At 66.0% G+C, this 112,797-nt stretch carries 107 protein-coding genes and 1 pseudogene (2 of these 108 cut by a window edge); 55 read left to right on the forward strand and 53 right to left on the reverse strand.

From position 1 onward, the window contains the following. Window positions 1–111: the 3' end of a sensor histidine kinase gene (locus NDN16_RS15730; protein ID WP_251114417.1), read on the forward strand. Its footprint begins 1,266 nt before the window's first position; only the last 111 of its 1,377 coding nucleotides appear in the window; its start codon lies beyond the left edge, outside the window; its stop codon occupies window positions 109–111. A 41-nt stretch (window positions 112–152) separates the two neighbouring features. Beyond that, complete coding sequence (locus tag NDN16_RS15735; RefSeq protein WP_251114418.1) at window positions 153–3,101, forward strand: bifunctional [glutamine synthetase] adenylyltransferase/[glutamine synthetase]-adenylyl-L-tyrosine phosphorylase; 2,949 nt, start codon at window positions 153–155, stop codon at window positions 3,099–3,101. Here NDN16_RS15735 and NDN16_RS15740 read toward each other — a convergent pair. Both NDN16_RS15740 and pepN read right to left on the reverse strand, forming a co-directional pair. Further along, window positions 3,098–5,437: a PAS domain-containing sensor histidine kinase gene (locus NDN16_RS15740; RefSeq protein WP_251114419.1), complete on the reverse strand. Its 2,340-nt coding sequence runs from the start codon at window positions 5,435–5,437 to the stop codon at window positions 3,098–3,100. The genes NDN16_RS15735 and NDN16_RS15740 overlap by 4 nt on opposite strands. 130 nt (window positions 5,438–5,567) lie before the next feature. After that, the gene (pepN, locus tag NDN16_RS15745) at window positions 5,568–8,222 is read right to left on the reverse strand and encodes an aminopeptidase N (RefSeq protein ID WP_251114420.1); all 2,655 of its coding nucleotides are present in this window, start codon (window positions 8,220–8,222) and stop codon (window positions 5,568–5,570) included. Between the two features lie 149 nt (window positions 8,223–8,371). Between pepN and NDN16_RS15750 the strand changes: the two genes are divergently transcribed. Further along, the gene (locus NDN16_RS15750) at window positions 8,372–9,325 is read left to right on the forward strand and encodes a DMT family transporter (RefSeq protein ID WP_251114421.1); all 954 of its coding nucleotides are present in this window, start codon (window positions 8,372–8,374) and stop codon (window positions 9,323–9,325) included. On the opposite strand, the gene NDN16_RS15755 is transcribed toward NDN16_RS15750, so the two are convergent. Then, window positions 9,306–10,625 (reverse strand): MFS transporter, encoded by a 1,320-nt coding sequence (locus NDN16_RS15755; protein WP_285292765.1) that lies wholly within the window; start codon window positions 10,623–10,625, stop codon window positions 9,306–9,308. The two genes, NDN16_RS15750 and NDN16_RS15755, sit on opposite strands and share 20 nt — an antisense overlap. 158 nt (window positions 10,626–10,783) lie before the next feature. Further along, the gene (locus NDN16_RS15760) at window positions 10,784–11,665 is read right to left on the reverse strand and encodes a uracil-DNA glycosylase (protein WP_251114423.1); all 882 of its coding nucleotides are present in this window, start codon (window positions 11,663–11,665) and stop codon (window positions 10,784–10,786) included. A 108-nt stretch (window positions 11,666–11,773) separates the two neighbouring features. Here NDN16_RS15760 and NDN16_RS15765 point away from each other — a divergent pair, with 108 nt between their 5' ends. Next, a complete protein-coding gene (locus NDN16_RS15765; RefSeq protein WP_251114424.1) occupies window positions 11,774–13,444 on the forward strand; it encodes an electron transfer flavoprotein-ubiquinone oxidoreductase in 1,671 nt (556 codons plus the stop codon). Window positions 13,445–13,450: 6 nt separating this feature from the next. Here the strand turns inward: NDN16_RS15765 and NDN16_RS15770 are convergent, their stop codons facing one another. From NDN16_RS15770 to ligD, 6 genes are all read right to left on the reverse strand, one after another. Further along, complete coding sequence (locus NDN16_RS15770; protein WP_251114425.1) at window positions 13,451–14,953, reverse strand: AMP nucleosidase; 1,503 nt, start codon at window positions 14,951–14,953, stop codon at window positions 13,451–13,453. Window positions 14,954–15,001: 48 nt separating this feature from the next. Continuing rightward, a complete protein-coding gene (locus NDN16_RS15775; RefSeq protein WP_251114426.1) occupies window positions 15,002–15,166 on the reverse strand; it encodes a hypothetical protein in 165 nt (54 codons plus the stop codon). Window positions 15,167–15,308: 142 nt separating this feature from the next. Continuing rightward, complete coding sequence (locus tag NDN16_RS15780) at window positions 15,309–15,677, reverse strand: DUF2147 domain-containing protein (protein WP_435301112.1); 369 nt, start codon at window positions 15,675–15,677, stop codon at window positions 15,309–15,311. 23 nt (window positions 15,678–15,700) lie between these two features. Next, the gene (locus NDN16_RS15785) at window positions 15,701–16,813 is read right to left on the reverse strand and encodes a pyridoxal phosphate-dependent aminotransferase (protein ID WP_251114427.1); all 1,113 of its coding nucleotides are present in this window, start codon (window positions 16,811–16,813) and stop codon (window positions 15,701–15,703) included. Between the two features lie 3 nt (window positions 16,814–16,816). Then, window positions 16,817–17,350, reverse strand: a complete 534-nt coding sequence (locus tag NDN16_RS15790) for a gamma carbonic anhydrase family protein (protein WP_251114428.1) — start codon at window positions 17,348–17,350, stop codon at window positions 16,817–16,819. Window positions 17,351–17,402: 52 nt separating this feature from the next. Then, on the reverse strand, window positions 17,403–19,871 hold the full coding sequence (ligD, locus tag NDN16_RS15795) for a DNA ligase D (protein ID WP_251114429.1): 2,469 nt from the start codon (window positions 19,869–19,871) through the stop codon (window positions 17,403–17,405). A gap of 83 nt (window positions 19,872–19,954) precedes the next feature. Here ligD and NDN16_RS15800 point away from each other — a divergent pair, with 83 nt between their 5' ends. From NDN16_RS15800 to NDN16_RS15815, 4 genes are all read left to right on the forward strand, one after another. After that, window positions 19,955–21,079, forward strand: coding sequence for a metallophosphoesterase family protein (locus tag NDN16_RS15800; RefSeq protein WP_251114430.1), 1,125 nt, complete (start codon window positions 19,955–19,957; stop codon window positions 21,077–21,079). Further along, window positions 21,076–23,697 (forward strand): AAA family ATPase, encoded by a 2,622-nt coding sequence (locus tag NDN16_RS15805; protein WP_251114431.1) that lies wholly within the window; start codon window positions 21,076–21,078, stop codon window positions 23,695–23,697. The genes NDN16_RS15800 and NDN16_RS15805 overlap by 4 nt, the downstream gene beginning before the upstream one ends. Window positions 23,698–24,056: 359 nt before the next feature. Next, window positions 24,057–25,235 (forward strand): porin, encoded by a 1,179-nt coding sequence (locus tag NDN16_RS15810; protein ID WP_251114432.1) that lies wholly within the window; start codon window positions 24,057–24,059, stop codon window positions 25,233–25,235. 379 nt (window positions 25,236–25,614) lie between these two features. Then, a complete protein-coding gene (locus NDN16_RS15815) occupies window positions 25,615–27,003 on the forward strand; it encodes a porin (RefSeq protein WP_251114433.1) in 1,389 nt (462 codons plus the stop codon). A 171-nt stretch (window positions 27,004–27,174) separates the two neighbouring features. Here the strand turns inward: NDN16_RS15815 and NDN16_RS15820 are convergent, their stop codons facing one another. Next, window positions 27,175–29,064: a lytic transglycosylase domain-containing protein gene (locus tag NDN16_RS15820; protein WP_251114434.1), complete on the reverse strand. Its 1,890-nt coding sequence runs from the start codon at window positions 29,062–29,064 to the stop codon at window positions 27,175–27,177. Between NDN16_RS15820 and NDN16_RS15825 the strand changes: the two genes are divergently transcribed. The 3 genes from NDN16_RS15825 to smpB all read left to right on the forward strand — a co-directional run bounded on the left by NDN16_RS15825 (window position 29,039) and on the right by smpB (window position 31,078). After that, window positions 29,039–29,323 (forward strand): hypothetical protein, encoded by a 285-nt coding sequence (locus tag NDN16_RS15825; RefSeq protein ID WP_251114435.1) that lies wholly within the window; start codon window positions 29,039–29,041, stop codon window positions 29,321–29,323. The genes NDN16_RS15820 and NDN16_RS15825 overlap by 26 nt on opposite strands. Before the next feature lie 301 nt (window positions 29,324–29,624). After that, window positions 29,625–30,506, forward strand: a complete 882-nt coding sequence (gene dapA, locus NDN16_RS15830; RefSeq protein ID WP_251114436.1) for a 4-hydroxy-tetrahydrodipicolinate synthase — start codon at window positions 29,625–29,627, stop codon at window positions 30,504–30,506. A 92-nt stretch (window positions 30,507–30,598) separates the two neighbouring features. Next, window positions 30,599–31,078: an SsrA-binding protein SmpB gene (gene smpB, locus NDN16_RS15835; protein WP_251114437.1), complete on the forward strand. Its 480-nt coding sequence runs from the start codon at window positions 30,599–30,601 to the stop codon at window positions 31,076–31,078. Here smpB and NDN16_RS15840 read toward each other — a convergent pair. Both NDN16_RS15840 and NDN16_RS15845 read right to left on the reverse strand, forming a co-directional pair. Continuing rightward, window positions 31,017–31,751: a uracil-DNA glycosylase gene (locus NDN16_RS15840; protein ID WP_251114438.1), complete on the reverse strand. Its 735-nt coding sequence runs from the start codon at window positions 31,749–31,751 to the stop codon at window positions 31,017–31,019. The genes smpB and NDN16_RS15840 overlap by 62 nt on opposite strands. Window positions 31,752–31,758: 7 nt before the next feature. Beyond that, complete coding sequence (locus NDN16_RS15845; RefSeq protein ID WP_251114439.1) at window positions 31,759–32,358, reverse strand: NYN domain-containing protein; 600 nt, start codon at window positions 32,356–32,358, stop codon at window positions 31,759–31,761. A gap of 250 nt (window positions 32,359–32,608) precedes the next feature. On the opposite strand from NDN16_RS15845, the gene rpoZ reads away from it, so the two are divergent. The 9 genes from rpoZ to recO all read left to right on the forward strand — a co-directional run bounded on the left by rpoZ (window position 32,609) and on the right by recO (window position 40,220). Beyond that, entirely contained in the window at window positions 32,609–33,007 is a 399-nt protein-coding gene (gene rpoZ / locus NDN16_RS15850; protein WP_251114440.1) for a DNA-directed RNA polymerase subunit omega, read from the forward strand. 135 nt (window positions 33,008–33,142) lie between these two features. Continuing rightward, window positions 33,143–35,359 (forward strand): RelA/SpoT family protein, encoded by a 2,217-nt coding sequence (locus NDN16_RS15855; RefSeq protein WP_251114441.1) that lies wholly within the window; start codon window positions 33,143–33,145, stop codon window positions 35,357–35,359. Window positions 35,360–35,388: 29 nt separating this feature from the next. Further along, window positions 35,389–35,967, forward strand: a complete 579-nt coding sequence (pyrE, locus tag NDN16_RS15860; protein ID WP_251114442.1) for an orotate phosphoribosyltransferase — start codon at window positions 35,389–35,391, stop codon at window positions 35,965–35,967. Between the two features lie 95 nt (window positions 35,968–36,062). Beyond that, window positions 36,063–36,521 carry a DUF2062 domain-containing protein gene (locus tag NDN16_RS15865; protein ID WP_251114443.1) on the forward strand — a complete coding sequence of 153 codons (459 nt, stop codon included), beginning with the start codon at window positions 36,063–36,065 and terminating at the stop codon, window positions 36,519–36,521. Further along, the gene (gene acpS, locus NDN16_RS15870) at window positions 36,518–36,919 is read left to right on the forward strand and encodes a holo-ACP synthase (RefSeq protein ID WP_251114444.1); all 402 of its coding nucleotides are present in this window, start codon (window positions 36,518–36,520) and stop codon (window positions 36,917–36,919) included. Before NDN16_RS15865 ends, acpS begins: the two co-directional genes overlap by 4 nt. A 107-nt stretch (window positions 36,920–37,026) precedes the next feature. Continuing rightward, complete coding sequence (lepB, locus tag NDN16_RS15875; RefSeq protein WP_251114445.1) at window positions 37,027–37,755, forward strand: signal peptidase I; 729 nt, start codon at window positions 37,027–37,029, stop codon at window positions 37,753–37,755. Beyond that, the gene (gene rnc, locus NDN16_RS15880; protein ID WP_251114446.1) at window positions 37,743–38,441 is read left to right on the forward strand and encodes a ribonuclease III; all 699 of its coding nucleotides are present in this window, start codon (window positions 37,743–37,745) and stop codon (window positions 38,439–38,441) included. Before lepB ends, rnc begins: the two co-directional genes overlap by 13 nt. 71 nt (window positions 38,442–38,512) lie before the next feature. Next, window positions 38,513–39,451, forward strand: a complete 939-nt coding sequence (era, locus tag NDN16_RS15885) for a GTPase Era (RefSeq protein WP_251114447.1) — start codon at window positions 38,513–38,515, stop codon at window positions 39,449–39,451. Window positions 39,452–39,482: 31 nt separating this feature from the next. After that, the gene (recO, locus tag NDN16_RS15890) at window positions 39,483–40,220 is read left to right on the forward strand and encodes a DNA repair protein RecO (protein ID WP_251114448.1); all 738 of its coding nucleotides are present in this window, start codon (window positions 39,483–39,485) and stop codon (window positions 40,218–40,220) included. On the opposite strand, the gene NDN16_RS15895 is transcribed toward recO, so the two are convergent. Genes NDN16_RS15895 through NDN16_RS15905 form a run of 3 tightly spaced genes read right to left on the reverse strand, consistent with a single transcriptional unit; the run spans window position 40,174 to window position 42,190 of the window. Next, window positions 40,174–40,713, reverse strand: a complete 540-nt coding sequence (locus NDN16_RS15895) for a tyrosine phosphatase family protein (protein WP_251114449.1) — start codon at window positions 40,711–40,713, stop codon at window positions 40,174–40,176. The genes recO and NDN16_RS15895 overlap by 47 nt on opposite strands. A 29-nt stretch (window positions 40,714–40,742) precedes the next feature. Further along, window positions 40,743–41,327, reverse strand: coding sequence for a YfbR-like 5'-deoxynucleotidase (locus NDN16_RS15900; RefSeq protein ID WP_251114543.1), 585 nt, complete (start codon window positions 41,325–41,327; stop codon window positions 40,743–40,745). Between the two features lie 29 nt (window positions 41,328–41,356). Further along, window positions 41,357–42,190 (reverse strand): YgfZ/GcvT domain-containing protein, encoded by an 834-nt coding sequence (locus NDN16_RS15905; protein ID WP_251114450.1) that lies wholly within the window; start codon window positions 42,188–42,190, stop codon window positions 41,357–41,359. A gap of 116 nt (window positions 42,191–42,306) precedes the next feature. On the opposite strand from NDN16_RS15905, the gene NDN16_RS15910 reads away from it, so the two are divergent. Beyond that, entirely contained in the window at window positions 42,307–43,638 is a 1,332-nt protein-coding gene (locus NDN16_RS15910; protein WP_251114544.1) for a dihydroorotase, read from the forward strand. A gap of 26 nt (window positions 43,639–43,664) precedes the next feature. Here NDN16_RS15910 and NDN16_RS15915 read toward each other — a convergent pair whose 3' ends face one another. From NDN16_RS15915 to NDN16_RS15930, 4 genes are all read right to left on the reverse strand, one after another. Further along, the gene (locus NDN16_RS15915) at window positions 43,665–44,510 is read right to left on the reverse strand and encodes a hypothetical protein (protein WP_251114451.1); all 846 of its coding nucleotides are present in this window, start codon (window positions 44,508–44,510) and stop codon (window positions 43,665–43,667) included. Beyond that, the gene (locus NDN16_RS15920) at window positions 44,491–44,751 is read right to left on the reverse strand and encodes a hypothetical protein (RefSeq protein ID WP_251114452.1); all 261 of its coding nucleotides are present in this window, start codon (window positions 44,749–44,751) and stop codon (window positions 44,491–44,493) included. Before NDN16_RS15920 ends, NDN16_RS15915 begins: the two co-directional genes overlap by 20 nt. Before the next feature lie 128 nt (window positions 44,752–44,879). Beyond that, complete coding sequence (locus NDN16_RS15925) at window positions 44,880–45,284, reverse strand: TIGR02301 family protein (RefSeq protein WP_251114453.1); 405 nt, start codon at window positions 45,282–45,284, stop codon at window positions 44,880–44,882. Window positions 45,285–45,300: 16 nt separating this feature from the next. After that, window positions 45,301–45,741: an NUDIX domain-containing protein gene (locus NDN16_RS15930; RefSeq protein ID WP_251114454.1), complete on the reverse strand. Its 441-nt coding sequence runs from the start codon at window positions 45,739–45,741 to the stop codon at window positions 45,301–45,303. A gap of 65 nt (window positions 45,742–45,806) precedes the next feature. Between NDN16_RS15930 and NDN16_RS15935 the strand changes: the two genes are divergently transcribed. After that, a complete protein-coding gene (locus NDN16_RS15935; RefSeq protein ID WP_285292751.1) occupies window positions 45,807–46,535 on the forward strand; it encodes an SOS response-associated peptidase in 729 nt (242 codons plus the stop codon). 10 nt (window positions 46,536–46,545) lie between these two features. Here NDN16_RS15935 and NDN16_RS15940 read toward each other — a convergent pair whose 3' ends face one another. Then, the gene (locus NDN16_RS15940; RefSeq protein WP_251114456.1) at window positions 46,546–46,737 is read right to left on the reverse strand and encodes a hypothetical protein; all 192 of its coding nucleotides are present in this window, start codon (window positions 46,735–46,737) and stop codon (window positions 46,546–46,548) included. A gap of 274 nt (window positions 46,738–47,011) precedes the next feature. Here NDN16_RS15940 and cysS point away from each other — a divergent pair, with 274 nt between their 5' ends. The 4 genes from cysS to rarD all read left to right on the forward strand — a co-directional run bounded on the left by cysS (window position 47,012) and on the right by rarD (window position 50,930). Further along, window positions 47,012–48,442, forward strand: coding sequence for a cysteine--tRNA ligase (gene cysS / locus NDN16_RS15945; protein ID WP_251114457.1), 1,431 nt, complete (start codon window positions 47,012–47,014; stop codon window positions 48,440–48,442). Continuing rightward, window positions 48,439–49,413, forward strand: coding sequence for a prolyl aminopeptidase (gene pip / locus NDN16_RS15950; RefSeq protein ID WP_251114458.1), 975 nt, complete (start codon window positions 48,439–48,441; stop codon window positions 49,411–49,413). Before cysS ends, pip begins: the two co-directional genes overlap by 4 nt. Next, window positions 49,410–49,871: a GFA family protein gene (locus NDN16_RS15955; protein ID WP_251114459.1), complete on the forward strand. Its 462-nt coding sequence runs from the start codon at window positions 49,410–49,412 to the stop codon at window positions 49,869–49,871. The genes pip and NDN16_RS15955 overlap by 4 nt, the downstream gene beginning before the upstream one ends. A gap of 114 nt (window positions 49,872–49,985) precedes the next feature. Beyond that, the gene (gene rarD, locus NDN16_RS15960) at window positions 49,986–50,930 is read left to right on the forward strand and encodes an EamA family transporter RarD (RefSeq protein WP_251114460.1); all 945 of its coding nucleotides are present in this window, start codon (window positions 49,986–49,988) and stop codon (window positions 50,928–50,930) included. Between the two features lie 4 nt (window positions 50,931–50,934). Here the strand turns inward: rarD and NDN16_RS15965 are convergent, their stop codons facing one another. From NDN16_RS15965 to NDN16_RS15985, 5 genes are all read right to left on the reverse strand, one after another. Beyond that, entirely contained in the window at window positions 50,935–51,540 is a 606-nt protein-coding gene (locus tag NDN16_RS15965; protein ID WP_251114461.1) for a TIGR00730 family Rossman fold protein, read from the reverse strand. Between the two features lie 64 nt (window positions 51,541–51,604). Next, a complete protein-coding gene (locus tag NDN16_RS15970; protein ID WP_251114462.1) occupies window positions 51,605–52,192 on the reverse strand; it encodes an energy-coupling factor transporter transmembrane component T family protein in 588 nt (195 codons plus the stop codon). Further along, entirely contained in the window at window positions 52,189–52,863 is a 675-nt protein-coding gene (locus NDN16_RS15975; protein WP_251114463.1) for an energy-coupling factor ABC transporter ATP-binding protein, read from the reverse strand. Before NDN16_RS15975 ends, NDN16_RS15970 begins: the two co-directional genes overlap by 4 nt. Continuing rightward, on the reverse strand, window positions 52,860–53,423 hold the full coding sequence (locus NDN16_RS15980; protein ID WP_251114464.1) for a biotin transporter BioY: 564 nt from the start codon (window positions 53,421–53,423) through the stop codon (window positions 52,860–52,862). Before NDN16_RS15980 ends, NDN16_RS15975 begins: the two co-directional genes overlap by 4 nt. Before the next feature lie 91 nt (window positions 53,424–53,514). Then, on the reverse strand, window positions 53,515–54,372 hold the full coding sequence (locus NDN16_RS15985) for a D-amino-acid transaminase (protein ID WP_251114465.1): 858 nt from the start codon (window positions 54,370–54,372) through the stop codon (window positions 53,515–53,517). 69 nt (window positions 54,373–54,441) lie between these two features. On the opposite strand from NDN16_RS15985, the gene xylB reads away from it, so the two are divergent. Continuing rightward, window positions 54,442–55,896 (forward strand): xylulokinase, encoded by a 1,455-nt coding sequence (gene xylB, locus NDN16_RS15990; RefSeq protein WP_251114466.1) that lies wholly within the window; start codon window positions 54,442–54,444, stop codon window positions 55,894–55,896. 90 nt (window positions 55,897–55,986) lie between these two features. On the opposite strand, the gene NDN16_RS15995 is transcribed toward xylB, so the two are convergent. From NDN16_RS15995 to NDN16_RS16020, 6 genes are all read right to left on the reverse strand, one after another. Then, entirely contained in the window at window positions 55,987–57,099 is a 1,113-nt protein-coding gene (locus NDN16_RS15995) for a branched-chain amino acid ABC transporter substrate-binding protein (RefSeq protein WP_251114545.1), read from the reverse strand. Window positions 57,100–57,260: 161 nt separating this feature from the next. Continuing rightward, the gene (locus NDN16_RS16000; RefSeq protein ID WP_251114467.1) at window positions 57,261–57,611 is read right to left on the reverse strand and encodes a DUF6867 family protein; all 351 of its coding nucleotides are present in this window, start codon (window positions 57,609–57,611) and stop codon (window positions 57,261–57,263) included. Beyond that, complete coding sequence (locus tag NDN16_RS16005) at window positions 57,611–58,366, reverse strand: ABC transporter ATP-binding protein (RefSeq protein WP_251114468.1); 756 nt, start codon at window positions 58,364–58,366, stop codon at window positions 57,611–57,613. Before NDN16_RS16005 ends, NDN16_RS16000 begins: the two co-directional genes overlap by 1 nt. Continuing rightward, a complete protein-coding gene (locus NDN16_RS16010) occupies window positions 58,363–59,337 on the reverse strand; it encodes an ABC transporter ATP-binding protein (protein ID WP_251114469.1) in 975 nt (324 codons plus the stop codon). The genes NDN16_RS16005 and NDN16_RS16010 overlap by 4 nt, the downstream gene beginning before the upstream one ends. Before the next feature lie 29 nt (window positions 59,338–59,366). Beyond that, window positions 59,367–60,818: a high-affinity branched-chain amino acid ABC transporter permease LivM gene (gene livM, locus NDN16_RS16015; protein ID WP_251114470.1), complete on the reverse strand. Its 1,452-nt coding sequence runs from the start codon at window positions 60,816–60,818 to the stop codon at window positions 59,367–59,369. A 5-nt stretch (window positions 60,819–60,823) separates the two neighbouring features. Continuing rightward, window positions 60,824–61,726 carry an ABC transporter permease subunit gene (locus NDN16_RS16020; RefSeq protein WP_251114546.1) on the reverse strand — a complete coding sequence of 301 codons (903 nt, stop codon included), beginning with the start codon at window positions 61,724–61,726 and terminating at the stop codon, window positions 60,824–60,826. A gap of 291 nt (window positions 61,727–62,017) precedes the next feature. On the opposite strand from NDN16_RS16020, the gene rirA reads away from it, so the two are divergent. The 3 genes from rirA to NDN16_RS16035 all read left to right on the forward strand — a co-directional run bounded on the left by rirA (window position 62,018) and on the right by NDN16_RS16035 (window position 64,277). Next, window positions 62,018–62,500, forward strand: coding sequence for an iron-responsive transcriptional regulator RirA (rirA, locus tag NDN16_RS16025; RefSeq protein WP_251114471.1), 483 nt, complete (start codon window positions 62,018–62,020; stop codon window positions 62,498–62,500). A 158-nt stretch (window positions 62,501–62,658) separates the two neighbouring features. After that, the gene (locus NDN16_RS16030; RefSeq protein ID WP_251114472.1) at window positions 62,659–63,540 is read left to right on the forward strand and encodes a WecB/TagA/CpsF family glycosyltransferase; all 882 of its coding nucleotides are present in this window, start codon (window positions 62,659–62,661) and stop codon (window positions 63,538–63,540) included. Next, window positions 63,498–64,277, forward strand: coding sequence for a polysaccharide deacetylase family protein (locus NDN16_RS16035; protein ID WP_251114473.1), 780 nt, complete (start codon window positions 63,498–63,500; stop codon window positions 64,275–64,277). The genes NDN16_RS16030 and NDN16_RS16035 overlap by 43 nt, the downstream gene beginning before the upstream one ends. 9 nt (window positions 64,278–64,286) lie before the next feature. Here NDN16_RS16035 and NDN16_RS16040 read toward each other — a convergent pair whose 3' ends face one another. Beyond that, window positions 64,287–65,168, reverse strand: coding sequence for a LysR family transcriptional regulator (locus NDN16_RS16040; RefSeq protein ID WP_251114474.1), 882 nt, complete (start codon window positions 65,166–65,168; stop codon window positions 64,287–64,289). A gap of 106 nt (window positions 65,169–65,274) precedes the next feature. Between NDN16_RS16040 and NDN16_RS16045 the strand changes: the two genes are divergently transcribed. After that, the gene (locus tag NDN16_RS16045; protein WP_251114475.1) at window positions 65,275–66,771 is read left to right on the forward strand and encodes a CoA-acylating methylmalonate-semialdehyde dehydrogenase; all 1,497 of its coding nucleotides are present in this window, start codon (window positions 65,275–65,277) and stop codon (window positions 66,769–66,771) included. Between the two features lie 71 nt (window positions 66,772–66,842). On the opposite strand, the gene NDN16_RS16050 is transcribed toward NDN16_RS16045, so the two are convergent. Then, on the reverse strand, window positions 66,843–68,057 hold the full coding sequence (locus tag NDN16_RS16050) for an NADP-dependent isocitrate dehydrogenase (protein ID WP_251114476.1): 1,215 nt from the start codon (window positions 68,055–68,057) through the stop codon (window positions 66,843–66,845). A gap of 167 nt (window positions 68,058–68,224) precedes the next feature. On the opposite strand from NDN16_RS16050, the gene NDN16_RS16055 reads away from it, so the two are divergent. Next, window positions 68,225–68,992, forward strand: a complete 768-nt coding sequence (locus NDN16_RS16055; RefSeq protein ID WP_251114547.1) for an RNA methyltransferase — start codon at window positions 68,225–68,227, stop codon at window positions 68,990–68,992. Beyond that, a complete protein-coding gene (murI, locus tag NDN16_RS16060) occupies window positions 68,989–69,774 on the forward strand; it encodes a glutamate racemase (RefSeq protein ID WP_251114477.1) in 786 nt (261 codons plus the stop codon). Before NDN16_RS16055 ends, murI begins: the two co-directional genes overlap by 4 nt. Here murI and NDN16_RS16065 read toward each other — a convergent pair. Next, complete coding sequence (locus NDN16_RS16065) at window positions 69,758–70,258, reverse strand: hypothetical protein (RefSeq protein ID WP_251114478.1); 501 nt, start codon at window positions 70,256–70,258, stop codon at window positions 69,758–69,760. The two genes, murI and NDN16_RS16065, sit on opposite strands and share 17 nt — an antisense overlap. Before the next feature lie 97 nt (window positions 70,259–70,355). Here NDN16_RS16065 and NDN16_RS16070 point away from each other — a divergent pair, with 97 nt between their 5' ends. From NDN16_RS16070 to NDN16_RS16090, 5 genes are all read left to right on the forward strand, one after another. Next, window positions 70,356–70,538, forward strand: a complete 183-nt coding sequence (locus NDN16_RS16070; protein ID WP_251114479.1) for a YqaE/Pmp3 family membrane protein — start codon at window positions 70,356–70,358, stop codon at window positions 70,536–70,538. A gap of 179 nt (window positions 70,539–70,717) precedes the next feature. Continuing rightward, complete coding sequence (gene rpsD, locus NDN16_RS16075; RefSeq protein ID WP_251114480.1) at window positions 70,718–71,335, forward strand: 30S ribosomal protein S4; 618 nt, start codon at window positions 70,718–70,720, stop codon at window positions 71,333–71,335. Between the two features lie 155 nt (window positions 71,336–71,490). Continuing rightward, complete coding sequence (locus NDN16_RS16080; protein ID WP_251114481.1) at window positions 71,491–73,458, forward strand: putative bifunctional diguanylate cyclase/phosphodiesterase; 1,968 nt, start codon at window positions 71,491–71,493, stop codon at window positions 73,456–73,458. A gap of 37 nt (window positions 73,459–73,495) precedes the next feature. Beyond that, window positions 73,496–74,356: a tRNA 2-thiocytidine(32) synthetase TtcA gene (ttcA, locus tag NDN16_RS16085; protein ID WP_251114482.1), complete on the forward strand. Its 861-nt coding sequence runs from the start codon at window positions 73,496–73,498 to the stop codon at window positions 74,354–74,356. Then, window positions 74,353–75,183, forward strand: coding sequence for an inositol monophosphatase family protein (locus tag NDN16_RS16090; protein WP_353050222.1), 831 nt, complete (start codon window positions 74,353–74,355; stop codon window positions 75,181–75,183). The genes ttcA and NDN16_RS16090 overlap by 4 nt, the downstream gene beginning before the upstream one ends. A 61-nt stretch (window positions 75,184–75,244) precedes the next feature. Here NDN16_RS16090 and grxD read toward each other — a convergent pair whose 3' ends face one another. From grxD to purC, 8 genes are all read right to left on the reverse strand, one after another. Next, the gene (gene grxD / locus NDN16_RS16095; RefSeq protein WP_251114483.1) at window positions 75,245–75,592 is read right to left on the reverse strand and encodes a Grx4 family monothiol glutaredoxin; all 348 of its coding nucleotides are present in this window, start codon (window positions 75,590–75,592) and stop codon (window positions 75,245–75,247) included. Further along, complete coding sequence (locus NDN16_RS16100) at window positions 75,589–75,849, reverse strand: BolA/IbaG family iron-sulfur metabolism protein (RefSeq protein WP_039192366.1); 261 nt, start codon at window positions 75,847–75,849, stop codon at window positions 75,589–75,591. Before NDN16_RS16100 ends, grxD begins: the two co-directional genes overlap by 4 nt. 76 nt (window positions 75,850–75,925) lie before the next feature. After that, a complete protein-coding gene (gene purL, locus NDN16_RS16105) occupies window positions 75,926–78,178 on the reverse strand; it encodes a phosphoribosylformylglycinamidine synthase subunit PurL (RefSeq protein WP_435301115.1) in 2,253 nt (750 codons plus the stop codon). A gap of 29 nt (window positions 78,179–78,207) precedes the next feature. Continuing rightward, the gene (locus NDN16_RS16110) at window positions 78,208–78,618 is read right to left on the reverse strand and encodes a hypothetical protein (RefSeq protein WP_251114485.1); all 411 of its coding nucleotides are present in this window, start codon (window positions 78,616–78,618) and stop codon (window positions 78,208–78,210) included. Window positions 78,619–78,622: 4 nt separating this feature from the next. Continuing rightward, on the reverse strand, window positions 78,623–79,027 hold the full coding sequence (locus NDN16_RS16115; RefSeq protein ID WP_251114486.1) for a hypothetical protein: 405 nt from the start codon (window positions 79,025–79,027) through the stop codon (window positions 78,623–78,625). Further along, window positions 79,024–79,707 carry a phosphoribosylformylglycinamidine synthase subunit PurQ gene (gene purQ, locus NDN16_RS16120; RefSeq protein ID WP_251114487.1) on the reverse strand — a complete coding sequence of 228 codons (684 nt, stop codon included), beginning with the start codon at window positions 79,705–79,707 and terminating at the stop codon, window positions 79,024–79,026. The genes NDN16_RS16115 and purQ overlap by 4 nt, the downstream gene beginning before the upstream one ends. A gap of 49 nt (window positions 79,708–79,756) precedes the next feature. Continuing rightward, window positions 79,757–79,999: a phosphoribosylformylglycinamidine synthase subunit PurS gene (purS, locus tag NDN16_RS16125; protein ID WP_251114488.1), complete on the reverse strand. Its 243-nt coding sequence runs from the start codon at window positions 79,997–79,999 to the stop codon at window positions 79,757–79,759. Between the two features lie 67 nt (window positions 80,000–80,066). Then, entirely contained in the window at window positions 80,067–80,831 is a 765-nt protein-coding gene (purC, locus tag NDN16_RS16130; protein ID WP_251114489.1) for a phosphoribosylaminoimidazolesuccinocarboxamide synthase, read from the reverse strand. A 216-nt stretch (window positions 80,832–81,047) separates the two neighbouring features. Here purC and NDN16_RS16135 point away from each other — a divergent pair, with 216 nt between their 5' ends. Both NDN16_RS16135 and NDN16_RS16140 read left to right on the forward strand, forming a co-directional pair. Then, window positions 81,048–81,365, forward strand: a complete 318-nt coding sequence (locus NDN16_RS16135; protein ID WP_251114490.1) for a DUF1476 domain-containing protein — start codon at window positions 81,048–81,050, stop codon at window positions 81,363–81,365. After that, a complete protein-coding gene (locus NDN16_RS16140) occupies window positions 81,365–82,132 on the forward strand; it encodes an HpcH/HpaI aldolase family protein (protein ID WP_251114491.1) in 768 nt (255 codons plus the stop codon). Before NDN16_RS16135 ends, NDN16_RS16140 begins: the two co-directional genes overlap by 1 nt. A 21-nt stretch (window positions 82,133–82,153) precedes the next feature. Here the strand turns inward: NDN16_RS16140 and NDN16_RS16145 are convergent, their stop codons facing one another. After that, window positions 82,154–82,723 carry an RBBP9/YdeN family alpha/beta hydrolase gene (locus NDN16_RS16145; protein WP_251114492.1) on the reverse strand — a complete coding sequence of 190 codons (570 nt, stop codon included), beginning with the start codon at window positions 82,721–82,723 and terminating at the stop codon, window positions 82,154–82,156. A gap of 48 nt (window positions 82,724–82,771) precedes the next feature. Further along, window positions 82,772–84,223, reverse strand: coding sequence for a cardiolipin synthase (gene cls / locus NDN16_RS16150; protein ID WP_251114493.1), 1,452 nt, complete (start codon window positions 84,221–84,223; stop codon window positions 82,772–82,774). Between the two features lie 209 nt (window positions 84,224–84,432). Here cls and NDN16_RS16155 point away from each other — a divergent pair, with 209 nt between their 5' ends. After that, a complete protein-coding gene (locus tag NDN16_RS16155; protein ID WP_251114494.1) occupies window positions 84,433–85,209 on the forward strand; it encodes an endonuclease/exonuclease/phosphatase family protein in 777 nt (258 codons plus the stop codon). 154 nt (window positions 85,210–85,363) lie between these two features. Here NDN16_RS16155 and purB read toward each other — a convergent pair whose 3' ends face one another. The 3 genes from purB to NDN16_RS16170 all read right to left on the reverse strand — a co-directional run bounded on the left by purB (window position 85,364) and on the right by NDN16_RS16170 (window position 88,801). Further along, the gene (gene purB / locus NDN16_RS16160; RefSeq protein ID WP_251114495.1) at window positions 85,364–86,683 is read right to left on the reverse strand and encodes an adenylosuccinate lyase; all 1,320 of its coding nucleotides are present in this window, start codon (window positions 86,681–86,683) and stop codon (window positions 85,364–85,366) included. A gap of 76 nt (window positions 86,684–86,759) precedes the next feature. After that, window positions 86,760–87,761, reverse strand: coding sequence for a P1 family peptidase (locus NDN16_RS16165; protein WP_251114496.1), 1,002 nt, complete (start codon window positions 87,759–87,761; stop codon window positions 86,760–86,762). Window positions 87,762–87,763: 2 nt separating this feature from the next. After that, a complete protein-coding gene (locus tag NDN16_RS16170; RefSeq protein WP_251114497.1) occupies window positions 87,764–88,801 on the reverse strand; it encodes an ABC transporter substrate-binding protein in 1,038 nt (345 codons plus the stop codon). A 199-nt stretch (window positions 88,802–89,000) separates the two neighbouring features. On the opposite strand from NDN16_RS16170, the gene NDN16_RS16175 reads away from it, so the two are divergent. The 5 genes from NDN16_RS16175 (at window position 89,001) to NDN16_RS16195 (ending at window position 91,525) form a co-directional block, all read left to right on the forward strand. Then, window positions 89,001–89,501 carry a flavin reductase gene (locus tag NDN16_RS16175; protein ID WP_251114498.1) on the forward strand — a complete coding sequence of 167 codons (501 nt, stop codon included), beginning with the start codon at window positions 89,001–89,003 and terminating at the stop codon, window positions 89,499–89,501. A gap of 21 nt (window positions 89,502–89,522) precedes the next feature. Further along, the gene (locus NDN16_RS16180) at window positions 89,523–89,831 is read left to right on the forward strand and encodes an XdhC family protein (protein ID WP_251114499.1); all 309 of its coding nucleotides are present in this window, start codon (window positions 89,523–89,525) and stop codon (window positions 89,829–89,831) included. Beyond that, window positions 89,831–90,544 (forward strand): XdhC family protein, encoded by a 714-nt coding sequence (locus NDN16_RS16185; protein WP_251114500.1) that lies wholly within the window; start codon window positions 89,831–89,833, stop codon window positions 90,542–90,544. The genes NDN16_RS16180 and NDN16_RS16185 overlap by 1 nt, the downstream gene beginning before the upstream one ends. Beyond that, window positions 90,531–91,124, forward strand: coding sequence for a nucleotidyltransferase family protein (locus tag NDN16_RS16190; protein WP_251114501.1), 594 nt, complete (start codon window positions 90,531–90,533; stop codon window positions 91,122–91,124). The genes NDN16_RS16185 and NDN16_RS16190 overlap by 14 nt, the downstream gene beginning before the upstream one ends. A 122-nt stretch (window positions 91,125–91,246) precedes the next feature. Then, the gene (locus tag NDN16_RS16195) at window positions 91,247–91,525 is read left to right on the forward strand and encodes an usg protein (RefSeq protein ID WP_251114502.1); all 279 of its coding nucleotides are present in this window, start codon (window positions 91,247–91,249) and stop codon (window positions 91,523–91,525) included. 9 nt (window positions 91,526–91,534) lie between these two features. Here NDN16_RS16195 and radC read toward each other — a convergent pair whose 3' ends face one another. From radC to NDN16_RS16210, 3 genes are read right to left on the reverse strand one after another with little or no spacing between them, the layout of a single operon-like run. Beyond that, window positions 91,535–92,317 carry a RadC family protein gene (gene radC, locus NDN16_RS16200; protein WP_251114503.1) on the reverse strand — a complete coding sequence of 261 codons (783 nt, stop codon included), beginning with the start codon at window positions 92,315–92,317 and terminating at the stop codon, window positions 91,535–91,537. A gap of 11 nt (window positions 92,318–92,328) precedes the next feature. Beyond that, entirely contained in the window at window positions 92,329–93,171 is an 843-nt protein-coding gene (map, locus tag NDN16_RS16205; protein ID WP_251114504.1) for a type I methionyl aminopeptidase, read from the reverse strand. 59 nt (window positions 93,172–93,230) lie between these two features. Beyond that, a complete protein-coding gene (locus NDN16_RS16210; RefSeq protein WP_251114505.1) occupies window positions 93,231–95,048 on the reverse strand; it encodes a PHA/PHB synthase family protein in 1,818 nt (605 codons plus the stop codon). A 146-nt stretch (window positions 95,049–95,194) separates the two neighbouring features. Between NDN16_RS16210 and NDN16_RS16215 the strand changes: the two genes are divergently transcribed. From NDN16_RS16215 to pbpC, 9 genes are all read left to right on the forward strand, one after another. Continuing rightward, window positions 95,195–95,566, forward strand: a complete 372-nt coding sequence (locus tag NDN16_RS16215; RefSeq protein WP_251114506.1) for a hypothetical protein — start codon at window positions 95,195–95,197, stop codon at window positions 95,564–95,566. 125 nt (window positions 95,567–95,691) lie between these two features. After that, window positions 95,692–96,900 carry an LL-diaminopimelate aminotransferase gene (locus NDN16_RS16220; RefSeq protein ID WP_251114507.1) on the forward strand — a complete coding sequence of 403 codons (1,209 nt, stop codon included), beginning with the start codon at window positions 95,692–95,694 and terminating at the stop codon, window positions 96,898–96,900. Window positions 96,901–97,004: 104 nt separating this feature from the next. Next, window positions 97,005–98,306 carry a homoserine dehydrogenase gene (locus tag NDN16_RS16225; RefSeq protein ID WP_251114549.1) on the forward strand — a complete coding sequence of 434 codons (1,302 nt, stop codon included), beginning with the start codon at window positions 97,005–97,007 and terminating at the stop codon, window positions 98,304–98,306. Window positions 98,307–98,335: 29 nt separating this feature from the next. Next, the gene (glpX, locus tag NDN16_RS16230) at window positions 98,336–99,328 is read left to right on the forward strand and encodes a class II fructose-bisphosphatase (RefSeq protein WP_251114508.1); all 993 of its coding nucleotides are present in this window, start codon (window positions 98,336–98,338) and stop codon (window positions 99,326–99,328) included. Beyond that, window positions 99,328–101,121, forward strand: a complete 1,794-nt coding sequence (gene recJ / locus NDN16_RS16235) for a single-stranded-DNA-specific exonuclease RecJ (protein ID WP_251114509.1) — start codon at window positions 99,328–99,330, stop codon at window positions 101,119–101,121. The genes glpX and recJ overlap by 1 nt, the downstream gene beginning before the upstream one ends. A gap of 76 nt (window positions 101,122–101,197) precedes the next feature. Next, on the forward strand, window positions 101,198–101,791 hold the full coding sequence (locus NDN16_RS16240; RefSeq protein WP_251114510.1) for a cell wall hydrolase: 594 nt from the start codon (window positions 101,198–101,200) through the stop codon (window positions 101,789–101,791). 129 nt (window positions 101,792–101,920) lie between these two features. Continuing rightward, the gene (locus tag NDN16_RS16245) at window positions 101,921–103,543 is read left to right on the forward strand and encodes a GMC oxidoreductase (RefSeq protein ID WP_251114511.1); all 1,623 of its coding nucleotides are present in this window, start codon (window positions 101,921–101,923) and stop codon (window positions 103,541–103,543) included. 67 nt (window positions 103,544–103,610) lie between these two features. Continuing rightward, on the forward strand, window positions 103,611–108,962 hold the full coding sequence (locus NDN16_RS16250) for an alpha-2-macroglobulin family protein (protein WP_251114512.1): 5,352 nt from the start codon (window positions 103,611–103,613) through the stop codon (window positions 108,960–108,962). After that, window positions 108,959–111,106: a penicillin-binding protein 1C gene (gene pbpC, locus NDN16_RS16255; RefSeq protein ID WP_251114513.1), complete on the forward strand. Its 2,148-nt coding sequence runs from the start codon at window positions 108,959–108,961 to the stop codon at window positions 111,104–111,106. Before NDN16_RS16250 ends, pbpC begins: the two co-directional genes overlap by 4 nt. Here pbpC and NDN16_RS16260 read toward each other — a convergent pair. Both NDN16_RS16260 and NDN16_RS16265 read right to left on the reverse strand, forming a co-directional pair. Beyond that, window positions 111,080–112,384, reverse strand: a pseudogene (locus tag NDN16_RS16260) (sensor histidine kinase); the annotation flags it as partial. The gene pbpC and the pseudogene NDN16_RS16260 sit on opposite strands and share 27 nt — an antisense overlap. Before the next feature lie 5 nt (window positions 112,385–112,389). Beyond that, window positions 112,390–112,797, reverse strand: partial view of a response regulator transcription factor gene (locus NDN16_RS16265; protein WP_251114514.1) — the 3' portion only. 264 nt of this gene lie beyond the right edge of the window; only the last 408 of its 672 coding nucleotides appear in the window; its start codon lies off the right edge, out of view; its stop codon occupies window positions 112,390–112,392.

Genomic DNA, 112,797 nt, shown 5'->3' on the forward strand with positions numbered 1-112,797 from the left:
CTTGTCCAGGCCATTGCGCGCCTGCACGGAGGGGCGGTGCATATCGAGGAAGGCGCACCCGGCTTGCGGGTTGTGATCGAATTCCCCGACGGGATAAGCTCTCCGGCCTGAGCAGGAGGGGCCTGAGCAGGAGGGGCCTGAGCGGGAGGGGCATGAGCGTGACGGACAGTCTGATCGGTGGGCAGGCGGAGCTTGTTCCAATGGATGCGGAGCGGGCGGAAGCCTGGCTCGCCGATCTCGGCACGGCGGCCAGCGAGGCTGGCTGCGAAAAGCTCGCCCGTTTCCTGACTTGCGAGACGGCGGATCGCCGGCGGCTCGGCGCGGTCATGGATCTGTCGACCTATCTGAACGGGCTGCTGCTCGCCCATCCCGAATGGCTGGAACGTCTGTTCGGCGAGCCTGCGCAAGCCCGCTTGTCGGAGATCCTGCGCGATCTTGCGCAACCGCTGGCCACGGATGCCGGCGAGAAGGACGAGATGGCGGCGATGCGCCTCGCCAAGTCCGAATTCAGCCTGCTGGTTGCGCTGCTGGATCTGTTCGGGGTCGAGGACGAGGATTACGTCACCCGTCATCTCTCCGCATTGGCCGAGGTTTGCACCAGCCGCGCGCTGCGCTTCTGCCTGATGGACCTGCATCGGCGCGGGCAACTGCAGCTTCCGGACCCGGACAGGCCCGAAAAGGGATGTGGCCTGTTCGTGCTCGGCATGGGCAAGCTCGGCGGGCGCGAGCTCAATTACTCCAGCGACATCGATCTCATTTTGATCTTCGATCCGGATGTGCCGGCCATCGTCGACCCGCCCGAATGCGTGGAGATGTTCTCCCGGCTGGCGCGTCGCCTGGTCCGGATGATCGGCGAGCGCACCGGTCAGGGCTATGTGTTCCGGACGGATCTTCGGTTGCGGCCGGACCCGTCCGCCATGCCGCTGGCCATTCCGCTTCCGACCGCCCTGATCTACTACGAGAGCGCCGGTCGCGACTGGGAGCGCGCGGCAATGATCAAGGCGCGCTGCATCGCCGGCGACACGGTTGCGGCGGACGAGTTCCTGTCTGCGATCACGCCCTTCGTCTATCGCCGCTACCTGGATTTTTCCGCGATCCGCGATATCCAGCATATGAAGGACCGGATGGACAGGCATCGCGGCTTCAGCGGTCTCGGCGTCGTCGGGCACAATGTGAAGCTGGGTCGCGGCGGGATCCGGGAAATCGAGTTCATTGCCCAGACGCAGCAGCTTATAGCAGGGGGCCGCGCCCCGGAGCTGCGCCAGCGGCGCACGGTGGATACGCTGCAGCGCCTTGCCGAAGGCGGCTGGATCGCTCCCGAGGCCAGCGCCGAACTGATCGAAAGTTACTGGTTCCTGCGGCATGTGGAGCATGTTCTGCAGATGGTGGCCGACGAGCAGACCCATACGCTGCCCGAGGCATCCCATGACCTTGCGCGCGTTGCGCTTCTGGCCGGCTTTCCCTCGCTCGACCTGTTCTCCCGCACCTTGCTGATGCATCTCGCGCGCGTGGACGGGCGGTTTGCCCGCCTGTTCGCCGGCCGGCAGGAGGCCTGCGACGTGCCGGCCGTGGTGGCCGCGCTCAGCGACGAAACGGATGCCGAGGCGCTGGAATGGCTGCGCGAGGCGGGCTATCGACGGCCGCAGGATATCGCGCACATCATTTCCGGCTGGGGCGCGGCCCGCTATCGCGCGATGCGCTCGGAGGCAGCGCGCGAGCAGCTTGCCCGGGTGCTGCCCAATATACTGTCCGCCTTTGCCGAGGGGCGGGATCCCGATGCCGCCATCGCGATCTTCGATCGCTTCCTGGCGGGGCTGCCGGCCGGCCTGCAGTTCTTCGCTCTCATCACGTCCAACCCGCGTCTGCTGGATCTCCTGGCCCTGATCCTCACCTCCGCGCCGGGCCTGACGGAAACGATCGCCCGCCGGCCCCATGTCTTCGATGCTCTCATCGACCCGACCTTCTACGGGGAACTGCCGACACGCGCGCTGATCGGCGAGAGGTTGGATGCTTTCCTTGCAGATTCGCCGACGCACGAGGACAGGCTCGACAGGCTGCGCATCTTCGCCAACGAACAGAAATTCCTGATCGGGGTGCGGCTTCTGTCGGGTTCCATCGAGGGGGAAGAGGCGGGCGCCGCGCTGTCCGATCTTGCAGATACGATCATTCCCGCGCTGCTGCGGACCGTGGAGGCCGAGTTTGCCCTGCGACACGGCCGTGTGCGCGGCGGACGGATCGGGCTTCTGGGGCTTGGACGGCTTGGCAGCCACGAATTGACGGCGTCCTCCGACGTCGACCTGATCCTTTTCTACGACCATGACGGTGATGCCGAGGAGTCGGATGGCGAAAAGCCGTTGCCAGTTTCCACCTACTATACGCGGCTGACGCAGCGCCTGATTTCGGCGATGACGTCGCCGATGGCGGAGGGCGTGCTCTACGAGGTGGATTTCCGCCTGCGACCGTCCGGCAACAAGGGGCCGTTGGCGACGCATCTGGATGCCTTCCGCCGCTATCAGCGCGAAGAAGCCTGGACGTGGGAGCGCATGTCGCTCACGCGCTCTCGTCCGATCGTCGGCGGACAGATGTTGATGGAGGAGGTGTCCGCCATCATCCGTGAGGCCATCGAGGCGCATCGCGACGACGAGGACCTTGCCGGCGACGTTGCGGCCATGCGGATGCGGATCGGCCGCGACAAGCCGCCGCGCGGTCCGCTCGACCTGAAGCTTATCCCCGGCGGACTGATCGACCTGGAATTCATCGCGCAATGGGCGATCCTGTCCGGCACGGTCGCGGACAGGCTGATCGGCGCCTCGACGGCCGACATACTCGATGCGTTGCAGGCGGCGCGCCGCGACCTGGCCGATCGCAAGCTGGGAGAGACGATGCGCCTGTTCACGCGCATCGTGCAGTTGAACCGGCTCGGCACCGGCAGTGCACGGTCGGTGGAAGACCTTCCGCGGGGCCTTGCAGAGCGCATGGCGCGGGCGATCGGGCAGGAGGAGCTTGGTGGCATAGAGCCCGAGATCGCCCGGCGCGCGGCGACCGTGCGCGCGGCCTTCGAATACCTGCTGCCGCTGCCATCGACCAATGGATCGGATTAGTCGACAGTGTCACCGGAGAGGGGCGCAAGCGGCATCCGGAACGAGACGACCGTTCCGTGGCCGACGCGGCTGGAGATCCGCATCGAACCGCCCTGCAACTCCACCAGCGAGCGGGCGATCGCCAGGCCCAGGCCCGTTCCCTTGTTCGTGCGGGTCAACTCGTTCTCGACCTGTTCGAAGGGCAGGCCCAGTTTCGACAAGGCCGACGCCGGGATGCCGATGCCGCTGTCGGCGATGGAGATCAGCGCCTGGCCGCCGACGATCCGCGTACGGAGCCGAATCGTGCCGCCATCGGGGGTGAACTTCACCGCGTTGGACATCAGGTTCAACAGAACCTGCTTCATCGCCCGCCGATCCCCTCGCAAACGCATCTCCGCCGCGAGTTCGCGCTTGAGGGTGAGCTTCTTGGCCGCCGCCTGAACCTCCAGGATGCGGATGGCCTCCCCGGTGACGGCGCCGACGTCGATCTCCTCGAGCGCCATGACCATGCGGCCGGCCTCGATCTTCGACATGTCGAGGATGTCGTCGATGAGCTTGAGAAGATAGTGCCCGCTCTGATGGATGTCCGAGGCGTATTCGCTGTATTTTTCGTTGCCGATAGGCCCGAAGGCGCAATCGCGCATGATCTCGGAAAAGCCGATGATGGCGTTCAGCGGCGTCCGCAACTCGTGGCTCATATTGGCAAGGAAAGTCGTCTTGGCGCGGTTTGCGCCCTCGGCCCTGTCCTTCTCCACGATGTAGCTCTCGTTCATTTCCGACAAGGCGCGGGCCTTGGCCTCGGCATCGCGCCGGGCGGCGGACAGGTCGTTGATCGTCGCCATCAGACGCCGCTCGCTGTCGCTCAGCCTTTCCTGATGCACCTTGAGCTGGGTGACGTCGGTGCCGATGGAGACGTAGCTGCCGTCGCCCATGCGGCGCTCGGAGACCTGCAGCCATCGCCCGTCCGCCAGCAGCGCTTCCGAGGCGCGCTCGCCGGCCACGAAACTGGGGCTGGTCAGCTTGCGCTCGGCGATCGGCTTGCGCGATCGCCCCGAAATGCTGTCCTTCGTCGCGCCGGGTGCGATGTCCCTGTCGGACAGGCCGAAGACCTCCTGATACTTCGAGTTGCAGAGGACGAGGCGATCCTGGCTGTCCCACAAGACGAAGGTTTCCGAGATGTTCTCGATGGCATTCTGCAGGCGGGTGTTCGCCTCGTTCGTCATGCGCGCCAGCGTCTGGTTCTCGCTGACATCGACCGCCACACCGATCAGATGAATGTCGTTCTGCGCGTTGCGCACCACCTCGGCGCGTGCCCGCAGCCAGATGAACTGGCCGTCCGAGCGGCGCATACGGAAGGAACGCTCGATATTGACCATGCGTCCGGATGCGATCTGCCGCGCGATCTCGAAGAAACTGCCGTCGTCGGGATGGATGAGGCGCGAAACTTCTCCGAAAGAGAGAACGCCCTCCTGTGGGCGCATGCCGAGAATCTCGTACATCGAGCGCGACCAGTACATGCGCCCGCGCGCCAGATCCCAGTCCCACAGCCCGCAACGGCCTCGCGACAAGGCCGTGTCGACGCGCTGGTGCGCCTCGGCAAGCATGGCATCCGTCATCGCCACGCGCGCCGACTGGCGGAAATAGGCGAGAAGAATGGTCAGGAGCACGATGCCGGTCAGCGCGAAAAGCGTGACATTGATGGAGGCGATGCGCCGCCAGTCGGCAAACAGGGCCCGCTCCGGCTGAATCAGGATGACAGCGCCCAGCGGTGCGGCAAGGACGCTTCCGGAAATCAGCGCGACTTCGCCGTCGATCTCGGTTCGCATGACGCCGGCCTGTTCGCCGAAGACCAGAAGCGCCTCCGCCTGCCCCAGCGTATCCGACGCGATCCGGCCCACCATTGAATCGGCTCCGGACGTGGTGGCGACGATACGCCCGGAAATATCCGTTACGAGGGCCTTCGCACCGTGGTCGGCGATGCCGAGAGGCAGCGCCTCGGACAGCAGGCGCCGGGCACTGGCCGCAGCCGTGGCGGCAGCGGCGCCGCCCTGCGCGTCTTCGAGGCGGAGCATGGTTGCTGTTATGGCAAGACGTTCGCGCGCCGCAGTCTCGATCGCGCCGCGATGCTCCATGAGCGAGACGAAGCGGACGAAAGCCAGAATGATCAGGAACAGCACCGCAAGAAATGGGATCGCCTTGCGCAGGCCGGGTTCCAGGCCGGCCAGGTTGGCCTGCGGGTTGGTCGCAAATCCCTTCAGCCATGTGCCGGCATCGGACAGGCCGTCGAGCGCGGCGCGCACCGGCCTGAGGCGGCGTATGCCGCGCCTCGCCGGTACTCCCCCAGCGTCCGCCACCATGGCTAATGCCCCCGCTTGCCGCTGCCGCCGCGCCTACGCCGCTCGGCCCCCGAATCGGTTTCAATGAATCAGAGGCCGAATCGCTTGTCCAGTGCGCCGACGGGTAAACCGTTGCGAAAGCGTTGATCCGTCAGCGCAGCGTACGGTCCAGAATATCGGACAGATCCCGCGAGAGCCCGCCGCGACCGGCCAGTTCGGTCAACGCCGCCTGTGCCGCCGTACGGCGTGTCGGTTCCATCGACCGCCACGAGCGGAAGGCCGTGGCCATGCGGGCTGCCGTCTGGGGGTTCAACGTGTCGAGCTTGCCCAGCATATCCGCCATCCAGCGATAGCCGGCTCCGTCGGCGCGGTGGAAGACGTAGGGGTTCAGCCCGGCCAGGCCGGCAAGGAGGGCGCGGGCCCGGTTGGGATTGGCAAGACGGAAGGCGGGATGCGCTGCCAACGCGATGACCTTGTCCAGCGTGCCGGCATCCGGCGCGCTTGCCTGGAGCATGAACCATTTGTCGAGCACCAGCTGATCGTCCCGGAAGCGATCATGAAAGGCGTTCAGCGCGGCCTGCGCGGGGGCGGACCCGGCAAAATGATGGGTCAGGACGGTGAGGGCGGCAAGGCGGTCGCTCATGTTGCGAGCCGTATCGTATTGCGTCACCGCAACCGCCGGATCGCGGGCCGAAACGGCAAGCGGCGCCAGAAGCGTATTCCGGAGCGCGCGCCGACCCGCGGCCTCTGCCGAAGGAGAAAACGCGCCCGCGTCGGCCATGTCCCGGCGGACGGCCTCGAACGTGTCCCGTCCGCGCCGCCCGAGGGCGGCGAGGGTGTTGACCCGCACCGCATGGATGACATCGGTGTCGACATCCCTGGCAACGAGCCGCGTCAGCTCGGTTTCCCCCGGCAGGCTGGCCATCTGGGCGCGCAGGGCCGGCTCCAGCGCCTCGTCCGCTGCTGCTGCCACCACCGCGTCCAGGACGCTGTCGGGTATGGTGTCCCGTCCGTTTCGTATGGCTGCCACGAGCGCGTCGCCGACCATGTCCGTCAGGGCGCGCCAGCGGCCGAACGGGTTGGGGTCCAGCCGCGCCAGCGCCAGCCTGTCGGCCTCGGCTTCGTCGTAGCGAAGGTCGACGGGCGCGCTGAAGTCGCGCAGGATGGAGAGATAGGGCCGTTCGCCGAGACCCTCGAAGGTCACCTCCGCCTCTTCGGCGGTCAGGTGGATGAGGTCGCCTTCGACGCGGGCGTCGGCGCTGGCCCCGCGCACGTCGAGATCCTGTCCATTCGGGCCGACGAGCCCGTAGCGGACCGGGATGTGCATCGGGCGCGTGCCCGTGTCGGCCGCGCCCTTGTCGAGAGACTGGCGCAGGCGCACCGTCAGACGGCCCGCCGTCTCGTCGTAGATCTGCGAAACTTCAAGCTTCGGTGTCCCGGCCTGGCGGTACCACAGGAAGAACTGGGTCAGATCGATGCCGCCGGCATCCTCGAAGCAGGTGACGAAATCCTCGACGGTCGCAGCCTCGCCGTCATGTCGCTCGAAATAGAGGTCCATTCCGGCGCGGAACTTCTGCTCTCCGAGGATCGTGGCGATCATCCGGACAAGTTCGCTTCCCTTGTCGTAGACCGTCGCAGTGTAGAAATTGTTGATCTCGCGGTACTGCGTCGGGCGCACCGGATGCTGCAGCGGACCCTGGTCTTCCGGAAACTGGTTCGCCTTGAGCGTATGTACGCTGGCGATCCGCTTGACGGGGCGCGAACGTTCATCCGACGAGAACTCCTGGTCGCGGTAGACCGTCAAACCTTCCTTGAGGCAAAGCTGGAACCAGTCGCGGCAGGTGATGCGGTTGCCGGTCCAATTGTGGAAATACTCGTGTGCGATGACGGTTTCGACGCCGGCATAGTCCGCGTCCGTAGCCGTATCGGGGTCGAGGAGAACGTATTTGTGGTTGAATACGTTCAGCCCCTTGTTCTCCATCGCACCCATGTTGAAGTCCGAGATGGCGACGATGTTGAAGACATCGAGATCGTATTCGCGGCCGAAGCGTCGCTCGTCCCATCGCATCGATCGTTTCAGCGCATCCATGGCGTAGCCGGCGCGCTCGCTGAGCCCGCGCTCGGTATAGATGGTCAATGCCACCTCGCGGCCGCTGCTCGTGACGAACCGCTCGCTCAGGGCGTCGAGACGCCCGGCGACGACGGCGAACAGGTAGGAAGGCTTCGGGTGCGGATCGAACCATTCGGCGAAATGCCGTAGCTCGCCCAGCGGCCCACCGCCGACGGGGTTGCCGTTGGCAAGCAGGATCGGGGCCGCCTCACGATCGGCCTCCAGCCGCACGCGGTAGGTGGCGAGGCAATCCGGCCTGTCGAGGAAATATGTGATGCGGCGGAACCCCTCGGCCTCGCATTGCGTGCACCAGACCCCGTTGGAGCGATAAAGCCCCATCAGCTTGGTGTTCCGCTCCGGCTCGATCCGCGTGCCGATGGCAAGCCGGAACCGCCCCGCCTGTGGCAGGCCGCGCACGGCGAGCATGTCGCCGCTTGCCTCGAAACGCTCGGCCGGCAACGCGTCTCCATCGAGCGCCAGCGCCGTCAGCGTCAGCTCGTCACCATCGAGACGAAGTTCGGCGTCGACCGGAGCGCCGGGCCGGCGTTCGAGCTCGAGCGTCGTGTCGATTTCCGCATGGCCTTCGAACAGGCGAACCGTCATGTCCACATGGTGGATCCGGAAGTCAGCCGGGCGATAATCCTCGAGCCTGATCGTAACGCCGTCTTCGTCGCGCATCGCGTCCTCGCTTGTCATGCCGCAGTCGCGCTCACGCTATGCCACCGCGACGGTGGGAACTTGATCCGTTTGCACTGCCCGGACGGGTCGACGCAAGCCGGTTGAGATAATAAGACTGGCGTAACTTCCGTTACTTTCACCTCCCGCATCCAGCCCGGCCCGTCTTCATGCCCAGCCCGTCCTTGTCATCGCATCAGGAGCCGCGCCCACTTTACGGTATTGGCCTCAAGGTGCTGTCCGTCATGGTCTTCGTGGGCATGCAGACCTGCCTGAAGGCGGTGGGGGACGATGTGCCGGCGGGGCAACTCGTCTTCTTCCGGTCCTTCTTCGCGCTGATTCCGGTGGTGATTTATCTCTGGTGGCTCGGCGACCTCGGGACGGCCCTGTCCACCGACGACGTCGGCGGCCATTTCATTCGCGGCATCGTCGGCGTCACCTCCATGGGTCTCGGTTTCTTCGCCCTGTCCCGGCTGCCCTATCCGGAGTGGATATCCCTGTCATACGGGGCGCCGCTGCTGACGGTGGTCTTCGCGGCGATCTTCCTGAAGGAAGTCGTGCGCGCCTATCGCTGGGTTGCCGTCCTGATCGGCCTGTGCGGCATCGTCATCGTGGCCGCGCCGAATTTCAGCCTGTCCTCGGGCGACATGGATTCGGCCCATGCGGTGGGCGCGTTGGCGTCGCTCGGCGGAGCCGCCATGGCGGCGATCGCGATGATCCAGGTGCGGCGGCTGGTGGCGCACGAGAAAACCGCGACGATCGTCGTCTATTTCTCCGTGACATGCAGCATCATCGCCCTGGTGACGCTGCCGTTCGGCTGGATCGTGCCGGACGGACGGCAGGCCCTGCTGCTTGTCGGAGCGGGCCTTTGCGGCGGGGTCGGGCAGCTGCTGCTCACGGCGTGCTATCGCTATGCCGATACGTCCACCATCGCGCCGTTCGAATATACGTCGATGATCGCGGCGGTGGTGATCGGCTATTTCGTCTTCAATGAAGAGGTGACGGCGACGACGCTGCTGGGCGCCTGCATCGTCATTTCCGCCGGGCTGTTCATCATCTTCCGCGAGCACCGGCTGGGGCTGGAGCGGCGGCGGGCGCGCAAGGTCAGCCCGCCGTCTCCGTGACCGGCGGCTTGGGCTCGGGCGGGAGACCTTCCTCGTCGTCGTGCTGCGCGGCGGCGATCTCGTTGGCGACTTCCGCACGCGGGTCCAGGGCGAAGGTCGCCGGCGTCTGCGTGCGCGCCAGCGGCGTCGACTGGAAGTCGTCGCGGACCTCAGCCGGCAGCGACTGACGCCGCGTCGTACGATAGAGGGTGTAGGCCGCATAGGCTGCGTGGGCCGAGCCGGTGGCCACGAAGATGCCCATGGCGCCGTAATTCTCCATCAGGAAGGCGGCAAAGAGCGGCCCGCCCATCGTACCGACGCCGTAGAGGATCAGCATGCCGCCTGAAATCTTTACGAAATCGGCGGCGTCGGCGAAATCGTTCGCGTGGGCGACGGCCAGCGAATAGGCCGGATAGATCATCCCGCCGAGCAGAAAGGCGAAAAAGAACAGGACTGCCGGCGTGGTCGAGGAGATCCCGATGGCGGCCGTGGCGACGGCCACCCCCGTTGCGCCGATGCCCGTCATCACCATGCGCCGGTCGACGCGGTCGGACAGGCGGCCCAGCGGATACTGGAAAACCATGCCGCCGGCCATGGTGGCCACCAGCAGCGTGGCGATGCTGGTGGTGGAGAAACCGAGCTCCGTGCCGAAGACGGGGGCCATGTTGGACCAGGCGCCGGCCAGCACGCCCGCCAGGAACACGCCGACCGCCGCAGCCGGCGAATTGCGGAAAAGCGCGGGCAAGTCCAGCCGGACCTGGGTCAGCGGCTTCGGGCTCTGCGCCCGAGACAGGGCGTTGGGGATGACGGCGAGGCAGAAGAAGATCGCGCACAGCATGAACGGTATCGTCAGCAGCGGATTGCTCAGCGGCAGGACGTACTGGCCGGACATCATCGCGGCCATCGATATCATCATGTAGAGCGAGAAGATCCGCCCGCGCGATTCGTTTGTGACGCGCTCGTTGAGCCAGCTTTCGATGATCATGTAGGAGCCGGCGAGCGCGAAACCGGATACGCCGCGCAGCAGGATCCAGCCGATCGGCGAAACGATCATCGCATGCAGCAGCACCGCGATGGCCAGCAGGGCGGCAAGGCTGCAGAAGGTGCGGACATGGCCGGCGCTTCGCACGACGCGCGGTGCGATCAGGCAGCCGACGGTGAAGAAGATCGCGTAGCCCGTGCCCAGCCAGCCGATCTGGTATGGGGACCAGTTCTCCAGCGAGCCGCGAACCGGCAGAAGGATGCCCTGCAGTCCGGCGCCGGCCATCAGGAAGAAGGTCGATGTCAGCAGAGAAACGATAGGCAGGAGTTGAGCGCGCATGTCGGGCCTTGCAGGTCTTCTGTCGATGGCGCGCCAAGTCGTCAGCACGGCGCGAATCATCCGCACATGCTGTATTGGCACAGCATCGCCTTCGCCAGTCTCTTAGCGACGTATCGTGTCGGCTTTCCGACATTTCGCGGCGATAGGGCACGATCCCGTCAGTCGCGGTGCAGCCTGTCCCGGACTGCCAGCAGGTCTCGCCAGGCCAGTCGCTTCTGCGCGGGCTGCCGCAGCAGATAGGCCGGGTGCAGCAGGGCCGTTGCCTGGACCGGCGCGGGAAGGCCCGGCAGCGCAAGCTCGCTCCAGCGGCCACGCAGTTTCATGATGCCGTCATTGCTGGACAAAACCGCCTTGGCTGAAGGGGAGCCGAGGCAGACGACGACCCTGGGTGCGACAAGCTCGATCTGTCGCAGGACGAAAGGCAGGCACATCTCGGTTTCTGCCGGCGTCGGCGACCGGTTGCCCGGCGGCCGCCATGCGATGACGTTGGTCACGCGGACATCCGTCCGTTCAAGGCCGATCGCCGCGAGCATGCGGTTGAGCAACTGGCCCGAACGGCCGACGAAAGGCTCGCCGGCGATGTCTTCTTCCCGGCCCGGAGCCTCGCCGATCAGCATCAGCGAAGCGTTCTCCGGGCCATTGCCGAAGACCAGCGATTTGGCCGTGGCCTTGAGTGCGCATCCCTCGAAGGCGGCGTAGGCGGCCTGCAACTCCGCCAGCGACGCGGCATGCCGCGCTTTCTCGCGCGCATCTTCGGCGGCGACGGTGCCGGGCACCGGGGTGCTCCATAGAGGAGTGGCGGCCGGCGTCTGCTTTCGTGCCTGCGCCTCTCCGGCGGGACGCCCAGGCTGGGGCACGACGGGCCGCGCTTGCGGCGGGCCCGACGTCGACTTGCGCGCCGCGCTCTCCGTCGCCGTTTCCTCGAAGCGGTTGCGGGCGGTTTCGCCGACGAAACCGTCGATACCTGCCGTGTCGAACCAGCGCAGAAGCGCTGCCAGGGCGGTTTGGGGATTCGGCGTTGCGGGCTCGAAGATCGTCATGATCGCATCATATTGAGCCTCGAACGGCTCTCCAACAGGAAAAAGGCGGTTGCAAAGCCGGGTGGAAACATTCCAAACCTCTTCCGAGTTAAGGGTTGGGAGACTTGCATGACTGTTGAAGCCAATGACGCCGAACTGCCCGAGCGGGAAAGCATGGAGTTCGACGTCGTCGTCGTGGGCGCGGGCCCGGCCGGATTGTCGGCCGCGATACGGCTGAAGCAGCTTTCCCCGGACCTGTCCGTCGTCGTTCTGGAAAAGGGCGCCGAAGTCGGCGCGCATATACTTTCCGGTTGCATCCTCGACCCTTCGTCGCTCGACCGCCTGCTGCCGGAATGGCGCCAGGAAGAGACGCCGATCAGGCAGGAGGTCACGGACGACCGCTTCTATCTCTACGGTCCGCAGGGCGCCCTGCGCCTGCCGGGCTTCGCCATGCCGGGCCTGATGCACAATCACGGCAATTTCGTCGTATCGCTTGGCCTGGTCTGCAAATGGCTGGCCGGCAAGGCGGAAGAGCTCGGGGTCGAAATCTATCCCGGCTTCGCCGCATCCGAACTGATCGTCGACGAAGCCGGCGCGGTCATCGGCGTCGCCACGGGCGACATGGGCGTCGAGCGCGACGGAAGCCACGGCCCGAACTACCAGCGCGGCATGGCCCTGATGGGCCGCTACGTGCTCATCGGAGAGGGTGTTCGCGGATCGCTGGCCAAGGACCTCATCGAGCGATTTTCCCTCGGCAAGGATCGCGAGCCGCAGAAATTCGGGCTCGGCGTCAAGGAATTGTGGGAGATCAAACCCGAGAAGCATAAGCCCGGCCTGATCCAGCACTCCTTCGGCTGGCCGCTGAAAAGCGATACGGGCGGCGGTTCCTTCGTCTACCATCTGCCCGGCAATCAGGTCTATGTCGGCTTCGTTACGCACCTGAACTACAAGAACCCGTATCTTTCTCCCTTCGGCGAATTCCAGAGGTTCAAGACCCATCCGGATGTGGCCGAACTGCTCGAGGGCGGCAAACGCCTCTCTTATGGCGCGCGGGCCATAACCGAGGGCGGGTTTCAGTCGGTGCCGAAACTCGTCTTCCCGGGCGGTGCGCTGCTCGGCTGCTCGGCCGGTTTCGTCAACGTGCCGCGCATCAAGGGCGTCCATAACGCCATAGCCTCCGGCATGCTGGCGGCGGAGGCCGCGTCCGAGGCATTGGCCGCAGGCCGCTCGCGGGACGAGTTGTCCACCTATGAAGAGAGCTGGCGGCAATCGTCCATCGGGCGCGACCTCAGCCCCGTGCGCAACGTCAAGCCGCTCTGGTCACGGTTCGGTACCTATATCGGCGTCGGTCTGGGCGCCCTCGACATGTGGACCAATTCGCTGTTTCGCTTCTCGCTGTTCGGCACGCTCGGCCACGGCAAGACGGACGCGCAATCGACGGAGCCGGCATCGCGCCACAAGCCGATCGACTATCCCAAGCCGGACGGCGTCCTGACCTTCGACAAGACGTCCTCGGTGTTCCTGTCGAGCACCAATCACGAGGAAGACCAGCCGGTCCACCTGCGTGTCAAGGACATGGCCCTGCAGAAATCATCCGAACACGATGTCTATGCGGGCCTCTCGGAGCGCTATTGTCCGGCGGGCGTCTATGAGTGGATCGGCGAGGGGGCGGATCTGCGCTACCAGATCAACGCCCAGAACTGCGTCCACTGCAAGACGTGCGATATCAAGGATCCCAATGGCAACATCCGCTGGACGGTGCCGCAGGGCGGCGAAGGCCCGGTCTACCAGGAGATGTAGCCGGCCTTACTGGAAAGCCGTCTCGAAGAAGGAGCGCAGCTTGCGCGAATGCAGCTTCTCGTGCGGCATCTCGGCCAGGCTCTGCATGGCGCGGATGCCGATTTCCAGATGCTGGGCGACCTGCCGCTTGTAGAAGGCCGTCGCCATTCCCGGCAGCTTCAATTCGCCGTGCAGGGGCTTGTCGGAAACGCACAGCAGGGTGCCATAGGGGACGCGGAACCGATAACCGTTGGCGGCGATGGTGGCCGATTCCATATCCAGTGCGATCGCGCGCGATTTCGATAGCCGCTCCACCGGCTCCGTCTGGTCGCGCAGCTCCCAGTTGCGGTTGTCGATCGTGGCGACCGTGCCTGTCCGCATGATGCGCTTGAGGTCGTAGCCTTCCAGGCCCGTTACGTCGGCAACCGCCTTCTCCAGGGCCACCTGCACTTCGGCCAGCGGCGGCACCGGCACCCAGACGGGAAGGTCTGCATCCAGCACATGATCTTCGCGGACATAGGCGTGGGCCAGCACATAATCGCCCAGAGCCTGCGTGTTGCGCAGCCCCGCACAATGGCCCAGCATCAGCCAGGCATGCGGCCGCAGCACCGCCACGTGATCGGTGATCGTCTTGGCGTTGGACGGGCCGACGCCGATATTGACCATAGTGATGCCGCTGCCGTCGGCGCGGGTCAGGTGGTAGGCCGGCATCTGCGGCAGGCGGGCCGGGGAGACGCCGCTTCCCGCGATGGTCTCGCCCGCAGGCGTCACGACATTGCCGGGCTCCACGAACGACTCGTAGCCATGGCCGCCCTCGGCCATGAAGCTCCGCGCCATGGCGGCGAATTCATCGATATAGAACTGGTAGTTGGTAAACAGCACGAAGTTCTGGAAATGGCGCGGGCTGGTGGCCGTATAGTGCGACAGCCGCGCGAGCGAATAGTCGACGCGTTGCGCCGTAAAGGGCGCCAGGGGCCAGGCTTCGCCGGGGGCCGGCTCGAAATTGCCGTTCACGATGCGGTCGTCGGTTGCCGCAAGGTCCGGAACGTCGAAGATATCGCGCAGCGGCATGCCCAGTTGCTCCGCCTGGCTGCCGTCGACATAGGTGCCTTCCGGAAAGGCGAAGTGCAGCGGGATCGGCGTGTCCGAATGGCCGATCCGCAGCGGCTGTCCATGATTGTGGATCAACTGCTCGATCTGCTTGTGCAGATAATCTCCGAACAGGTCCGGCCGCGTGATCGTCGTGGCATAGTGGCCCGGGCCGGATACGAAGCCGAAGGAGAGCCGCGAATCGATCCTGGTATGGCCGGTCGTCGTCAGCGCCACTTCGGGGTAGAAGGCCCGGTATCGCCGGTCCGCCGAACCGTTCGCCAGCACGGTGTCGAAGCTTTTCAGCAAGAAGGCGACGGCAGCATCGTAGAGCCGCGTCAGCGCGGCGACGGCTTCGTCGGCATCGTGGAACAGTCTGCCCTGTTCCACCGGGGGCGTCTCGACGGGAAGCGGTTCGGCAAGAAGAAAACGGTCGCTCATGCGCAAGCCTTTACCTGCGGCGAGCGTCTCTGAAAAGACAATAGGCGCCTAGCGGACCTCGGTCTGCGGCGAGCAGACCATGCCCTGGTCGTAGCAGCCCGAAAACGGCGCGAAGGCAAGCCGCTTCGCCTCGTTGTTGCTGTGCACGAGCGTCGAGAACCCGAAGGCGAAGATGGCCAGGAGAAGGGTCAGGACGGCCAGACGAAGCACCATGGCTGTTTCCTTTCTGCGTTGGCGATACCCTAGGGTTTCAAGCTTAACCGGAGATGGCTCCTCTGTTGACCCCCGATGGCAAACGGGGTTAGCGCCGCGTTAACGCCATCCACAGGCTATTGCAGCCAGGAAACAGGAGGTGTCAGCGGGTCCAGTTCTGGGACCGGCAGAAGATCTTCGCGACGCAACCTTTCAATTCCAGCGCGTTGCCCGCTATGGTGGCGCTGCCTTCATAGGTCTTGTTGCTACGCGGGTCTGTGACCGTGCCGGTGTAAGCGTTGCCGCTACCGCTCATGCGGCCGATCTCGCGGCCCTTGAACTCGCCCGTCTGGATGCGCGCGCAATAGGCGCCGCCGCAATTCTGGAACGCGACGGTGGTGCCGTTTTCCGTCTTCCAGTTGCCGACGATCGGCTCGGCCGCCATCGCGCCCCCGCCGGCCGATGCGAGGCAAAGGGCCATCGCCCAGATACGGAGGCTGCGGCCGGTTGCGCGCGGGGACACCATGTTCATTCCGTTCTCCCAAATCCGGGCCTTCAGGCCGCTTCTTCCCGGGCATCGGCGAGCGCGCCCGAAAGGGCCGTCTCGAACAGCGCCAGTTCCTCGTCCGTGCCGACCGTCACGCGGATCATCCGATCCAGCGGCGCCACGCCCGGCATGCGGATGAAGATGCCGCGTTCCAGTACCCCCTGCAATATGCGTCGCGCGAAATCGCCGTCGCGTCCGCAGTCGATGGCAACGAAGTTGGTGGCCGAGGCAAGCGGCGTCAGTCCATTGCGCCGCGCGATATCCGACAAGGTTTCGCGGGCAGCGACGATCCGGCGGACGGTGGATCGCAGGTATGCCTGGTCCGACAATGCGGCAATGGCGCCGGCCTGCGCCATGCGCGATACGCCGAAATGGTTTCGCACCTTGTCGAATTCGGCGATCAGCGCCGAGGGCCCGAGCACGTAGCCGACGCGGACCCCGGCCATTCCATAGGCCTTCGAGAACGTCCGGAAGCGCAGCACATTGTCCCGGAAGGGCAGGAGAGTGGGCAACGCATCGGCCGGCGCAAGGTCGCTATACGCCTCGTCGAGGATCAGCAGCGTTTCAGGCGGGACGCCGTCCATCAGGGAGACGAGCGTCGATGCGTCCCACCACGACCCTGTCGGATTGTCCGGATTGGCGAAGTAAAGCAGCTTCGGCTCCACGCTCCGGGTGCGTTCCAACAGGGCCGCCGGGTCTTCGCGGTCGGCCGAATAGGGAACGAAATCGAGTTGCCCGCCATGTCCCGCGACATGGTAGTTGAAGGTCGGGTAGGCCCCCAGCGACGTTACCACCCGGTCGCCCGGCGAGATCGTCAGTTGCACCGTGAGGCCGAGCAGGCCGTCGACACCTTCGCCCACGGCGACATTGCCGATCTCCACTCCGTGATGCGCAGCGATCGCGGCCTTGAGCTCATATTGCTCCGGGTCGCCATAGGCCCAGCTTTCGGCTGCGGCGCGGCCCATCGCCTCGATCACCGTGGGGGACGGGCCGAATGTGCTTTCGTTCGCGCCGATCCGCGCCTTGAAACGCAGGCCCATCCGGCGCTCCAGTGCCTCAGGCCCGACAAAGGGCACCGTCGCCGGCAGCCCGCGCACGATATCGGTCAGAAAATCCGGCATCACTCAACCCTCGACCGGCTGCAGTTCGCGGGCGAAGCGCCGCCAGTTCCGAACATATTTCAGCGCCGACTGATGCAAGGCCTCTGCCGCGGCGGCATCCAGACTGCGCACGACCTTTGCCGGAGAGCCGACGATCAGGCTGTTGTCTGGAAACTCCTTCTTCTCGGTCACCAGCGCGCCCGCCCCGACGATGCAATTGCGGCCGATCCGCGCCCCGTTGAGGATGGTCGCGCCCATTCCGACCAGGGAATTGTCGCCGATGGTGCATCCGTGCACCACGGCGCCATGGCCGATGGTGCAGCCCTTGCCGATGGTCAGCGGAAATCCCGGATCGGTGTGGAGAATGCAGTTCTCCTGCACGTTGCTGCCGGCGCCGATCTCGATCCATTCATTGTCGCCGCGCAGGGCGCTGCCGAACCAGATCCCGACATCCTCGCCGATCCGCACCCGCCCGATGACATGCGCACCCGGCGCGACCCAGAACGCGCCCGCCGGCGGCAACTCGGGCGATTGGCCGCCCAAGGCATAGATCGTCATGCTCGAAGCCTCCCCATCATGGGCGGGAAGGTGCGTCACGACGCGCGATGAATCAAGCCAGTGTCCGCACCATCCGACGTGTAATCGACTGGCGTACCGTGGTGTAATCGGCCCAGGGGTCGGCCTCCTCGATACGCCGGGCCATATCGCCCAGATGGAACGCCGCCGCGCTGTCGAGCCCGCCCAGTTCGTCCCAGCCGACGGGGGTGGCAACCGGCGCATCCTTGCGGGCGCGCGTGGAATAGGGGGCGATCGCCGTCGAACCGCGCTCGTTGCGCAGCCAGTCGATGAAGATGCGCCCCTTGCGCCGCGCCTTGGACATCGTCGCCACGAAGCGGTCCGGCTCTTCGCGCACCGCCGCCTCGGCGAAACCCCGTGCGAAATCCTTCAACGTCGGCCAATCCTGCCGCCGCACCAGCGGAAGAACGAGGTGGATGCCCTTGCCGCCCGTCAGCATCGGAAAACTGGTCAAGCCGCCGTCGGCCAGTCTGTCGCGAAGATCCAGCGCGGCCTGCCGAACATCCGCAAAGCCCAGGGATTCGTCTGGGTCGAGGTCGAAGACGAGCCGATCCGGCTTGTCGACCTCGTCGTTATGCGCCCCCCATATATGGAATTCCATCGTACCCATCTGCACGGCGGCCAGCACGCTTCCGAGTCCGTCCAGGGACAGATAGACGGCCTCCTCACCATCCTTTTCCCGGATGTCGACATGGCCCATTTGCGACGGGAAGCCGCCCGTATCGTGTTTCTGGAAAAAGCAGGCCTTCTGGCCGCCCTGCGGGCAGCGCACCAGTGAAAGCGGGCGGCCGGCCGCATGGACCAGCATCCGGTCGGCCACCGCTACGTAGTATTCGGCAAGGTCGCGCTTGGTGATGCCCTGTCCCTCGAAGACGACCCGATCCGGCGACGTCAGCCGAACCCCTGCGATTTCGCCCGGCTTGCCGTCGGCATTCTTGCGCCCCTTGCTACGCGGTTTCACCTCCTCCATCGGCCTTTCCTCCACCACGCGCCCTGCGGGCTTGTCGTCGCGCAATCCCTTGAAGACGCCGTGGCGGATATGACCGTCCCGGGTGAGTTCGGCGAAATCGATCTCCGCCACCAGCACGGGATCGACGTAATGCGCGCCGCGACGGATGTCGGCAGGGATGGTTTCGAACGGACTGTCCTTGCGCGACAGCGCTTCGAAGCGCCCAGCCAGGGCATCCAGGGCCTTGCCGTCGAAGCCGGAGCCGACGCGGCCGCGATAGACGAACTTCTGCTTCTCATGAACGCCGACAAGGATTGACGAGAATGGGCGCCCCGGCTTGTCCGAGGCAGAATAGCCCCCGATCACGAATTCCTGCCGGCGGCCGCATTTCGATTTCAGCCAGGCCTTGGACCGGCCCGCGGCGTAGGGAGCGTCGGCGCGCTTCGAGACGACGCCCTCCAGGCCCTTGCGGCACAGTTCGGCAAGGACATCCTGGCCGTGGCCCACGATATGCGGGCTGTAATGAAGGGCAGATCCGTGCGTCGCCGCCATCAGGCTTTCCAGGGCGGCCTTGCGTTCGGTCAGCGGCCTGCCGGTCAGGTCCTCCCCGTCATGTTCCAGAAGGTCGAAGCAGAAACACGCCAGTGCGCCGCCCTCGGTGAGCGCTTCCTGCAGGGCAGAGAAATCGGTCCTCCCCGCACCGTCGAAGGCGACGACCTCTCCGTCGATGAGGAAGCTTTGGGCCGGCAGCGCCTCGATGTGCGGACCGAGCGCACCGAACCTGTCGGTCCAGTCCTTGCCGTTGCGGGTATAAAGCCGGACCTTGTTTCCGCCGCGTGCGATCAGGATCCGATAGCCGTCATATTTCACCTCATGCAGCCACGCGTCGCCCTTCGGGGGCGCCTTGGAAAGCGTCGCAAGCTGGACCGGACGAAACGCCGGCAGTGCAGGCTCCTTGCGCTTGCGGGCGGATGGCTTGCGGCCAGCGGCGCCGGATTCGATCTGGTGCAGCGTGCGCCCCGTCTTCACGCTCCGGTCGAGGCGCTGGATGTTGCGGCTGGTGCTCGCCTCGTCATCCTTTTCCTTGATCAGCAGCCAGTTGTCGCGCTTCTCCCCCGGTCGCGGCTTCATGCGGACGAGGGCCCATAGTCCCTTCATCTTCTGTCCATGAAGCTGCATCTTCACATGGCCGTCGGCAAAGCCCGCGGCTGCATCGCCGACCGGCTCCCACGTCCCGGAATCCCACAGCATCACGGTTCCACCCCCATACTCGCCCTTGGGTATGGTGCCTTCGAAATCGCCGTAGTCCATCGGATGGTCTTCCGTCTCGACGGCCAGGCGTTTGTCCACCGGGTCGAGGCTCGGCCCGCGCGTCACGGCCCAGCTCTTCAGGACACCGTCCCATTCCAGCCGGAAATCGTAATGCAAACGGGTGGCGTCATGCTTCTGAACCACGAAGAGCAGGCCGTTCGAGGAGGCGGAGCCGCCGGTGGGCTCGCTCGTGCGCTGGAAGTCGCGCTTCTTGCGGTAGGAGGAAAGCAGCGAGTCGTTCATCGCTTCAAATCCGTTCGGCCGGTTGAACTGCACAGGTCCGGACATTACCCCTCATGATGTTCCGCAACCGCAAAAGGTTCCGCATGATTCGGTTTCTGCATACGGCGGACTGGCAGGTCGGCAAGCCCTTCGGCGGGTTCGAGCCGGACGTTCGCGCCGAATTGCGGGCAGAGCGGTTTGCCGTGGTGGCGCGCATTGCCGCCCTGGCCCGGGAGGAAGGCTGCGAGGCCATACTGGTTGCGGGGGACGCCTTCGACGACAATACGATCGGCGACAGGGACATCGTCCGCACGCTCGACGCCATGGCCGGCTATCCCGGCCCCTGGGTGATGCTGCCGGGCAATCACGATGCCGCCTTGCCGGTTTCCGTATGGTCGCGGATACGGGCCGGCGGCGCGTTGCCGGTGGATCTGCGGATCGCCGATACGCCGGACGTCACCATGCTGGCCGATGGCCGTCTCGCGGTTCTGGCGGCGCCGCTGACGCGGAGGCACGAGGGACAGGATGTGACCGAGTGGTTCGACCGGGCGGAGACGCCGGCCGATGCGGCGCGTGTCGGGCTGGCCCATGGGGCGGTCGCCAATCGCCTGCCGGAGAGCGCGGAAAGCGGCAACCCGATCTCCGACAGGCGGGCGGAGACTGCGCGGCTCGACTATCTGGCCCTCGGCGACTGGCATGGCTTCCTGGAAGTCGCGCCGCGCACCGTCTACAGCGGCACGCCGGAGGCCGATCGCTTCAGCTCCAACGCCCCGGGGCATGCCGCTCTGGTGGAAATCGCCTCGCCGGGTGAAGGCGCCAGGGTTCGCCGCCTCGATACCGGTCGGCTGCACTGGGCTTCAATGGACGTCTTCGTCGACAATGCGGTCGAGGCTCTGGACGAGGCCATGGCCGATCTTGCCGATCCGCTGCGCAGCCTCGTATCCCTGAAGCTGGCCGGCACGGTCTCCCTGCATGGACGCATGGCGATGGAGGACAGGCTGGCTTACTGGCGCTCGCGCCTCTTCGCGTTGCGCACCGATGATTCCGGCCTTTACGATCGGCCGGAAGCCGCGGATTTCGAACGGATGGAGATTTCCGGCTTCGTGCGCACCGCCATGGAGCGCCTGCGTGCCCGCGCCGACGATGCGGTCGATCCGCAGCGCGAAGCTGCGGCACTGGCGTTGCGCCTTGCCTATGTGGAACACCGCAGGCAGCAGGCCGGCGCATGACGATGCAGATCAAGTCGGTGCGCATCGAAAGCTTCGCCTCCATCCGCCATATGGAGATCGCGGATCTCGAGCCGGGTCTCAATATCATCGTCGGCGACAACGAGGCCGGTAAGTCGACCGTGCTGTCGGCCATGCGCGCGGCCTTCTTCTACCGTCATCGCGCGCAGACCGACGCGGTCCGCGAGTTCATGCCCTATGACGGCCTCGGACGGCCGGAAGTCTCTGTCGAGTTTCGCCTGGGCTCTGTCGATTACACGCTCACGAAGTCGTTCCTGACACGGCCCCAGGCACGGCTGGCATGGCCGGACGGCCGGCTGGAAGGCGACGCCGTCGAGGACCGGCTGGCCGAACTCATCGGTTTCTCTCACCCGCAACGCGGCGCGCCGAAACTCGCCGAGCATCAGGGCGCCTTCGGTCTGCTCTGGATCCAGCAGGGGCGTGCCCCGGAAGGGGTGGATGTCGGCGCCGCCCGAAATATGCTTGCCGCATCGCTGGAAGGCGAGATGGGCCATTTCCTTGGCAGCGGCCAGGGAGAGGCGATGCTGGCGGCCGCGCAGGCACTACAGGGTCGCTTCTTCACGGATAAGCTTCGGGTCAAATCGGATTCGCCGCTGCGTCGGGCCGAGGAAGAGCTGGCGGTACTGCGCCAGTCGCTTGCAGAGCTTTCCCAGTTGCAGCAGCGCTATGAGGCGAAGCTCGAACGGCTCGGGGACCGACGGGGACTTTTGGCGCGTTACGAGTTGGAAAACGCCGTCGGCAAGGCCGACGAGGAACTTGCCGCCGCACAGGACACTGCCCGGCGCGTGGACGGGTTGCAGGAAGCGCACAGGCTGGCGGAGCGCGCCATGGAACAGGCGCTGCAAAACCGGCTGCGCGCGGTGGAACTGGTCAGGCGCCGGCTGGCGCTGCAAGCGGAATGCGATGCGGCGATCGCCGCCGCACGGACGGCAGAGCAGGAGCGGCAGGACTGCCGGGACAAGCTGTCCATCGCAAAGGAGCGGCTCGAAGCGGGCAATGCGCAACTCGAGGCTGCCCGCAGCGCCGAAGAGGCGGCGGAAGAGGCCGAGCGTCACCGGAGCCGCGATGCGGAGTTGCAGCGGTTGGCTGCGGCATTGGCGGATGCGCGGGCCCGGCGGGAAGCCGTGGCGCGCGCCATGGCGATACAGGCGGGCGCGGAACCGTCCCGCGAGTCCGAGCCGATGGACAAGGCTGCCCTGGCCCGGCTCGAGGCGGCATTCCTTGCATTGCGCGAGGCGGAGATCCGCCTTTCGGCCGCGTCGGCACATATCCGCTTCGAGCCGGCCGGCGAGACGCGGGTCGTCGATGCGGCCGGGCACGCGGTGGAATCCGGTGCGGACCTGCCCGTATCCGGGACGGCGCAATTCAGTATCGAAGGGTTCGGCGACATCGTCGTCAGGGCCGGCGGTGAAACGGAAGAGTTCGTCCGCCGCGTCGAAGAGGCGCGGCGCGACTGGCTTCGGCTTGCCCGGCCCCATGGCGTCGACAACCTCGACAAGGCGCGCGCCTTGTACGATCGGTCGCAGGAACAGGCAGCCCTGCGACGGCAGGCTGCGGCGGAGATTGCGCGCCTCGCTCCGGCCGGGCCTGCCGCGCTGGAGCTTGAAATTGCCGAGCTCGAGGCGCGGCATGCCCGGTTGGCCGATGAAGTCGTGCCAGATCGGCCTGCACCCCTTCTGTCGAGGGAGGAGGCTGCGGCCGCGCGTCGCGCCGCCGACGACGCATTGGCGCAGGCGCGCGGAGTGCTTGCAGCCTTGTCGGAAGAGGCGGTGCGGGCGGATGTTCGGCACGAACATGCCGTCACGCGGGCGGCCCAGGCGGAAGCGGGCCTCGAAAGCGCTGCCATCGCCGAGCCGCTGGAAAGGCTGCAGGACGATGTCGCCGTTGCCGAGCGGGAGATGGTGGCCGCGGAGGCGGCCCTCGCAGCCCGCACTCGGGATGCTGCTACATCGGACCCGGAGATCGCACGCCTGGAGCTGGACCGGGCAGGACGCGCCCGCGAGCAGCTGGTCCGTACGCTTCGCGACCTTTCGCAAGAGGTTCATGGCTTGGAAGGCGAGCTTCGGGTCGAAGGGGCGTCCGCGCTGGAGGAGCGCATCGCACGGCTGGAAGGAGAGATCGAACATGCAGAGCGCCGCGTCGCGCGCCTGTCCATGGAAGCGGAGGCCGCGCGACTGCTTTATTCCACATTGGAGGAGTGCCGCAGCGATGCGCGCGAGAAGTGGCTCGGCCCGCTGAAGGAAAAGGTGGCGCCCTATCTGCGTCTGGTGCAGCCGGGTGGAATCGTCGAATTCGACGATGCCACGATGGATGTGCGCAGCGTCGTGCGCAACGGCGTCGAGGAACCCTTCCACCGGCTGTCTCATGGTGCGCGCGAGCAGGTTGCCGTCGTTACCCGGCTTGCCATCGCCGAAATCCTGCGCGAGGCCGGCCACCCGGCCTTCGTCATCCTGGATGACGCTCTGGTCAACACGGACGAAAAGCGCCTGGCGCGCATGCATCTGGCACTCGGGCGCGCCGCCGCCGCCATGCAGGTGATCGTGCTGACCTGCCGGGAGCGGGACTTCGTCGGACTCGGTGCTTCCCTGCATCGCATCTGACGATGGATTCGCCTGTTCGACGGCGCAATCCAGAATTGAAGAATATGCAAAGGCAAAACTCATAGTTTAATACGCCACACCGCGCGTGTGACGACATGTCATAAACCTCAAGTTACAAATTAAGTTAGTATAAACACCTTGATACACCACAGGTGGTTGTTTCGTGCTTGCCGCGCAACAAGAAGCCGATGCTGTTCCAGGATCGCGCCTTGATGCGTTGTTGGAATGATCTGCAGGTAATAGTTTGCAGGATGAAAGACGGCGGGATGCACCTGCCACTTTCAGGGGGATGGGGCAGGGAAGGCTGTCCTTCAGAACAAGGCCCAACCCAACCTGTAAACTTGACTGGAGGTCAGGAAATGAACATCAAGAGCCTTCTTCTCGGCTCCGCTGCGGCCTTGGTCGCAGTATCGGGTGTGGCCCGCGCGGCCGACGCCATCGTCAACGCCGAGCCCGAGCCGGCTGAATATGTCCGCGTCTGCGACGTCTACGGCAAGGGGTTCTACTACATCCCCGGCACCGAGACCTGCATCAAGGTCGGCGGTTATGTCCGCTACCAGTATAATTTCGATCAGAACGCCACGATCAAGGCCGGCGGTGTCGAGACGGGTGGGGGCTACGATGGCCTCTCCAAGGTTCGTGCCCGCCTGAACTTCGACGTTCGCGAGGAGACCGAGCTCGGCACGCTGCGCGGTTATGTCCGTCTTCAGGCGCAGAACTCGAACGGTGCGGACAGCGCCACGTACCAGATGAAGTTCGGCTACCTTCAGCTCGGCGGCCTCACGGCCGGTCTGTACGACTCTCTCTGGACGTCGGATATTGGTGGCGCGGAAGACGGTCTTCTGACGGATTCGGACCTGGCGCTCGGCGATCGTACGGCGAACCTGGTTTCCTACACCTATGCGATGGACGGACTGACCGGCACGCTGAGCCTGGAAAACCCGGTCTTCTCGAAGGACAATCGTAACGCCGACACCGACGACAGCTTCGACGTCGTCGCCAAGATCGCCTACAGCGCAGGCTGGGGCGGTGCATACGTTGCCGGCGTCTACGACTCCGACGCTGACGTCTATTATGCTCCGGGCCTCAAGCCTGCCAATTCCGAAGAAGGCTATGCCGTCAAGCTCGGCGCCTGGGTCGACGACCTGCTTCTCGCCGACTCGACCTTCAAGGTCGAGGGCCACTACGCTCCGGAAAAGACCGACTTCGCCACGCTGGACACCACCTACGGCTCGCGTAACGCGATCCCGCTGCAGTGGACGGCTGGTGCTGGCTACAGCGTGAAGTTCGGCAAGCTCGGCGTGGCCGTCGCAGGCCGCTACGGCGAGACGTTCGACAGCGTCGTCATTCCGGATGGCAAGGCTCTGGGTGTGGTTGATCTGGTCGGTAACGTCGGCTACGACATCACCAAGAACCTCAACCTGCTGACCGAAGTGACCTACCAGAACATCGAGCAGCCCGCCCAGGGCACGCCGGCTTCTGCCAAGATCACCGAAGACAAGCTCGGCGGTTTCGTCCGTCTGCAGCGCAACTTCTAAACCATGCGGGGCTCACCGGCCCCGTATGTCCAGGACGATGGAAGGCCTCCGGTTCACGCCGGAGGCCTTTTTGTTTACTTGGAGGGTCAAGTTTCGCGTCGAATTTGGGCGTTTCACGTGCAGTCTGCCGCGAAAGCGCCCGAATTATTAACAGGCGGTAAACGCAATCGTGGCGAAATCGCAACAGGGGTGTGACCAACCAGCGTCAGCGACGACAACTAGAGGTTTTACAGATTGCGTCCCAACCAGTGGTAGCTATGTTGGGATTCGAAAGACGGCGGGGGGACGAACCTGCCTCTTTCAAGGGGAAGGGGCAGGGAAGGCTGTCCTTCGTATCAAGGCCCTCCCTATACCTGTGAACTTGACTGGAGGTCAGGAAATGAACATCAAGAGCCTTCTTCTCGGCTCCGCTGCGGCCCTCGTCGCAGTCTCCGGCGCGCGCGCTGCCGACGCCATTGTCATGGTCGAGCCCGAGCCGGTCGAATACGTTCGCGTTTGCGACGTGTACGGCACGGGCTTCTACTACATCCCGGGAACGGAAACCTGCATCAAGACCAGCGGNCTCGTCGCAGTCTCCGGCGCGCGCGCTGCCGACGCCATTGTCATGGTCGAGCCCGAGCCGGTCGAATACGTTCGCGTTTGCGACGTGTACGGCACGGGCTTCTACTACATCCCGGGAACGGAAACCTGCATCAAGACCAGCGGTTACTTGCGTTTCCAGTACAACGTCGCGGGTAGCCCGGCCGGCAACTCCGAGGGTGACGACTACCAGGCTCTGTCCTCGGTTCGTGCCCGTCTGAACCTCGACGTCCGCGAAGAGACCGAACTCGGCACCCTGCGCGCCTACTTCCGTCTGCAGGCTCAGAACACCGGCGCCAGCCCGGAAGACGAGTTCGCGATGGAGCAGGGCTACCTGCAGCTCGGCGGCTTCCTCGCCGGTTACCGCGACACGCTGTGGTCCTCGGACATCGGCGGCATCGAAGACGGTCTGCCGACCGACGACGATCTCCCGATCGGCGACTTCAACACCAACCAGATCTCCTACACCTTCGCGACGGGCGGCTTCGCTGCCACGCTGGGCCTGGAAGACGACGGCACGGGCGACATCGCTCCGGACGTCCACGGCAAGCTCTCCTACACGGGTGCCTGGGGCGGCGTGTTCCTTTCGGCCGTGTACGACGAGACCTTCAACGCTGAAGACGTCGACGATCTGTTCGGTCTCGAGAACGACCTTCCGGCGTTCTTCCCGTTCGTTCCGACCCGCGACGTCGATGGCAGCAACGATGCCTTCGCCCTCAAGGCCGGCCTGACGCTGCAGGACCTTCTGGTTGCCGACTCGACCCTCAAGGTCGACGGTCACTGGGCTTCGGATCCGACGAGCTACGCCGTCATCAGCGGCTTCACGTCGGCCGGCGGCATCCTGCCGAGCAACGCGACGCTTGAGAACCCGACCCCGGGTGCCTTCCCGCTCGTCCTCGAATGGTCGGTCGGCGCCGGTTACTCGCAGAAGTTTAATCGCGTAACGGCTGGTGTTTCGGGCCGCTACGGCGAGACCTTCGACTACGCGTTCTTCGCTCCCGGCATCACGCCTGGCACGGACTATGTTTCGGCTTCGGGCGAGTACTGGGCCGTCGTCGGCGATATCGGTTACGACCTGACCGCCAACATGAACGTCCTGGCCGAAGTGAAGTACCAGAACATCGACTTCGGTGGCGTTGCTTCCGACGATCAGACCTCTGGCTTCCTCCGCTTCCAGCGCAACTTCTAATCGAGGCTACTCGATCCGAAGTGAAGGGGTCCGGCTTTGCCGGGCCCCTTTTCGCGTCCGGCAGGCGATCCTCGCCACTTCGAGACGGGCGACCGACATGCAAAAAGCCCCTCCCGCCATCTGGCGGGAGGGGCTTTCGTTTTGCCCAGGAGGGAGGGTAGGTCTCCGGCGTCAGCCCCGGCGGCCGTTGGTCAGGTCGCTTTCGATCGAGAAGCCGGCGCCGAGCCTGATCTTGTAGACCTGATAATTCTCCATCACGCGCTGCACGTAGTTGCGCGTTTCGGTGAAGGGGATCATCTCGACCCAGTCCACCACCTCGTCTATGGGCTGGCCGCGCGGATCGCCGAAGCGCTGGATCCATTCGCGCGCCCGCCGCGGGCCCGCATTGTACGCCGCGAATGTCAGGACGTAGGAGCCGTTGAAGGCATCGATCTGCTGGCCGAGATATTGCGAGCCGAGTTGCGCATTGTAGGAGACGTCGCTCAAAAGCCGCGCCTCGGAATAGGACATGCCGTTCTGCTGCGCCAGCGAACGGGCCGTGGCAGGCATGAGCTGCAGCAGGCCCAACGCGCCGGCCGGTGATTTGGCGCCGGGGTTGAACGCACTCTCCTGGCGAGCGATGGCGTAGGCAAGCGCCTTTCCAGCTGCCGAAATGCGCGCGCTGTCGGGGATCACGCCCACCGGAAAGGCGAGGGCAGGGGCGTCGACGCCGCGCGCATAGGCGCGCTTGCCGACATCCAGCGACATGGAATGATCTCCTCGCCTTTCAGCGAGAGAGGCGAGCATCGCGAGCTCGCCCGGACTATCCAGCTCGTCGGCCAGCGAACGGTACAATTGTGCCGCACGCCAGTCGGAGCCGATCTCGTGCATGCGCACGAGGGCGCGCACCGCATCCCGGTTCTGGAAGCGCTGGCGGTCCGCATTGCTGGGTCGTGGATAGGCGATGTCGCCTGGCGAGCGGCCAAGCTTGGCCGCGGCGAGCTGGCCGTAATAGGTGGCGCCGTAACGTGCTGCCTGGGCGTAGTAATTGCGCGCATTGCCGGGGCCGCCCGCCTCTGCGGCGCGGCCGAGCCAGTAATAGGCGCGCGATTGGGTGAGCGGGCGGGTCGAAACTTCGGCCACCCGCGCAAAATGGCGGCTCGCGGTTGCCGGGTCGCCAAGCGCCCGCAACGCGTACCATCCGGCATGGAAGTCCGCTTCGACGCGGGCGACGACACCTTGCGCGGAATGACGCGCCGCAAGCTGATAGGCTTCCTTCCGGGCGCCTTGCTCCAGCAGCATGCGGGATATGATCCGCTGTTCGTTCCACCAGCTATCCGGGTCGACCAGTTGTGCCGGATCGCGCGGCGCGTTCATCATGATGCGGGCCGCTTCGCGCACCTTGTTCTGCTTGCGCAGATTCTCGGCCAAGGTGAACATATAGCTTGGGTCGGAATGCTGGTTTGCCGGCACTGCGGCCAGCAGGCGGTCCGCGTTCGCCTCGCCCCGGATGGACGCGGCGCGCGCCCGGAACAGCGTTTCCGAGTTGGCAAGCCCGGCCATGCGTTGCGCGTCACTGACGCGGTTGGCGTAGAGCAGCATGTCCATGCGATACTTGTGGTCTGCCTTGGTGAGCAGCGTCCCGAATGTGCCGAGGACCTTCTGCTCGGTGCCGCGATCCAGCGTTTCGGTGCGCCACAGGGTCTGGATCAGCTGTTTGGCGCGCCCGGCCTGTCCGGTTTCTATATTCGCCCGCGCAAGGGCCATCGTGCCTTCCGGCGTCTGCGGCGCGCTGCTGCCGAAGGCAGCCAGTATCTCGCGGGCAGGGCGGTTTTCGCGGTAGAGCGCCCGTTCCGAATTCTGCCGCAGCGTCTGCATGCCGGGCCAATTCGACAGCTCCTGCATGGCGGCGGCGATCTCGGCAGCCGGCACCTCGCCACCGCCCTTCAGCGCGATCGCCCAGGTAAGGATCTTGTGGTCGAGGGAGTTCGGCGCCATCCCCGCACGGATGGCGCGGGCGCGGGCCATGTTGTTGTGCGTGGCATCCAGCCCTTCCTTGAGGCTGCCGCTGGCAGGCCGCACCGAAGCGCTCCGCGATGTCGCCGCGATGGAAGCGGTGAAGGCGGCTGCAGCCGGTGCGGAAGCTGCCGGCGCGGAAGGCGCCGTTCCCGGAAAGCTCGGAGCCGGCCGCGGCACCGGGGCGCCGAAGCGGCTGTCGTCCATCGGCGCCGACGGAGTGGGCGCCGACGGTGCGGAGCGCAGCGTCGGCATCGGTACGCCCGACGGCAAGGCCGACTGGGCCGCCGCCCCGGTGGCGAACAGGCCGGCAAGCGCGGTTTGAAGAGCTAGCTGGCGGACACGGGAATGCGCGCTCATCGGAACCTTTCGGGTCGGCCGCGTGGCCCTCGGCCCCGCAGACAGATAATGATTAAGCTCCTGAAAACTCTCATGACAAGGTGAAGAGAGAGTAAAGCATGGCATCACGATGGCATCACGCCCCATTCACGCCCGGCGTGACGCTTGTTTAGCCAGTTGCCCTTTATTATGGTGCGCCCAATCGCAACGCATGGGGCCTGGGACCGCCGGTTTCCGCCCCGCGCCGGCGCCCGCTGCCGGGCGGCCCGGCAGAGGAAATGACAGTCATGTTCAAGGGGTCGATGACGGCGCTCGTAACGCCGTTCAACGAAGATGGAAGCCTGGACGAAGCGGGCTTTCGCGCGCTGGTCGACTGGCAGATCGCCGAAGGCAGCCATGGGCTCGTGCCAGTCGGCACGACCGGCGAAAGCCCCACGCTGACCCATGCCGAACACAAGCGCGTCGTGGAAATCTGCGTCGAGGTGGCTGCCGGCCGGGTGCCGGTGATGGCGGGCGCAGGCTCCAACAACACGGTCGAGGCTGTGGATCTCGCGCGATTCGCGCAAGGGGCGGGCGCCGATGGCGTACTCGTCGTCACACCCTATTACAACAAGCCGAACCAGCGCGGCCTCTATGCCCACTACGCCGCGATCGCTCGCGCGGTCGACCTGCCCATCGTCATATACAACATTCCGCCGCGCTCCATCATCGACATGAGCGTGGACACGATGGCGCGTCTGGCGAAGGAGTTTCCCAACATCGTCGGCGTCAAGGATGCGACGGCGAAGATCGATCGCGTCTCGGAGCAGCGGCAGGCGATCGGCCCGGATTTCATCCAGCTTTCGGGCGAGGACGCGACGGCGCTCGGCTTCAACGCCCATGGCGGCCATGGCTGCATATCGGTGACGGCCAATGTCGCGCCACGCCTCTGCGCGCAATTCCAGACAGCGTGCCTGGCCGGGGATTTCGCCACGGCGTTGACCTACCAGGACAAGCTGATGCCGCTCCACAAGGCGATGTTCCTCGAGCCGAATCCGGGCGGCCCCAAATACGCCCTGGAGCGGCTGGGCAAGATCCGCAACAATCTGCGTTCGCCGCTGCTGCCGATCGAGCGGCAGACGGAAGAGGCCATCGACGCCGCATTGCGCCACGCCGGTCTCATCAACTGATTTGACCCGTTCTGGCCAGGACCCCATTTGAATACGAGACGCAACACATGCGGGGCCGGCATTGCCGGCCCTTTTCAGGACTGAAGCGAGATATGGTCAAGGCGAAGGAACAGAGATCGAATATCGTGGCTGAAAACCGCAAGGCTCGGTTTCACTACGAGATCATGGATACGCTCGAGGCCGGCCTCGTCCTGACGGGAACGGAAGTCAAGTCGCTGCGGCTGGGCAAGGCCACCATCGCGGAATCCTACGCGACGGAGGAGGGCGGCGAAATCTGGCTCATCAACTCCTTCGTGCCCGAATATCTCCAGGCCAACCGGTTCAATCATGAGCCGAAGCGACGCCGCAAGCTGCTCGTCCACAAGACGCAGCGCAACCGGCTGGCCGGCGCCGTGCAGCGCGACGGCATGACGCTGGTGCCCCTGCGGATCTACTTCAACGATCGCGGGATGGCCAAGCTGGAGCTGGCCGTTGCACGAGGCAAGAACGCCCCCGACAAGCGCGAGACCATCAAGGAGCGCGACTGGAACCGCCAGAAGCAGCGCCTGATGAAGCAGGCGCGCGCGGAGTGACCGCTCCGGTCTGATCGAGCGCGAAGCGCGCCTTGGCGAAGACCGCGTGGAACATCTCTTCCGTCAGGCGCCCGGTGTTGGTGTTGTAGCGGGAGCAGTGGTAGCTCGACACGATCGTGTACGGGCCCACCTTCGTCGAGCCGCCATGCGAGAACGGTGCGTCTGCCAGCCGCGTGCCGAGGGCCCGAAGCGTCGTTTCATGTGCGATGCGTCCCAGCGTCACGATGACCCGCAGGTTGGGCATCGCCGACACCACCGGCATCAGGAAGCGACGGCAATTGTTGATTTCCGGCCCGGTCGGCTTGTTCTGCGGTGGAACGCAGCGCACGCCGTTGGCGATGGCGGCCTCCACCAGTTCCAGGCTGTCGTCCGGGCGGGCCTCGAAGGTGCCCCGCGCAAAGCCGAACGTCTTCAATGTGGAATAGAGCAGGTCGCCCGCATAATCGCCGGTGAACGGGCGTCCCGTACGGTTTGCGCCCCTCAGGCCGGGCGCGAGGCCGGATACCAGCAGGCGGACCGATGTTGCCCCGTCCACCGGCATGAAAGGGGGAACCGGTGCGTTGAACCATGTCGGCTCGCGTGCCTGCCACTCGTGCCGGAAGGCGGCGAGGCGCGGGCAGATGGGGCAGTCCGGCGCCGGATGCGCGGCGGCGGGCAGGTCGTCCGGCTGCACGGAGCGCTCAGTCGGCGTCGTCGTCGAGATCGGCTTCCGCCTCGGCGCGGCGCGCCAGCCGGGCCTCTCGCTCGGCCGGATTGCGGCCGATTTCGGCGCGCAGCGAATTCAGGTCGATGAAGTGGTCGGCATGGCGGCGCAGATCGTCCGAGACCATCGGCGGATTGGATACCAGCGTCGACACGACGGAGACCTTGCGTCCCTTGCGCTGCAGCGCCGCCACCAGCGACCGGAAGTCTCCGTCGCCGGAAAACAGCACGAAATGGTCCACCGTCTCCACCAGCTCCATGGCGTTGAGCGCCAGCTCGATGTCCATGTTGCCCTTGATCTTGCGGCGCCCCGTGGAATCGGTGAACTCGCGCGCCGGCTTCGTCACGACCTTGTAGCCATTGTAGTCGAGCCAGTCGACGAGCGGCCGGATGGACGAATATTCCTGATCTTCCACCAGCGCCGTATAGTAATAAGCGCGGAGCAGGTATCCCCGCTTCTGGAAGGCGACCAAGAGCTTCTTGTAGTCGATATCGAATCCGAGGTTGCGGGAGGTGGCGTAAAGGTTGGCGCCATCGATGAAAAGAGCGATCTTTTCGCGGGAGTCGAATACGTGCATAAGACCTTCGTCATGAAAATGTCTTGGTTGAAATCTTTGCTGCGTCCGGCGCCCATGTGCGCATGGACTGCCGAAAGCGTCTGAACGATAGCTGTTTATACGTCGCTTGCCAACTGCATCGTTGACTTGTCAACAAGCACGGATTAGCGGGGTTTTTGCGCCGCGATGCGGCGTGCCCTTGTATTGCCGTTGTCAAGCCGTTAAAGGGTGCAGCTTCAACCCGTAAATCCCCTTGATCGAGGAGACAGGCATGGCCCGCGTCACCGTAGAAGATTGCGTCGACAAGGTCGAGAACCGCTTCGAACTCGTCCTGCTTGCCAGTCACCGCGCACGCCAGATTTCGCAGGGTCAGCCGATCACGGTCGACCGCGACAACGACAAGAACCCCGTCGTCGCCCTGCGCGAGATCGCCGACGAGACCTTGTCGCCCGGCGACCTGAAGGAAGATCTCATCCATTCGCTGCAGAAGCACGTCGAAGTGGACGAGCCGGAGGCGGCTGCCCCCGCGCCGGGCACGCAGGCCCAGCCGGTCATCGCCGAGGCCGATGCCGACGAAATCGAGACGATCACCTTCGACCGCATGTCCGAGGACGATCTGCTGGCCGGTATCGAGGGCCTCGTCCCACCCGAGAAGAACGACGACTACTGATAGGGTTCCAGCGCCGGATTACGCTCGATCGGGGCTTTCGGCGCGTCCCGGAACGAACCTATATGGAGGAGGGCGCGGCCGGCACGTTCGGCGCGCCCTCTTTATCGTCGCCAGCTTCACGGAAATGCGCCTGCCATGATGCGCCAGTATGAACTCGTCGAACGTGTCGCGGCCTACAAGCCGGATCTCGACGAGGCGTTGCTGAACAGGGCCTATGTCTATGCCATGCAGAAGCATGGATCGCAGAAGCGCGCCAGCGGCGACCCCTATTTCTCGCATCCGCTGGAAGTTGCGGCCATCCTGACCGATCTTCACCTAGACGAGGCCACCATCGCCGTGGCCCTGCTGCACGACACGATCGAGGATACCGACGCCACCCGCAAGGAGATCGACCAGCTTTTCGGCTCCAAGATCGGCCAGCTGGTCGAGGGACTGACCAAGCTCAAGCGGCTGGAGCTGGTCAGCAAGAAGGCCGAGCAGGCCGAGAACCTGCGCAAGCTTCTGCTGGCCATCGCGGACGATATCCGCGTGCTGCTGGTGAAGCTTGCCGATCGTCTCCACAACATGCGTACGCTGGGCGTCATGCGGCCCGAGAAGCGCGCCCGCATCGCGCAGGAGACGATGGACATCTATGCGCCGCTGGCCGGCCGCATGGGCATGCAGGACATGCGGGAGGAACTCGAGAACCTTTCGTTCAGGCACCTCAATCTCGAAGCCTACGAGACGGTCACCGCACGGCTGGAGGAGTTGAAGGAAAGGCACGCCGGGACCATCGACGAGATCGAGCGCGTGCTGTCGGACAAGCTGGCGGAAAACGGCATCGAGGCCGATGTGTCCGGCCGGCAGAAGAAGCCTTATTCCGTCTTCTCCAAGATGCAGCGCAAGGCCCTGTCGCTGGAGCAGCTTTCGGATATATTCGGCTTCCGCGTCCTGGTCGAGACGGAAGAGGATTGCTACCGCACCCTCGGCATAGTCCATCGCACCTGGCCGATGGTGCCGGGCCGCTTCAAGGACTACATCTCGATACCCAAGCAGAACGGCTACCGCTCCCTGCATACGACCATCGTCGGCCCCTCTCGCCAGCGCGTGGAGCTTCAGATCCGCACGCGCGCGATGCACGACATCGCCGAGTACGGGATCGCCGCGCACGAACTCTACAAGGACGGCATCGACGGCGACGAGCAGGACATGCGGCTGTCGAACGAGTCCAGCGCCTATGCCTGGCTGCGTCGCACCATCGAGCTGCTCAACCAGGGCGACACGCCGGAAGAGTTCCTGGAAAACACCAAGCTCGAGCTGTTCCAGGATCAGGTCTTCTGCTTCACCCCGAAAGGTCGGCTCATCTCGCTGCCGCGCGGCGCGACGCCCATCGACTTCGCCTATGCGGTGCACACCGATGTCGGGGATACCTGCGTCGGCTGCAAGATCGACGGCCGCATCATGCCGCTCGTGACCGAACTGGCCAATGGCGACGAAGTGGAGATCATCCGCTCCAAGGCCGCCACGCCGCCGCAGGCCTGGGAATCCATAGCCGTCACAGGCAAGGCGCGCGCCGCCATTCGCCGCGCGACGCGGCTGGCGATCCGCAAGCAATATTCCGGCCTCGGCCAGCAGATCCTGGAACGCAGCTTCCAGCGCGCCGGCAAGAGCTTCTCCCGCGACGGGCTCAAGCCCTATCTCGGCAAGCTGGGGCACAAGGACGTCGAGGATGCGCTCGCGGCTGTCGGACGCGGCGAGATCGCCTCGGCCGACGTGTTGCGGGCCGTGCATCCCGATTTCCAGGATACCCGCGCCGCGCGCCACGGCGTCAAGTCCGACGAACGCGGATGGTTCAGCCTCCGCAGCGCCACCGGAATGATCTTCCGCATTCCCGGCGAGGGCGGGGAAGGCGAGGCCAATGGCGGCGCGATTCCCATCCGGGGCGTGGCGGACGACATGCCCGTGCATTTCGGCCCGGACGGGGCCGTGCCGGGAGACCGCATCATCGGCATCATGGAGCCGGGCAAGGGCATCACGATCTATCCCATCCAGTCGCCGGCCCTGGCCGCCTTCGAGGACGAGCCGGAGCGCTGGGTGGACATCCGCTGGGATCTCGACGCGGAGATGACCATGCGCTTTCCGGCCCGGATCCGGATATCGGCCTTGAACGAGCCCGGCGCGCTTGCCGAGATCGCCGAGACGACGGCCTTGAACGACGCCAATATCAGCGGGCTCGAAACGGTGTCCTCGGCTCCGGATATCGCTGTCATGCTGATCGACCTTGAGGTATGGAACCTCCAGCATCTCAATCGGACGTTAAACCAGTTGCGCGGCAAGGCCTGCGTGACCGACGTCGTCCGCGTGAACGGCTGAGACGGCAACAGGAACAGGCAGGAACTCCCGTGGATCAGTCCGAAGTCATCGACATCTTCCGCAAGGCGGGCGCCTATCTGGAAGGGCATTTCATCCTGACCTCCGGCCTGCGGAGTCCGATCTTCCTGCAGAAGGCGCGCGTCTTCATGCATCCGGACCTGACGGAGCGCCTCTGCCGCGCGCTGGCAGACAAGATTCGCGCGGCGGTGCCGGAAAAGATCGACTATATCGTCGGCCCCGCCGTGGGCGGCCTGATCCCCGCCTACGAGACGTCGCGCCATCTCGGCCCGCCCGCCATCTACGTCGAGCGCGAGAACGGCCGTTTCCGGCTGCGCCGCTTCGAGGTGGCGCCCGGCGCCCGGGTCGTCATCGTGGAGGACATCGTCTCCACCGGACTGTCGATCCGCGAGACGATCGCAGCGCTGCAGGAAATCGGCGTCGAGGTGGTTGCCGCCGCCTGCGTCATCGACCGGTCGGCCGGCAAGGTGGATGTGGGCGTGCCGCTGATCGCACTGGCGCAATACGAGGTGCCGGCCTATCCGGTCGACGCCCTGCCGCCCGAGCTTGCCGCGATCCCGCCGGTCAAGCCCGGCAGCCGGTCTCTCTAGGTCGCCCGTCCATGCTGTTCCGCCGCCGCAAGCCCGAAACGCTCCGAGGCAGGCTGAGGCTCTTCCTCTGGCCACGGCGGTCGTGGGGCCGGTCCTTGAGCTATTTCAAGAAGCGGGTCCTGCGGCTCAAGGCGACGCCGCACGCCATAGCGGCCGGCTTTTCGGCCGGCGTCTTCGCCGCGTTCAGCCCCATCCTCGGCGGGCATATCCTGATGGCGCTGGCCATCGCCTACTGCATCTCCGGCAACATGGCTGCGGCGGCGTTGGGCACGGCGGTCGCCAATCCGCTGACGTTCCCCATGATCTGGGCCGGCACCTACGAGGTCGGCCGGCTGCTGATCGGGGCGCCGGGCGGCGAGGGCGCACGCAAGGGCATCGGCGAGGCCCTGTCTTCCATGGATGTCGCGGCCATATGGAAGCCCTATCTCGAACCCATGCTGATCGGATCGCTGATCCTGGGCGCGCTTTTCGGGGTGATGGCCTACTTCATTCTCTACACCGCGGTAAAAGGCTACCAGGCGAACCGTCGAAAGGGAGGAACGGGGCAGGCATGATCATCGGCATCGGCAGCGACCTGATCGACATCCGCCGCGTGGAGGCGACGCTGGCGCGCCATGGCGCGCGTTTCGAGGCACGCGTCTTTACCGAAGTCGAACGCCGCAAGTCGGACGGGCGAACACTGAGGGCGGCTTCCTACGCCAAGCGCTTCGCCGCCAAGGAGGCCTGCGCGAAGGCGCTGGGCACGGGGCTGTCGCGGGGCGTCTTCTGGCGCGACATGGGCGTCGTCAACGCGCCATCCGGCAAGCCCACGATGCAGTTGACGGGCGGGGCGGCCGAACGCCTGGCCAGCCTGCTGCCGGACGGGATGAAAGCGGCCATCCACCTGACCATCACGGACGATTATCCGCTGGCGCAGGCCTTCGTGATCATCGAGGCGCTGCCGACCCGATGACCGCCAGCCGATTGCCCTGAAACCGACAACACTTTAGAGCATGGGAAAATTCTGCGACACGGCGGAGGATTCCGCCCCCTGCACACGATGTATCGAGGAAAACCCAGATGGCTGAACGGGCCGCAAAAAAGGAATCGTCCAGCTTCGTCGAGGTGGTCATCGCCGTCGTCCAGGCGGTCGCGCTGGCGCTCGTCATCCGCACGGTGCTGGTCCAGCCATTTTCGATTCCATCCGGCTCCATGATCCCGACGCTCTTGGTCGGCGATTACGTACTCGTCACCAAATGGAGCTACGGCTACTCGAAATACTCCCTTCCTTTCTCGCCCAACCTGTTCGATGGCCGCATCCTGGCTTCCGAGCCGGAGCGTGGCGACGTCATCGTATTCCGCAAGCCATCGGACACGGATGTCGATTTCATCAAGCGCCTGATCGGCCTGCCGGGCGACAGGGTGCAGATGCGCGACGGCGTGCTCTACATCAACGGCGTCGCCGTACCGAAGGAGCCAGCAGGCTTCTTCATCGAGGCGAACGGCATCGAGGTGCCGCAATATCGCGAGACGCTGCCCAACGGCGTCAGCTACATGACGCTCGACAAGACGACGACCATGGCCGACAACACCCGTGAATTCGTGGTGCCTGCCGGCCATTACTTCATGATGGGCGACAACCGGGACAATTCCGACGACAGCCGCGGCAGCGTCGGTTATGTGCCTTTCGAAAACCTCGTCGGCAAGGCGCAGATCATCTTCTTCTCGCTCGATGGCGACTGGGCGCTGAAATTCTGGCGCTGGCCGTCCGACCTGCGGATCGAACGTTTCTTCACATGGCTGAGCTGACCCAAAGCCTTCACGGGCTGGAAAAACTGATCGGGCTGTCCTTCAAGGACCGCCATCGGCTGGAACTCGCCCTCACGCATTCCAGCCTCAAGCAGGGGCGGGACGACGCCAATTACGAGCGTATGGAATTCCTGGGCGACAGGGTTCTCGGCCTTGCCATCGCGGAGCGCCTGTTCGTCGAATTTCCGAGCGCTCCGGAGGGCGAACTTTCGGTGCGGCTGAACATGCTCGTCTCTGCGGAGACATGCGCGGCCATCGCCGACGAACTCGACCTTGCGCGGTACATCCGCCACGGCGGCGAGTTGAAGAAGCTGGCGGCGCAACGCACGCGCAACATCCGTGCCGACGTGGTGGAGGCGTTGATCGCCGCCATCTACCTGGAGCATGGCTATGGCGCGGCGCGGGATTTCGTGATGAAGCATTGGAGCAGCCGCATCACGGCGCCCGCCTCGGCGCGGCGCGATCCCAAGACCGAACTTCAGGAATGGGCACACCAGAAGGTCGGCAGGCCGCCGGCCTATGCGCTGATCGACCGGAGCGGGCCGGACCACGAGCCGCTCTTCACCGTGTCAGCCAGCATAGACGGCATCGCTCCGGCCACCGGCAAGGGGCGGTCGAAGCGGCAGGCCGAGACGGCGGCCGCCGAAATCATCCTGCGCCGCGAAGGCGTCTGGCCCAAAGGCTGATCGCAGCCCCTATGCCGGCATGACGAAGCGGGATATCCTTTCCGAACATCGATCGAAAGAGAACATCTGAATTGACTGAGGACCAGACCTCGGGCGGCGACGCCACAATCGAAACGGCGCCCACGCGCTCGGGCTTCGTGGCGCTGATCGGCGCGCCGAACGCCGGCAAGTCGACCCTCGTGAACCAGCTCGTCGGCACGAAGGTGTCGATCGTCACCCACAAGGTCCAGACGACGCGCGCTCTCGTGCGCGGCATCGCCATCCGCAACCGCACGCAGATCGTCTTCGTGGATACGCCGGGCGTGTTCCAGCCGCGGCGGCGGTTGGACAGGGCCATGGTGCGCACGGCCTGGGGCGGCGCAAAGGATGCCGATCTGGTGCTGGCCATCGTCGATGCGGAGCGCGGCGTTTCGCCCGACGTCGAGACGATCGTCGGACGCCTCAAGGAAAGCCGCCGCCCGGTCGTTCTGCTGCTCAACAAGGTGGATCGCATCAAGCGCGAGAAGCTTCTGGCGCTGACGCAGGATCTCAGCTCCCGCGTGGAGTTCGAGCGCGTCTTCATGATCTCGGCGCTGACCGGCTCCGGCTGCGACGACCTGATGAACTGGCTGGCGGAACGGCTTCCGGAAGGCCCATGGTACTACCCGGAAGACCAGATCTCCGACCTGCCGCTGCGCCAGCTCGCCGCCGAAATCACGCGGGAAAAGCTGTTCCTGCGCCTGCATCAGGAAATTCCCTATGCCTCCACGGTCGAGACGGAACTGTGGGAGCAGAAGCCGGACGGCTCCGTGCGGATAGAGCAGACCATCTATGTCGAGCGCGATAGCCAGAAGGCCATCGTGCTGGGCCGCAAGGGCGAGACGATCAAGGCGATCGGGCAGGCAGCCCGCACCGAGATCGCCGAGGCGGCCGACCAGAAGGTTCACCTGTTCCTGTTCGTCAAGGTGCGCGAGCACTGGAGCGACGATCCGGAGCGCTACCGCGAGATGGGGCTGGACTTCTCGTCCTGAGCTGCCCATCCCGCCATCGGACTGGACGCTTATGGAGTGGCGCGAAGAGGCGATCATACTGGGGGTCCGCCGCCATGGTGAAACCAGCGTCGTCGCCGAACTGATGACGCGAACGCGAGGCCGGCATCTGGGCCTGGTCCGCGGCGGCCGGTCGCGACGCCAGCAGCCAGTGCTGCAGCCGGGCAACCGGGTGGAGGCCAACTGGCGCGCCCGGCTGGACGAGCATCTGGGCACGCTGACCGTAGAGCCGTTGGAGATGCGCGCCGCCGCCTTCATGGAAAGCGCGCTGGCGCTGCAGGGCGTGCAACTGCTTGCCGCGCATATACGCCTGCTGCCGGAACGCGATCCGCATGAGCGCCTGTACGATGCGTGCCTGACCATGCTGCCGAATCTTCAGGATCGCCGCCTTGCCGGCGGCATGATGCTGGGGTTCGAACTCGCCTTGCTGGACGAACTGGGGCTGGGCCTCGATCTGTCGGCCTGCGCGCTGACGGGGGCTGTCGAAGGCCTTGCCTATGTATCGCCGCGCACCGGCCGGGCGGTGACGGAAGCGGCGGGTGCGCCGTGGGCAGACCGGCTGCTGCCGCTGCCGCGATGCCTCGTCCATGACGAGGCGCCCGGCTGGAGCGATATGTTGGACGGGTTCGCGCTGACCGGCCATTTCCTGGCACGCAACATCTGGGTGCCGCGCGGGCAGGGCGAGCCGCATTCGCGGGGGGCTTTCATTGCAGCGCTGGAGCGGGCGCTTCGAGCGTCAGCGGAAGCGTGAAGGGCGTGCCGGAAAAGGCGTCGGCGCCGCGTCCGATGCTGCGGATGGCTTCCACCATGCGGCCCTGGCGGCCGAGCTTGCGATCGGCCAGTGCGACCAGCAGCGCGTTCGGCGTTGCCGAGGGCGCCCGCCGCCGCAATTCGCGGGCCAGCGCTTCCTCGTCCAGCTCCTCGTTGATCGCAATCGCCAGGATGTAAGCGGCGGCGGTCGATCGGGAGATGCCCGCCCAGCAATGGACGGCCAGCGGTTTTCGCCTGTCCCATCGATGTCCGAATTCCAGCAGGGCATCCATATGGTCGTCACCCGGCAGGATCATGCCGTCCAGCGGCGCAGCGATATCGTTCATCCCCAGAAACAGATGGCGCTCCGGGGCGATCTCGGCGGGGCGCGTTACTTCGGTGTCGGCGTTGATCAGCGTCACGAGGTCCAGCGCGCCATGCGCCGCAACCGTTGCGGGCAGATCCCGGAGAGACGATACGACGAGATAGGACATCGGCCTTTACCTTCAGCGGCGTTCCGGTGTCAGCAGGAAACTGGAACAGCCGCGCCCTTCGCCAAGATGTCGAGGGCAGTGAAGCGTTCGATATACAGGGTTTCCACCTCCGCCGCCGGCAGCGGTCGCAACAGGTACGGATCGACCGTCGCACCGTCGGGCCGGCAGAAAAGCGCTTCGGCCTCCTGAACCGTGAAACCGGCCAGAAGGGTTGCCTCGAAATAGGCAGACAGCTTGTCGGCCCTCTTCACCTGCCGTGCCGTGGCGGCCGGCAGTTCCGCCGGCAGGCCGAAACGCAGGTGGATCGCCCGCTGCAGCCGGTTTTCGATCGCCTTGTAGCCGGCGCCGAGGACGCTCTTGAACGGCGAGATCATATCACCGATGACGTATTCGGGCGCATCATGCAGCAGCGCGGCCAGCCGCCAGCGCGCATCGTCGCCGCCGGAGGAAAGCAGTTGCTCCACCACAAGCGAATGCTGGGCCACGGAGAAGGCATGTTCGCCGGTGGTCTGCCCGTTCCAGCGGGCGACCCGGGCCAATCCATGCGCGATGTCGGCCAGTTCGATATCGAGGGGCGAGGGGTCCATCAGGTCCAGACGCCGGCCCGACAGCATGCGCTGCCAGACGCGAGGTGCGCGGGGGCTCACGCTTCCTGGCTCCCGCCAGCTTCTGGCAACGCGTAGCCGGCCCAGGCGGGCACCTCCGCGCTTACCGCGACTCCGTCGGCAGTGGGCTGGTGGTCGGCGCCGAGGGCGTCGGCCAGACGGTCGATGCGGATCAGCGCCATGGCCACCGTATCGGCGGAAGAAAGCACCGTGCCGATGGTCTTGCCGCCGGCTTCCACATTGGCGCCGGGCGTGATGTGCGACTGGGCCCGGAGAACCATGATGCGCTTTCGCGCCGTGCCGCGATGCTGCATCCGCGAAACGACCTCCTGTCCGACGAAGCATCCTTTCCGGAAGGAAACGCCGCCGTTCTGGTCCATCAGCACGTCGTGGGGGAAAACGTCGCCGGACGGGAAATCGGCCTCCGCTTCCGCGACGCCTTCGGCGATGCGGATTGCGCGATAGGCGCCGGCCTCCTCGCCCGCCCCTTCGGCATCCGGCCCGTAAAGCCGCAACATGGTCCTGTCCGGAAAGCGCATGTCGCGCAGGCCGGCGATATCCAGGTTCCAGGCGGCTGCGACGGCCTCGTCGGATGGCGCGATCTCGGCCTTGGCGCGCAGGCGGTAAAGCTGCAGCCGCCGGGCCAGCGCGTCGCGGGCCGAAGCGGAGACGTCCAGCCGGATGCCGTCGGAAAGGTTCGAAACCAGGAAGTCGAACAGGATCTTGCCTTGCGGGGTCAGAAGCGCACCCGGGCGCGCCTCGGTGTCGGGCATCCCGTCCAGCTCGGTCGTGATCAGGTTCTGCAGGAAGTGGCGGGCATCGGGGCCGGTCACATGCAGGGTCGCTCGGTCGGGCTGGCGGGCAGAGGGCATGGTGGCATCCAGGGGCTGGTTGGTCGGCCAGATATGGCCGGCCCGAGGCGGTTGCGCAACCGCCTCGGGCCCTGTATCGCCCAGAACGTGGTTGCACGAAGGAGAGAGGCGCGATGATGGCCGAGCGGTTCGAAACGGTGCTCAAGGGTGGCACGGTCGTCAATCAGGATGGCGAGGGCCTCCGCGATATCGGCATCCGCAACGGACGCATCGCTCATATCGGAAGCATCGCGGCGGAGGCTGCCGGCGAGGTCGTCGACTGCACCGGCCTGCATATCCTGCCGGGCGTCATCGACAGCCAGGTGCATTTCCGCGAACCTGGCCCCACCCACAAGGAAGATCTGGAGACGGGGTCCCGGGCGGCCGTTCTGGGCGGCGTCACGACCGTATTCGAGATGCCCAACACCGATCCGCTGACGACCAGTGAGGCGGTTCTGGCCGACAAGGTGGCTCGCGGGCACCATCGCATGCATTGCGACTTCGCCTTCTGGGTGGGCGGCACGCGGGAGAATGCCGGCGACGTGCCCGAACTGGAGCGGCTTCCGGGCGCCGCCGGCATCAAGGTATTCATGGGCTCCTCGACAGGTTCGCTCCTGGTCGAGGACGATGACGGCGTGCGGGAGATCCTGCGGAACACGCGCCGCCGCGCAGCCTTCCATTCGGAGGACGAGTATCGCCTTCGGGAGCGCATGGGCGAGCGTGTCGAGGGCGATCCGTCCTCGCACCCCGTCTGGCGCGATGCCGTCGCCGCGATGGAATCCACCCGGCGTCTCGTTCGGATCGCACGGGAAACAGGCGCGCGAATCCATGTTCTCCATATCTCGACGGCCGAGGAAATCCTCTTCCTGGCCGATCACAAGGACCATGCGACGTGCGAGGCGACGCCGCATCACCTGACCATGTCCGATGCGGACTACGCGCGCCTCGGCACTTTGTTGCAGATGAACCCGCCGGTCCGCTCGGACGCACATCGGAGCGGCATCTGGCATGGCATCGCTCAGGGGATCGTCGACGTGCTCGGTTCCGACCATGCACCCCACACGCTTGAGGAAAAGTCGAAGCCCTACCCGGCATCGCCCTCCGGCATGACCGGCGTGCAGACCCTGGTGCCCATCATGCTGGATCACGTGTCGAAGGGGCGGCTCAGCCTGGCGCGTTTCGTGGACCTGACTTCGGCCGGGCCGCAGCGCATCTTCGGGTTGGCGGGCAAGGGGCGGATCGCCGTCGGCTACGACGCCGATCTTACCGTCGTCGACCTCAAGCGGCGTGAGACGATCCGCAATTCGTGGATCGGTTCGCGCGCGCAATGGACGCCTTATGACGGCGTCGAGGTGATCGGCTGGCCGGTCGGCACCATCGTCCGTGGCCAGCGCGTGATGTGGGAGGGAGAGGTGGTCATGCCGTCACGCGGCGAGGCGGCCCGCTTCGCGGAGGCGCTGCCGGCCTGACAGGCGTCGGAAGCCGGTACGTCCTGTCAGTCGGCCATTAGGAAGAATTCGAGCCGGCCTTCCGGCGAGATGCCGACCCGGTAAAAATCATAGGCGCCGTTCTCGAGCATGCGCTGATAGTCCCCGGCGGTTACCAGCTCGAACAACTCGACGAGCTTCGGCTTGTCGAGCGTCTCCAGCGGAACCTGCGTGAAGTAAGGCCAGACATAGATTTCGCTGTCCCGGCCGGGATCGACGCGGACATGGCCGCTTTCCAGCACCTCCAGCAATATCGCCATCATCTCGACGCCGTCGCCGTCTCCGGAGTTGGCCTTCAGGAATTCGACCGGGTCGCCGTCGAGCGGAAAGACCGACAACGCGGTCCCATCCTCGCCCGGCTCCAGATACGGTCTCAGCTTCTCCACGTCGCCGCTGCGTGCGGCATCGAGAAGCCGTTCCCGCAGATCCCGGACGGGCTTCGGCAGCGACTCGTCGCCATAGAAGACGGGAAGCGGATCGGAATCGTCTTCCGCCAGGGGCAGCGCACCGGGAGCGCCGGAGACATCGTCGTCGACGGCCGGGCGGCCCGGCGGCGCATCCTGGTCGCGGATGGAGCCGTCCGGGGTATGGGCCGGACCTCCCGGTGGCGCCGGTGGCATGTCCGATGGTTCGTCGAAATCGCGCCGGGACGGTTCGCCGATCGTTGGCCGCGCGTCGTCCAGCGGCGGCAGCGGCACCGTGACGATGCCTTCCCGGCGCTGGAATATGCCTTCCTCGGGCTGGATCTGCGAAAAGGCGGCCGCAGGCGCGGCCACGGCAGCCAGCATCGGCGGCACCGCCGATGCTGCCACCAGGAGCGCAAGGGCGATGGGCTTATTGAAGATTGCGTTCACCACGGAACTCGCCGTGCTCGATCCGGGTGCGCAGGATATCCATCAGTTCCAGCACTTCGGTTTCCCCATGCCGGCGGACAAGCTCCGTAAGGGCGGTGGAGATGGCCGTTTCTGCAAGGATCTCGGCTTCGATACCGTCCGACATGCCATCGGCCCAGGCTTCGTTATGGTACTCGAAGGCGACCTGCTTCTTTTCGGCGGCCACCGCTTCGTCCAGTTCGGCCCCATGCAGATCGATCATGTACCAAACCCCTTGCGTTTCGATGCGACCTCCCCGTTTAAGCCTCTTTGCTTTTGGAAGGGAAGGGCTCGAAGGCCACAAGCTGCCATTAATGTTAAGCTTTTCGGCGTAGCTGCCATGCGCCCCGATCATGTGCCGTAGCGCGAGGCGATCTCGGTCGAAAGCTTCGCACCCTCCTTCAGGTAGCGTTCGACAGCCAGTTCCGCGGAAGGCGTGCAACGCCGGTAGGTGGATTCGAAGGCGCGATAAGCGCCGTTGAAATGGGCGACGAGAATCCGCCGCTCGCTTTCGCTCGGCTTCTGCGTTTCCAGAAGAGCGGTCATGCGCTCGCGCCAACTGTCGGCGTCGTCCGCGCCGCAGAGACTGCGCAGATAGTGAACGGAACCGAGGATCGTCGACAGCCGCTCGAGCGGCTTCATGTAGGCAGCCGGCATGGCGGGCGGCGGCGGCGCAGCCTCCTGCGCCCCGCCGGGGCCCGCAACGGCAAGCGCGACGAACATGGCGGGAATGGCATTGCGCAGGCTTTTCATCATGGGTGAAGAATGGCCTCTACGACCTGTCGCTGGCAAGCGCGCCGCCGGTCTCTCGAAGTCTTTGTTGCGCCATGGTTACGATTTCGACGAGCCCGGGCGTCACGCCCTCGGTTTCGGCCAGCCGGGCAAGCGCGACGACGTCCACCAGAGCGACTGCGGCCGCGTCATCGCCGGCCTGCGCCGGCTGCTCGACCGTCCCGAAGAACACCGCGATCACGAACTTGTTGTGCCCATCGCCCGCCTCGATCCTGCGCAAGAGGGTCGGTGAGCAGGCTGTAACCCCCGTTTCCTCCAGCACCTCGCGGTGGACGGCCTGCGCCAGGCTCTCGCCGGCCTCGACGCGCCCGCCCGGCAGGCTCCAGCGCCCGGCAAAGGGTTCGTTGCGGCGCTTCACCAGAAGAACGCGGCCCTGTGGATCGAAGAGACAGGCGGATACGGCAAGCCGCGATGTCATCATGCATCATCCTTTCACGATCGCCCCGATCGCTTGACGGGACGCTTCCTGGCGGCCATCTGCCAGGTATGTGCGGACGTTTTTGCCTGACCCATGCGCCCGAAGACGTGAGCCAACGGTTCGACGTCGCGCTGCCGGAAGAATTTCCGGCGCGATACAATATCGCGCCGTCCCAGCCCGTCCTGATCGTGATCGGCGGCAGCGAACACAGGCCGGAGGCCTGGCAGTCGGGCCGGCAGGCGCTTCTGGCGCGTTGGGGCCTTATCCCGGCGTGGACGCGCGATGTCGCTTCCATGCCGCTGCTGTTCAACGCCCGCTCGGAGACGGCTGCCGCTCGCAACGCCTTCCGGCCGGCCCTGACGCACCGGCGGTGCATCGTGCCGGCAAGCGGCTTCTACGAGTGGCGCAAGCAGATTTCCGGCAGGCCGATCCCGTACTTCATCCGGCCGGCGGATCGGCAGGCATTCGGTTTCGCCGCCATCATGGAAACCTATCTCGCCGCCGATGGCAGCGAGATCGATACGGTGGCCATCCTGACGCGTCCGGCCGCGGGGCGATTGGCCGATATCCACCCGCGCGAACCCGTGACGCTGCAGCGCGATATGGAGCAGCTTTGGCTGGACTGCCGCAACGTTCCGCCGCATGCGCTGCAGCCCGTATTCAGCGGTGCCGACGAAATGGACTGGCAGATCGACGCGATCTCGGATCGCGTCAATTCGGCGACGGACATGTCGCCGGATATCCAGCGGCCACGTCCGGCGCCCGAGCCGCCCGCCCAGGGGCGGCTCGCGCTTTGACGCGCCGGCCTCAGTCGACGGCTTCCACCAGACTTCCGGCGCGCGATGCCGGCTGAGCGCCGGTCGACAGGCGGCCCACCCGCGAACCTGCGGCAGCCACCGCCGCGATCCCGATTCCCCGGTACTTCTGCACCAGGTTCACTTCGCTCTCGCGCTCGCGCCTGGAGCGGAATGGGTCCTGGGTCTGGTTCTGCGTCTTCATCGTCAGTCTCGTTAATCTGATCGTCCCGGCGTCCATTGAACTGATCAATTGCGACCGGATAACGGCGAGTATCTCAGTAATATTGCGCGTTACAGCTAACAAAAAGTAAAAGCGTTGTAACGAAGCGTGAACGTCGAATCTTGCCGGCATCGAGCCAAGAAACACGGTTTCGTGTTGCTGCGGGGCGCGGATAGCGCGCACGCCGCGCGCGAATTGTCTTGGCGGAGAAATCCGGCTAGCAATCGCGGCCTGTTATGACGGGGTATGAGACATCATGGACGACGGGTTTCGCGGGCTTGCGCTGACCAACACGCTGACGCGCCGCAAGGAGGCGTTCCGCCCTCTGGACTGGGCGGATGCCGGCCTCACGGCCGAGGCGCGGCAGGTGCGCATGTATGTCTGCGGACCGACCGTCTACGACTTCGCGCATATCGGCAATGCGCGCCCGGTCATCGTCTTCGATACGCTGTACCGTCTTCTGCGCCATCTCTACGGCGATGCGCACGTTCGTTACGTTCGCAACATCACCGACGTGGACGACAAGATCAACGCGCGCGCGGCCAGCGAGCATCCGGACCTGCCGTTGAACGAGGCCATCGCCCGGGTGACGGAGGGCACGACGCGGCAGTTTCATGAAGATATCGCCGCCCTGGGGGCGCTTCCGCCGGATGTGGAGCCGCGCGCGACCGATCACATCGACGCCATGAGGGCGATGATCGAAACCCTGGTCGACAAGGGCAACGCCTATGTGGCCGACGGCCATGTGCTGTTCCACACGCCGTCCATGCCGGCTTATGGCGCCCTGTCGGGCCGCAGCCTGGACGAGATGATCGCAGGCGCGCGGGTCGAGGTCGCGTCCTACAAGAAAGACCCGACCGACTTCGTGCTCTGGAAACCTTCCACGATGGACGAACCGGGATGGTCTTCGCCGGCCGGCATCGACGGGCGTGGGCGGCCGGGATGGCATATCGAATGCTCGGCCATGAGCGAGGTGCACCTCGGCCCCGTCTTCGACATCCATGGCGGCGGCCTGGACCTGATCTTCCCCCACCACGAAAACGAGATCGCCCAGTCCTGCTGCGCGCACGGCACCGACCGGATGGCGCAGATATGGCTGCACAACGGCTTCGTGCAGGTGGAGGGGCGCAAGATGTCGAAATCGGAAGGCAATTTCGTCACCATCAACGACATTCTGGCGACCACGCGGATCGGCGGCCGTTCGTGGCCGGGCGAGGTTGTGCGGCTGGCGCTCCTGAAGACGCATTATCGCGAGCCCCTCGACTTTACCCAGGCCCGGCTGGAAGAGGCCCTTCGTGAACTGGATCGATGGGAGCGGATGGCGCGTGCGGCGGGCTTGTCGGCTACGCCGCATGACGCCGAGCCCGATCCGCGTTTTATGGATGCGCTGAAGGACGATCTGGCGCTGTCCGCGGCCATCGCGCGGGTGCATGAGTTGTTCGATGGCGGCGAGGCCGGCGCGGCGCTTGCCAGCCTTCGGCTGATCGGCATCGAGCCGCTGCGCGGCGACACGCTCGACGCCGCATCCCTTGAACGGATCGCCGAGCGTCTCGATCTGTTGAAACGCAAGGAATTCGCGGCCGCCGATGCCATTCGCGATGCCCTTGCCGTCGAGGGCATCCTCCTGAAGGATGGGCGCGACGCGGCGACGGGCGAGCGGACGACCAGTTGGGAAAGACGTAGATGAAGGACGGAGCGACACTGCTGTTTCCGGCGATCGAGCCATACCGGCAGGGGCGGCTCGATGTCGGTGGCGGCCATCAGCTGTACTGGGAGCTCTGCGGCAACCCGGACGGAATACCCGTGGTTTTCCTGCATGGCGGACCGGGAAGCGGATGCGGCCCCGTTCATCGCAGGCTCTTCGATCCGCGCCGGTACCGCATTCTGCTGTTCGACCAGCGCGGCTGTGGCCGGTCGACGCCGCTGGGCCGGCTGGAGGATAATACGACCCACGATCTCGTCGCGGACATAGAGAGGCTGCGCCTCGTGACGGGCGCGGAACGCTGGCTCGTCTTCGGCGGCTCGTGGGGGGCGACGCTTGCCTTGGCTTACGCGCAGGCTCACCCGCAAAATGTCTCCGGCCTTATCCTGCGAGGCGTGTTCACCGGGCGTCGCAGCGAGCTCGACTGGTTCTACCGCGAGGGCGCAAGCCGCCTGTTCCCCGATGCCTGGGAGCGGTTCGTGGCGCCGCTGGATCTGCCGGAGCGCGACGACCCGATCGCCGCCTATCGCCGCCTGCTGACATCCGACGATCGGGCCGTGCGCGCGCGTGCCGCACGGAGCTGGACGGATTGGGAAGCCAAGACCGTATCGATGCGCTCGATGCCGCAGCATTCCGGCATGGACGGGCAGGCCGGCGAGGCCACCATCGCCTTCGCCCGGATCGAGAACCATTTCTTCGCCCACGATCTGTGGCTGGAGGAGGGGCAACTCATCGCCAATGCCGGCACCCTTGCGAACATTCCGGGCACGATCGTGCAGGGACGTTACGACGTGGTGACGCCGCCGGTCACCGCATGGGACCTGCACAAGGCCTGGCCGGCATCCACCTTGCGAATTGTGGAGGATGCCGGGCACGCCTTCTCGGAACCCGGCACGCTTTCCAGCCTGGTCGAGGCTACGAACCGCTTTGCCGCCGGGGAGGGGGAGGGGAAATGACGTTGGACAACAAGCCCGTGCTCAAGGGCGGGTGCCAATGCGGTGCGGTTCGCTTTACGCTGGAAGGCCGGCCGGGCGATGCCTCGATCTGCCATTGCCGCATGTGCCAGAAGGCGTTCGGCAATGTCTTCGCCGCCCTCGTTTCCGTAGGCTCGGCGCATCTGAGATGGGCCGGGGCCGAGCCCAGCCGATTCCGATCGTCCAACCATGTCCTTCGCGGCTTCTGTCCGCGCTGCGGAACGCCGCTGACATACGAGGCGCCGGACGGCGTCGCGCTTGCCATCGGGGCCTTCGACGACCCTGCCGGTCTGCCGCCCGTCGTGCAGTACGGCACCGAAGGTAAGTTGCCGTATACCGACGGATTGCCGGACCTTCCAGGCCGTCCGACGACGGACGATCACGAAGGCCTTGCCTGGCTGGCGGACATCCGCTCCTGCCAGCATCCCGATCACGACTGACGGCGGTTTGGTCCATCACCGTGCCTGATCGCAGCCATGACGAGAATGCTTGGTTCTGCACCCGGCATAAGTGGTAGAGCTGCCCTTCCAGAACGACAGGAAGGCGGCGGCCCGATGGAACAGAGAAGCCCTGCTGCGCAGACCACGGAGGCGGAGTCCGGTCGCGGGTACGCCGCGGCGATCAGCGCCTATCTGATCTGGGGCCTCCTTGTGCCGCTCTATTTCAAATCGCTCGCGCATGTTCCGACAGCCGAGATCGTGGCCCATCGCATCGCCTGGGCGGTGCCCTTCGTGGCCGCCCTGCTGGCCTGGCGCGGGCGCCTTGCGGGGATGCGCGCCTTTCTGACGCCCGCTTATCTGGGCCTTGCCGCGCTGACGGCATCGGTCATCACCCTGAACTGGGGAACCTATGTCTACGCCGTCATCAACGGACAGGCGGTAGAGGCGGCGCTCGGCTACTACATCAACCCGCTGGTCAGCATTCTGCTGGGGGCTGCCTTCCTGGGAGAAAGGCCGACACGGCTGCAGGCCGTGGCCATAGCATTCGCCGCGATCGGCGTGCTGGTGATGACGGTGATGGCGGGCGGCCTGCCGATCATATCGCTGATCCTGGCCTTGTCCTTCGGCAGCTACGGCCTTCTGCGCAAGCTCATTCCCATCGGGGCCGCCGAAGGCTTCTTCCTGGAGGTGCTCATCCTCTTGTTGCCGGCGCTCGCCGTCTGCGTCTGGCTGGTCTCCCGGGGCGAGGCGCGGTTCGGCGCCAGCACCGGCGAAACGCTGCTTCTGATCGGCTCCGGTCCGCTGACGGCAATCCCGCTCATCCTGTTCGCGGCCGGTGCCCGCATGCTGAAACTGTCCACCATCGGCATCCTGCAATATATGGTGCCGACGCTGCTGGTCCTGACGGCCGTCTATCTGTTCGGTGAACCCTTCGGCCCCTGGAGGCTCGTCGCCTTCGGCTTCATATGGTTCGCGCTGGCCATCTACACCTGGTCGCTCGTCGCCGACGGCCAGCGCCGGCGGCGCGCCCGCAAGGCAACGGCCATGCCCGGCTGCTGAAGCGTCAAAGACGTTCGATGATTTCTGCGCGGCCGGTGTCCGAGGTCGTTGCGGCGGCGGCCTCGATGGAGGGCAGGATATCTTCCACGCGGTCGATGACCAGCGGGCGCACCTGATGCGCCGTGTGGAGGAAGCCTTCCGCGCTCATATGATCGAGCAGGGAGGCCAGCGGACGCCAGAAATCGCCGATATTGGCGATGACGATGGGCTTCCGGTGACGGCCGAGCTGGCCCCAGGTCATGATCTCGACAAGCTCCTCCAGCGTGCCGATGCCGCCGGGAAGGGCGACGAAGGCGTCCGAGCGTTCGAACATCTTGTGCTTGCGCTCGTGCATGTCCTGCGTGACGATCAACTCGTCCAGCCGCTTCAACTCGCGCTCGGTCGCCTCCATGTCGATCAGGAAGCGCGGGATGATGCCCGTCACCTGTCCTCCCGCACGGATGACGCCATCCGACACGGCGCCCATGATGCCACGCGTGCCGCCGCCGTAAACCAGGCGGATGCCGGATCGGCCCATGGCCTCGCCCAGGGCGTAGGCTGCTTCGAGATAGTGGGGCGCGTTACCGGCTGAAGAGCCGCAATAGACGCACAGGGAGCGAATCTTTGTCATGACGGCAGAGTCCGCCGCGGCGGGGCTGCAAGTCAAGCGGGGTTTTGCAGTGCGGTATCGTCCGTCAGCTTCGCGCTTCGATGGCCTCGGCCACCTCGTCGGTCATCCGGAGGCTGCGGACGATCAAAGGCACGGCGAGGGCAAGCAGGCTGCGCTCCAGGCCGCGGGCGCGCTGCGCCTCGCGGATCTCATCCTTGATGGCCGACAGGACGGGTATGAAACGCAATGTCAGCGCTATCGCCAGGGCCACCTTGCCGGGCGGGACGATGCGCGTGAAGGGCGAAAGCCCGCGTTCTATCGCTGCCGTGATGTCCATGCTGCGCGTCGTCAGGGTAACGAGGTTCGCGGCCAGGACCACCGCCGTCAGCCGCAGAAGCGGAACGGGGGCGGATCGCCAGTCGCCCAGCAACACGTGTGTCAGCCCGATCAGGATGAGGATCGGAAGAAGCCCGCGAAACTGCCGCCAGATCATCCGTGGCCCAAGCCCGGCCAACGCATAGGCCGCGACAGCCGCCAACAGGCCGGCCGTCGCGCCGACCCAGCCGCCGGAAACGAAAAGCATCGTGCTGCCGATCGCGAGAACGGCCAGTTTGAGCCCGGCGCCCATCCGATGGACCGGGCTGTCACCGGCGATATACAGCCCCGCTATCATGCCTGCATGGCTTTGTAGGCTGCCACCACCGCGTCGGGTGGGCCGTCATGGACGACGATGCCCCGGTCGAAGCAGATGGCCCGGTCGAATTCGGACAACAGGGACAGGTCGTGCGTCGCCATCACCACCTGTGCCGGACTATCGTCGAGGGCCCGCATCAGCATGCGGGTATTGCGCAGGTCGAGGAGGGTGGTGGGTTCGTCCAGGACCAGGATGCGCGGGCGCAGCACGAGCACTCCGGCCAGTGCGACGAGCTGGCGCTGGCCCCCGGACAATTCGTGGACCAGTCGATCCTCGAAGCCGCCGAGCCCGCGCTCGGCCAGGGCGGCGGCGATGCGCTCCTGCATCTCGGCCTTCGGAATGCCGCGGTTTTTCAGGCCGAAGGCGAGGTCTTCGCCCACGGTGGGATAGACGATCTGGTTGTCGGGGTTCTGGAAGACGAAGCCGACGTCGCGCCGGATCGCCTTGGCGTCTTCGCGCGTATCGCGGTCGAAAACGCGGACACGGCCCGTCGTGGGCATGAGCAGGCCGTTGATCAGGCGGCACAGGCTGCTCTTGCCGGATCCGTTGGCTCCGAGGATGCCGATCCGCCTTTCCGTCAACCGCAGGCCGACATGCGACAGGACGGTCGTCGTGCCGCGTGTCAGCGTTACGTCGTCGAAGACGATCAATGGCTTGCGGCGATGCGGCCCCGGATCAGCGGGTAGGACCGTTTCACCAAAACCACGACGGCAGCGGCTATGCCGGCCTTGATGAGATCGCCGGGGATGAACGCGAGAACCGATGTGGCGAACGCGGACAGGAGATCCATCCCGGATGCCGCCGCATACCACGGGACGCCGATCGCGTAGACGACGCCGATACCGCCCGCGACGGAGATCAGGAAGGAGGTGACGAAGTTGAGCCTGCCCCAGGCACGCTCCGTCAGCCAGCCCGCCACGATGGCGGCCGCAAGCCAGCCATAGATGAAGCCCGACCACGGACCCATGAGGTAGCCGAGACCGCCCCGCCCACCAGACAGCAGCGGCAGGCCGGCGGCGACCAGCAGGATGAACAGCAGCATCGTCAGGCCGCCCTTGCGGGCGCCGAGCACGCCGCCCATCAGCATCGGGCCCATGGATTGCGCGGTAATGGGAATGCCGATCAACGGTACGGTCAATGGCGGAAACAGGCCCAGTACGGCCATGAGAGCCGCGAACAGGGCTATCTGAACGATATCACGCGTTTCCATTCGGATGATGCTCCCCTTCTGCCGGATGATCCGTGCCGTGATCTTGCATGGGGCGGGCTTCGCCGCCAGTGACTGCTGATTGATCGCGATGTCAAATCGCGGTGCGCAGGGCCTCTTCCATGTAGATGCGCCGCAGAGTGCGGGTAATCGGCCCGGGCCTGCCGTCGCCGATGGCGACGCCGTCGATCTCCGTGACAGGCATGACGAAGGCTCCGGCCGAGGTGATGAACGCCTCCACCGCGTTGCGCGCCTCGTCGGTGGAGAAGGGGCGTTCCTCCACGACAAGGCCCTTTTCCGCGGCAAGGCGCAGCAGGTTCGCCCGTGTCGTGCCATGCAGGATGCTGTTGGACAGGGCGCGCGTGATGATGTGGCCTCGGGCGTCGATGATGAAGGCATTGTTGGACGTGCCCTCGGTGATCATGCCGTCCTCGACCAGCCAGGCATCGTCCTTGCCCTGCCGCCGGGCTTCCATCTTGGCCATGGACGGCCAAAGGAGCTGCACCGTCTTGATGTCGCGCCGGCCCCATCTGAGGTCGGGTACGAAGGCCACCTTCAGCCCGGTCTCGATCTCCGGCGACTTCGCCTCGTTCCAGCTTTGCGTGAAGGCGACGAGCGTCGGTGGAGTGCCTTCGGGCGGGAATACGAAATCGCGGTCGGCCGCCCCGCGCGAGACCATCATGTAGACGCCGCCTTCGCCAAGGTCGTTGCGACGCAAGAGTTCTCGATGGATGTCGAGCAGCTCTTCGTCGCCGGCCGGCGAGGGAAGGGCGAGTTCGGCAAGCGAGCGGCGCAGGCGGCGCATGTGGCCGGGGAAATCGATCAGCCGGCCCTCGAGCACGCTGGTGACCTCGTAGACCGCATCGCCGAAGAGGAAGCCGCGATCGAAGACCGAGATACGGGCTTCATCCTCGGGCACATAGGAACCGTTGGTGTATACGATGCGACTCATGACGAAACCCCAAGCTTGCCTTCGGCTCGTCAGCCTATAAACGATGACGCAGCATCACGGGAGGCGCTGTTGGCATATTATCTCGGGCTCGATCTCGGTACCTCGTCCCTCAAGGCCCTGCTGATCGACGAGCGGCAGACGGCCGTCGCCGCCGCGCATGCGCCGTTGTCCGTCCAGCGGCCGCACTACGGCTGGTCGGAACAGGATCCGGCACGCTGGGTGGAAGCGGCCCGCGTTGCGATCTCCGAACTGGCCCGCCACGCGCCGCACGCCATGGCGGAGGTGCGGGCTATCGGCCTGTCCGGCCAGATGCATGGCGCCACGCTGCTGGACGCCGGTCATGCGGTTCTGCGGCCCTGTATCCTGTGGAACGACAGCCGGGCCCACGCGGAAGCGCAAGCTCTCGATGACGAGGAATCACGCGCGATCACCGGGAATATCGTGTTTCCCGGCTTCACTGCTCCCAAGCTGGTCTGGGTAGCGCGCCATGAGCCGCGGCTGCGTGAGCGCCTTTCGCATGTCCTGCTGCCGAAGGACTACCTGCGACTGTGGCTGACGGGCGAATTGTTGTCCGACCTGTCGGATTCGGCAGGCACGTCCTGGCTCGACACCGGTGCGCGACGCTGGTCTGCCCGCATGCTGGAAAAGACCGGGATGGACCGGACGGCAATGCCGGGCCTTGTCGAGGGCACACAGGCCGCGGGCCGGCTGCGGGACGAACTGGCGCGCGAACTGGGCTTGCACGCCGGTATCGTCGTCGCGGGCGGCGCAGGGGACAATGCCGCATCCGCATGCGGGGTCGGCGTGACCGAGCCCGGAACAGGCTTTTTGTCGCTGGGCACGTCCGGCGTTCTGTTCACGCCGTCGCGCGGCTACGAGCCGGCGCCGGAAACCGCCCTCCACACGTTCTGCCATGCCATTCCAGGCCTGTGGCACCATATGGGCGTGACGCTGTCGGCGGCAGGTTCGCTTGAATGGCTGGCGGGGGTTGTGGGGCAGACGCCGCAGGCCCTGTCCGGCGAGATCGGGCAGGCCCCCGACGAGGCCTCGCGCCTCTTGTTCCTGCCCTATCTGGCAGGGGAACGGACGCCGCATAACGATGCTGTGGTCCGGGGCGCCTTCGTCGGCCTGTCCGCCGAGACGACACGTATGGACATGACCCGCGCGGTCATGGAGGGCGTCGCGTTTTCCATGCGCGATTGTCAGGAGGCAGGAGGCGGCGTCAGGGGCGAGGGACCGTTGATCGCCGTCGGCGCGGGATCCCGGTCCGCTGCGTGGCTGCAGATCCTGGCGGACGTGCTCAAGCGGGACATCGTGCTGCCCGCGTCCGGCGATTTCGGTGCGGCCTTCGGCGCCGCGCGTCTCGGCCTCTGCGCCGCCGAGGGCGCGGCGCCGGATGACGTCATGACGATGCCGCCGGTTGCAAGCCGGTTCTCCCCGCGTGAAGCGCCGGCCAGTTCCTTCGATGCGGCTTACCGCCGATACCGGCTTGCCTACCCGGTGATCCGCAGCCTGATGGTCTAGAGTGATTCCATATGGGTAGGAAACGCTGCAATTGAAAGAACCGGGGCGGCAAGGCCGCCCCGGTCCGGGCACTTCGGCAATGACGTCCGCTTACTGTGCGGACGCGGTCTCGACGTAGTCGTACTTGCCGTTCTTCCATTCGTAGACGACATAGCCGGGCAAGGTGACGTCGCCCTTGTCGTCGAACTTCAGGTCGCCGATGACGGTCGAGAAATCGCCCGCGTCGAGTGCTTCGACGACGGCGTCGTACTCCGTCGAGCCGGCAGCCTTCACGGCATCGGCCCAGGCCTGGATCGCCGCATAGGTGTAGAGCGCATAGCCTTCGGCGGACTTGCCCTCGGCTTCGATCTCCTTGACGACGGGTTCGGCGATCGGGTTCTTGCGCGGATCCGGCGAGAAGGTCATGAGGGTGCCTTCGCCGGCGTCGCCGGTGATCGCCCAATACTCGTCGGTCACGATGGCATCGCCCGACATGATCACGGCGGTGACGCCCTGTTCCTTCATCTGGCGGGCGATCAGGCCGGCTTCGGTATGATAGCCGCCGATGTAGACGAGGCCGATGTCCGCCTGCTTCATCTTCGAAACCAGCGCGGTGTAGTCCTTTTCACCGGCGGTGTAGGCTTCGACCAGCGAAGGCTCCTTGCCGGCAGCCTTCAGGGACGCTTCCGTCTCGTCGGCCAGCCCCTTGCCGTAGGCCGACTTGTCGTTGAGGATCGCCACGTTCTTGTCGCCGAAATGCTCGGCGATATAGGCGCCGGCGACTTCGCCCTGCTGGTCGTCGCGGCCGCAGACGCGGTAGATGCCGTCGGCCGGGCGCTTGTCGGTGAAGTCCGGGTTGGTCGACGCCGGCGAGATCATGACGATCCCTTCCTCGGCATAGACCTGGCTGGCCGGGATGGACGAGCCCGAGCAGAAATGGCCGGCCACGAAGACGACGCCTTCCGATGCGTACTGGTTGGCAACCGCCACGGCCTGCTTCGGATCGCAGGCGTCGTCGCCGATGGACAGCTTCAACTGCTCGCCATTGACGCCGCCGGCCGCGTTGATGTCCTTGATGGCCTGCTCGGCGCCGACGCGAAGCTGCTGGCCGAACGTGGCGTACTGACCCGTCATCGGACCGGCGACGCCGATCGTGATGTCGGCGAGAGCCGCGCCGGACAGAACGAGATTGAGGGCCACACCGGCCAAAAGTGCTTTCTTCATCATGACCTTCCCATATTGTTGACGATCCACCCCCGGCAGGCTCTCTGAATGCTGGTGCCGTGCGGTGCCCTTGCTGGATTAAAGACCAGTCCAGGGGATTATGAAATGGGAAAGACGCCGCCGGAAGATTAATTCTTGTGCGGCGTCAATCCGTGCCCAGTTCAAGCCCGCTGGTCGAGAAAGCGGTACTGGCGCGCCATCTGCGACGAGCGGGTACGCCAGCGACCGATGGCGGCGAGCAGGAACAGAACGACGTAGTCGATCGCCGCGTAGTGCAGCGCGGTCGACACGGTTTCGAACGGAAGGAAGAACGTTCCGTGGAACAGGCTGAAGTGGATGAAGCGAACGGCGATCGTCAGCAGCAGCACATAGAAGGCCATGAGCCCCCATCCGCTCCAGGTGATGGCGGTGGAGCGCCCGATCATGTAGGCCATGCCGCCGCCGATGACCGCCGTCACCAGCACGAATTCGAAGAAGGTGACTTCCCAGAGAAGCGTCATTTCCGGCTGCATCAGTGCCTCCCGCCTTCGAGATAGGCGCTGCGGATCTCTTCACGCGCCAAAAGTTCGCGTCCAGTGCCGGACATCGTTATCGTGCCGTTGACCATCACATAGCCGCGATGCGCCAGGCGCAGGGCATGAAAGGCGTTCTGTTCCACCAGGAAGACTGTCAGCCCCTCGTTTCGGTTCAATTCGCGGATCGCTTCGAAGATTTGCTTCACGATGATCGGAGCGAGGCCCAGCGAGGGTTCGTCGAGAAGCAGCAGCTTCGGACGGCTCATCAGAGCGCGGGCGATGGCGAGCATCTGCTGCTCGCCGCCCGACAATGTGCCGGCCCGCTGCTCGATACGCTCCTTCAGCCTCGGGAAGAGGGTGAATATGCGCTCGAGGTCCTCGTCGAAATGATCCTGCCCGATCAGGGTGGTGCCCATCTGCAGGTTTTCCATCACCGTCATTCGGCCGAAGATGCGGCGGCCTTCCGGAGACTGGGCGATCTGCCGCTTCATGATGTCGTGCGTCGGCAGATGGGTGATGTCCTCGCCCCGATAGACGATCTGCCCCGATCGGGCGCGGGGGTTGCCGCAAACCGTCATCATGAGGGTGGATTTGCCGGCGCCGTTGGCGCCGATAAGCGTCACGATCTCGCCCTCGTGGACGTCCACGTCGACGCCACGGAGCGCCTGGATCTTGCCGTAGAACGTTTCGACCCCGCGGATGGACAGAAGCGGCGCCGAGGCGGGCGCTGCGTTGGGATGGACGGCGCTCATCGGGCGGTTCCCTGGTCTAGGTTGGCTTCGGCGATGGCCGCGTCGACGTCGCCCTTTTCGAGCTTTTCCTCGACGGCCTCGACCTCTTCGTCGTCGACCCCGAGATAGGCGGCGATGACGTTCGGATCGTTGCGTACGCTGTCGGGCGTGCCGTCCGAGATCTTCTTGCCGTAGTCCAGAACCACGATGTGATCCGAAATCTCCATGACGACGCCCATGTCATGCTCGATCAGCAGGATGGAAACGCCGTCATCGTCGCGGATCGATCGCAACAGGTCGTTGAGCTCCGCCGATTCGCGGGGGTTGAGGCCCGCTGCCGGCTCGTCGAGGCACAGGAGCGCCGGATGGGTGCACATGGCGCGGGCGATTTCCAGCCGGCGCTGATCGCCGTAGGAAAGATCCGCTGCCGGGTCGTCGGCACGATCCAGCAGGGCCGTCCGCTTCAGCCAGTCGACCGCGAGATCCTGTGCCTGCTCGCGCGCACGGCGGTACGACGGCAGGCCGACGAGGCCGGCGAAGGTGAAGCCCGAAGCCACCATGAGCCGGTTGTGCTGCGCCACGAGCAGGTTTTCGAACACCGTCATGCCGCCGAACAGGCGGATGTTCTGGAAGGTGCGGGCGACGCCGGCGGTGTGCGTGATCTTGAAGTCGGCCATGCGCTCGAGCAGGAAAAGCTCGCCGCCTTCGGCCTTAAGGTGCTGCCGGCCGCTGCGCGTCAGGTCTTCGACCGCCCGCGCGGGGATGCCGCGCCCGCGCCGCAGCGTGATGCGGCCTTCGGTCGGCTTGTAGAAGCCGGTGACGCAGTTGAACACGGTCGTCTTGCCGGCGCCGTTGGGGCCGATGAGCGCGGTGATGTCTCCGCGCCCGACTTCGAAGGAGAGATCGTCGATGGCCGTGAGGCCACCGAAACGCATCGTCAGATGCTCGACCGTCAGGACGGGGTCTGCCGTCCACCGCTGGCTGGATGCCATTCGTGTCTGTTCCGTATTGGCGATCATGCTCAGTGCCCTTCGCCCTGGGCCACCATGTCGGCGCCGATCTTCTTCTTCTCTTTGTAGACTGCCGATGGCGACCGTGAGGAAACGAGCCCGCGCGGTTTCCAGACCATGATGGCCACCATGGCGACGCCGAAGATCAGCATGCGGTACTCGGTCGGGTCGAAATTCGCCCCGAATACGGCCTGCAGGACCGTCAGGTTCCGCAGGAGCTCGATGCCACCGATCATGACGATCGAGGCGATCACGACACCGATCTGCGAGCCGAGCCCGCCCAGAACCACGATGGCGAGGATGATCGCCGATTCCAGGAAGGTGAAGCTTTCGGGGGAGATGAAGCCCTGCCGGGTCGCGAAGAACGAGCCGGCGAAGCCGCCGAACATCGCGCCCGTGGCGAAGGCCGTCAGCTTGACGTTGGTGGTGTTGATGCCCAGCGCACGGCAGGCGATCTCATCCTCGCGGAGCGCCTCCCAGGCCCGGCCGATGGGCAGTTTGCGCAGGCGCATCGTGACGAAATTGGTCAGGAGGGCGAGAGCGAGGATGATGTAGTAGAGATAGATGAAGCGATGGAGCGTCGAGGGCTCCAACCCGAAATAGTCTGCGAAGGAGCCTTCGCCCCGCCCGAACTCCAGCCCGAAGAATGTCGGACGCGGAATGCCCAGGAGGCCGTTCGGGCCGCCGGTGAACTCGCCCCAGTTCAACAGGACGACGCGGATGATCTCACCGAAGGCCAGTGTTACGATGGCCAGGTAGTCGCCCCGCAGGCGCAGGACCGGAAAGCCCAGCATCACGCCCCAGAGTGCGGCGAATAGGCCGGCCATCGGCAGGCAGACCCAGAAGCCGAGATCGAAATTGATGGCGAGCAGCGCGAAGGAGTAGGCGCCGACCGCATAGAACGCGACGTAGCCGAGGTCCAGAAGGCCGGCCAGGCCGACCACGATGTTGAGTCCCCAGCCGAGCATCACATAGGTGACGATCAGGATGGCGAGGTCGATCATGTAGCGTTCCCGGCCGGGCAGCACGTATCCGATCACGAAGGGGAAGGTCAGGGCCAGCAGGAACAACGCTGCGGCCAGGACCTTGCGCACGCGGCTTCCGACGCCGGGCAGCGCTTTGCCCCCGAAACGCTCCTTGAGCGGCTTTTCTGCCTGGAAGATCGTCAGGCTGAGGATGAAGCGGACGACGAAGGCAAGGCCGATGGCGGTGAGCCACATGTCCCAGCGATAGGACAGGACCAGCCCACCGGGCGCTATGTCGGTGCGCAGCAGCAGGAAGAACAGGCCGAGGCCCGCGACGACCGCGGCCGTGACGACCGATTCCTTCAGTGCGGTCGCGATCTTGCTTCGTTTGACGGGCGCGTTGGAAAAGGGCGGCTCGCCCCGCATGGCGGCGGCGCGCTGCTCGTCGGTGATCTCGGCAGCCTCGGGGCTGACGTCGACTGGCGTAATATTGGACATGGCGATCAGACCTTCTCGACGGCAGGGCGGCCAAGCAGGCCCGAGGGCAGGAAGATCAGCACGATCGCCAGAATGGAGAAGGCGGCGACATCCTTGTATTCGACGGAGAAATAACCCGACCAGAACGTCTCGATGAGGCCGATCAGCAAGCCGCCCAGCATTGCGCCGGGCAGCGAGCCGATGCCGCCGAGGACCGCCGCCGTGAAGGCCTTAACGCCCGCCAGAAAGCCGATGTAGAAATCGATGACGCCGTAATAGAGAAGGTACATCAGCCCCGCGACGGAGGCGAGCGCGGCGCCCATGATGAAGGTCAGGGAGATCGTCCGGTCGACGTTGACGCCGAGCAGCGAGGCCATCTTGGCGTCCTGCTCGCAGGCGCGCTGCTGGCGGCCCAGCGAGGTGCGCGAGATGATGAGCGAGAAGACCGTCATCAGGACCAGGGTCAGCACGATGATGGTGATCTGCATGTAGGAGATCTGCACGCCCGGTATCACCTGGATGCTGCCCTGGATCTGCGGCGGCAGCGGCTTGACGCGCGCACCCTGCGTCACCTGGACGAAGTTCTGAAGAAATATCGACATGCCGATGGCGGTGATGAGCGGCGCAAGGCGGAACGAGCCGCGCAGCGGCCGATAGGCGATGCGCTCGATCGTCCAGCCCCACAGCGAGGTGAACAACATCGCCACGATGACGATGAGCAGCAGGATGAGCGGCAGGAAAGTCAGTCCGAAGGATATCAGGACGAGAAATGTCGTAAGTGCGATGAATGAGCCGATCATGAACACTTCGCCGTGGGCGAAATTGATCATGCCGATAATACCGTAGACCATCGTGTATCCGATGGCGATCAACCCGTAGATCGACCCGAGGGTGATCCCGTTGATCAATTGTTGCAGGAAATATTCCATATTGTTGTAAGTCCCCCTCGAGCGCATCGCGCGCCCGCTTCCCGATTGGCTGCAGCGTCCCATCCGCCTCAAAAAAAGGCACGATTGAAGTAGCATCATTTTTTATGGCGATGATCAACTGGATTTATGGACTTTGCAATATCATCTAAAGTTTAAAATAGTGCGGTTGAAAAATTGAGTTGAAAACTCAAATTTTATGGTCCGGTATGGTTGAGCGGCCTTTCATTAAGATTGGAATTGTTCTAACGGTATCGGGCAGCCTTTGCGCCGCCCAGCTTTCGGAGGAAACCGATGCGCCTAACGCGTCAGACGAACTATGCGATCCGGATGCTCATGTACTGCGCCGCCAACTCCGGGAAGCTGAGCCGGGTAGGCGAAATTGCCGCGGCCTACTCCGTCTCGGAGCTTTTTCTGTTCAAGATTCTGCAGCCGCTGGTGGAAGCCGGTTTCATCGAGACGATTCGCGGCCGCAATGGCGGCATACGTCTTGCGCGCCCCGCGTCGGAGATTTCGCTGAAGGCGGTCGTCGTGGTGACGGAGGAGAGCTTCTCGCTGGCGGAATGCTTCGAGACCGGCGCGGTGGATTGCCCGCTGGTGGATAGCTGCGCACTCAATTCCGCCCTTCGCGAGGCGTTGAACGCCTTTCTCGGCGCGCTTGAGAGGCACACGATCGAGACGCTGGTGGGGGACAAGGGCGCGATCCGCCATCGTCTCGGTATCACCGACCTGCAGCCTCCCATTCGGCGCGCCGACGCGGCCGCACTGGCCGGCTGAAACCGCTGCCCGAAGGACGGTCGTAAATCTTCCACCAAAGGTGGATGCGGCTCTCAACCCGAAGTCGTTGGGCCCTTCTTGATGCCACCGCGTCGCGGGTGCGAAACTTCGTCCGGTTCCGAGGCCTTCCGGCCCTCGGCCTTTCCGGAGATGTGATCGTGGACCGCTGCCAGATTCTGGGCGTCACCATCGCGAACGAGACGATCGAGGCGGCCTTTCAGCGCTTCGCCTCCCTGATCGGCGGCGAGGGTCCGCGGTCGCTGTTCTTCGTCAACGCGCACACGCTCAACAATGCCTGCGAGGACCCCGCCTACCGGGCGATTCTCAACCGTGCCGATGTGGTGTACGGAGACGGCACCGGCGTTCGCTGGGCCGCACGCGGGCGCGGCGTCGCGCTTCTCGACAACGTCAACGGCACCGATCTCGTCCCGATGCTGCTCAGCCGCGGAAGCGGCATACGTTGCTATCTCGTCGGCAGTGCACCCGAGCGCATAGATACGATCCGCGCCAACGCGCAGGCCATGTTCCCGGGGGTCGACTTCGTCGGCGCGCATCACGGCTATATCGACGCGTCGGCCAGTGAGGCCGTCGTGGCCGACATCCGCCGCTGCCAGGCGAACCTCGTGCTGGTGGGCATGGGCAATCCATTGCAGGAGAAGTGGATCGACAGGCATCGCGCCGGCTTGCCGGATGCCTTGACGGTCGCGGTGGGCGGGCTGTTCGAATATTGGGGCGGCGGCCTGGTCCGCGCGCCGCGCTGGATGCGCGGCTTCGGCATCGAATGGGTGCATCTGATGCTTCGGCAGCCCTGGAAGGCGCGCCGTTACCTGATCGGCAACCCGGTCTTTCTGTATCGCATGTTCCGGACCGCGGCGGCCGACCGGCGCGCGGGAACCGTTTTCGAGAGGGGCGCTTCATGCCAGGCCACAGCATTGCAACCAGCCGATGGATCGCCAAGAAGGGTGCACGAGGCCTCGTCGGCGGACTTGGCCGCGTCATGCCTTCCAGGCGAGTCGCCGGAGTTGAAATCCGCGTCCTGACCTATCATCGCTTCGGCGACGACCATCAGTCCCCCTTTACGGTTTCCGCCGCTCAGTTCGACCGCGAGATGGCCTATCTGGCCAAGACCGGGAAATCGGTTTCGCTGGCCGATGTCGAGGCGTTCGTCACCGGGCGAAAGACCTTGGCCGATGGCTCGGTTCTCGTGACGTTCGATGACGGCGATCCATCGGTGCGCACCGTCGCCATGCCGATCCTGCAGAAACATCGGGTTCCGTCCGTGGCGTATATCCTCGCCGGCCGGCCGGCCGGGTTCGATCTGATGAGCTTAGACGAGGTGCGGCAGATACAGGATGGCGGCATCACCATCGGCTCGCACTCGATCTCGCACCGGTCGCTCGGCAAGCTCCCGCGCCACGAGGCCCTCGCGGAGCTCCAGGATTCGCGCCGCCGCCTGGAAGACGAGACGGGCCGCGAGATCCGTTCCTTCGCCTATCCGTTCGGCACCATGAACGACATGACGCCCGAGGTCATCGCCTGCGCGCAAGAGGCGGGCTACGCCCTGGCTTTCTCGAGCCTCCACGGGCCTGTGGTGGCCGGCGCCACGCGCCGCGAGTTGCTGACATTGCCGCGCGTGAAGGTGGAGTCGGGAGATCCGGCCTGGTTGTTTCCTGCCCTGTGCGCAGGCGCGATGGACCGCTGGCGGATCGTCGACAACCGCCTGTCGGGTATGCAGAAGCCGGCCGAATCGCAGGTCGTCACTTCGGCTGCCGCCTGATCCGCCCGGTCAGGCGAAGACGGCCCGTTCATTGTTGACGAGGTCGCGGATGCCATCGGCCACATGGCGGACGGCAGCCGGGTTGGCCGTGCTCTGGTGCGACACCAGCCAATAGGTTCTGGAGATGGCGATTTCGGGCAGCAGCCGCTGCAGGTCGGGCCTGCCGCGCGCCATGAAATGGTGCAGGATGCCGATCCCGCCGCCCGCTGCGACGGCCTCGACCTGACCGACGGCGGACGAAATCTCGTAATCTGCCTGCCAGCGCAGGCCGGCATCCTCGGCATAGTGCAGCGACCGGCTGTAGACGAGGTCGTCGACATGACCGATCAGCCGATGCCGCGACAGCGCTTCCGTATCCGGGGGGGCTCCATGGGAGGCGAGGTAGCCGCGTGCGGCATAGAGGCCGAGGCCGTAGGTGACGAGCTTGCGGGCCACCAGCCGCCCCTGGTCCGGCTTCTCCACCGTGATCGCCAGATCGGCTTCGCGCCGCGACAGGGAGAAGGCGCGCGCCACCGGCACGAGCTGCAGCGTCAGGCGCGGCTGCCCATCCAGCAGCCGCCAAAGCCGCGGCGCAAGGAAGGCCGTGCCGAATCCGTCTGGCGCGCCGATGCGCACCGTGCCCGTCAATTGGCCTCCCGCGCTGCGCGAACTGGCCTCGGCAGCCAGCAGCTCGGCCTCGACCCGCTCCGCGCGCGGCAGCAGGGCAGAGCCGGCCGCAGTCAATTCGCACCCGCCGGAACGGCGCAGGAACAAGCGCTGGCCGAGCCTGGCCTCCAGACGGTCGAGGCGCCGCGCAACGGTCGCATGGTTCAGCGCCAGCCGGCGCGCCGCGCCGAGGATCTGCCCGTCGCGGGCGATGGCGAGGAATATCTTGAGGTCGTCCCAGTCCATGGGTGCCGACTATAGTTTCCGCACAATGGTTTTGCGAGCGGTGACATTGAAATAAAGTCAGGAGCCGATACCCTGCGCCTCGACAGGAACGGAGGAGTATTCCCGCATGAGCAGCATCGGCCATTTCATCGACGGCGCCCGCGTGGCCGGTACATCCGGCCGCAGCGCCGATGTGTTCAACCCGTCGACCGGGCAGGCGAGCGCGCAGCTTGTGCTGGCCAACGCGGCAGACCTGCAGGCCGCTGTCGACGCGGCGAAGGCCGCTCAGCCGGGGTGGGCCGCCACCAACCCGCAGCGCCGCGCCCGGGTCTTCATGAAGTTCGTGCAACTCCTGAACGACAACATGCAGGAGCTGGCCGAGCTTCTGTCCGCCGAGCACGGCAAGACGGTCGAGGATTCCAAGGGCGACATCCAGCGCGGGCTGGAGGTGTGCGAATTCGTCATCGGCATTCCGCACCTGCAGAAGGGCGAATATACCGAGGGCGCCGGCCCGGGCATCGACATGTTTTCCATGCGCCAGCCGGTCGGCATCGGCGCCGGCATCACGCCGTTCAACTTTCCGGCTATGATCCCCATGTGGATGTTCGCGCCGGCCATCGCCGCCGGCAACGCCTTCATCCTGAAGCCGTCCGAACGCGACCCGTCCGTTCCGATGCGTCTTGCCGAACTGATGATCGAGGCGGGCCTTCCCAAGGGTATCCTCAATGTCGTCAACGGCGACAAGGAAGCGGTGGACCTCATCCTCCAGCATCCCGATATCGGTGCGGTCTCCTTCGTCGGCTCCACGCCCATCGCCGCCTATGTCTATGGCGAGGCCGCACGCTACGGCAAAAGGGCGCAGACCTTCGGCGGCGCCAAGAACCACATGATCGTCATGCCCGACGCGGATCTCGACCAGGCGGCCGATGCGCTGATCGGCGCGGGCTACGGCTCGGCCGGAGAGCGTTGCATGGCCATCTCCGTCGCCGTCCCGGTGGGGCAGGCGACGGCGGACGCACTGATGGAGCGTCTCATTCCGCGCGTCGAGCAGTTGAAGATCGCTCCCTATACCGACCCCACCGCCGATTTCGGTCCGGTCGTGACGAAGGCCTCGCAGGAGAAGATCCTCAAGCTGATCGACAAGGGCGTCGAAGAGGGCGCGAAGCTGCGCGTCGACGGGCGCGGGTTCAAGCTGCAGGGCTACGAGGACGGCTTTTATGTCGGCGCCTGCCTCTTCGACGAGGTGACGCCCGATATGGACATATACAGGCAGGAAATCTTCGGCCCGGTACTGTCGGTCGTCCGCGCGCCGGACTACGAGTCCGCGCTTGCCCTGCCGATGAAGCACGAATACGGCAACGGCGTCGCCATTTTCACGCGGGACGGCGATGCCGCGCGCGATTTCGCGGCGCGCGTCAATGTCGGGATGATCGGCGTCAACGTGCCGATCCCCACGCCGCTCGCCTATCATTCCTTCGGCGGCTGGAAGCGGTCTTCCTTCGGCGACCTGAACCAGCATGGGCCGGATTCCATCAAGTTCTGGACCCGTACCAAGACGGTGACGACGCGCTGGCCGTCGGGCATCAAGTCCGGCGCCGAATTTTCCATGCCCGTCATGCGCTGACGTCGATGTAGAAACAAAAAGGGGCGCCCCGGCATCGGCCGGGGCGCCCCTGTCTTTTCAGGCGGTCTTCGTCAGGCAGCCATGGCCTTGGCGAGGTTCTCGTCGATCTTGTCGAGGAAGCCCGTCGTGGACAGCCAGGGCTGATCCGGACCGATCAGCAACGCCAGGTCCTTCGTCATGTGGCCGGCTTCCACCGTCTGGACGCAGACGCGCTCGAGCGTTTCGGCAAAGGTCTTCAACTCGGCATTGTCATCCAGCTTGGCGCGATGCGCGAGGCCGCGCGTCCAGGCGAAGATCGAGGCGATCGAGTTGGTCGACGTCTCCTGGCCCTTCTGGTGCTGGCGATAGTGGCGCGTGACCGTGCCGTGCGCGGCCTCCGCCTCGACGGTCTTGCCGTCCGGCGTCATCAGCACCGAGGTCATCAGGCCGAGCGAGCCGAAGCCCTGCGCCACGATGTCGGACTGCACGTCGCCATCGTAGTTCTTGCAGGCCCAGACGTAGCCGCCCGACCATTTGAGCGCCGAGGCGACCATGTCGTCGATCAGGCGATGCTCGTACCAGATCTTCCGCTTCTCGAATTCGGCCTTGAACTCGGCTTCGTAGACTTCCTGGAAGATGTCCTTGAAGCGCCCGTCATAGGCCTTGAGGATGGTGTTCTTGGTGGACAGGTAGACCGGATAATTGCGCATCAGGCCGTAGTTCAGCGAGGCGCGCGCAAAATCGCGGATCGAATCGTCCAGGTTGTACATTCCGAGCGCGACGCCGGAGGAAGGCGCCTTGAACACTTCGTGCTCGATCGTCTCGCCGTCGTCGCCGACGAACTTGATGGAGAGCGTGCCCGAGCCGGGGAACTTGAAGTCGGTTGCGCGGTACTGGTCGCCATAGGCATGGCGGCCGACGACGATGGGCTGCGTCCAGCCCGGCACCAGGCGAGGCACGTTTTTCATGATGATCGGTTCGCGGAAGATCACGCCGCCCAGGATGTTGCGGATCGTGCCGTTGGGCGAACGCCACATCTTCTTCAGGCCGAATTCTTCCACACGGGCTTCGTCCGGCGTGATCGTGGCGCATTTCACGCCGACGCCATGCCTGTTGATGGCGTTGGCCGCGTCCACGGTGACCTGATCGTTGGTAGCGTCGCGGTTCTCGACCGAGAGATCGTAATACTCCAGGTCGATATCGAGATAGGGGTGGATCAACTTGTCCTTGATGAAGTGCCAGATGATCCGCGTCATCTCGTCGCCGTCGAGTTCGACGACCGGGTTCGCAACCTTGATTTTCGCCATCGATGCCATTCCTCCGGTTGGATGCGGCCGTGCCCGATGCGGCAGGCGGCCGGGAAGCGTCGGGGCGGCTATAGCAAGAAGCTTCGCATGTGCAAAGCAAGGCGGCGCTTTTCCGTCGCGCCGCGACAGGCTATCAGGCGGCGTGATGGATGGATGAAGAGGTCGACGTGGCTGGAACCGACAGGACGGTCGAAACGATGAGCGGCGGGCCGGCGATCGTGCTGGTGGAGCCGCAGCTTGGAGAGAATATCGGCATGGTCGCGCGGGCCATGGCCAATTTCGGGCTGTCGGACCTTCGGATCGTCAACCCGCGGGACGGGTGGCCCAACGAAAAGGCGGTCGCCGCCGCCTCCAGGGCAGACCACGTCATCGAGGCGGCGCGCGTGTTCCCCACGGTGGAGGAGGCGGTCGCCGACCTGACCTATGTCGCCGCGACGACTGCGCGGCCCCGCTATTCCACCAAGCCCGTCCGGGGCCCGGACGAGGCCTCCGCGGGCATGCGCGTCCGCGTCGAGGCAGGGCACGCATGCGGCATCCTTTTCGGACGGGAACGGTTCGGCCTTTCGAACGAGGAGGTCGACCTTGCCGACGAAATCGTGACCTTTCCCGTCAACCCGGCCTTCGCGTCGCTCAACATCGCCCAGGCCGTTCTGCTGATGAGCTACGAATGGATGCGTTCGGGCGATCCGTTCGAGGGGCGGCCGCGATTCTTCGTGCCCGACCTGACGCCGGCCTCGAAGGACGATCTCTATCGGCTGTTCGACCATCTGGAAGATGCGCTGGATACGGCGGGCTACTTCTTTCCGCCGGAAAAACGCGACGTGATGGTGCACAATCTGCGCAACATGCTGACCAGGGCGGCCTTTTCCGAACCGGAGATCCGGGCGTTGCGCGGCGTCATCCGCGCCCTGGAGAAGAGGCCCGCGGACAGATGAGCGAGAAGCCGGTCCTCGTCTTCGACAGCGGCATAGGCGGCCTTTCGGTGCTGCGCGAGTTGCGCGCCCGCATGCCCGACCGGCGCTACGTCTATGTCGTGGACGACGCCGCCTTCCCGTATGGCGACTGGGAGGAGGCGGCCCTTCTGGCGCGCATCGTGGACATGTTCTCCGGGCTTGTCCGCGATCACGATCCCGCTCTTGCCGTGATCGCCTGCAACACCGCCTCCACGCTCGTCCTGCCTGCGCTGCGTGCGCGCTTCGACCTGCCCTTCGTCGGTACCGTGCCGGCCATCAAACCCGCTGCCGAACAGACGCGCTCCGGCCTCATCAGCGTTCTGGCGACGCCGGGCACCGTGCGGCGAGACTACACGCGCGGCCTCGTCGAGAGCTTCGCGCGCGACTGCGAGGTGCAACTGGTCGGATCGCCCCGGCTGGCCGCCATGGCCGAAGCGCACATGCGCGGCGATCGGGCCAGGCCGGAAACGTTGCTGTCCGAGATATCGCCATGCTTCGTCGAAAGCGGCACCCGGAAGACCGACATCGTCGTCCTGGCCTGCACGCACTATCCCTTCCTGGTAGGAGCCTTCCGCAAGGTGGCACCATGGCCGGTGGACTGGCTCGATCCGGCCGAGGCGATCGCGCGGCAGGCCGAGCGGCTGATGGCCGATACGCCGTCCAGCCTGCCCGAGGGGTTCGACCGGGCCATCTTCACGGCGGGGCATCCCGACTACCCCGCGCGACGGCTCGTCCACGGCTTCGGCCTTACCGCCGAAGGCTGATCGCCGAGGTTTGCGCGGCCCGGCCGTCGATCCGGTCCGTCACCACCATGGAGAGAGAGCCGTCACCGGCGTTGCTGATCGTCATCGTCGCATTGCGGTCACCGTAGATCGGCTTGGCATAGGTGACGGCCAGGGTCAGACGGTCCCCGTCCAGCCGCCCGTTGGACAATCGCGCGGGGCCGGTGGCCGACGCGTCGTAGGTGCCTGAAAAGCCGCCGCTGCCCGGGTCGTAGCGGATCGTTGCCGCAACCGGCCTCGAGAAGATGACCGCCGCGCGGCAACGCCCCTGGATCGTCAGCGTGTTCGCTCCGGTCATGGCGCCCGTCAGATTGCATGTCACCTTGCGCGGGGACGGGTCCACGTCTCGCTGGATCGTGCCGCCGCCGCTGAAACGCCCCTCGAAACGCTGAAGGAAACTCGTATCGGCCAGAGCCGGACCACCGGCGATGCACCAGACGGCGAGTGTCACGAGGGTTCGATGCATGGCGGCTCCCCTTGGCGGCGGGTGTCCCTTTGGGAACGGAAGGGAAGCCCCGGCGTTTCGGTTGCATCAATGAACGCATTAATGTGGAAAGCGGTCCATGGATCTCCTGCGCATCATCATCGCAATCTTCATTCCCCCTCTCGCCGTCTTCCTCACCACCGGTCTTGGAAAGCATTTCTGGGTGAATCTCATCCTGACCCTGCTCGGCTACATTCCGGGCGTCGTCCATGCGGTCTGGTTCATCTCGCGCCGTTCCGGGCAGCGTCAGCCCTTCGCTTGACGCGCGCGCCGCGCTCGTTTAAGGAAGCCTTCATCGGCGGGCCGCAAGGTCCGCCGGTTTTTTTACGTGTCCCGTGAACGGCCCCTGGCCGCTCTGTCGGCCCGCTCGCGGGCAAAGGAGGGCGCGTTTTCCTGGGCTCGGCGAATGGTTCGACCGGGCGAACGCTCAAGGGAAATGCGATGAGCAAGCGCGAATCCGCGAAATACAAGATCGACCGACGCCTTGGTGAAAACATCTGGGGTCGTCCGAAATCTCCGGTCAATCGCCGCCAGTACGGCCCGGGCCAGCATGGCCAGCGCCGCAAGTCCAAGCTTTCCGACTTCGGCACGCAGCTGCGCGCCAAGCAGAAGCTCAAGGGCTATTACGGCGACGTCTCCGAGAAGCAGTTCCGCCGGATCTATGAAGAGGCTGCCCGTCGCCGTGGCGACACCTCCGAAAACCTGATCGGCCTGCTGGAGTCCCGCCTGGACGCCATCATCTATCGCTCGAAGTTCGTGCCGACGATCTTTGCCGCACGGCAATTCGTCAACCACGGCCATGTCAGCGTGAATGGCGTGCGCACCAATATCGGCTCGTACCGCTGCAAGCCGGGCGATGTCATCGAAGTGCGCCAGAAGTCCAAGCAGCTCGTCGTCGTCCTCGAATCGGTGCAGCTCGCAGAGCGTGACGTGCCGGACTACATCGAGGTCGATCACAACAAGATGGTCGCGACCTTTGCCAGAGTTCCGGGCCTCGGCGACGTGCCGTACCCGGTTCAGATGGAGCCGAACCTGGTGGTCGAGTTCTACTCGCGCTAAGCGATCGGCGACTGCCAAACGGAAAAGGCCGTCCTTCGGGGCGGCCTTTTTGTTTGGACCTCTTCCAGACATAGATCGTCGGTTGCGGTATCAATCGCACAACTTTGGATATAGGCTGGCATCCACAGTCACCGCGACCGAAGCCCCCTTTTCCTGTGTCCAGTCTCTCCGGCCGTACCTCATCCCTGCACGACATGATCCAGGCCGATCGCCTCACGGCGGTCCGACGCAGCCTGCGGCGCGCCATTCCGGTCAACGGGATGCTCGGCCTCGCGGTTCTGGCCGTGGCCGTCAAGGCCGACCTGTCGGCGTTGGGCCTTGCGTGGTTCGCCGCGTCGCTGACCGTCAATGTCGCGCGTTACACCCTCTGCAGGTTGCCGGTCAGGCCACTTGCCGCCAACATGCCTGGGTCCGTCGCCTGGCATTTGATGATGCACCGATTCGCTGCATTCTCGTCCGGGATCGTATGGGCGACGGTTGCGATCCTGTCCTCCGGCTTCACTACGCCGGACTCGATTTTCTACCTGACCGTCCTCTGCGGCATCACCGCCGGTGCGGTAACGCATGGTGTATCCTATTCCCCGGTGCCGAGCCTCTTCGTTACGCCGTCGCTGGCGGTGGTGGTGGGCTGTCTTCTGTGGCACGCGGATTTCAATTCCGTCCTGCTCGGCATCACCGTGACGATCTACATGCTGGCGCTGCTGCTGGCCGCCCGTGAGGGCGATCTCGCCTTTCGCGACTTCTCCAGGCTGACGCATGAGGCGCGCGAGATGGCTCAGTCGCTCGAGATCGCAAATGCCAGTTCCGACGCCACTGCCCGGGAAATGCTGCATCGGGCGACCCATGATGCGCTGACCGGGTTGCTGAACCGCAGCGGCATACTGCGCAGCCTCGAGGCGTCGCTGCAGACGTCGAGCAGGCCGGTGTGCCTGATGTTGCTGGACCTGGACGACTTCAAGGCGGTCAACGACGTCTTCGGTCACGCGACGGGAGACCGCGTGCTGCAGAAAGTGGCGCGGCGGTTGCACGAGGCCACGCCGGCCGGGACATCCATCGCACGGCTGGGCGGCGATGAATTCGCCTTGCTGCTGGAAGTCGATGACGAAAGGCCGGAGCCGGTCGAGGCGCTCGCCTCCCGTATTCTAGCCACCGTATCCGCACCGTTCGAGACCTTCGAGTCCAGCCCGGTCAGTGGCAGCGTCGGCATCTGCATCGCCGCGGAGGGCAGTGTCGGGGAGTTGCTCGCACGGGCCGACGCGGCGCTCTACGCCGCCAAGTCCGCCGGAAGAAACCGCCATGCCGTGTTCGACGGCGCCCTGCAGGAGCGCATCGAGCTGGAGCGCGATCTGGAGCGGGACCTCAGCGAGGCGTTGGACAAGTCGACCGTCGAGGTCTGGTTCCAGCCGATCTACCATCGCTCGGGCCGCCTCGACACTCTCGAAGCTCTCCTGCGCTGGACGCATCCGGTTCATGGCCCGGTCAACCCCGCGCTGATCGTCCGAACGGCGGGCCGGATCGGGCAGGCGGAGAACCTGTTCCGCCGGGTGGTCGAAAATGCGTTGTCGATGCTGCTCCTTCTGGAGGAGGTAGGGGCGGACACGATCCGGGTCGCCGTCAATCTTTCCCCGCGCGAGGCGGCGAAGATTCCGGCCGACCGGATCCTGCTGCAGCGATGTGCGGACAGGGGGGTGGCGCCCGACCGGATCGAGGTCGAGATCACCGAGGAAACCGCGCTCGACCTGAATGTGATCCAGAGCCGGCTGATGCCCTTGTCCAAGGCCGGGGTACGGATCGTCATCGACGATTTCGGCGAAGGCTATTCGTCGCTCCAATCGATCCGCCACGTGCGCGTCAACCGCCTCAAGATCGACCGCAGCTTTGCTGCCGACCTGGCGAAGGGCGAGAGCGTGGTCCGGTTGCTGCGCGCGCTCGTGGGTCTCGGCCATGCGCTGGACATGGAAGTCGTGGCCGAAGGGGTGGAAAGCGCGGAGGCCGCCCGAACGCTGGCCGATATCGGCTGCGATTACCTGCAGGGCTACTACTTGTCGCGTCCGATGACGGCCAGTGCCGTCATGAAACTGCCCTTCGATACAGGGTCGGGGTTCCGTTCCGACACAGCCTGACGTATTGCCTTGGCATGATCCCGGACGAGGGCCGAACATGCTGGACGAGGCTGGCGAACCGCAGAACCTGACAGAGGAAGGCGAGGGCGCGCACAAGCTGTTCGACGATGCGCCCGACAGCGTTTCCTTCCGCAAGCTTCGCAAGCGCCTGCTGCGCGAGGTTCGGGAAACGATGAGCGCGCACGCCATGGTGCGTCCGGGCGCGCGGTGGCTCGTGGGCGTTTCCGGCGGCAAGGATTCCTACACCTTGCTGTCGCTCCTGGTCGACCTGCAATGGCGCGGGCTCCTGCCCGTCGACATCCTGGCCTGCAATCTCGACCAGGGGCAGCCCGGCTTTCCCAAGCATGTCCTGCCGGATTTCCTGAAGGCCCACGGCATCGCCCATCGGATCGAGTATCGCGATACCTATTCGGTCGTGAAGGAGAAGGTACCCGCCGGCGGAACCTATTGTGCCCTCTGCTCGCGGCTGCGTCGCGGCAACCTCTACCGGATCGCCCGTGAGGAGGGGTGCGAGGCCCTGGTCCTCGGTCATCACCGGGACGACAGCCTGGAAACCTTCTTCCTCAACATGTTCCATGGCGGCAAACTGGCGGCGATGCCGGCAAAGCTGCTCAACGATGGCGGGGACCTGCTCGTGTTGCGGCCGCTGATCGCCTCGTCCGAAGCCGATATCGCGCGCTTCGCCGCGGCAATGCGCTTCCCGATCATTCCCTGCGATCTCTGCGGCAGTCAGGATGGGCTGCAACGCAACGCCATGAAGGCGTTCCTGGCCGACATGGAACGCGACAATCCCGGACGAAAGGATGTGATCGCCAGGGCCCTCGGCAACATCAACCCGAGCCACCTGCACGACGCGCGCCTGTTCGACTTCGCCGCCCTCATGCCGAAAGACTCGTGAAAGGAACGCTCGTGACGCAATTCGATACGGACAGGCTTGCAGACATTCTTCGCCAGGCCGCCCGGTCCGAGATCATGCCACGGTTTCGCCGCCTGTCCGCAGGCGACATCCGTGAGAAGACATCCGCGGTCGATCTCGTCACCGAGGCCGACGAGGCTGCGGAGCGTGCCATCGAGGCGGCGTGCCGGCAGGCGTTTCCGGATGCGGCCTTCGTCGGGGAAGAGGGCGTGGCTGCCGACGCCGCCCTCATCGACAAGGTAGCCGGCGCCGACCTTGCCATCGTCGTCGATCCGATCGACGGAACGGCCAATTTCGCCAGCGGCGCGCCGATGTTCGGCGTCATGGCCGCGGTGGTGCGCAAGGGCGAGACGATTGCCGGCGTGATCTACGATCCGCTCGGCGACGATGCGATGATGGGCGAGAAGGGCGGCGGCGTCTTCTTCAAGAGCGGCTCCGATGAGGCCAAGCGCCTGCGTTATGCACAACCCGTGCCGCTGGCGGAGATGGTCGGTGCTGCGGCGACGAGCCAGTTGCCGCTGGAGCAACGTAGGCGCACGCTGGCCGGATTCGGCGAAACGCGGATCCTGTCCAGCTTCCGCAGCGCCGCGCAGGAGTATCGCCTCGCGCTGTCCGGCGCGCTGCACTACCTCTATTACGTCAAGCTGATGCCGTGGGATCATCTGGCCGGGGCCATGATGTGCGAGGAGGCGGGCGCCTATGTGCGCCGCCTCGACGGGTCGGTCTATCGGCCCGGCCATGTCGCCGGAGGGCTCATGGTAGCGCCGGACGAAGCGGGCTGGCACGATCTGCGAGCCGTGATCGGCTGACGACGAAAAAGGCGGGGCGCCGGCGCCCCGCCTTTTCAGATCCCGTTCGCCGGTCGGCGTGTCAGGCGGTTGCCGCGCTGCGGTCCGCCGTGGCGATGCCCTTGTCGGCAAAGAACTGCTGCAGCTCGCCGGCCTGGAACATCTCGCGCAGGATGTCGCAGCCGCCCACGAATTCGCCCTTCACGTACACCTGCGGAATCGTCGGCCAGGAGCCGTATTCCTTGATGCCGTTGCGCAGATCGTCGGACGAGAGGACGTTGACGCCTTTGTACTCCACGCCGAGATAATCGAGAATCTGCACGACCTGGCCGGAAAAGCCGCATTGCGGAAAGGCCGGCGTGCCTTTCATGAAGACGATCACGTCGTTCGTCTTCACCTCGTTGTCGATCCAGTCCTGAATTCCGCTCATGTCAAACTCCGCTGTTCCTGGTCGTGGGCCGGCGCGCTCGTCTGCAGTGCGAGCGCATGGAGGATGCCGCCCATATTTCCCTGAAGGGCCTGGTACACCATCTGGTGCTGCTGCACCCGTGTCTTGCCCCTGAAACTCTCCGCCACCACTTCGGCGGCATAGTGGTCGCCGTCGCCGGCCAGATCGCGGATCGTCACGACCGCGTCGGGAATGCCGTCCTTGATCATCCGTTCGATGTCTTGGGCGTTCATCGGCATGAAGTTCAACTCCTTGTCACGGCACCGTCGGACGAAAGGATAGGGTCTCGGCGGCGCAACCGCAATGAGGCCGTGTCTATTCTGCCGCCTGCAGGGACGGCAATTCGCCGGCCATATAGGCCGGGAACCAGCCTTCGTGCCGGTCCTTCAGCGCCGCAAGGGAAACCTGCAGGATGCCCGAAACTTCCAGCATGGCGCCCCCGGCTTCGCCGATCAGGCGCGCCGGCACGCCGGCGGCGGGCGCCGCGGTCAGGATGGCCGCCGCGGCATCGCGTGGAACGGCGACCAGATATCGGGCCTGGTCCTCGCCGAACAGCTCGGCATGGGCCGGGCCGCCCGCGGTATCCATGCGCGCTCCGACGCCGGAGGCCATGCACAATTCCGCGAGCGCAACGACGAGCCCGCCATCCGAAAGGTCATGACAGGTCTTGACCGTGCCCTCCGCGATCAGGCCGCGGACGAAGTCGCCATGGCGCTTCTCGGCGGCCAGATCGACCGGCGGCGGCGCGCCGGCCTCGCTGCCTGTGATTTCACGCAGATAGATGGAGGCTCCCAGATGGGTGCCGTCGCCCCCGATCAGAAGGATGACGTCGCCGTCGGCCAGCGTATCGGCGCGGGCGCACCGCGCCCTGTCGGCGATCAGGCCGACGCCCCCGATGGTGGGCGTGGGCAGGATGCCTTGCCCCTGCGTCTCGTTGTAGAGCGAGACGTTGCCGGACACGATCGGAAAGCCGAGCGCCTCGCAGGCGGCGCCCACGCCCTGTACGGCCATGACGAACTGGCCCATGGCCTCAGGCTTTTCCGGATTGCCGAAATTGAGGTTGTCCGTCGCCGCGAGCGGCAGCGCACCGACGGCGGTCAGGTTGCGCCAGCATTCGGCCACGGCCTGAGCGCCGCCCTGATACGGGTCGGCCTCGCAGTAGCGGGGCGTCACATCGGAAGAAAAGGCAAGCGCCTTGGTCGCATGCCCGTCCACGCGGACGACGCCGGCATCGCCGCCTGGGCGTTGCAGGGAATTTCCCTGGATCAGCGTGTCGTATTGCTCGAAGACCCAGCGGCGCGAGGCGATGTCGGGAGAGCCGATCACCCGCAGCAAGGCATCGGAATAGTCTGCCGGTTCCGGCACGTCCGCCGCAGGCAGCGTCTCGGCCGGGCGCGGCTCCAGCCACGGACGGTCGTATTCGGGCGCTTCGTCGCCGAGCTCCTTGATGGGCAGGTTCGCCACTTCCCTGCCGTCGAACAGGATGCGGAAGCGCAGATCGTCCGTCGTGCGGCCGACCACGGCGAAATCCAGCCCCCATTTGCGGAAGATGCCTTCCGCCACTTCGCGCTTGGATGGCTCCAGAACCATGAGCATGCGCTCCTGGCTTTCCGACAGCATCATCTCGTACGGCGTCATCGCGTCTTCGCGCACCGGCACGGCGTTCAGGTCCAGTTCGATGCCGAGGTCGCCCTTGGCGCCCATCTCCACCGCCGAGCAGGTCAGGCCCGCTGCCCCCATGTCCTGGATGGCGATGACGGCGCCCGTCTTCATCAGTTCGAGGCACGCTTCCAGCAGGCATTTTTCAGTGAAGGGATCGCCCACCTGAACGGTCGGACGCTTCTCCTCGATCTTCTCGTCGAATTCGGCCGAGGCCATGGTGGCGCCGCCGACCCCGTCGCGTCCCGTCTTGGCGCCCAGATAGACGACGGGCAGGCCGACGCCCTCCGCCTTTGAATAGAAGATCGCGTCGGTCTTCGCCAGACCGGCGGCGAAGGCGTTGACGAGGCAGTTGCCGTTGTAGCGCGGATGGAAGTTCACTTCGCCGCCCACGGTGGGCACGCCGAACGAGTTGCCGTAGCCGCCGACGCCGGCGACGACGCCGGCCACCAGATGCCGGGTCTTCTCATGGTCCGGGGCGCCGAAGCGCAAGGCGTTCATGGCCGCGATGGGCCGCGCGCCCATGGTGAAGACGTCGCGCAGGATGCCGCCGACGCCGGTGGCCGCGCCCTGATAGGGCTCGATATAGGATGGGTGGTTGTGGCTCTCCATCTTGAAGACCACGCAGTCCCCGTCGCCGATATCCACCACGCCGGCATTCTCGCCCGGCCCCTGGATCACCCGCGGTCCCTTGGTGGGCAGGGTCCGCAGCCAGCGCTTGGAGGATTTATAAGAGCAATGCTCGTTCCACATGGCCGAGAAGATGCCAAGCTCGGTAATGCTGGGCTCGCGGCCGATCAGATCGAGAATGCGCTGGTATTCGTCGGGCTTCAGCCCATGCGCGGCGATCAGGTCGGGGGTGATGGCGATCTCGTTCATCGTCGGCGGTCCTGAGGCGGTGTCCGGCATGATGGCGGACGGGAAGGGGTTCGAATTCTTTATCGCGTCGGAAGCCAGAAACCGGCCTCCGCCGCGCGGGCGCGGCATTCGGCGACTTCCGATGCGCTCCGCAGGATGAGCGCGTCGTCGGCTGCCTGGGAGATATAGTCATCCGTGACGCGGCGTTGCAGCACGATGAGCGTATAGTCGCCGCCGGTAACGGCCCCTACGGGCGAGCGGACACATGCGCCATGCGCGCCGGCCGGCCCGGATACGAAGCGCGCCGCCCGGTCCACCGTGGCGCCGCGATACAGCGTGCGTGCCGTCTGGACGACGTAGTCGGCCTCGACCCGGGTCAGCGCGTCGCCGCTCGGTTTCGCGCCGGCAGGCATCGCGGCCGGTGCCGTCTCAGCTGCCGCACAGCCCCACAGGAGCACGGTGCAGGCCAGCCCGAGCAACCCAAGCTGCATAGGCTTATGCATTGGCGCAGGTGCGGTCGCCACCCTGCCAGCGGGCGACGTCGGCGGCGATCCGGGGACCGCTCGGTCCATTCAGCAACGGGCCGAAGGTCTGGATCCGCGCCGGCTTGCCCTGGCCCTCGACGACGAGAAGAGGCAGCCCGCCGGGGTTGGATCGCGGGACGACGAGGATGCGCGGCCTGCCCGAATGGGAGTCCAGCTCCGGCGCCATGCTGTAGCCGGAAAAGGCCGTATCGCGTCCACGGAACCAGCAGTCGCGGGCCGCCAGTGCGACACGCTCCATGACCTTCAGGGCCGGCTCGCCGCCCGTATCGATCGATGCCTCGCGTGGCTTGCCGCTGCATGCGGCGAGGACGCCTGCCAGAACCGCAAGGGCGCCAAGGCGCAGAAGCGGCGTCACGCGGCGAGGCCCCTGCCGGACATGCCGAGCACGCTTTCGAAGATGCCGCGCCCGTCGGTGCCCCCGTGTTCCGCCTCGATGAGGTTTTCCGGATGAGGCATCAGGCCCAGGACATTGCCGCCGTCATTGACGATGCCGGCGATGTCGTTGATCGCCCCGTTGGGATTGGTCCCTTCGGCATAGCGGAAGACGACCTGGCCCTCGCCCTCGATCCGGGCGAGCGTATCGGCATCGGCGAAGTAATTGCCGTCATGGTGGGCGACGGGGCACCGGATCACCTGTCCGGCGCTGTAGGCCGTGGTGAAGCGCGTATCGGCGTTCGCCACTTCAAGCTTCACTTCCCGGCAGACGAAGTTGAGGCTGCGGTTGCGCATCAGCGCACCCGGCAGAAGCCCGGCCTCGCACAGGATCTGGAACCCGTTGCATACGCCGAGAACCGGCACGCCGGCCCTGGCCTTGTCGGCCACGGCGCGCATGACGGGCGAGCGCGCCGCGATGGCCCCGCAGCGCAGATAATCGCCGAAGGAGAAGCCGCCGGGTATGACGATCAGGTCGACGGGCGGAATGTCCGTTTCGGTCTGCCAGACGGTCGACGGCTCCTGCCCGCTGATCGTGCGGAGGGCGGCGATCATGTCGCGGTCCCGGTTGAGGCCTGGCAACAGGACGACGGCGGATTTCATAAGGTTCAGCTCCGGGCCGTGGATGGGGCGGGGCGGGCCCGCCGCGACGTCAACGGATTTCGACGGCGTAATTCTCGATGACGGTGTTGGCGAGCAGCTTCTCGCACATGGCCTTGACCTTCGCCTCGGCGGCAGAAGCGTCTTCGCCCTCGATCTCGACATCGAAGACCTTGCCCTGCCGCACGCTGCCGACGCCGCCGAAGCCGAGGGTGCCGAGCGCACCCTCGATGGCCTTGCCCTGCGGGTCGAGAACGCCGTTCTTCAACGTAACGACAATACGCGCCTTGATCACTGTTTCAGCCTGCCTTGCGAATATACGAGTTTGAGAGCCGGCGCCGGTCGGGACGCAGGACTTTGCGTCACTTTACCAACACCGGCCCGGAAGGGCGGGGCGGGTCGTTTTCGTTCATGATGCCGAGGCGTCGCGCGACCTCCTGGTAGGCCTCGACGAGTCCGCCCATGTCGCGGCGGAACCTGTCCTTGTCCAGCTTGTCCTGGGTCTGCACGTCCCAGAGACGGCAGGAATCGGGCGAGATCTCATCGGCGACGATGATCCGCATCATGTCGCCCTCGAACAGGCGGCCCGTCTCGATCTTGAAGTCCACGAGCTGGATGCCGACGCCGAGGAACAGGCCGGACAGGAAGTCGTTGACGCGGATGGCCAGGGCCATGATGTCGTCGATTTCCTGCGGGCTGGCCCAGCCGAACGCGGTGATGTGCTCTTCCGAGACCATCGGGTCGTCCAGCGAGTCGGCCTTGTAGTAGAACTCGATGATCGAGCGCGGCAGCACGGTGCCTTCCTCGATCCCGAGGCGCTTGGCCAGCGAGCCGGCGGCGACGTTGCGCACCACGACCTCGAGCGGGATGATCTCCACTTCCTTGATCAGCTGCTCGCGCATGTTGAGGCGGCGGATGAAGTGCGTGGGGATGCCGATCCGGTTGAGGTGGCTGAAAATATATTCCGAAATACGGTTGTTGAGGACGCCCTTGCCGTCCACCACTTCGTGCTTCTTCTTGTTGAAGGCGGTGGCGTCGTCCTTGAAGAACTGCACCAGCGTGCCGGGTTCCGGGCCTTCGTAGAGAATCTTGCCCTTGCCTTCGTAGATACGGCGGCGACGTGTCATTGCGTGTGCTCGATCGTGCTGGAGCGCCATGGGTGGGAGGCCCAGGCGGGAAAAAACTCTGCTCTCAGCCGGGTCAATAGACCAAATGGCGGATTTTCACAATCGTTACCCCGAATTTCCTGCCCGTCTTCAAGCCGGCGCGCGCCGGCGCTTCAAATGTGAGGGGCGATGTTCTACACACGGCGCGTTGACGCCCGAAATGGAAGAGGCAGCCCGATGACATTCGACGACCGCAAGCAGGAATTCGAGAACCGTTACGCCCATGATCAGGAGTTGCGGTTCCGGGTCGAGGCGCGGCGCAACAAGCTTCTTGGCCTCTGGGCGGCGGAAAAGCTCGGCCGCAGCGGCGCCGATGCCGACGCCTACGCGATGGACGTCGTCAAGGCCGACCTGCAGAAAGAGGGCGAGGAAGACGTCTTCGCCAAGATCATGGCCGATTTCACGGCTGCGGGCGTCGCCCAGTCCGAGCATCAGGTACGCCGGCGGATGGCCGAATTGCTGGTCGAGGCGGAAGCCCAGGTCAAGAGCGCCTGATGCCCGCGCCCGATCTGCGCGGCCGGCTGGAGGCGCGCGGCTTCCTGATATCCGCCTGGTCCAGCCTGACGCAGCCGGAATTGCTGGAGCGGATGCTGCAGGGCGGCTTCGACCTCGCCACCTTCGACATGCAGCACGGCATGCACGACGAGGCCAGCGTGGGCAAAGGCATAGCCACCGCGTCGCATATGGGCACGGCCTCGCTGGTGCGGGTGCCCGTGGGCGGCTACGCCACCGTGTCGCGCGTTCTGGATTACGGTGCGACGGGCGTCATCCTGCCCATGATCGAGTCGGCCGATGATGCCCGCGCGCTCGTGGCGGTGGCCAAATATCCGCCGCTCGGCCAGCGCTCCTATGGCCCGACGCGCGCGGTGATGCTGCATGGCTACGGCGGCGGAAAGGCCTATTTCGAGGCTGCCAACCGCGACACGCTGGCGTTTGCGATGATCGAGACGCCGGCGGCCTACGCCGCGCTCGACGAAATCCTGGCCGTCGAGGGGTTGGACGGCGTCTTCATCGGCCCGTCGGACCTGTCGATCGCCCTGACCGGCGGTCGCCTCAGCCATGACGGGCCTGAAGTCACTGCCGCGATCCAGACCATCGCCGCCAAGGCGCGCGCCTGCGGCAAGTTCACCGCGCTCTACGTCTTCGATGCGGACGAGACCGCGCGGGCGAAGGAGATGGGCGTCGACCTCGTTACCCTGTCGTCGGACATGGCGATCTTCAATGCGGGCCTTGCCGCCCTGCGCGCCTCGACGGGGCGCTGACGTCGATGTCGCTTCGCCGCGTCAATGATGATGCGGCGGGGCCTTCAGCCGGGCAAGGAACTTGCCGAACGTCAGGAGGCCTTCGGGCCAGGGCCCATGGCCGCTGTCGGCATTCAGATGGCCGCTTTCGCCCGCATCGATGAACAGAGATCCCCAGGCCGCGGCGATATCCTCGGATGCCTCGAAGCTCGAGTAATGGTCGTTGCGGCTGGCCACAACGATGGACGGGAATGGCAGCGGATCGCGCGGGTAGGGGCCGAACGTCATCAGGTGCCGTGGGCGGATCGCCTCGTTGGACACGTCCGGCGGAGCCACGAAGAACGCGCCGGCAACCGGTTTCCTGAACAGGGGGATCGCCTGTACCACGCTGGCGACGCCCAGCGAATGGGCCACGATCACGCAGGGCTTCGTGGTGGCGTTGACGGCGTCGGCCACCGCCTTCGTCCAGTCTTCGCGGACGGGCTTTGTCCATTCCGCCTGCACGACGCGGCTGGCGGTGGAAAGCTTGCGCTCCCATCGGCTTTGCCAGTGCTGGTCGGAGGCCCCGGTATAGCCGGGAACGATAAGGATATCGGCTTCTGATACGCGCATGGCTGCCAGATGTGCGGTCGCGGCATGCTTGTCAAGTTCGGTGCGCCTTTACATCAACGGGCTGATCAGCCGCATGATGTTTTCCCCGAGTTGCGTGGCGAAACCGCGCTTTGCCCAGCTTTCCGCGTCCAGCCGCTCGCTGCTTGCCCGGTAGTCCCGTTCGATGCCGCGCAGCTTGCGGACCATTTCCGCGTCGTAGATCAGCAGCGTCACTTCGGAATTCAGCTCGAAGGAGCGGCGATCCATGTTGGCAGAGCCGATGATGGCGATATCCTCGTCGATCGACAGGTGCTTGGCATGCAGGAACCGCTCCCGGTACAGCATCACCTCCACCCCCGCCGACAGGAGATCGTCGTAGTAGGAGCGCTGCGCATGGTCGATCAGGGCCGAATTGGTCGTGTAGGTCACGAACAGCGAAACCGTCACGCCCTTTGCGACCGCGGTGCGCATGGCCTGCAGAAGTGGCTCGTTGGGGATGAAATAGGGCGTCGCCAGCACCACCCGGTCGCGCGCGTTGTGGATCAGGTCGGTGAACAGCGTGTCCACCTGCGCGCCCGGATAGTCCGGGCCGGTCGGCAGAAGCTGTGCCAGCGCACCGCCTTCCGCGTCCGCGAAATCTGTGACGGGCATCAGATCCGGCGAGCCGATATCCTCCTCCGTTTCGAGGTACCAGTCGCCGATGAAGACGGCCTGCATCTCCAGCACCACAGGGCCGACTACGCGCGCCATGACCTCGCGGTAGAAGGTATTCGGCTCGTATTCGCTGCGATGCATGTTCTGCGATCCCACCCAGCCGACATGCCCGTCGACCACAACGATCTTGCGATGGTTGCGCAGGTCGGCCCGCGTCGCCCGGTTCCAGAAGCGCAGGGGCAGGATGACCCGGAGCGCGACGCCCGAGCCTTCCAGGCGGCGCGCGATTCGCCGCCGGTCGGTGGACGAGCCGACGGCGTCGATCAGGAGGCGGCAGGTGACGCCGCGCCGCGCCGCGCGCTCCAGCGCCGCCAGCACCTTGTCCCCGGCCTCGTCCATCATCAAAATGTAGAACAGCATGTGGACGTGCTTCCTGGCGCCGTCGATGTCGGCGACGATGCGTTCGACGACGCGGTTGTAGTCCGCATCCAGGTCGATCCGGTTGCCGGGCAGGCATGGCTGGCGGCCCAGCCGCTGCACAAGCCGTGCCGCCATGGCGTAGCGCGGGGCAAGCCCTTCCTCATGTCCGGAGCGCTGTTCGAGCGTCAGGTCGCCCAGCGCGCGGCCCAGCACGGCGGGAAGACGCCGGAGCCTGTCCTTGCGCCAGCGCGGATGCTCCGCATGGCCGAGCGCCAGGTAGATCAGCAGCGCCACGATGGGCAGGAAGAAGAAAAGGATCATCCAGGCCTGCGCCGCTGCGGGCGAGCGGCGGAAGGGAATGTAGATCAGCGCTCCGAAGATGATGCCCCAGTTGAGTATCCCCGTCGCGACCGACCAGGTCGTCCAGAAGGCGGCGTCGAGTTGCATTGCGGCGGGCATCCATGTGCTGTGGCTGGACCGCATTTAGAGCAGATCGGCGAAAAGTGGAAACGCCGGGCAAACGCATCGTGCCCGCCCGTCGACGGCAAGTTGAATTTCGCGGGCGCAACGCCAATATCCATGCCGGAATTTCGCCCGATGGGGCGTGCATGGATGTGGCGCGGGCCGGCAGGCCGCTTCGTCGGAAAGGGTGCGAGTTGCGGATAGTCTACGCCAATCTCGGATATGCACGCGATATCGACGGGTCTCTCAAGCACCATCTCGGGCGGGCGCACCACCACATCTATACGCCCCGGCAGGCGCAGCTGCGTGCGCTCCACTTCCTGAAGGACAAGCTGCGGCAGTTGCAACCGGACCTGTCCTGCTTCCTCGAGATCGACCAGGGCTCCGTCACCAACGGCTTCTTCGACCAGTTTCCCGTCCTGTGCGAAGACCATCACCGCACGGTGCGAATCGACGGCAAATACAGCGCCGGCAAGCGGTTTCGCCGCCTGTCGGTTTCGCGCGGCAAGTCCAGCGCCTTCCTGGCTACGGGCGATCTGCCCTTTACGGCGCGGTATCTGGACGACGGCAAGAAGCGGCTGGTCTACGATATCGACCTGCCGGGCGTCCGGGTGCTGCTGGCGCACTGCTCGCTTTTGCGGCGGGTGCGGCATCGCCAGCTCGAACAACTGGCCGCATGGGCTCGGGAGCGCGATACGCCCACCATCATCACCGGCGATTTCAACATGTTCGGCGGTCCGCAGGAATTGGCGCCGCTCCTGGCCGACGGGCGCTTCGCCTATCTGAACGGCCAGATGGCGCCGACATTCAGGCTCGGGCCCTGGAAGGCGAGCCTTGATCCCTGCATCGTATCCGGCGACCTGATGGGGCGCTGCCGGATCGAGATCATCGACATGCCGTTCTCGGACCACCAGATGCTGATGATCGACGTGGACACGGCGATGGACGCCCGCCTGCGCAAGGCAGGCTGACGCCTAGATCATTCCGAGGCCGAGCAGCGTCATCGCAAGGATGGTGCTTGTCAGGATGGTGGACTGCAGCGGCATGGCGTCATCTCCGGCGGGCGGCGATACGCCACCCTTCTGCCGGCAAAACGCCGCATTGATTAACCGGTTCCCACCGGCGTCATGACGCCGGCGTCACATCCCCGAAGACACGGCGGAAGATGGTGTCGACATGCTTGGTGTGATAGCCGAGGTCGAACTTCTCACGCAGTTCCTCTTCCGAAAGAGCCTCTCGGACTTCCTTGTCCGCCAGGAGTTCCTGCAGGAAGTCCGCGCCCTGTTCCCAGACCTTCATGGCGTTGCGCTGCACCAGGCGATAGGCATCCTCGCGCGACTTGCCGGCCTGGGTGAGCGCCAGGAGGACGCGCTGCGAATGGACCAGCCCGCGGAACTGGTTGAGGTTGCGGTCCATCCGCTCGGGATAGACGAGCAACTTGTCGATGACGCCCGTCAGGCGCGCCAGCGCGAAGTCCAGCGTGATGGTGGCGTCGGGGCCGATCATCCGCTCCACGGAAGAGTGCGAGATATCGCGCTCGTGCCAGAGGGCGACGTTTTCCATGGCGGGGAAGGCATAGGAGCGCACCATGCGGGCGAGGCCCGTGAGGTTTTCGGTCAGCACCGGGTTGCGCTTGTGCGGCATCGCCGACGAGCCTTTCTGGCCGGGCGAGAAATATTCCTCGGCCTCCAGCACCTCGGTCCGCTGCAGATGGCGGATCTCCACCGCCAGCCGCTCCACCGACGAGGCGATCACCGCCAGCGTCGCGAAATACATCGCATGCCTGTCGCGCGGGATCACCTGCGTCGATACCGGCTCTACGTGCAGGCCCATGGCCTTGGCGACATGTTCCTCGACACGCGGATCGATGTTGGCGAACGTGCCGACCGCGCCCGAGATCGCCGCGGTGGAAATTTCCTCGCGCGCGGCAACGAGCCGGGCGCGCGCGCGCTCGAACTCGACATAGGCCAGCGCCATCTTGACGCCGAAGGTGGTCGGCTCTGCGTGGATGCCGTGGCTGCGGCCGATGGTGACCGTGTCCTTGTGCTCGAAGGCGCGACGCTTGAGAGCGGCCAGCAGCGCATCAAGATCGGCCAGCAACAGGGTGCTGGCGCGCTGCAGTTGCACGTTGAAGCAGGTGTCCAGCACGTCGGACGAGGTCATGCCCTGATGGACGAAACGGGCATCCGGCCCGACGAATTCGGCCAGATGCGTCAGGAAGGCGATCACGTCGTGCTTGGTCTCGCGCTCGATCTCGTCGATGCGGTCGACGTCGAAGGTTGCCGCGCCGCCCTTTTCCCAGATCGTCCTGGCCGCTTCCTTCGGTATCACGCCCAGCTCCGCCAGGGCGTCCGCCGCGTGCGCCTCGATCTCGAACCAGATGCGGAACTTCGTTTCCTGCGACCAGATGGACACCATTTCGGGGCGGGAATAACGGGGGATCATCGGCTATGACTTTCGGCGCTGTGGCTTGAGGAGAAACGCCCCTTTAACAGACGCGCCGCCGCGCCTCAATCACGCTCTACAGCGTACTCCACGCGGGTACCATGTCGCCCGCGTCGGGGCGTGCGGCGTGGACGCCGCGCGCTATGGCGCGCGCCATGACGGCGGCCGACGCCGCGCCGAGGTCTATGCGCGCTACGCGGTCGGGGACGATGTCGCTGCCGCCGGTCGCCACGCCGAAGACGAGATCGCCGTCGAAGTCGGTATGGGCCGGCCATAGCGCGTGGGCAAACCCGTCATGCGCGGCGACGGCCAGCCGCTTGGCAGCCGCCTTGTCCAGCACGGCATCGGTGGCGATGACGGCGATCGTGGTATTGCCGCCGGGCGTCGGGTTCATCTTGGTGGCGGGCGGCCGCGCGTCCTGCGGCGTGCGGGGCGGCAGGCCGAGCCCGCCGAACTCGCCATTCATCTCGAAGGCGGCGGCGCGAAAATGACGTGTGCCGAAAAAGAGCGGCGAGCCGACCGCGTTCACCGCCACCAGCGCCGCCACGGTGATGCCGCCGGGCAGCATGCAGGAGGCCGTCCCGAGGCCGCCCTTGCACGTTGCCGTCGTCGCCCCGAAGCCGGCGCCCACGGTGCCCAGCCGACAGTCGTCACCGGCGGCCAATGCGGCGGCGTAACCGAGGTCCCGGTAGGGGGAATGCAACCCCCAATCCTTGTCGCCGCCGTTGATGAGGTCGAACAGGATGGCGCCCGTCACGATGGGAACGCGCATACCGGCAACCTCGAAGCCGCGGCCCTGCGCCCGCAGGGCGGATTGCAGGCCGGAAGCGGCGTCGAGCCCGAATGCCGATCCGCCCGACAGCGCGATTCCGTCGATGCCGGAAACGAGGTTCTCCGCATCGAGAAGCGGCGTTTCCCGCGTGCCGGGCGCGCCGCCATGAATGGCGACGGAGGCGACCGCGGGCGCGTCGAACAGGATGGCCGTCACGCCGCTGCGCAACCGCGCGTCGTCCGCATGCCCAACCGCGATACCTGCGATGTCGGTCAACGCATTTCGCGGGCCCGTGCGCCAAACCATGATCAGCCCTCCGGCTGCAGGACGAACCGCCCGTCCTGCCACTCCACGATGTCGTATCGCGGCATGCCGGATTCGCCTTGCGTATCGAAGCGCACCGGCCCCGCGGCGGTATCGAACGTCTGTCCGCCCAATGCGGCGCCGGGCGCTTGCGTGGAGAGGGCGGATGCGGCGATCTGGCCGGCCGAGTAGCCGTCTTGGAAATACCCCTCCCGGCGCGGTGCCGCCGTGTCGGAATCGGCGATGGCGAAGCCCTTCGGCGCGATCGCGCGCACGCCATCCGGCAAGGGGGGCTCGCTGGCCTCGTCGATCAGGTTCTCTCCGCCCAGCACCGCAAGGTCGATATTCAACGACGCCGCATCGCGCATGATGATGGCCGTGTCGGCGACGCCGCCCAGAGCCACGATCCGCGTAACGCCGCTTTGCGCTATGCGCCGCGCCAGCGTGAACTGCCTGTCTTCGGCGGGGCGGTAATTGTCCATCAACGCCGGCTCCAGCCCCCGCAGCGCCAATGCGGCGCGCAGTTCGTCGGCAAGGCTGCGGGCGCGCACGGATCCGTCCTCGACGATCCCGAAGGGCAGGCCCGGCCACAGATCGGCGATGGCGGCGGCGAGCGCCTGAGCCTCGCCCTCGGGCCTCGGCGCCAGACGCCAGACGCGCCGTTCCTGCCCCCGGCGGACATCCGTCAGCCGCGTGCTGCGCGCACCCACCACCAGGGTGGGCACGTCCGCGTCGGCCAGGGCGGGCAGGGCGGCCTCGGCGGACGGCGTGCAAAGAAATCCGACGGCCAGCGGGATGTCTGCCGCCAGGAATGCCAGTGCCGTGTCGCGCCCGCCCTGCGGGGTGCATGGCGTATCCCGTTCCACGATGGCAAGGCCGGGCGCACCCGCGCGAACGCCTTCCAGGAATTGCCGTCCAAGTGTCTCGTATGGCCCGCTCAACGGCGCGGCGACCCCCAGTTCGGCCTGCTGTGCCGGCGCGGGCTGGGTCAGGAGCGCCAGGCAGGCTACGCAGCCAGATAGCCACCTCGAATTGCGGATCATCACCCTATGCATGCTCCCGACACTGGATTCCCGCGAACGTATATGCTGAAAGCATGAGGCCGCAAGCGACGGCGACGAATGGCGCTCACCCGAATGGGCAGGTTGTGTAACCGCGCATGATGCTTAACTTCTACTCCGAGGACGTGGATCGTCTCATCGCCGAAAGGCGATACGGCGCATGTGCCGGGGAGATTTGGACATGGATTTGCTGACAGGGCCGTTGATCGACCGCTTCGACTTCCGCAACGCGATGAGCCATTTCGCGGCGGCGGTGCATGTCGTCACGACGGATGGCCGCTTCGGCTTGCGCGGAACGACGGTCACGTCGGTCTGCTCCGTATCCGACGATCCGCCGACGCTTCTGGTCTGCCTCAACCTGTCCAGCGCCGGCAACGACCGCTTCTCCGAAAACGGTGCCTTTGCCGTCAACGTGCTGGAGGCCGGGCAGGAGGCCGTCGCACGCGCATTCGCCGGCGAAGGGAAGCTGCCGGCCGAGGAGCGCTTCGCCCTGGCCGCCTGGGAAACCGCAGCAACCGGTGCGCCGATGCTGAAGGGCGCGCTCGCCAGTTTCGACTGCCGCGTCACGGATTCGCGCATCGTCGCGACCCACCGTGTCATCATCGGCGAGGTCGTGGGGCTGAAGGTCGCGCCCGCGGCGCCTAGCCTTCTTTACAAGGAGCGCCAGTTTCACAGCCTGTAAGGGCAACGGAAGGCGCGCAGCATGGACGTTCTCGAACTGGCCGAAGCCTGGACGGGCGAGGGGCGTACCGCCGCGCTCGCCACCGTTCTCGAAACATGGGGCTCGTCTCCACGGCCCGCCGGCAGCCATCTCCTGATCGCCTCCGACGGTGCGTTCGAAGGCTCGGTCTCGGGCGGCTGCGTCGAGGCGGACGTGATCGCCGAGGCACAGGACGTGATCGCCGACGGACGACCGCGCCTTCTGGAGTTCGGCGTTTCCGACCAGCGCGCCTGGCAGGCCGGCCTGTCGTGCGGGGGGCGCATCCGGATTCTCGTCGAGCGGATCGCCTGATGGATCGCGCCATCCTGGCCGCACTGAACCAGGCGCGACGGACCCGTCGTCCCGTGGCGCTGATCACCGACCTCGAATCGGGCGACAACCGCCTCGTCATGGCCGACGACTTTTCCCGCGACGACCACGCGGACGAGATCGCGCAGGCCATGGCAAGCCGGGCCGCATGCATGAACCTGCCCGAGCGGGGCGTCTTCGTAAAGGTCTATCTGCCGCAGCCGAGGCTGATCATCGTCGGGGCGGTGCATATCGCGCAGTCGCTTGCCGCGATGGCCGCGATGGCGGAACTCGGGATCGAGATCGTGGACCCGCGCGGGGCCTTCGCCTCGGTCGCCCGCTTCGACGGCTTTCCGCTTCATGAGGCGTGGCCACAGGATCATCTGGCCCGTCATCCTATGGACGGCCAGTCGGCCCTGGTGGCGCTGAGCCACAATCCGGATATCGACGATCCGGCCCTTGTTGCCGCCTGTACCTCGCCGGCCTTCTACATCGGCGCGCTCGGCAGCCGCAAATCGCATGCCGCGCGGGTGGAAAGGCTGGCCGCGGCGGGTGTTGATCCATCCGGGATCGCGCGGATCGAAGCGCCGATCGGCCTCGACATCGGGTCGGTGACGCCGCCGGAGATCGCTGTGTCGATCCTGGCGTCCCTCATCGCTGCGCGCGCTCGCACCGTGCGCGACCTTGCTGCCGGTGGGTCCGTTGCCGCCGCATGAGGTGTCGGCGGTCCTGCTGGCGGCGGGGCGTTCCAGCCGTACGGCGCCGCATCACAAACTGCTGGCGCTCTACGATGGCGTTCCGCAGATCGTGCGGATTCTCCGTCGCCTCGCCGCCAGCCGCCTTGTCCGCATCACGACCGTTCTGGGTCATGACGTCGAAAGCCTGGCGCCGTCCATCCAGGGGCTGCCGACGCGCGTCGTGATCAACCCCGATCCCCAGGCGGGCCTTGCGGCTTCGGTGCAGCTCGGTTTCGCCGCCGCCTTGCCGGCCGATGGCGTCATGATGGTGCCGGCCGACATGCCCCTTCTCGAAACTGTGCATTTCGATGCGCTCGTCGCCGCCTTCGCACGCGGAACGGTCGTCGCCGCCACGGATGATGGCGCGATGCGAAATCCCGTCATCCTGCCGGCGTCGATGGCGGCGGCGGTCGGGACGCTGTCCGGGGACGCCGGCGCAAGGCGGCTGATCCGCGATCATGCGTCCGTCCGCCTCGTGGAACTGGGTGCGGCGGCAAGTTGCGACATCGATACGGTGGCGGCGATCCGGTCTACTGGAGGGCGCTTGCCGAACGGCTGAAACTTTGGGAAGATTCTTGCGCTGCACCTGATGGTGCGCGGCTTGGCCGGGACGGTTGGGCGCAGCATCCCTGAAGTGCGGCCCGAAGGTCCGCAGCTTCGCATTTGAGGAGTGTTGCGTCCATGATCAGTCGCGTTGCAGACCCCGCGTTCCGAAAGATGCTTTCCGGCTTTTCCGCCACCACGGCGGAAGTTCTTTATCATATGCCCGACCACCCGGATTTCCTGCAGAGCTTCCTTTGGCAGTTCGAGGACGTCGCACCGCAATTTCCGCGGCTGCACAGGTTTCTCGACCATTGGCGGGCGGAGGTCGAGGCCACCATCCACTCCGTCCACGTCATGCATCAGGGGCTGATCCGCCCGCGCGAGCTTCGCTTCGGCTCCGAGCACCTGCTGCAGTGACGCGAACCGTCAGTCGATATAGCGTTCCGTGCGCATCGACAGGCTCTTGCCGCGCCCCACGATGATATGATCGTGGACGCGGATGCCGAGCGGCGTCGCCATGCCGATGATCTGCCGGGTCATGTCGATATCGGCGAGCGACGGGGTCACGTCGCCGGAAGGGTGGTTGTGGCACAGCACGATGGATACGGCGTCCAGCTCCAGCGCGCGGCGCATGATCTCTCGCGGGGTGACGGGCGTATAATCCACCGTGCCCTCGTGCTGCACCTCGTCGGCGATGAGGCCGTTACGGTTGTCGAGGAACAGGATGCGGAACTGTTCGCGGCCGAGTTGCCCCATCGATGCGCCGAGATAATCGATCACGCTGGCGATGGACGACAGGACATCGCGCCGGGCGACGTCGGCCTTCATCGCGCGGCTGGAAAAGGCCGCGATGATCCGCAGGTCCAGCGCGGTGGCGTGGCCGATGCCGTCCACTTCCATGAGCCTCGAAACGCTGGCGCCCGCGATGTCGGCGATGCTGCCGAAGCGCCGGATAAGCGCCTTGGCCAGCGGCTTCACGTCCCGCCGCGGGATGGAGCGGAACAGGACGAGTTCCAGAAGCTCGTAATCGGGCAGGGCGTCCGCGCCCGCCGCCTCGAAGCGCTCGCGCAGGCGGTCCCGGTGGCCGGCGTAATGCGGCGCATCCGGCGGCGCGGGAGCGGCTACCTCTTCGTGCGGCGTCGGTACGCCGTGCCGCGCCAGCCCGAAACCCGCCGCTTCGCCAAGGCCGCGCCGTCCACGCTTGACCATGAAGGATCGTCTCAGAGATTGATCGGGTCGACGACGATGCCGGGCGTGTCGAGCCCGCCGGGCGAGAAGGTGAATACCTCGCAACCCGTCTCGGTCACGCCGACCGTATGCTCGTACTGCGCCGTCAGCGAGCGATCGCGCGTCACGGCCGTCCATCCGTCCGACAGGACCTTCACATGCGGTCTTCCGAGATTGATCATCGGCTCGATGGTGAAAATCATGCCGGGCTTGAGCTCCGCCCCTTCGCCGCGGCGACCGTAATGCAGGACGTTGGGTGCGTCGTGGAACAGTTTCCCCACGCCATGGCCGCAGAAATCGCGCACGACGGAGCAACGTTCCCCTTCCGCATAGTCCTGGATGGCGGCGCCTATATCGCCCAGATGCGCACCGGGCCTGACCTCGTCGATGGCCAGCAGCAGCGAGCGGTAGGTGATCTCGCAGAGCCGCTCCGCCGCCCGCTTGATCCTGCCCACCGGATACATGCGCGAGGAATCGCCGTAGAAGCCGTCGACGATCAGCGTCACGTCGATATTGACGATGTCGCCTTCCTTCAGCGGCTTCTCATTGGGGATGCCGTGGCACACGACATGGTTGATCGAGGTGCATGTGCTCTTGGTGTAGCCGCGATAGTTCAAGGTTGCGGGCAGCGCCCCGTTGCGCATGGCGAAATCGAAGACGAAATCGTCCAGCACCTGCGTCGGTACACCCGGCGCCACGAGCCCGGCGAGTTCGTCCAGGCATCGGGCGGTGAGCTGGCAGGCTTTCCGCATGCCCGCGAAGGCGGCTTCGTCGTAAAGCCGGATGCTGCCGGTATTGCGTTGCGGATTGGCTTCCGCTTCGAGGTAGGTGGTCATGGGCGCTGCGCTTGCATGGAATTTGGCTGTCCCCCATGTCGCACCTCGGGGCCCGCTCTTCAAGCCCCGCGCACGTAGCGCCCCGGCGCGGGCTCTATGGTCTTGCCGCCGATGCCGGGTTTGCGCGCCCTGACGCGCGGTCCGGCATGCGGCTCGATCCAGGATTGCCAATGCGGCCACCATGAACCGGGGGTCGCCGCGGCGGCCTCGGCCCATGCGTCGAAGCCCGTGCCGGCGCTGGGCGCGGGGCCCGTCCAGTACTGGTACTTGCCCTTGGCCGGCGGGTTGACCACGCCGGCGATGTGGCCCGAGCCGGCCAGCACATAGGTGACGTCGCTGCCGAAGGCCAGCGCACCGGCGTAGACGCTGCGCGCCGGGGCGATATGGTCTTCCCTGGTTGCGAGGCTGTAGACGGGAATCGTCACCGAGGACATGTCGACGACCGTGCCGTCCAGCTCCATCCTTCCCTGGGACAGGCGATTTTCCAGATAGCAGTTGCGCAGGTAGAACAAGTGGTTGGCGCGCGTCATACGCGTGGCGTCGGAATTCCAGTACAGAAGGTCGAAGGGCGGCGGTTCCTTGCCCTTCATGTAGTTGCCGACCACATAGGGCCAGATCAGGTCCTGGGACCGCAGAAGGTTGAAGGCGGTGGCCATATGGCCGCCGTCGAGCGTGCCGGACGCCGCCATGGCCGCATCCAGGGCCGCGATCTGCCGCTCGTCCACGAAGACCTTGAGCTCGCCCGCATCGGTAAAGTCCACCTGGGTCGCCAGCAGCGTCGCCGTCCTGATGCGGTCGTCGCCCCTGGCGTGCAGAAGTGCCAGCGCCGCCGAAAGCAGCGTGCCGCCGACACAGTAGCCCATCGCGTTGACCTCGGCCTGGCGCGTCGCCTTGCGGATCGTGTCGAGCGCGAAGACGATCCCCTCGTCGATGTAGGAAAGCCAGTCCTTTGCGGCGTGGCGCTCGGTCGGATTGACCCAGGAGATCACGAAGACGGTGTGCCCCTGCTCGACCAGCCAGGCGATAAAGCTTTTGCCCGGCGCGAGGTCGAGGATGTAGAACTTGTTGATCCAGGGCGGGCATATGAGCAGCGGCCGCTTGAAGACGGTTTTCGTGGCCGGCGCATACTGGATGATCTGGCAGATGTCGTTTTCCGCCACCACGGCGCCGGGCGTCGCGGCCAGGTTGACGCCAACGGAGAAACCGGCGCCGTCCGTCTGCCGCAGGCGGAGCGTGCCGGCGCCGCGCGCCATGTCCTCGGCGAACATCGTCATGCCGCGCACGAGGTTCTCGCCGTTTTCCGCCACGGTCTGCCGGTAGAGCTCGGGGTTCGTGGGCACGAAGTTGGACGGCGAGATCGCATTCAGGATCTGCCCGACATAGAAGCGCGCCCGCTGGCGGGTGCCGGCATCCAGACCCTCGGCTTCCGTTACCATGTCCTGCGCCCATCGCGCCGTCAGCAGATAGGCCTGCCGCAGGAAGTCGAAGAACAGGTTCTTCTGCCATTCGGGGTCGGAGAAGCGCTTGTCGGGAACGCCGGCCGGCGTCTCCGCCGCTTGCTGCTCTGCCGCGGCCAGCCTTTGCGCCGCCGCGGTCCACAGACCGAGATAGCCCGCCATCAGCCGCGTCTGCGCCTGGAAGGCGCGGGCAGGTTCGGACAACCAGTAATTTGCGACCTCCGATAGCGAGCCCGCCATCTCCGCGTAGATGGCGCCGGTCGGGTCGGCCATCGCGCCGCTCTCGCGCGGGGCAAGCCATGCCGACGCCGCCTTGCCCGCCTGTTCCACGGCGCGCGCCATGTTGAGGGCGAAGGCTTCCGGATCCTTCACGGCATAGGCCGCAAGTCCTTCGTCGAGCGTGTCGGCGGTGTGGCTCATCGGCGTCTCCCTGGCGCTTTGCCCACCACTATAGCGCCGATTCGGGCGGCGGACACGCAGGCGTGCCCGACATCGTCGATGAAATTTGCGCTTTCCTGCATCGCGCATGGCGATTATGGAAGGATGGAGACGCAAGGGGATACGCGATGGTGCGGATGTCGATGGGCAGGGCTGGTGCAATGGCGCTTCTGGCGTGTCTGCCCCTCGTCGCGGCCTGCCAGAGCTATCTTCCGCAGAACGACGCGCCGCTGCGCCTGTCGCCCGTACTGGACCGGATCGACCCCGGCCCATCCAGCCAGCGCCTCGACAAGAACGGATATCCGCTCATCGGAGCCTATCCCACCGCCGCCGCCGCCCAGGTCGGCGACGATACGGTCGCGGAAACGCGGGAGCGCCATGCCGGCGCGGCCGCACGCGGGGCCGCGCCCTCCAGCGCCGGGCGCTATCAGCAGAGCGTCGCGGAACTGCAGGCTACCGCGGCCCGTGTGCGGGCAGCCGGTCCGGCCCAGACGAACTGAGGGGAGCGCCCGCAAACGACACCGTCAACGCGAGCTGCCCCGGACGATTTCCCGGTCATGCTCGTTGTTGCCGTCCTTCGGATGGCCGGGTCGAAGAACCCCAAATCGGCGCAAGGACAATTACGATGGAAGAATTTCACAAGGTCCGCAGGCTTCCGCCCTACGTCTTCGAGGAAGTCAACCGCAAGAAGGCTGCGGCGCGGGCGCGCGGGGTGGACATCATCGACCTCGGCATGGGCAATCCGGACCTGCCGACGCCGGGTTTCGTCGTGGACAAGATGTGCGAGGCGATTCGCGATCCCCGCACCCACCGCTACTCGGCCTCCAAGGGCATCGCCGGGCTTCGCCGCGCCCAGGCCGCCTACTACCAGCGCCGCTTCGGCGTGACGCTGAACCCGGATACGCAGATCGTCGCCACGCTTGGCTCCAAGGAAGGCTTCGCCAACATGGCGCAGGCGATCACCGCGCCGGGCGATGTGGTGCTGTGCCCCAACCCGACCTACCCCATCCACGCCTTCGGCTTCCTGATGACGGGCGGCACGATCCGCTCCATCCCGGCGCGGCCGGACGAGGAGTTCATGCGGGCCATCGACCGCGCGGTGCGGCACTCGATCCCCAAGCCGATCGCCATCATCCTCAACTACCCGGCCAATCCAACGGCCTACCAGGCCGATCTCGACTTCTACCGGGAAGTGGTGGACTTCGCCCGCCGCAACGAGATCATCATCCTGTCTGACCTCGCCTACGCCGAAATCTACTTCGACGGGGCCCCGCCGCCGTCGGTGCTGCAGGTGGAGGGCGCGATGGACGTCGCGGTGGAGTTCACCTCCATGTCCAAGACCTTCTCCATGCCGGGGTGGCGCGTGGGCTTCGCCGTCGGTAACGAAAGGCTGATCGCCGCGCTGGCGCGGGTGAAGTCCTATCTCGACTACGGCGCCTTCACGCCGATCCAGGTTGCCGCCGCCGCCGCCATCAACGCCGGCGACGAGGTGGTGCGCCATGCGCGCGACATCTACCATCATCGCCGCGACGTGATGGTCGAATCGTTCGGCCGCGCCGGATGGCAGGTGCCGCCGCCGCCCTCCACCATGTTCGCCTGGGTGCCGATACCGGAGGCCTACCGCGACATGGGGTCGCTGGAATTTTCCAAGCTCCTGATCGAAAAGGCCGATGTCGCCGTGGCGCCGGGCATCGGCTTCGGCGAATATGGCGACGATCACGTTCGGATCGCGCTGGTCGAGAACGAGCATCGCATCCGCCAGGCCGCACGCAATATCCGGCGGTTTCTTGCAAGCGGCGACGAGGCGGGGCAGAAGGTGGCGTCGGCTGTCTGAGCCGGCGTCACGGCGCGGGTCGTCCGGACATCCGCGTGATGCAATCCAGTGATAGGGCTCCCGGGCGGTCTCGTCCCGGGGGCGTGAAAGCGTAGAGGATCATGATGGCTTCCCCCTTGAAGCTCGGCCTGGCCGGGCTTGGCACCGTCGGCGCGTCGGTCGCGCGTATCCTGGCCGGCAAGCGGGAGCATTTCTCCGATACGATCGGCCGCGCAATCGTGCTGTCCGCCGTCAGCGCGCGCAGCCGCGACCGTGACAGGGGCGTGGATATTTCGGCCGCGGCCTGGTTCGACGATCCGGTGAAGCTGGCGGCCGAAGGCGACATCGACATCTATGTCGAACTGATCGGCGGCTCCGACGGGCCGGCGCTGGACAGCGTGCGCGCCGCGCTCAACCGCGGCATACCGGTGGTCACCGCCAACAAGGCGCTTCTGGCCCATCATGGCGTGCAGCTTGCCAAGCTCGCCCACCGCCGCAACACGACGATCCTGTTCGAGGCGGCCGTCGCGGGCGGCATACCCATCATCAAGACCATGCGCGAAGCCCTGCGCGGCAACGGCGTCAGCCGGGTCTACGGCATCCTCAACGGCACCTGCAATTACATGCTGACGCGGATGGAGCGCGAAGGCATAGCCTTCGCCGAAGTGCTGGCCGAGGCGCAGGGCCTCGGCTATGCCGAGGCAGACCCGACATTCGACATCGGCGGCTTCGATGCCGCCCACAAGCTGGCGATCCTGACCTCGCTGGCCTTCGGCTGCGAAATCGACCTCGATGCGATCTACATCGAAGGCATCTCGGCCATCACGCTGGAAGATATCCGCGCGGCATCCGAACTCGGCTTCCGCATCAAGCTGCTGGCCGTTGCGCAGCGCACCGATACCGGTATCGAGCAGCGCGTCCATCCCACGATGATACCCGCCAATGCGGCGCTGGCGCGGGTTGACGGCGTCGTCAACGCGGTGGCCGTGGACACCGACCTTCTCGGTTCCATCCTGCTTGCCGGGCCCGGCGCAGGCGGCGCCGCGACGGCCTCCGCCGTCCTGTCGGACATACTGGACGTGGCCGCCGGCACGAGCGTTCCGACGCTGGGCGTCGCGCCGCAGCAGCTTGCGCCCTATCGCCGGGCGCGGATGCGGGCGCACGAAGGCGGATACTATATCCGGCTGCAGGTCGCCGACGAGGTGGGGGCCTTCGCCGCCATCGCCCGGCGGATGGCCGAAAACCAGATATCCCTGGAATCGATCGTCCAGCGCCGCCGCGAGGACGAGGATGGCGGCGTTGCGCCCGTCATCCTGATTACGCATGACACGACCGAGGCAGCGGTGCGCAAGGCGCTCGACGCCGTGCAACGCGATGGCCACCTGCGGGGAGACCCGCGCATGATCCGCATCGAAAAGCTGGCCTGACGGCGTCGGTTCCGGTCCTTCTGGGAGGCATGGCAATGAGTGAAAGCGAAAGGCAAAGCCCGCTGGACCGCGTGCTGTCCATCGAGATCGCCCGGGTCACGGAGCGCGCCGCCGTCGCAGCGGCCCTCTGGCGCGGCCGGGGCGACGAGAAGGCGGCCGACCAGGCCGCCGTCGATGCGATGCGCCGCGAACTCAACAAGATGCATATCGCGGGGCGCATTGTCATCGGCGAGGGCGAGCGCGACATGGCGCCGATGCTTTTCATCGGAGAGGAAGTGGGCACCGGCGAGGGGCCCGACGTCGATATCGCCCTCGATCCGCTCGAAGGCACCACCATCTGCGCCAAGAACCTGCCCAACGCGCTGACCGTCATCGCCGTCGCGGCCAAGGGCAGCCTTCTCAACGCGCCCGACGTCTACATGGAGAAGATCGCGATCGGGCCCGGCTATCCGCCGGGCGTCGTCAGCCTGCGTCGCAGCGCCTCCGAAAACCTGACCGCGCTGGCGGAGGCGAAGGGCGTACCCGTATCGCAGGTCACCGCCTGCATCCTCGACAGGCCACGCCACGCGCAACTGATCGAGGAGATCAGGGCTCTGGGCGCCGCCATCCGCCTCATCGGCGATGGCGACGTGGCCGGCGTCATCCACACGACCGATCCGGAAGAGACCGGGATCGATGTCTATATGGGCATCGGCGGTGCACCGGAGGGCGTCCTGGCGGCGGCCGCGTTGCGCTGCATGGGGGGCCAGATGGAGGGCCGGCTGCAGCTCAACACCAACGAGAAGCGCGCCCGCGCCGAGGAGATGGGCGTACACGATCCCTATCGCATCTACACGCTGGACGACCTTGCCTGCGGCGACGTCATCTTCGCGGCGACCGGCGTGACGGACGGAAACCTTCTGAACGGCGTGCGCATGTACGGCAACCGCATCGAGACGCATACGCTGGTGATGCGCTCCTATTCGCGCACGGTCCGCCACATCCGCGCCCGCCATTACGACCGGGAAAAATTCGGTCTCTGATGTCGGCCTACGGTACGGAGCGGATTTTCCTCAACGTCGAGCGTTCGCTGGGCGGGCGGCGCTGGGTCCATGCCCTCGATCCGCGTTCCGAGGCGCTCGCCACGCAGATGAGCCAGGCTCATGGCCTGCCCGACATCGTTTCGCGCGTGCTGGCGGCGCGCGGCATCGCGCCCGGCGATGCGGAACGCTTCCTGACGCCGACGATCCGCGACCTGATGCCCGATCCGTCCACCCTGACCGACATGGACCTGGCCGCGGCGCGCATCGCCGACGCCATCGCGCGGAAAGAGCGGATCGCGATCTTCGGCGATTACGATGTCGACGGCGCCGCATCCGCGGCATTGCTGCATCGCTATCTGCGGCGGCTCGGCATCGAGGCCCCGATTCGCATCCCGGACAGGCTGACCGAAGGCTACGGGCCCAATCCGGCAGCCTTGTCGGCCCTTGCCGATGCCGGAGCCAGCCTGATCGTGACGGTGGATTGCGGCACCACCAGCCCCGAGGCCATCGCCGCCGTGGCCGGGCGCGCGGACGTGGTCGTGCTGGATCATCACCAGACAGGGGCGGAGTTGCCCCCGGCCCTTGCCGTCGTGAACCCGAACCGGCAGGACGATCTGTCGGGCCTCGGCCATCTCTGCGCGGCCGGCGTCGTCTTCATGACGCTCGTTTCCGTATCGCGCGTTCTTCGCGCGCGCGGAGCGTCGAACCTTCCCGACCTGATGGACGAGCTGGATCTCGTGGCGCTGGCCACGGTGTGCGACGTGGTGCCGCTGGTCGGCCTCAACCGCGCATTTGTCGTTCGCGGCATGGCCGCCATGCGGGCTCAACAGAATGTCGGGCTTGCCGCGCTGGCGCGCGCCGCCCGCCTGTCGGGGCCCATCTCGTCGCACCATCTGGGCTTTCTTCTCGGACCGCGCATCAATGCCGGCGGACGGATCGGCGATCCGGCGCTGGGCAGCCGGCTGCTGACGGTCGGCGACATCAACGAGGCCGACGAGATCGCCGGCCAGCTCCATCTCCTGAACGAAGAGCGCCAGGCGATGGAGCGCGCCATGCTGGACCAGGCCGAGCTCGAGGTTCTGGGCGAGCAGGGAGACGGCCCCGGGCCTTCGGTGCTCGTCACCGCGCGCGAAAACTGGCATCCGGGCATCGTCGGGCTGGTCGCGGCACGGCTGAAGGAGCGTTTCAACCGCCCGGCCATCGCCATCGCCTTCGATGCGGGTGGCAAGGGCAGCGGCTCGGCGCGGTCGATCGCAGGCTTCAACATCGGCGGACTGGTGCGCGAGGCGGTGCTGGCCGGCATTCTCGAGAAAGGCGGTGGCCACGCCATGGCCGCCGGGCTAACCATCCGGCGCGAACGGCTCGGAGAATTGCGACGCTTCGTGGAGGAGGCCGCTTCGGACAAGGTGGAGGCGTTGCGCGATGCCGACGGGCTTCGCCTCGACGGTGCCATCTCGGCGCGCGGCCTGACGCTCGAGCTGGCCGAAACCCTGCGCCGCGCCGGGCCCTATGGCGCGGGCCACGCGCAGCCCGTTTTCGCGATGCCGCGCCACCGGGTGCAGAATGCACAGCTTTTCGGGGCAGGGGGCCATGTCCGGGTGCGCCTGGCGGCAGCGGACGGCGCCGCCGTCTCCGCCGTGGCGTTCCGGGCGGGGGGCACGCCGCTGGCAGAGCGCCTTCTGGCCGGAGGCGACAGGCCGTTGCATCTGGCAGGGTCGGTGACGCTCGATCATTTCCAGGGCAGGGCGCAGGCGGCCTTCCGCATCGTCGACGCGGCCGAAACGGTCGAATGAGACCGGTTGCGTCAACGCGGCGTTAAGGCTGGGTCGATAGAATGCCAGCCTGTTTGCGACGGCTGGAACCCCTCCGATGCGGCTAGGCGCCCCGACCCTTCTTCTTCTGTCGACCATCATGCTCGTGTCCGGCTGCGCCTCGGTCAAGCGGCAGACCATGAGCGAGCATGAATGCATGACCCGGGTCATGTATTTCGAGTCCAACCGCTCCAGCGAGGAGGGGATGGTCGCCGTCGGAACCGTGGTGATGAACCGCAAGAACTCGGGCCGCTATCCGCCATCCGTGTGCGGAGTGGTGGGCCAGAAAAACCAGTTCGCCCCCGGCGTGCTCACCAAGCCGATGGGCGCCGGACGGGACCTGGCTGAAGCCACGGCACGCAAGGTGCTTCGCGGTGCGCGGCATTCGGGTGTGGGCAACAACGCCATGTTCTTCCATACGGCCGGCTATTCCTACCCGTACAACAACATGCATTACGTGGCCATCGCCGGCGGCAACGCCTTCTACGAGAAGCGCAAGAACCCCACGCAGACCCAGGACATGTTCGTCTCCAGGCCATTGCCGCGCCATTCGCCGCGCAGCATCGCCGCGAGCATGGCGCCTGCCGCTTCGCGGCCGGCTCCCGCCGCCATGACGATCGAGGAACTGATCGCCCAGGGCGGAAGCTACTGACCCCTTAAGATTGATTGTACACCTAAAGTTGTAGTTTCGCCTTGCTGCACCTGCGAAGACGTGCAAGGCTCCGCGTCCATTGACGATGGGCATTCGCCCGAACCGGACGCGGGAACGCTTGGCAGGCGTATGATCATAGACGACACGCCGGATACCGCCGCGGTTGCGGATATCTGCATTGTCGGCTCCGGCCCTGTCGGCCTGGCGCTGGCTTTCCGATGTGCACGACTGGGCCTCGCGGTGACGGTTCTGGAGGCGGGATACCCCGTCTCGTCCGGCCACAGGGCCGAAGTGCCTGCGGTGGAACTGCTGAACGACCATCATGTCGGCGCCGATACCGCCGTCATGCGCGCGCTGGGCGGCACCGCCAACCTTTGGGGCGGCCGTTGCGTCCGCTTCGACGATATCGATTTTCCGGCGCGCGAGCATGTCGCCCATTCCGGCTGGCCCATCGCCCACGCCGAACTGGCGCCTTACTATGCCGAGGCATTGCGATTCCTCGGATGCGAGCCGACCGAGCCTCCGGGTGACGCGCCGGGCGACAGGACGGTTGATGACGGCAACATCGAGTGGTGGAGCCGTTCCAGCGATATCGCCGCGTTGCACGCCGGTGCGATCCGCAACCTGCCCAACCTGAAGATCCACACGGGCTGCGTAGCCCGCCGCCTGATCGTCGATCCGGCGTCGGAGCGTGTCGCCGCCCTGGAGGTGGAGCGCGCCGGACGCGTCGTGCGGGTTGCCGCGCGGACTTTCGCGCTGGCTGCCGGCGGCCTCGAGAATACGCGGCTGCTTCTCCATACGCAGCGCGACCGGCCGGAGCTGTTCGGTGGCGCGAATGGGCCGCTGGGCCGTTTCTATTGCGGGCACCTGACCGGATACCTCGCCGAAATCCGCTTTAACGATCCACGTTTCGCACGGAGCCTGTGGTTTCAGCGGCAGCGGGCGGGCGGTGTCAACCGACGGCGCCTGACGCTCGGTCCCGCCATCCAGATGCAGAAGGAGTTGCTGAACGCGGCCTTCTGGCTGGAGAGCTATTCGATCTCGGATCCCGCGCATGGCAGCGGACTGCTGTCTTCCCTGTACATGGCGATGAAGGGCCTTTCCGTCCTGCCCAGGGTGCGGAGCGGACTTGCGCCCGTGGGGCCGCGGCAGGGCGGGCTGGCCGGCCACTTCGCCAATCTGCGCCGATCCCGCATCGATCTCCGCGCCTGCCAGGGCATTGCCAGGCAATTGCTGCAGCGGGGGGTAAAGGGCAAGACATTCGCGCTCTGCAATCCGGAAGGCCGCTACCTGCTGCGCTATCATGCCGAGCATGCGCCGAACCCGGACAGCCGGGCCGTCCTGTCTGCGGACGGTCGGCTGGCGGTGGATCTCCGCTTCTCGGAGACCGATCTCAATTCGGTGGTGCGCTCGCATGCGATTCTCGATCGCTGGCTGCAGACAGAACGGATCGGTACGCTGCGCTATCTGGCTCCGCCCGACGCGCTGGTGGACCACGCCCGCGCCCAGGCGCTGGATGGCTATCACCAGATCGGGCTGACGCGGATGGCGCAGAATCGTTCGGCTGGCGTGGTGAACGGGGATTGCCGCTCCTTCGATCTCGGCAATCTGTACCTTGCGGGCAGCTCCGTCTTCCCGACCGCAGGCCAGGCAAACCCGACGCTGCCCGCCGTGGCGCTGGCGCTGCGCATGGGCGATCATGTGGCCGCCCGCGTCAGGATGCGTTCCGCGGCACCGGCCATGGCAGTCTAGGCGCCGTCTCTTTGCGTTCACCGGGCGTTGTTCTACTCTCCGCCACGGTCAGCGGGGGGATGACATCATGGCTGGATTCGGTCGATTGGCGGCAACGGTACTCGTCGCAGGTTTGCTGCTCGCCGGAGCGGCGACGGCGGAGGCGGCCGAGCGCCGCATCGTGCCCACGCCGGACGCCGATTATTTCGGCCACGACTACGATATCCTCCGCGACGTCGATGAGAACATCTGCGAAACGGCCTGCCTTTCCGACAATCGCTGCAAGGCATTCACCCTCAACCGGTCGAGCGGCTGGTGCTTCCTCAAGGAGGAGGTCGGGGAGTTGCGGCAGGCGCCCGGTGCGACGTCGGGCCGCATCGTGCTTGCCGCCACCGGCGATCCCGATGCCGTCGCCGCCCGCGAACGGCAGTTGCCCTTCCTTCCGGCATCGCTGATCGACGAGGCGCGAAACGCGCGGCTGTCGGGCGATGGCCCGTCGAAGGACGCTGCCGCCTGGCTGACTGTGGCGCGCGAGGCGTTGGATACGCGCCCCGACGATTGGGATGCCCGCCAGGAGAATGCCGCTCTGCGCCGTACGGCGTCGGTGTCGGCGTTCGTCCTGGCGGCCGACCCGATCCTGCAGGGGCAGGCGCTCGATGCGATCGCCACCGCGCTCGGCGACGATGGGGAGTGGAAGCCGGCGATCGCCGCCTGGCGGCTTGCCGTGACGCTGGACGACGACGCCGCCATCCGCACGCGGCTCGACGAGGCGCTTGCGGCGCACGGCTTCCGCATCGTCGGAAACAGCGTCGACAACAATGCCGCCACGCCGCGTATCTGCCTGAACTTCTCCGAGGATCTGGCGCCATCCCTGTCCGGCGGCGATACGGCCGGAGACTTCCTGTCGGTCGACGGCGGCGACGATTATCCCGTCTCGGCATCCGGCAGCCAGATCTGCGTGGAAGGGGTGGCGCACGGGCAGCGCTACCGCATCCTTGCACGGGCCGGCATTCCCGCCGCATCCGGAGAGACGCTGCCGCGTCAGGTGGAAACAAACATCTATGTGCGCGACCGCGATCCCGCCGCGCATTTTGCCGGCAACGCCTATGTCCTGCCTGCCGGCGGGGCCGTTTCCATTCCCGTCACGAGCATCAATGCCGACCGGCTGAACCTGCGCCTGCTGCGGATCGGCGACCGGCAACTGGCGCGGACCATCGGCGAAAGCACGTTCCTGTCGCAGCTCGCCGCCTATCAGCTCGAGACCATCGCGGGCGAGACCGGCCAGGAGGTATGGCGCGGCGAGATGGACGTCTCGGGCGCCACGAACGCGGAGACGGTCACCGCCATTCCCCTTCGCGACGTGCTGTCGGAAGCGCAACCCGGCGTCTACATCCTGTCGGCGGCGCCCGCCAACCGGCAGCGCGAGGACGACGCGCCCGCGCAACAATGGTTCGTCCTTACCGATATCGGGCTGACCGCGCTGTCCGGCGCCGACGGACTTTCGGTTTCCGCCCGTTCGCTCGGCACGGCCGAACCGCTGGCAGGGATAGAGCTGGAGCTTGTCGCCGCCAACAACGAGGTGCTCGGGCGGGCTCGCACGGATGCGGAAGGGCGCGCGATATTCGCGCCGGGCCTCAGCGCCGGGGACGGCGGGCAGAGGCCGGCGGTGTTGATGGCCGCGCGCGAGGATGGGCGGGACTTCGTCTTCCTGGACATGACGGCCGCCCCATTCGACCTGACGGACAGGGGGGTAGACGGGCGCGCACCGGCAGGGCCGATGGATGTCTTCCTGACACCGGATCGCGGAATCTATCGGCCGGGCGACACCGTCAACCTGACGATGCTCGTCCGCGATGGCGAGGCCAGGGCCATGCAGGGCGCCGCGCTGACGCTCGTCGTCACGCGGCCCGACGGGGTCGAATATCAGCGCCGCGCGGTGACGACGCCCGATGCCGGCGGCGGCGCCGAGGCGATCGTGCTGCCCGCCGCCGCCATGCGCGGCGGCTGGCGCATGGCCTTGCACATCGATCCGGCGCGCCCTGCCATCGCCTCGACCGGCATCCAGGTCCAGGATTTCGAGCCGCAGAAGATCGATTTCGATTTGCCGCAACCGGGGCCGATCGACCCGGAAATGCCGCCGGAGATATACTTCGACGTGCGTTACCTGTTCGGGGCGCCGGCCGCCGACCTGACCGTGGAGGGCGAGGTCGTCCTCAACGCCGTGCGCAGCCTGCCGAACTTGAGCGGATGGCTGTTCGGCCTTGCCGACGAGGAGATTACGCCCGGACGGCAGGCGCTCGAAGAGACCGCCACAGACGCCGAGGGCCATGCGGTGCTGGCGCTGCCGGTGCTCGACATTCCGGGCACGACGCGTCCGGTTTCGGCCGAACTGGTCGTGCGCGTCACCGATGCCGGCGGCCGCCCGGTGGAGCGCCGCGTCGATGCGCCCCTCATCTCGCGCGGGGCGCGGCTTGCCATCCGCCCCGCCTTCGATGGGGCGGTTCCGCAGGGGACGCAGGCCAACTTCGCCGTCGCGCTGTTCGACGCCGATGGCCAGCCGGTCGCCGCGCCGCAGGCAAACTGGGTGCTGAACCGCATCAGCACGGATTTCCAGTGGTATTCCACGAATGGCCGCTGGAACTTCGAGCCGATCCGGCGTGTCGAGCGCGTCGCGGACGGCGCGCTCGACCTTGCCGCCGGGGATCCGGCAACCCTGTCCGTGCCGGTCGACTGGGGCGGTTACGAACTCGTGGTCACCGCCGCGGATGCCGTGCCCGCCAGCGTGTCCTTCAATGCGGGCTGGTACGTCGCGGCCGGCTCGGCCGATACGCCCGACATGGCCCGCCTGACACTCGACAAATCCCGCTACACCACGGGCGAGGAAGCGGTGGTGCGTATCGACCCCCGGTTTGCCGGGCGCGCCGAGATCGTCGTCATGCGCGAAGGCGTCATCGCCCGGACGGTCGTCGATATACCGGCCGGCGGCGGAGAGGCGCGCCTGCCCGTGACCGCCGAATGGGGAGCCGGCGCGTATGTGGCGGCTTTCGCCTGGCGGCCCATGGACATCGAGGCCCGGCAGATGCCGGCGCGCGCCATCGGGCTTGCCTATGCGGCGGTGGACCCGGCCGACAAGGCGCTGTCCGTCGCCATCGAGACGCCGGATGCCATTCGTCCGCGCCGGCGGCTGGACGTTCCCGTAGAGGTGTCCGGGGTCCGGCCCGGGGAGCGCGCCTTCCTGACGCTGGCCGCCGTCGATGCCGGTATTCTCAACATCACCGGTTTTTCCCCGCCGTCGCCCGCCGACTGGTATTTCGGCCAGCGCCGCCTGGGTGTCGACATCCGCGATCTTTACAGCCGGCTGATCGACCGCATGCAAGGCGCGCCGGGTTCGGTGCGCTCCGGCGGCGATGCCGGCGCCGACGCCGTCAGCCCGCCGCCGATGGATGAACTCGTGTCGCTCTTCTCCGGCGTGGTCGAGGTGGACGAAACCGGCCGCGCGGTCGTGGCGCTCGATATTCCGGACTTCGACGGCGAATTGAAGCTCATGGCCGTCGCCTGGAGCGACACGGGCGTCGGCCAGGCGGATACCACCGTCACTGTGCGCGATCCGGTCGTCGCGCAGATCAGCCGGCCGCTGTTCCTCGGGCCTGGCGATACGTCCCGCATCGCGCTCGACCTCGCCCATGCCGATGGGCCGGCCGGAGCCGTCCGTTACGCGCTTCGCGGCGGCGATGGCGTCCTGCGGCTGGATGGTGCGGTGGAGGGCACGGTCGAGCTTGCCGAAGGCCAGCGGGTGCGCCGCCTCGTCGAGATCGCCGCCATCGGCGAAGGCGAGGCCACATTGACGCTCGAGATGACACCGCCGGATGGAGAGATGCTGGAGAAGGAGCTGCGTGTCGCCGTCCGCTCGCTCCGGCCGGATGTGGTGCGCCGCTCCAGCTTCGAGCTGGCAGCGGGCCGCAGCCTGACGCTGGGGCAGGATCTGTTCGCCGATCTCGCGCCGGATACCGCCTCCGCGACGCTGACGGTATCGAGCTTCCCCGGTTTCGACGTGGCGGGCGCGGTGCGGGCCCTGGATCTTTATCCCTATGGCTGTACGGAGCAATTGACCAGCCGCGTCCTGCCCATGCTCTATCTGGACGAGATCATCCTTTCGGCGGGCCTCGGCGAAGGGCCCGATGTCGGCGAACGTGTCGCAAAGGCCATTTCCGGCATACTGGCCAACCAGGGCTCCTCCGGAAGCTTCGGCCTGTGGGCTCCAGGTTACGGTGACCTGTGGCTCGATTCCTATGTCACGGACTTCCTGTCGCGCGCCGCCGGCAAGGGCCAACCGGTACCCGCCGAGGCGCTGTCGCTGGCGCTCGACAACCTCGCCAACCAGGTCGCCTACCTGCCGGAAAAGCCGGACTGGGCGTCCGCGGCCTATGCCTATTACGTTCTGGCCCGCAACGGGCGCGCGGCGATCGGCGACCTGCGCTATGTGGCGGACAACCGCATGGACGAGTTTCCCACGCCGCTGGCCCGCGCCCAACTGGCCGCCGCGCTCGCCCTCTACGCAGACCGTGTCCGCTCGGAAGCGGTCTACCGCACGGCGGTGGCGGCAGCGCTGGAAGGCGATGGAAACCGGTTGGGCCGCTCCGATTACGGCTCGGCCCTGCGCGATGCGGCAGGCGTCCTGACACTTGGGCTGGAGCAGGACATTCCCGGTACGGATCTCGATCCGCTGGTCAGGAAGGTCGGCGTGGAGCGGGCTGCCGCGCGCTATATGTCGACCCAGGACGAGGCGTGGTCGTTGCTGGCGGCACACGCCATCGTGACGCGCGACAGGTCCGTGCTCGAACTGGACGGAGAGCGGCGCGAAGGCGCCTACGCCACCCGGTTCGATGCGGCTTCGCTGGCCGTACCGGCGGCGATCCGCAATGCCGGCGACAAGGCACTGACGGCGGAGGTCACCGTGCGCGGCAAGCCGACGGTGGCCCTGCCGGCCGAAAGCGCCGGCTATGCGATCGCGCGCAGCGCCTACACGCTGGAGGGTGCGCCTGCCTCTCTCGACACCGTTGCGCAGGGAGACAGGCTCGTGGCCGTCATCGAAGTGACGCCGATCGACCGGCAATCGGCGCGCCTCATCATCGACGATCCGTTGCCCGCCGGCTTCGAGATCGACAACCCGTCCATTCTGAGGGGTGGCGACGTGGCGGCATTGTCCTTCCTGGAGCTGACGGACGATGCCGCGCACACGGAGTTTCGGGCCGACCGCTTCATCGCCTCGGTCGACAAGGATGATGGCGACGTCGCGCCGATGCGCTTCGCCTATATCGTCCGGGCCGTCTCGCCGGGACGCTTCCTGCACCCGGCCGCTCTGGTGGAGAACATGTACCAGCCGGGACGCCGGGCACGGACGGCGGAGAGCCTCGTCGAAGTCGTCGGTCCGCTGCGATGAAGGTCCGGCGCTGGCTGATCCTGCCGGCGCTGTTGGCCATCCTCGTCGCGCTGTTCGCGGTGCTCGATCTTGCACGTCAGGAGGGCGCCAGGCGGCTTGCCGGCTGGCATGAGCCGCAACTGGGCGCCGTGGCGCTGGACAGGAACGGCGTGCTGCTTCGGGTCTTTCCCGTGGATGAGGGCCGATGGCGCATGGATGTGGCGCTGGCCGACGTCGATCCGCGTTTCCTGTCCATGCTGATGGCCTGGGAGGACAGGCGCTTCGAAAGCCACTCCGGCATCGACTGGCTGGCCATCGGCCGTGCGGCCTGGCAGTCCGCGCGGCACGGGCGGATCGTCTCCGGCGGATCGACGCTGACGATGCAGGTGGCGCGCATGGTGCGCGGCCTGCCGACCGGCAGCATGGCCGCCAAGCTGGAACAGGCAATGGTCGCGCTGGCGCTGGAGCGGCGTTTCACCAAGGACGAGATCGCGACGCTGTACCTGCGCCTGGCACCCTATGGCGGCCCGGTGGAAGGCATAAGGGCCGCCAGCCTCGCCTGGTTCGGCAAGGAGCCGCGGCGCCTGACGGCGGGGGAGGCCGCGCTTCTGGTTGCATTGCCGCAAGCGCCCGAGCGCTTCCGGCCGGACCTTTATCCCGATCGGGCGGAACGTGCGCGAAACCGTGTCCTGGCGCGGATGGCGAAGCTTGGGGTCCTGCCGCAGGCGGAGGCGGAGCGCGCCATGCGCGAGCCGGTGCCCCGGCAACGCCGTGCAATGCCGATGCTTGCCGCCCATCTGACCGACAGGTTGCGGCGCGAGGACCCTTCCCGGACGCTGTATCGCCTGACCATCGATGCCGGACTGCAAGCGCGAATGGAAGACTACGCGCGTCGCGAATCCGCCGGCTTGCCGGGCCGTGCCGGGCTGGCGCTGATGGTGGGCGATTATCGGACGGGCGAGGTTCTGGCGCAGGTGGGCTCCGCCGACATGTTCGACCGCACGCGACAGGGTTATGTGGACCTGACACGGGCGCGCCGCTCCCCCGGCTCGACCCTGAAGCCGCTGATCTACGGCCTGGCCTTCGAGCGCGGCGTGGCGCACCCGGAAAGCCTGGTGGACGACCGTCCCGCCAGTTTCGCAGGCTACCGGCCGCAGAATTTCGATCATGGCTATGAGGGCGTGATGACGGTGCGCCGCGCCCTGCAATTGTCGCGCAACCTGCCCGCCGTGGAACTGCTGCGCGCCGTCGGTCCGGCGCGGCTGGTCCAGCGCATGCGGCGCGCGGGGGCTGCTCCGGAGCTGGGGCGCAACAGCCTGCCCGGACTGGCCATCGGGCTCGGCGGGCTGGGCCTGTCGCTGGAAGATCTCCTGCGTCTTTACGGAGGCCTCGCCAATGGCGGGCTTGCCATGCCGCTCTCCTACGAGGAGGGGCCTCGCCAGGGCGGCCACCGCATGCTGTCGCAGGCGGCGGCATGGTATGTGACGTCCATCCTGGCCGGCGCGCCGACGACCGCCAGCGGCCCGCCGGGCAGCCTCGCCTACAAGACCGGGACGTCCTACGGCTACCGGGACGCGTGGAGCCTGGGCTATGACGGACGGCATGTCGCCGGTGTGTGGGTTGGGCGTCCGGACGGCGTTCCGGTTGCCGGCCTGGTCGGACAGGATGCGGCCCTTCCGCTTCTGAAGGGTGTTTTCGCCCGCCTCGGGGGCGCCGAGAGGTTGCCGGGGCCGCCGCCCGGGATACTGGCGGCGGGCAATGCGCGGCTGCCGTCTCATATGCGCAAGGTCGGCGTGGCCGCCGGGCGGCTCCGGCCCGGCGATGCGCCGCAGATCGTCTATCCGCCGGCGGGTGCGCGGATCGAGCTCGCTCCCGGCTCTTCCGGGGCCCCGCTGGCGCTGAAAGTACGGGGCGGCCGGCCACCGTTCACGTGGTATGTCGGCGGCCGGCCGGCACTTTCCGGCGTGTTCGGGCGGGAGGCCGCCTATCGGCTGGAGTCAGCTGGCTTTGCCGATATTTCCGTCGTCGACAGCGCCGGGGTTGCCGCCAGCACCTCCATCTTCGTCGACCGGCTGCGTGAAACGCAGGCTGACGCGCAGGCCGGGCGCGGCGTCGTCGAGCCGGACGGTGGCCCGATGCAACTCCGCGATGGCGGCGACCATTGAGAGGCCCAACCCGCTGCCCGGCGTGCTGCGGCTGGAATTGAGGCGATAGAGGCGGCGGAAGACGTTCCTGCGCTCGGCCTCAGGTATGCCGGGCCCGTCATCCTCGATCTGCCATAGCACCGACCTGTCCGTCTGACCTCGCAAGGTAACGGCGATGCGGGCCGGCGCTGGCGCATGGTTGATCGCGTTCTCGATCAGGTTCGCCATCATCTGCGTCAGGAGGTCCGGATCGCCGGCAACCTGCAAGGCGTCATCCATATGAAGGCTCAGCGCATGTCCGGCATCGGCCGCCACATCGGCATAGATATCGCAGATCCGGGCCGTCAGGGCGGACAGGTCGGTCATTCGAAACCGTTCCCTGCGGACGCCGGCTTCCACCTGAGCAATCCGCAGCAGGGCGTTGAACGTTTCGATGATCCCGTCGGCCTCGGCAATTGCGTCGTCCATCGCGGCATCGAACTCGGCCGGTGTCGGCGGATGCGCCTGAAGGCGGTCCAGCCGCTGGCGCAGCCGTGCCAGCGGCGTGCGCAGATCGTGCGCGATGTCGGTGGACACCTGCCGCAAGCTGTCCATCAACCGCTCGATCCGCGCCAGCATGACGTTGATATGTTCGGCCAGCCGGTCGATCTCGTCGCCGCGCCGTCTGACGGGCAGGCGTCCGTCGAAGCGGCCTGAGGTGACCTGGCGCGTCAACGCAAGGATGGCGTTCACCCGGGCGGCCGGTTCCCGGCTCAGTGCGAAACCCGTAACCAGGGCGCCGATGGCTATCGCGACGCTGCCGACGAGCAGGCAGAACAGGACGATTTCCTGCGTCTCGTGCAGGATATGCGAATTGCGTCCGGCCAGCACCTGATAGGGGCCCATGGTCTCCCCGAAGCTGAACAGGCGCACCTCGTCGTCGCTGTTCATCGCGGCGGCGTCCTTCAGGTCCTGGTCGCCCTGCACGATGGAATGCGGCAGGCGCATTTCCTGCCAGCCTTCGTGCCAGACTTGCTCGGGGATGTTGCCGGCGATCATCCGCCCGTTCTCGGCCAGAAGGTAGAAATCGTCGCCGGGTGCGCCTTCGGCGTGCTCGCCGATGACGAAGGACAGCTCCGATATCCCGCCCTTGTCGTAGGCCGAGCGCAGCGCCTGCATGTCGTATTGGATCTCGCGCTCCGAAATGCCGCGGATCTCCTGCGTGGCGACGATGTAGACGACCCCCAGGATCAGCGAGACGAACAGGGTGAATATCAGCGCATAGGTTCCGGCGAAGCGGAAGGCGAGGGTGCGGAACATGGGGATCAGGCTTCCAGTATGTAGCCCGAGCCGCGCACCGTGCGGATGACCTCGTTGCCGAACGGCCTGTCCACCTTGGCGCGCAGGCGGCTTATATGCGTTTCCACCACGTTGGTCTGCGGGTCGAAGTGGAAATCCCAGACACGCTCCAGCAACATCGTGCGGGTCACGAGGCGGCCCTTGTTGCGCATCAGGTATTCCAGGAGCTGGAACTCGCGCGGCTGCAACTCCACCGCGACGCCGCCGCGCGTCACGCTGCGCGAAACGAGGTTCATCCGAAGTTCCCCGGCCTCCAGCACCGTTTCCTCGCGGCGGGCAGGCCCACGCCGCGTCAATGCGTTCAGCCGCGCCAGGAGTTCGGAGAATGCGAAGGGCTTGAGAAGATAGTCGTCGGCGCCGGCCTCCAGCCCCTC

The sequence above is a fragment of the Aureimonas altamirensis genome (assembly GCF_023702225.1).
GTDB classification, from domain to species: Bacteria; Pseudomonadota; Alphaproteobacteria; order Rhizobiales; family Rhizobiaceae; genus Aureimonas; species Aureimonas altamirensis_B.

Coding starts and splice junctions, on each gene's coding strand:
- NDN16_RS16100 (WP_039192366.1), bottom strand. CDS start 75,849: ATGCCGATGAACGCCCAAGACATCGAACGGATGATCAAGGACGGCATT.
- NDN16_RS16175 (WP_251114498.1), top strand. CDS start 89,001: ATGGATTTGCTGACAGGGCCGTTGATCGACCGCTTCGACTTCCGCAAC.
- NDN16_RS15785 (WP_251114427.1), bottom strand. CDS start 16,813: ATGCCGGATTTTCTGACCGATATCGTGCGCGGGCTGCCGGCGACGGTG.
- NDN16_RS15780 (WP_435301112.1), bottom strand. CDS start 15,677: ATGAACATGGTGTCCCCGCGCGCAACCGGCCGCAGCCTCCGTATCTGG.
- NDN16_RS16185 (WP_251114500.1), top strand. CDS start 89,831: ATGGATCGCGCCATCCTGGCCGCACTGAACCAGGCGCGACGGACCCGT.
- NDN16_RS15910 (WP_251114544.1), top strand. CDS start 42,307: ATGGCCGAGCGGTTCGAAACGGTGCTCAAGGGTGGCACGGTCGTCAAT.
- cysS (WP_251114457.1), top strand. CDS start 47,012: ATGGACGACGGGTTTCGCGGGCTTGCGCTGACCAACACGCTGACGCGC.
- NDN16_RS16140 (WP_251114491.1), top strand. CDS start 81,365: ATGCCCGCGCCCGATCTGCGCGGCCGGCTGGAGGCGCGCGGCTTCCTG.
- recO (WP_251114448.1), top strand. CDS start 39,483: ATGGAGTGGCGCGAAGAGGCGATCATACTGGGGGTCCGCCGCCATGGT.
- NDN16_RS15965 (WP_251114461.1), bottom strand. CDS start 51,540: ATGACAAAGATTCGCTCCCTGTGCGTCTATTGCGGCTCTTCAGCCGGT.
- cls (WP_251114493.1), bottom strand. CDS start 84,223: ATGCAACTCGACGCCGCCTTCTGGACGACCTGGTCGGTCGCGACGGGG.
- map (WP_251114504.1), bottom strand. CDS start 93,171: ATGACCACCTACCTCGAAGCGGAAGCCAATCCGCAACGCAATACCGGC.
- NDN16_RS16225 (WP_251114549.1), top strand. CDS start 97,005: ATGGCTTCCCCCTTGAAGCTCGGCCTGGCCGGGCTTGGCACCGTCGGC.
- NDN16_RS15790 (WP_251114428.1), bottom strand. CDS start 17,350: ATGACGATCTATGCCTTGGGCGGCCAATCGCCCGAGTTGCCGCCGGCG.
- NDN16_RS16010 (WP_251114469.1), bottom strand. CDS start 59,337: ATGGCATCCAGCCAGCGGTGGACGGCAGACCCCGTCCTGACGGTCGAG.
- purL (WP_435301115.1), bottom strand. CDS start 78,178: ATGCCGGACACCGCCTCAGGACCGCCGACGATGAACGAGATCGCCATC.
- NDN16_RS16040 (WP_251114474.1), bottom strand. CDS start 65,168: ATGGACTGGGACGACCTCAAGATATTCCTCGCCATCGCCCGCGACGGG.
- smpB (WP_251114437.1), top strand. CDS start 30,599: ATGGTCAAGGCGAAGGAACAGAGATCGAATATCGTGGCTGAAAACCGC.
- pbpC (WP_251114513.1), top strand. CDS start 108,959: ATGAAGGTCCGGCGCTGGCTGATCCTGCCGGCGCTGTTGGCCATCCTC.
- dapA (WP_251114436.1), top strand. CDS start 29,625: ATGTTCAAGGGGTCGATGACGGCGCTCGTAACGCCGTTCAACGAAGAT.
- NDN16_RS15955 (WP_251114459.1), top strand. CDS start 49,410: ATGACGTTGGACAACAAGCCCGTGCTCAAGGGCGGGTGCCAATGCGGT.
- NDN16_RS16135 (WP_251114490.1), top strand. CDS start 81,048: ATGACATTCGACGACCGCAAGCAGGAATTCGAGAACCGTTACGCCCAT.
- NDN16_RS16170 (WP_251114497.1), bottom strand. CDS start 88,801: ATGATCCGCAATTCGAGGTGGCTATCTGGCTGCGTAGCCTGCCTGGCG.
- NDN16_RS16220 (WP_251114507.1), top strand. CDS start 95,692: ATGGAAGAATTTCACAAGGTCCGCAGGCTTCCGCCCTACGTCTTCGAG.
- NDN16_RS15980 (WP_251114464.1), bottom strand. CDS start 53,423: ATGGAAACGCGTGATATCGTTCAGATAGCCCTGTTCGCGGCTCTCATG.
- rnc (WP_251114446.1), top strand. CDS start 37,743: ATGGCTGAGCTGACCCAAAGCCTTCACGGGCTGGAAAAACTGATCGGG.
- NDN16_RS15775 (WP_251114426.1), bottom strand. CDS start 15,166: ATGGTGCTTCGTCTGGCCGTCCTGACCCTTCTCCTGGCCATCTTCGCC.
- NDN16_RS15770 (WP_251114425.1), bottom strand. CDS start 14,953: ATGAGCGACCGTTTTCTTCTTGCCGAACCGCTTCCCGTCGAGACGCCC.
- NDN16_RS16045 (WP_251114475.1), top strand. CDS start 65,275: ATGAGCAGCATCGGCCATTTCATCGACGGCGCCCGCGTGGCCGGTACA.
- ttcA (WP_251114482.1), top strand. CDS start 73,496: ATGCTGGACGAGGCTGGCGAACCGCAGAACCTGACAGAGGAAGGCGAG.
- NDN16_RS15900 (WP_251114543.1), bottom strand. CDS start 41,327: ATGCTGTCGGGCCGGCGTCTGGACCTGATGGACCCCTCGCCCCTCGAT.
- NDN16_RS16070 (WP_251114479.1), top strand. CDS start 70,356: ATGGATCTCCTGCGCATCATCATCGCAATCTTCATTCCCCCTCTCGCC.
- NDN16_RS16110 (WP_251114485.1), bottom strand. CDS start 78,618: ATGCAGCTTGGGTTGCTCGGGCTGGCCTGCACCGTGCTCCTGTGGGGC.
- NDN16_RS15800 (WP_251114430.1), top strand. CDS start 19,955: ATGATTCGGTTTCTGCATACGGCGGACTGGCAGGTCGGCAAGCCCTTC.
- NDN16_RS15995 (WP_251114545.1), bottom strand. CDS start 57,099: ATGAAGAAAGCACTTTTGGCCGGTGTGGCCCTCAATCTCGTTCTGTCC.
- recJ (WP_251114509.1), top strand. CDS start 99,328: ATGTCGGCCTACGGTACGGAGCGGATTTTCCTCAACGTCGAGCGTTCG.
- NDN16_RS16195 (WP_251114502.1), top strand. CDS start 91,247: ATGATCAGTCGCGTTGCAGACCCCGCGTTCCGAAAGATGCTTTCCGGC.
- pip (WP_251114458.1), top strand. CDS start 48,439: ATGAAGGACGGAGCGACACTGCTGTTTCCGGCGATCGAGCCATACCGG.
- purQ (WP_251114487.1), bottom strand. CDS start 79,707: ATGAAATCCGCCGTCGTCCTGTTGCCAGGCCTCAACCGGGACCGCGAC.
- NDN16_RS16180 (WP_251114499.1), top strand. CDS start 89,523: ATGGACGTTCTCGAACTGGCCGAAGCCTGGACGGGCGAGGGGCGTACC.
- rpoZ (WP_251114440.1), top strand. CDS start 32,609: ATGGCCCGCGTCACCGTAGAAGATTGCGTCGACAAGGTCGAGAACCGC.
- NDN16_RS15740 (WP_251114419.1), bottom strand. CDS start 5,437: ATGGTGGCGGACGCTGGGGGAGTACCGGCGAGGCGCGGCATACGCCGC.
- NDN16_RS15935 (WP_285292751.1), top strand. CDS start 45,807: ATGTGCGGACGTTTTTGCCTGACCCATGCGCCCGAAGACGTGAGCCAA.
- NDN16_RS16165 (WP_251114496.1), bottom strand. CDS start 87,761: ATGGTTTGGCGCACGGGCCCGCGAAATGCGTTGACCGACATCGCAGGT.
- murI (WP_251114477.1), top strand. CDS start 68,989: ATGAGCGAGAAGCCGGTCCTCGTCTTCGACAGCGGCATAGGCGGCCTT.
- NDN16_RS15895 (WP_251114449.1), bottom strand. CDS start 40,713: ATGTCCTATCTCGTCGTATCGTCTCTCCGGGATCTGCCCGCAACGGTT.
- rarD (WP_251114460.1), top strand. CDS start 49,986: ATGGAACAGAGAAGCCCTGCTGCGCAGACCACGGAGGCGGAGTCCGGT.
- acpS (WP_251114444.1), top strand. CDS start 36,518: ATGATCATCGGCATCGGCAGCGACCTGATCGACATCCGCCGCGTGGAG.
- NDN16_RS16210 (WP_251114505.1), bottom strand. CDS start 95,048: ATGAGCCACACCGCCGACACGCTCGACGAAGGACTTGCGGCCTATGCC.
- NDN16_RS16035 (WP_251114473.1), top strand. CDS start 63,498: ATGCCTTCCAGGCGAGTCGCCGGAGTTGAAATCCGCGTCCTGACCTAT.
- NDN16_RS16215 (WP_251114506.1), top strand. CDS start 95,195: ATGGTGCGGATGTCGATGGGCAGGGCTGGTGCAATGGCGCTTCTGGCG.
- NDN16_RS15855 (WP_251114441.1), top strand. CDS start 33,143: ATGATGCGCCAGTATGAACTCGTCGAACGTGTCGCGGCCTACAAGCCG.
- livM (WP_251114470.1), bottom strand. CDS start 60,818: ATGTCCAATATTACGCCAGTCGACGTCAGCCCCGAGGCTGCCGAGATC.
- purB (WP_251114495.1), bottom strand. CDS start 86,683: ATGATCCCCCGTTATTCCCGCCCCGAAATGGTGTCCATCTGGTCGCAG.
- NDN16_RS15985 (WP_251114465.1), bottom strand. CDS start 54,372: ATGAGTCGCATCGTATACACCAACGGTTCCTATGTGCCCGAGGATGAA.
- NDN16_RS15940 (WP_251114456.1), bottom strand. CDS start 46,737: ATGAAGACGCAGAACCAGACCCAGGACCCATTCCGCTCCAGGCGCGAG.
- grxD (WP_251114483.1), bottom strand. CDS start 75,592: ATGAGCGGAATTCAGGACTGGATCGACAACGAGGTGAAGACGAACGAC.
- NDN16_RS15805 (WP_251114431.1), top strand. CDS start 21,076: ATGACGATGCAGATCAAGTCGGTGCGCATCGAAAGCTTCGCCTCCATC.
- NDN16_RS16240 (WP_251114510.1), top strand. CDS start 101,198: ATGCGGCTAGGCGCCCCGACCCTTCTTCTTCTGTCGACCATCATGCTC.
- glpX (WP_251114508.1), top strand. CDS start 98,336: ATGGCAATGAGTGAAAGCGAAAGGCAAAGCCCGCTGGACCGCGTGCTG.
- ligD (WP_251114429.1), bottom strand. CDS start 19,871: ATGAACGACTCGCTGCTTTCCTCCTACCGCAAGAAGCGCGACTTCCAG.
- purC (WP_251114489.1), bottom strand. CDS start 80,831: ATGACACGTCGCCGCCGTATCTACGAAGGCAAGGGCAAGATTCTCTAC.
- NDN16_RS16000 (WP_251114467.1), bottom strand. CDS start 57,611: ATGCAGCCGGAAATGACGCTTCTCTGGGAAGTCACCTTCTTCGAATTC.
- rpsD (WP_251114480.1), top strand. CDS start 70,718: ATGAGCAAGCGCGAATCCGCGAAATACAAGATCGACCGACGCCTTGGT.
- rirA (WP_251114471.1), top strand. CDS start 62,018: ATGCGCCTAACGCGTCAGACGAACTATGCGATCCGGATGCTCATGTAC.
- NDN16_RS15930 (WP_251114454.1), bottom strand. CDS start 45,741: ATGATGACATCGCGGCTTGCCGTATCCGCCTGTCTCTTCGATCCACAG.
- NDN16_RS15755 (WP_285292765.1), bottom strand. CDS start 10,625: ATGCGCGCTCAACTCCTGCCTATCGTTTCTCTGCTGACATCGACCTTC.
- NDN16_RS15920 (WP_251114452.1), bottom strand. CDS start 44,751: ATGATCGATCTGCATGGGGCCGAACTGGACGAAGCGGTGGCCGCCGAA.
- NDN16_RS16005 (WP_251114468.1), bottom strand. CDS start 58,366: ATGAGCGCCGTCCATCCCAACGCAGCGCCCGCCTCGGCGCCGCTTCTG.
- NDN16_RS15845 (WP_251114439.1), bottom strand. CDS start 32,358: ATGCACGTATTCGACTCCCGCGAAAAGATCGCTCTTTTCATCGATGGC.
- NDN16_RS15760 (WP_251114423.1), bottom strand. CDS start 11,665: ATGACGATCTTCGAGCCCGCAACGCCGAATCCCCAAACCGCCCTGGCA.
- NDN16_RS16250 (WP_251114512.1), top strand. CDS start 103,611: ATGGCTGGATTCGGTCGATTGGCGGCAACGGTACTCGTCGCAGGTTTG.
- NDN16_RS15810 (WP_251114432.1), top strand. CDS start 24,057: ATGAACATCAAGAGCCTTCTTCTCGGCTCCGCTGCGGCCTTGGTCGCA.
- NDN16_RS16245 (WP_251114511.1), top strand. CDS start 101,921: ATGATCATAGACGACACGCCGGATACCGCCGCGGTTGCGGATATCTGC.
- NDN16_RS16065 (WP_251114478.1), bottom strand. CDS start 70,258: ATGCATCGAACCCTCGTGACACTCGCCGTCTGGTGCATCGCCGGTGGT.
- NDN16_RS15925 (WP_251114453.1), bottom strand. CDS start 45,284: ATGATGAAAAGCCTGCGCAATGCCATTCCCGCCATGTTCGTCGCGCTT.
- NDN16_RS15970 (WP_251114462.1), bottom strand. CDS start 52,192: ATGATAGCGGGGCTGTATATCGCCGGTGACAGCCCGGTCCATCGGATG.
- NDN16_RS16145 (WP_251114492.1), bottom strand. CDS start 82,723: ATGCGCGTATCAGAAGCCGATATCCTTATCGTTCCCGGCTATACCGGG.
- NDN16_RS15905 (WP_251114450.1), bottom strand. CDS start 42,190: ATGCCCTCTGCCCGCCAGCCCGACCGAGCGACCCTGCATGTGACCGGC.
- lepB (WP_251114445.1), top strand. CDS start 37,027: ATGGCTGAACGGGCCGCAAAAAAGGAATCGTCCAGCTTCGTCGAGGTG.
- NDN16_RS15735 (WP_251114418.1), top strand. CDS start 153: ATGAGCGTGACGGACAGTCTGATCGGTGGGCAGGCGGAGCTTGTTCCA.
- NDN16_RS16050 (WP_251114476.1), bottom strand. CDS start 68,057: ATGGCGAAAATCAAGGTTGCGAACCCGGTCGTCGAACTCGACGGCGAC.
- pepN (WP_251114420.1), bottom strand. CDS start 8,222: ATGACAAGCGAGGACGCGATGCGCGACGAAGACGGCGTTACGATCAGG.
- radC (WP_251114503.1), bottom strand. CDS start 92,317: ATGGTCAAGCGTGGACGGCGCGGCCTTGGCGAAGCGGCGGGTTTCGGG.
- NDN16_RS15765 (WP_251114424.1), top strand. CDS start 11,774: ATGACTGTTGAAGCCAATGACGCCGAACTGCCCGAGCGGGAAAGCATG.
- NDN16_RS15750 (WP_251114421.1), top strand. CDS start 8,372: ATGCCCAGCCCGTCCTTGTCATCGCATCAGGAGCCGCGCCCACTTTAC.
- NDN16_RS16020 (WP_251114546.1), bottom strand. CDS start 61,726: ATGGAATATTTCCTGCAACAATTGATCAACGGGATCACCCTCGGGTCG.